The following is a 115,343-nucleotide window of genomic DNA, read 5'->3' on the forward strand; positions in this document are numbered from 1 at the left end:
CAAGTACTGAGAAAACGGGCGCGACAAGCGTTTGCGGCTAAGGCAGGCAAGAAATTGCGCCTCGATAAAATCGAGGCGCCGGGACAGTATTATCGACTTGACGCTGGTTGGCTAATGGGTGACCCCGGTTTTGTGGTTTTGTGTCAGGCCGTGACCTGGCGGCCGTTCCTGGCCGACCAGCGATACAGGCCGCCGACCAGCATGGCGCCCACCACCAGCGCCACCAGCATGCCCTGCGCCTCGCTCAAGCCGTTGGTGATGGCCAGCGGCTCGCCTTTGCCCGACAGGACGATCATGCCGGCCAGCGCCACGTTGAACAGGCTCTCGCCGACGATGAAGCCGGACATCACCAGCACGCCCAGCCGCTTGGCCGTCTCGCCACCGGCCTTGCGCTCGACCATGCGGTCAAACAGGTAGCCGGCCACGGCGCCCACCACGACGGGGGAGGTGGCGGAGCTGGGCAGATAGATGGCCAGGCCCACGCCCAGCGGTGGCAGGCTGTATTTGCCGTTGCTGGCTTTTTTCAGCGCGAAGTCCACCACCACCAGGCCCAGGCCGATCAGCGCGCCCCACAGCACCAGGCTCCATGGCAGGTTGCCGCCGATGACGCCCTTGGCCAGCGTGGAGATCAGCGTCGCCTGCGGCGCCGGCAGCGGCTGGGACGAGATGGCGTCCAGATTCGGCGCGCCGGTGAAGCCGTTGGCGTGGTTGAGCAGCTCCAGCACCGGCGGGATCACGCAGGAACCGGCGATCACGCCCACGATCAGGGCTACCTGCTGTTTCCACGGCGTGGCGTCCACCAGTTGGCCCGTCTTCAGGTCCTGCAGGTTATCGTTACCGACCACGGAAACGGCCATCACGACGGTGGTGACGAACAGCGAGAACGCCACCAGCGCGGTCGATACGTCCGGTCCCATCAGGCCACGGCCCACGGCGCCCACGCTGACGGCCGCGCCCAGGATGGTGAGGATGGCGATGCCCGACACGGGCGAGTTGGAAGCGCCGATCAGGCCCGCCATGTAGCCGCACACGGCGGCGGCGAACATGCCGGCGATCAGGATGTAGGCCACGCCCACCACCACCAGCGGCGTGGACAGCGACGCCAGCACGCCACCTTGCAGGAAGCTGGCCAGCAGCCAGCCGGCCGGCACCATCGACAGCATGGTCACCAGGCCGACGATGAAGATCGGCAGATCCTGTTCCGCGCGGTCGATCACGGCGCCATCCTGCTTGGCGCGGCGCGACGCTTCCAGTGCCGACTTCAGGCCGCCGATGACGGGCTTGGCCAGGCCGGCCAGCGTCACCAGCGCGGCCGCGCCGATCACGCCGGCGCCCATCATGCGCACGTCCGACGACCATACCTTGAGCGCCAGGTCGGCCGCTTCCATGCCGGCCACGGCCGGTTGGGCGGCCGTCATCAGCGGCACCAGGATGCCCCAGGCGATCACCAGGCCGGCCAGCATGGCGATGCCGACCGTGATGCCCATCAGGTGGCCGGCGCCGATCAGGGCCAGCGAGCTCGATGCGCCGATGCCGGTGGCGCCGCCGCCGGTGCGGAAGTAGATCGCCACTTCACCGGCCATCACCTTGACGGCGCTGCCGGCGGCGAACAGCGCGGACGCCGCGCTGCCCCAGATCATGGCCCACAGGCCGGCCTTGCCCTCGGCCGCGCCGGCGCGCGAGGCCATGCCCACCTTGAGCACCTCGGCCGCCGCCACGCCTTCCGGATAGGGCAGGTCGGACTGCGACACGAGGGCGCGCCGCAGCGGCATGGTGTACATCACGCCCAGCACGCCGCCAATGGCGCAGGCGCCGAAGGTGGGCCAGAACGGCACGTGCGCCCACCAGCCTATCATCAGCAGGCCAGGCAGCACGAAGATCACCGACGCCAGCGTGCCGGCGGCCGAGGCGATGGTCTGGACGATGTTGTTTTCCTGGATGGACGCGTCCTTGAAGGCGCTCAGCAGCGCCATCGAGATCACGGCCGCCGGGATCGAGGTGGCGAACGTCAGGCCCACCTTCAGGCCCAGGTAGACCTGGGCGGCGGTAAAGATCAGGGTGATCAGGATGCCCAGGATCACCCCGCGCAGGGTGATTTCCTTGGGATTGGATGGTGCTGCAACGCTCATCTTCAACACTCCGATGGTTGTGTAATATTTGTCAAACGACAAGAAAAGCCGACATCATATCCGACATTGCGGCTAATCTATACAACTGTGATGGCCACGGCAAGCAGACTTTGTGGCGGCAGCCGGAGCAGCCTGTAAAATAGCGGATTGTTCGAACGATTTTGAAGGCAACAGCATGGCAATCCAATGGTATCCGGGGCATATGAACGCCGCCAAGAAGAAGGCGGCGGAACAGATGGAGAACACCGATCTGGTGATCGAGGTGGTCGACGCCCGGCTTCCCGAGGCCAGCTGCAACCCGATGGTGGAGGAGCTGCGCAAGTTCCGCCAGCGTCCGTGCCTGAAGATTTTGAACAAGACCGACCTGGCCGATCCGGCCGCCACGGCGGCCTGGGTGGCCTACTACAACGCCCAGGAAGGCGTGACGGCCTACGCCATGACGACCAAGAAGCCGGCCGAAGTGGCGCGCATTCCGGAGCTGGCCAAGTCGCTGGCGCCGCACCGCGGCGTGCCCACCAAGCCGCTGCGCATCATGATCATGGGGATTCCCAACGTCGGTAAATCGACCCTGATGAACGCGCTGCTGAAAAAACGCGTGGCCAAGGTGGGTGACGAACCGGCTGTCACCAAGCAGCAGCAGAAGCTGTACCTGGACAAGAACACCATCCTGGTCGATACGCCCGGTATGTTGTGGCCCAAGATCGCCATGGCCAGCGATGGCCTGATGCTGGCCGCCAGCCACGCCATCGGCTCCAACGCGCTGATCGAGGAGGAGGTGGCCGTGTTCCTGGGCGAGGAAATGCTCAAGCACTACCCGCAGCTGCTGGTGGCGCGCTACGGCTTCAAGGATATCGAGCAGATGGACGGCATTGGCGTGGTGGAAGGCGTGGCTGCGCGGCGCGGCTTCCGCCAGAAGGGCGGCGACCTCGATTTCGAGAAGGCGGCGCACACCTTCCTGGGCGACTACCGCAGCGGCGCGCTGGGCCGCGTGTCGCTGGAAACGCCGGATACGCGCAAGGAGCGTCTGGAACAGCACGCCGCCGAGATGGCGGCCAAGGCGGAAAAGGCCGCCGCGCTGGCGGCCGAGAAAGCCAAGGCCGCCGCCAACGGCAAGCGCGGCACCTGACCGTTACCCAAGCGCCTGGCCGAAGCGGAAGCTCGACACGGCCAGCGCCCCAAAGAACGCATCCTCGTGGTACGGCATGGCCGCCGCTTCCTGCTCGGCCGCGCCCAGCGCCACCATCAACGGCAGCAGATGTTCCTCGCGCGGGTGCGCCATGCGCGCGGCCGGCGCCTTTTCCCATGCCAGCAACTGGGCCGTGCGCTCGGCCGGCGGCAGCGCCATGGTGGCGCGCAGCCAGCCGTCGAACTGGTGCGAGGCCGCTGCGCCCTGGGCGTTGAAGGCGCGCAGGTTGTGGTAACTGAGGCCGCTGCCGACGATCAGTATCCCTTCCTCGCGCAGCGGCGCCAGCGCCCGTCCCGCCTCCACGTGGGTGAGCGGATCGAGGCCATGCCGCAGCGACAGCTGGACGATGGGCACATCCGCCTGCGGATACACGGGATACAGCGCGCTGAAGGTGCCATGGTCGAAACCGCGCTCCGTATCGAGCATGGTGGCGTGGCCCGCGCCGTCGAGCAGCGCCTTCACGCGCGCGGCCAGTTCCGGCGAACCGGGCGCGTTGTACTGCACTTCGTAGGTGTGGGGCGGGAAACCGTAATAATCGTAGATCATGGGCGGCCGGGCGCTGGCCGACACGGTGAACTCGCGCGCCTCCCAGTGTGCCGTCACCACCAGCACGGCCTTGGGCGTGGTGCCCAGCTGGCGCGGCATGTCGCGCAGCGAGGACTCGAGCGCGTCGTAGGTATGGCCGAATTCCGTTTTCATGAACGGCCAGGGGCCGCCGCCGTGGGACAGGAAATAGGTGGGTAGTGGGTGCGCTTGCATGGGCAGTCTCCAGACTCGGTAAGCCTTGACTATATGCTTGCGTACTCAAGTATTCAATCGTCCAACTGTGGATGGACCATTCAGCTTTTGTTAATGATGAGCGTCTGCATCATAGCCGCGGGTATAATGCCGGGGTTTTGGTGCCCGCGCGCGTGACCACGTGCGCAGTTAAACGGGAAACACGAGGCCGCTCCCAGCGATCACGGCCAAGGTGTGCTGCCCCCGCAACGGTAAACAAGCGCCGACCGCTCCCCGCGGCCGGCAGGCTGGCTCAATGACCACTACGCACGGCGTAGGAAGGTGGGCCAGTCGGACTTGCAAGCCCGGATACCGGCCAGACAGGTGGATGAGCGTTGCGCCCAGGGCGCCGGCGCGCCATCCGGTTTATTCCGGCTTGCGGGGACGCAGGCGGATGCCCATTCAACAAAGATCTGACATGCAAATCTCCGTTACCCGCCGCCTGCCGGCGTCGCAGCCGCTGGTGCTGGCCGCTGCCGTTTCCCTCTGCTTCGCCGCATCCGTGCCCGCGCTGGCGCAAACCGCCGTTGGCCAGTCGCTGGCGCCCATCGTCATCACGGGCGCCCGTTTCGACGCGGCCGCAGGCATGGCGCCGATCGGCGCTACCGTCATCACGGCCGACGAAATCCGCCGCGCCGGCGTCAGCGACGTCAACGCCGCCATCCGCAAGATCGGCGGCGTGTACGGCCGCAACAGCCTCGATGGCAGCCCGGACTTCGGCCTGGACCTGCGCGGCTTTGGCACCAACAGCAGCCAGAACCTGGTGGTGGTGGTGGACGGCGTGCGCGTGTCGGAGAGCGAACTGTCGAATGTGATCCTGTCCACCATTCCCGTCGAGACGGTGGAACGCATCGAGATCAACCGCGGCGGCGCCAGCGTGCTGTATGGCGAAGGCGCGACCGGCGGCGTAATCAACATCGTCACCAAGCGCCCCGTGGCGCATAGCGCCGGCGGCAGCATGACGGCGGAAGTGGGCCAGTTCCGCGAGCGCGAACTGCGCGGCACCGTGCACCAGGGCTGGGATGGCTTTGCCGCCGACGGCGCCGTCGATGCGCGCCATAACGACAACTACCGCGCCAACAACAACTACAAGCAGGTCGACGTGAGCGCCGGCGCGCAGTGGTTCAGCAAGGAAGGCCGCATGGGCTTCCGCTACGAAGGCGCGCGCGAGGACATGCGTTTCGCCGGTTCGCTCAGCGAAGACCAGTTCAACGCCAACCCACGCCAGACCTTCACGCCCAACGACTTCGGTTCGCTCGACAGCGACCGTCTCACCGGCTTCATCACGCGCCGCATCGGCAACCTGGATCTGGCAGCCGAACTGTCGCACCGTGAGAAGACGTCGAAGGGAACGTTCGTTTCGTCCTACGGCGTGTACGCGGCGGACGCCACCAGCAAGCAAACCCAGTTCTCGCCCCGCCTGCGCCAGCTGGGCGAGATTGGCGGCATGACCAACGAAGTGGTGGCTGGCCTGGACCTGATGCGCTGGAATCGCGTGACCATTGCCGATGCCAGCGGTTACTCCTCGCACGTGGAGGCGACCCAGCGTTCCAAGGCCATCTACGCGCGTGACGAGATCAAGTTCGATCCCGCCCACAACGGCCGCCTGGCCGCCGGCGTACGCCGTGAATTGTTCGACAAGGATTACAACGACGGCTTCGGCAGCCAGTACAACATCGTGCAAGGTCTGAACGCGTGGGAACTGCAAGGCAGCTACGCCGTACTGCCCGCGCTGGAAGCGTTCGCCAAGGCCGGCCAGAGCTACCGCCTGGCCAACGCGGATGAAAACACCTTAACGCCAACGGGCAAACCGCTCCAGTCCCAGACATCGCATGACCTGGAATTGGGCGCCAGCTATGGCGACGCCGCACGCAAGATCACGGCCCGCATCTTCCGCAGCAACGTGGCCAACGAGATCTTCTTCGATCCGACCCTGAATCACGGCAATGGCGCCAACACCAACCTGGACCCGACCCGCCGCGAAGGCTTCGAGCTCGATGGCGAAGCGAGGGTGGCGCCTGACTGGACCGTCATCGGCCACTACCAGCACGTGAAAGCCACCTTCCGCGCAGGCGTGAACGCCGGCCGCGAAATGGTGCTCGTGCCGAAGAATATCGTCACGGCCCGCCTGGCCTGGACGCCTGCTGATGGCCAGAGCGCCGACATCGGCGCCCAGTGGGTGGACCAGCAGCGTTACGGTGCTGATTTCAGCAACGATTGCTCGGCCCAGATGCCATCGTTCACCACCTTCGACGCACGTTATGCCCGCAAGCTGGGCCAGTGGGAGCTGTCCGTCGCCGGCCTGAACCTGGCGGACAAGCACTACTTCTCGCAAGCGTTCGCGTGCCGCGGCAGCATCTACCCAAGTGACGGCCGCCAGCTGAAGGTCGCCGCACGCTACGACTTCTAAGCGCAGCAAGCCAGCGCCGGATGCCCCCGCATCCGGCGCTTTTTTCATCATCGGATAACCGTCATGCACTTCCCACACCGAACCCTGGCCGGCGCGCTGGCGCTGCTGTGCACTCCGCTGCACGCGGCCATCACCGTGCGTGACGACGCCGGCAACACCGTCACGCTGGCGCGTCCCGCCCAGCGCGTGATCGCCATGGCGCCCCACATCACCGAGCTGCTGTTCGCGGCCGGCGGCGGCGAGCGCTTGGTGGGCGCCATGAACTTCAGCGACTACCCGGCAGCGGCCAAGCGCGTGCCGCAGGTAGGCAGCAACGAGCAGATCGACATGGAACGCATCCTGGCACTCAAGCCCGATTTGCTGGTGGTGTGGAAAAGCGGGAACACGGCGCGCCAGCTGGACCAGCTCAAGAGCCTGGGCGTGCCCATGTTCTACAGCGAGCCGCAAAAGCTTGATGAAGTGGCCACCAGCCTGACGCGGCTGGGCCAGTTGCTGGGCACGGAACCCGCCGCGCAGGCCGCCGCGCGCGACTACCGCGCCCGCATCGCCGCGCTGTCGTCGGCCTACGCGCGGCGCCCGCCGGTACGGGTGTTCTACCAGATCTGGGACAAACCGCTGTTCACCCTCAACGGCGACCATATCGCCAGCGATGTGATACGCCTGTGCGGCGGCCAGAACGTGTTCGCCGCGCAGAAGGTGGTGGCGCCGTCCGTCAGCACCGAGGCCGTGTTGCAGGAAAATCCCGAAGCCATCATCGGCAGCGAGCGGGCCGGCCAGCCCGAAGCGGGCATCTACTTGTGGAAGCAGTATCCAGGCATGCAGGCCGTCAAGCGGGGCAACCTGTTCGCGCTCGACGGCGACATGCTGACCCGCGCCACGCCGCGCATCGCCGACGCGGCAACCCAGCTGTGTGAAAAATTGGAGACGGCGCGCCGCCGCCGGCCTTAGGACGGGCTTAATTCCCGCGCGAAGCTTCGTTTTTTGCATTCCGGCCCCAAAACGGCGGGGAAAAAGTGGTAATCTGCCGGCGTTTGCTACTCATTCATGAAGGATCGTTATGCGCTTACTGCGTCTCTTGCTTGCTTCCGTCGCCTTTGTGGCATCCGCTTCCGGCGCTGTCGCCGCCGATTTCAAGAGCGGTGTCGACTACATGACGCTCGATACCCCGGTGCGCGCCGACACCGGCAAAAAGGTGGAAGTGGTGGAAGTGTTCATGTACCACTGCCCGCACTGCAACGCGCTCGACCCGGCACTCAACGATTGGGTCAAGAAGCAGGGTGACAAGATCGTGTTCCGCCGCCTGCACATGGCGCCCAACGTCACCGAGCCGCAGGCGCACGCGTTCGCCACGCTGGAAGCGATGAACGCGCTGGGCAACGGCCTGCACGAAAAAATCTTCCACGCCATCCATGTGGAGCATAATCGCCTGAACACGGACCAGGGTTTGCTCGATTTCGTCACGAAAAACGGCGTGGACAAAACGAAGTACCTGGAATTTTTCAACTCGTTCGCGGTCCAAACGAAGATGAAGCGGTCCATGCAGCTGGTCAGCGAGTATAAGCTCGACAGCTCGCCGAGCATCGTGATCGACGGTCATTACACCACCTCGCCAGCGCTGGCCGGTCATGGCCAGTCCAGCGTCCCGGCCGCGCACGCGGCGCTGTTCCAGGTGATGGACATGCTGGTCGCCAAAACCAGCGCGGAGAAAGCAGCCAAGAAATAACATGGAAGAAAACGAAGTAGAAAAAGGCGTCATGAAGATGTACAGGGAGTCCGAGCCGGACATCAACACCCTGTACGAATACAGCTACGTCAACCACATCGCGTGGAGCATCCTCGTGATCGCGATCGGCCTGATCATCTGGCTCACGATCGCGCTCTCGAATGCCGAGAACCTGCGCTATGCACTGATGACCAGGCAATGCGCCGATCCCGTCTTCAAGGGCGAGGTCGACACCAAATGCCTGAAAACGGTGCATGCGCGCGAGCATTGGTGGCAGAACGTCGCTTATGCCTTGCGCCACGTGAAGCCTGAGTAGAATCTGGAGTCGGTCACGATGAAAGAAGTTTTGCTCGTTACCGGCAGCGGCCGGGGGATAGGTGCGGCCACGGCGCTGCTGGCCAGCCAGCGCGGCTACGCCGTCTGCATCAACTACCGTGCCGACGCCGGTGCGGCCGAGGCGCTGCGTGAGCGCATCGTGGCCGCCGGCGGCGAAGCTATCGCCGTGCAGGCCGACGTGGCCGTGGAGGCGGACGTGCAGCGCCTGTTCGCCACCATCGATGCGCAACTGGGGACCATCACGGCCCTCGTCAACAACGTCGGCGTGCTGGAGCGGCAGTGCAAGCTGACGGAGATGTCGGTCGAGCGGCTGCACCGCGTGTTCACCACCAACGTCATCAGCTACTTCCTGTGCTGCAAGGAGGCCGTGCTGCGCATGTCTACCGCGCGCGGCGGGCAGGGTGGGCGCATCGTCAACGTCTCGTCGGGCGCCTCGCGTGTCGGCTCGCCCAACGTCTACATCGATTACGCCGCTTCCAAGGGCGCCGTCGATACGCTGACGCTGGGCTTGTCGAAGGAAGTGGCGGCCGAGGGCATCCGCGTCAACTGCGTGCGGCCCGGCTTGATTTATACGGAAATCCACGCCAGCGGCGGCGATCCCGGCCGGGTCGAACGCATGGCCGCCACCGTGCCCATGCAGCGCGGCGGCCAGCCGGAAGAAGTGGCGGAAGCCATCCTGTGGCTGCTCAGCCCACAGTCGTCCTACGTCAGCGGCACCTTCATCGACGCCGCCGGCGCGCGCTGATCTTCAAACAAAACAGGTAGCTCCTTCAAGCGCCGGCCCGATTATCAAAAGGGGCCGGCGCGCCCAGAATGCGGTTCGTGCGCTGTGCACTTGACCTTCATTCTTGCGAGGAGCTGCCGATGTCCCATTCCCACCTTTCCAATTCCCTCACGCTCGCCGGCCTGTTGTGCGCCGCACCGATGGCCGCCATGGTCGCTGTGCCTGCCGTGGCTGCGGTGGCCGATGTCGCCAGCCCGGCCGCCAACTTGCCCGCGCCGGCGCGCGTGTTCAGCGCTGCCACCACGCCGGAACTGGCAGCGGTGATGCTGGCCGCGCGCCGTTACGCCGCGTTCTGGAACAGTGGCGATCCCGCCTATGCGCAGCAAGCGCTGGCGCCCGGCTTCATCGACCGTACCTTGCCGGAAGGCCGCGAACAGGGCACGGCCGGCCCGTTGCAGGCTTCCCGCAATTTCCGCGCCGCCGTGCCCGACCTGGCGGCGGAGGTGACGGACATGGTGGCTGCCGGTGACCGGGTGGTGGTGCGCCTGCATTTCACGGGCCACTTCACGGGCCAGTTCGGGCAGGTCAAAGGCCAGGGGCAGGCCATCGACTTCCAGGCGTTTGACCTGTACCGCGTGGCCGACGGCCGCATCGCCGACAACTGGCACCTGGAGGACAACCTGGCGCTGTTGCGGCAGATGGGCGTGATCCGTCCTTAAATCCTGAGCTGGCTGAAACGCTCTTGCAGAAATTCGGCCAGCAGCGCGATGCGCGGTGGCTGGAAGCGATGGCGGTGGTACAGCAGGTTGAGCGGCGCGCCGTCGGTGAAGTAATCGTCGAGCACCGTGCGCAGGCGGCCAGCGCGCAAGTCCTCGCCAATGTCGAGGATGGATTTCCAGGCGTAGCCCTGGCCGTCCACGGCCCAGCGACGCACCACTTCGCCATCATTGCTTTGCAGGTAGCGCCGCACGCGCACCGAGGCGGCGCGGCGTTTGCCGCCGGTGTTGTCCGTGTAGCGCCAGTCGTGCATGGGGCCGTGGGCCGTCGCCAGCACGATGGTGGGCAGTTCGGCCAGTTGCGCCGGCGTGTCGGGCACGCCGCAGCGCGCCAGCAGGGCCGGTGCGGCGCACACCACGCGCCGGCTGGCCGCCAGCGGCCGCGCCACCATGTCGCTGTCGGGCAGTTGGCCGTAGCGGATGGCCAGGTCGATATCGTCGCGCACCAGGTCGGCCGGGGTGTCGCTCAGCGTGAGCGCGTATTGGACCTCGGGGTGCAGCGCGCGGAATTGGGCCAGCATGGGCAGCAGCAGATTGCGTCCCAGGTCAGACGGCGCGGAGATGCTGACCGTGCCGCGCGCGGCGCCATCGCCGGCGCGCAGGCCCGCTTCGGCCTCCGCCATCAGCGCCAGCGCCTGTTCGCTGAAGTGGCGGTACACCTGGCCCTCCTCGGTCAGGCGCAGGCGCCGCGTGGTGCGCTCGAACAGCTTCGTTTGCAGCGATGTCTCCAGGCGCTGGATGGCGGCGCTGGCGGCGGCCGGCGACAAGCCCTGGCAGCGCCCGGCGGCGGAAAAGCTGCCCAGCCGGGCGGCGTCGAGGAACAGGCGGATGGCGCCAAAGCGCTCCATGCCGCCCGCGTAGTGGATATCGTTCATGGTGCTCCTGTGCGAGTGCGCCATTCTACCGACGAATTGCGGGCCGGCTCAGGGGGCGACTCAGAAGCCTCTTATTTTTGTAATGTAATCCCAGTGTGACTACAATTGCTCAAGAAAGACCAAGAGGACACTATGGCTAACGCGGATACTTACGTACGTGCTCGCATCGACACCGACACCAAGAACCGTGCCGCTGAAGCGCTGGAAGCAATGGGATTATCTATTTCGGACGCAATTCGCCTACTGATGCTGCGCATAGCGGATGAACGCCGCTTGCCATTTGAAGTTAAGGTCCCGAACGCAACGACCCGCAAGGCAATCGCCGAGCTGGAAGCCGGACAGGGCAAACGTTTTGCCAACGTGACCGCGCTGATGGCCGACTTGGAGGCCGACGACGATTGAGGAATGACAGCGCCCAGCCGAAAAATGGGCGCGTGGCCACTGTCGCATTCTTGCTGAATTGTCATAAAAATGCCATGAATTCAACATAACGCGGTCATATTTGGTGGGTAGCGTTGCACGTTTTACCAACGTGTAACTTACATTTCCATAGTGACCGCCATCATGACCCCGAATCGCGCCTTCCCCCGTAGCAAACTCGCCTCCCTCGTCGCTCTCGCCCTGGTGCACATGGGCGCCACCGCCGCCGATAGCTTGCCCGATGCCGAAGGCGCCGCCGCCGCTGCCGCCGTCGGCGCCACCGCCACCGCGACGGTGGTGGTCTCGGCCAAGGCCGGCGCCTACCGCGCCGATGAAACGGCCAAGGGATCGGCATCGTCCGTCGCGCCCACCCAGGCCAGCATGCAGGCGAGCGAACCGCAATCGATCATCACGCGCGAATTCATCGAACTGTCGGTGGCGCCCACGGCCGAATACAGCCGCATCGTCAATATCGCGCCCAGCATGTCAGGCGATTCGGCCAATGGCCCCGGCCTGTCCGAAACCAAGACCACCATGCGCGGCTTTGGCGACGACCAGTACAACATCACCTTCGACGGCATCCCCTGGGGCGACACCAACAACCCGGCCCACCACTCGACCTCGTTCTTCCCCGGTTCCGTGATCGGCGGCGCGGTGGTCGAGCGCGGCCCCGGCATGGCCAGCAACTTCGGCTACGCCACGTTCGGCGGCTCGATCAACCTGTACTCCAAGCAGGCCTCGAAGACGCAGAGCGCCAGTGTGTTCGGCTCCGTCGGCACCTGGGGTACGGCGCTGCTGGGCGGCTCGTACGAAAGCGGGCGCCTGCGCGACTACGGCAACGCCACCGTGCAGCTGAACTACCAGCACCTGAAGTCGGACGGCTACCTGACCGGCAACAGCATCAAGAGCGACAACTACTTCATCAAGTTCCAGCGCGCCATCGGCACCGACACGCTGGCCACGGTGGTGGCCACCGACAACGAGATCAAGTACGTCCAGCCCGATAATTCGAAGGGCCCGACGCTGTCGCAGATCGCCCAATTCGGCAGGAACTACAGCCTGAACGACGACCCCACCAGCTTCAACTACACGGGTTACAACCACACCACCAAGCACACGGACTTCAGCTACCTGCGGCTGGAAACCAGCTGGGGCGACGGTGTGAACTCGGACAACCAGGTTTATACCTACGCCTACGACAACCAGACCATCTCGTCTAGCGACCCGACCGGCGCCACGCTGCCCGGCACCAAGGCTGGCGCGCCGGGCAACAAGGACATCCCCGGCATCGACAAGCAGAACAAGTACCGCGCGTACGGTGACATCTTCAAGCTGAGCAAACAGTTCGGCGACAGCATAGGCCGCGCCGGCTTCTGGTACGAATACTCGGATACGGACCGCCACCAGTACGACCTGGACCTGACGCTCAACGTGCGCGATCCGCGCGAAACCAAGCCCGCCCCCGTGACCTTCCCCAGCGTGCTGTTCGACCAGCAGTCCACCATCCGCAACTTCCAGCCCTTCGTCGAATTCGAGTGGGCCGCGACCGACAGCCTGACCGTCACGCCGGGCGTGAAGGCGGTGCGCATCACGCGTGCCGTGGACGCCGACGTGAACCAGAGCACGCGCCTGCCGCAGCACACCTCCGTCGATTACCACGCCACGCTGCCGTTCCTGACGGCCAACCAGCGCCTCGGCGCCGACCTCGCCGTGTATGCCCAATACGCCAAGGGCTTCCAGATCCCGGACCTGAAGTCGTTCTACATTGCCGACCCGACCCGCAACAGCAGCGATCCCCAGCTGTCCACCAACTACCAGCTGGGCGTGGTGGGCAAGCAGGACGTGCTGACCTGGGACGTGGACCTGTACCGCATCGACTTCACTAACAAGTACGTGTCGAACGGCCTCGGTGGCACGGCTGCGGCCTACGTCAACATCGGCGGCGTTACCTACAAGGGCGTGGAAGGGCAGTTGACCTGGGCCGTCGGCAATGGCCTGGCGCTGTATGCGAACGGCTCGTCCAACAAGGCCACGGCCAACGATACGGGCAAGACCATCTCCGGCTCGCCCGACATGACGGCCGCGCTGGGCGCGCTGTACAACGCCGGCCCGTGGTCGGCGTCGCTGATCTACAAGCGCACCGGCGAAGTGCGCCAGGTCGACTACGATCCCGCCAAGCCGGCCGCCTACGACCAGTACCTGACGCCGGCTTATGGCAATACGGACCTGAGCGTGGCCTACCGCTTCCAGCATCCTGGCGCCGGCATCAAGACGCTCAAGCTGCAGTTCAACGTGTTCAACCTGCTCAACCGCCAGGAGTTCGTCTCCATCTCGCCGGGCAAGACGGCGGCGTTCGACCAGTACATCAGCCAGGCGCCGCGCAGTGTCCAGCTGTCGGTCAAGGCTGACTTTTAAGCGGTCTGGTTCAGCCGGCGCGGTGCTCGGGCTGCGCCTGTGCCGGCGCCGCCGCCGCCGGGTGGGCCCCGATCACCACCGTGCACGTGGTGCCGGCCACCAGCTCCAGCCCTGGCGGCACCTGGTCGATGTGGATGCGCACCGGCACCCGCTGCGCCAGCCGCACCCAGTTGAAGGTCGGGTTGACGTCGGCCAGCAGCTCGTGGCCCGTGCCGGCGTCGCGGTCGGTGATGCCGTGGGCCACGCTCTCGATGTGGCCGCGCAGCGGTGTGTCGCCGCTCAGCATGCGCATCTCGACCGGGTCGTTGGGCCGCAGCAGCGGCAGCTTGGTCTCCTCAAAATAGCCCACCACGTAGAACGAGGCGCGGTCGATCACGGCCAGCTTGGGCGCGCCCACGGCGGCGAAGTCGCCCGTGTGTACGTTCAGGTTGGTCACGTAGCCCGTCACGGGGGCGCGCACCACGGTGCGCTCCAGGTTCAGTTGCGCCAGCCCGCGCGCGGCCTGCGCCGCCAGGTACTGGGCCGTGGCCGTGCCAGCCGCCGCTTCGGCCGTTTCGCGGCTTTCGGCCGAGATCACCGAACTGTCGAGACCCGCGCGGCGCCGCGCTTCCTGTGCGCGCCGGCCTCGTTCCACCTGCTGCGACGCCAGCACGGCGCTGGCCTGATCGAGCGCGCTGCGGTAGCGGGCCGGATCGACGACGAACAGCACGTCGCCCTGGCGCACCAGCTGGTTGTCGCGCACCCGCACTTCCGTCACGGTGCCGGCCACGTCGGCGCTGATGTTGATCACGTCGGCCTTGACCCGGCCGTCGCGGGTCCAGGCCGATTCCATGTAGTGGTCCCAGGCCAGGTGGCCGGTCCAGATGGCGCCGGCCAGCAGCAGCGCGGTCAGGGCAAAGCGAAACAGTTTGGATGCGCTCAAGGCGGTTCTCCCAGCGATAGTTGAGGTACAGCGGTTTATTGGTACAGCGTGACGATCAGCGCGCCGAAGATGCAGACCAGCAGGCAAAGCCGCACCAGCGCCGGATGCCATGCGCGCCGGTACAGGCCGGTGTGGCCCAGCACCCGATCGAGCACGCCTTGCAGCAGCAGGCTGGCGACGAACAGCGGCAGCAAGCTTGGCAGCAGCACGCCGAAAATGGCGATCTCACGTGGCATGGTATTGGTCTCCTGGTACTTGCGGCATCTGGTCCAGCAAGGAGGTGTAGATGGAATGCAGGTCCGTCAACGCCATGCGCAGGCGCACCTGGCGCACCGGCGTGGCGTCGGCCAGCGCTGCCCGTATCGGCGGGCCGGCCTGCAGCACGGCGTACTGCACGGCCGCGCTGCTGGCGCGGTCCGGTGCGCGGAAGTAGGCGGCCAGCTGGTCCACGCACAGCTGCAGCGCGTTGCGCACGGCGCCCGCTTCGGTGGCGGCGATCAGCTGGCGCATCTCGATCACGGAATGGCCCAGCTCCAGCAGCGTCAAGCCCTGGCGCACGACGGCGCGCGCGGGCGCGCCCGGTGCGGGGCCGGCGGCGGCGTTCAGTTGGCTCAGCAGGTCGCGCACGCGGTGGTCGAAGCGGTGCTTGCGGCGGAACAGCGACCCTTTGCAGGTGGCCAGCGCCTCGCGCCACAGGGCGGTGGCGATATGGTCCTTCTGGCCCATGGTGTGCTCGGGCAGCAGCACGGCGAAGATGGCCCAGGCCAGCGCCACGCCGATGGGCATGGCCAGCGTGTTGTTGAGGAAGACGGCGCCGTCATATTGCATCTGGTTCAGCGGCGCGATCACCTGGGCGGCGAACATGCTCATGCCCACGCCCACACCCGCGCGCCGCGCATCGGTGGTCATATAGCTGCCCAGCGCGAACACGGGCAGGGCGGCCAGCACCAGCATCGGGTAGCCGCTGGCGCGCACCACCAGCAGGTATTCGGTCAGGAACGACAGCGGCCAGACCAGCAGGAAGCCGGCCAGCACCTGGCGCGTCATCGCGACGGGGCGTGGCGACGACGAGGCCAGCGCGCAGAAGATGGCCGTCATGATGATGGCATTGGCCGCGTACGGCCAGGCCAGCCAGTACCACAGCGTGGCGCCGGCCAGCAGTGCGCCGGCCGCCCGCACGCCGCTGGCCAGCACGATGCCGGACGGCGTGCGCGGGCTGTAGGCCACGGGGTCGCTGACCTGCAGCTGGCGCTGCTGGGTCAGGCCGTGGTACAGGGCGGCGAAGGCGCCGATGTCGCGCACGAAGCGGTCCAGCAGTTCCAGCGCCGTGTCGAATGCGATCCGTTCGGCGCGCTCAGGCTGGAGCAGGTCCGCCTGGGCCTGCGCCTGGGCCGCCTGTTGTGCCAGGGCGGCGCGCACGTGCTCCATGCGCGCGCCTGCCAGGTCGCCGCGCAAGGCCGCCGCCACGGCCGCGTGCAGCGGTTCGATCAGGGCCAGCACGGGCGAGGGGGGATGGGCGCGCAGCCGGCGCAGCAGGCGGTGCAGCGTGTAGCAGGTGGTCAGCGCCGACATGAAGGCATTGTTGAAGGCGTGCAGCTGGCGCGTGTGCGCGCGGGCGTGGGCCGCTTCGAAGAAGGCCGCGGCGCGGCCCGATTCCAGCGCGGCGATGTCGGCCGCGAAGCGCAGGTGGTGCAGCTCGATCTGGGCCGGCGACAGGCTGTGTTCCAGCGTCTGCTGGCAGAACGCGATGAAGCTGTCGTAGCGCGCCTGCACCGTGCGCATCACCTGGCGCGACTGGTGGCGGGGGAACAGCACGTCGTGCACCACGGCCGCGCAGATCACGCCCAGCCCCACCTCCGTCACGCGGGTGACGGCCAGCGTGAACACGGTGGTGGGATGGTCGATGGCCGGCACGGCGATCATGCAGGCCGTGTAGCCGGCCAGCACGAAGCTGTACGATTGCTGGTTGCGGTGCATGGCCGAACCGGCCGTGCACAGGCCTATCCACAGCGCCAGCGCCAGGAACAGCGCCACCGGCTGTTGCGGGAAGATGGCGACGATCAGCAGCGCGCTGGTGCAGCCGACCAGGGTGCCGAGCAAACGGTAGAAGGCTTTTTCGAGCACCATGCCGCTGCTGGGCAGGGCCAGGATGAAGGTGGTGGTCATCGCCGTGTTGGGCGAATCGAGGCCGAGGCGGAAGGCGATCCACAGCGCGGAGAAAGCGGCCAGCATGGCCTTGGCGACGAAGATCCAGCGTTCGCCTTCGCTGGCGCGCCAGTCGCGCAGCTCCTTGATGAAACCCGCCGCCAGTTTTTTTTCCGCTCTGCTGGCCGGGTGGGGAAGGTCGGTGGCGGGAGCGGGGATCATGGCGGTGTTTGTCGTTTATGTGAGTTTTTCTAAATTGTTCAACTGGCGCTTGAACAGGCCTTCAAGTTGCGCCACTTCTTCCGGGCTGTAGCCGTCGTAGGCGCGGGTGGTCGCTTGCCACACTTCGGGCAGCACTTTGGCCACCAGCTCGCGGCCGGCGTCGGTCAGCGCGATCATCACGCAGCGCCGGTCGCCGGGGCGGTTGCCGCGCGTGATCAGGCCGTGGGCTTCCAGGTCGTTGCACACGCGCGTCAGGTTGGCCGGCTTTTCCATGCAAGCCTCGCCCAGCGTGGAGGCGGTCGACATTTCATCGTCCGAGCCGTACAGCACGGCCAGCACCATGTAGCTGGCGTCGACCAGGTCGTACTTGCGCAGCGCGGCATTGGTCAAATCCTTCATCCGTTTCTGGATGTGGTACGTCATGCGCATCAGGCGCATCAAGTCTTCCGGGAAGTCCGGCACGCGGGCATGGATGTTTTTCAGGCGCTTTTTAGTCGCTTCAAAACTGCTCATTGCCTACTCCTCTGCGAAATCGAAAGGCTTGATTGTACTATCGAAGCGTCACGGCAAATCCAGTTTCACGCCTCCGCCTAACGCGGCCATCAGTTCCGCATAGTTGTCCAGCTGGCGGCTGGCCACTTGCGCCACTTGCCGCTGTTCCTGCAACAGCGTGAGGCGGGCGGCGATCTCGTTGACCTGGTCCGTGAGGCCGGCACGCCACGCCTGTTCGGCCAGCCGGTGCGCCTGGCTGGCCGAGGCCAGCGCTTGCCGGTTCAGGCGCGCCTGTTCCTGTTCGGCGCGGTCGCGGGTGACGGCGTTGGCCACTTCCTCCAGCGCGTGCAGCACGGTGGCGTTGTACTGCTCGACGGCGACGTCGTACACGGCGCTCTGGCCGGCCAGCTGGCTGCGCAAGCGGCCGCCTTCGAACACGGGCAGGCTGATGGCCGGCGCGATGCCGCGCATGGCCGATCCGGCTTCCAGCAGGTGGCCGAAGCCCAGCGCCTGCACCCCCGCGAACGCGGTCAGGTTGATGTTCGGGTAGAACGCGGCCTTGGCCACGTTGATGCGCTGCGCCGCCGCTTCCACGCGCCAGCGCTGGGCGGCGATGTCGGGCCGGCGGCCCAGCAGTTCTGCCGGCAGCGCGGCTGGCAATCCCGTCGCCAGCGCGGCGCCATGGTCCGGCGCCAGGGTCAGCCCGGGCCGGGCGATCGACTCGCCGTCGCCCGGTCCCTTGCCGATCAGTGCCGCCAGCTGGTTGCGCCGCAGGGCGATGGCGGTGCCGATCTGCTCCTGCTCGCGCCGGCCAGCTGGCAGCGTGGTTTCGATATTGGTCACGTCGATGGCGCTGGCCAGTCCGGCCGCGTGGCGCCGCCGCGTGAGTTCAAGCAGCTTTTCGCGCTGCGCCAGCATGGCCGCCGCGCTGTCTTGCAGCGTGTAGTCGAGCGCCAGCTGGATGTAGCTGCGCACGATGGCCGATGCCAGCGCCAGCCGCACCATCTGCGTCTCGGCCGACGCCAGTTGCACCTCGCCCAGCGCGGCAGCCAGCGCCGCATGGTCGCGGCCCCACAGGTCCAGGTCGTAGGAGCCCGACAGCATGGCCGTGTTGTTCCAGGCGTAGTTGCCGGCCAAAGGAGGCGGCACCAGCGCGTTGGCGGAAAACAGCTCGCGCTGGGCGCTGGCGGCGGCGTCCACCCGGGGCAGGGTCGCCGCCTCGGTGACGCCGGCCATGGCCCGCGCCTGGCGCACGCGCGCCTGGGCCGCGTGCAGGCTGGGGTTATCGGCCAGCGCACTGGCCACCAGGCGGTTCAGCTGCGGGTCTTGCAGCGCTTCCCACCATTGCTCGCGTGGCCACGCCGCATTCGCCATGGCGCCGTTGATCGCCGACCCCGCGTTGACGCTGGTGGCGTCGATCTTGCGGGCCTGGGGCGCGATGCCGCCCATGTCGGCGCAGGCCGCGAGGGTTAGCGCCAATGTGGCGGCGGCGGCGAGTCGGGACGGTTGCATGATGGCGTGGTGGTGAGGCCGCGATTACTTGGCGAAATGCTTCTTGGTCTGGGCCACGTCGAAATCGGCTTCCGTTTCCGGGATGGTGCCGTTCTTGCGGGCTTCCAGCAGTTCGGCGATGACCTGGGCGCGGGTCAGGCCGGTGGCGGCGGGGCGGGCGGTGGTGACGGCGGCAGCGGCGGTGTTCGCCTGGGTGGCCGGCGCGGCGGCAGCGGTGGCGGTGGTTTGCGCGGCGGTGGACGACTCGGCCTGGGCATAGGCACCGGTGGCGGCGAAGGCGGCGGCGATGGTGAGGGCGGCGGTGATGCGTTGTTTGGCGTTCATGGTGGTTCTCCTGGGTGAGGCAAGCGTCGGCGGCGCCGGCGGGCTTGCAAAATGTGGCGCAACTGACTTGCAGGCCGGATGCCACTGACCGGTCGCCTAAGCGTTACAGCGAGCAACGAACTTGCTGCATTCCCTGCATTTGCTTCATTGAGGTAAATTATAGTCGTGAATATTTCATTTGTAAATTAAATGTTCCTATCGGTCTCATAGGATTTGTTGATGAGGTGAAAAGAAGCGGGGAGATGGCGGCCCGTGCGGCCGGCGGCGGGGGGAGGGGCGCCGCGCCTGAGGTGGCGCGGCGGCAGGACGGTGCAGTGTTAGCGGTGGCTGGACGAACCGGCCCACAGGTTGATGCCGCCTTCCTGGGCGCAGGCGTCGATGGCGGCCAGTTCCTCGGCGCTGAAGCGCAGGTTCTGCAGCGCCGCCACGTTTTCGCGGATCTGCGCACTGTTGCTGGCGCCGATCAGGGTGGAGGTGATGCGCGCATCGCGCAGCACCCACGCCAGCGCCATCTGGGCCAGCGTCTGGCCGCGCGCGGCGGCGATGTCGTTGAGCGCGCGCACCCGGGCCAGGTTTTCCGGGCTCAGGTGGGAGGGCAGCAGCGAGCCGCCGCCGGGCCGGTTGACGCGCGCGTCGGCCGGCACGCCGTCCAGGTATTTGTCGCTCAAGATGCCCTGGGCCAGCGCCGTGAACGTGATGCAGCCTATGCCTTCGCGGCCCAGCGTGTCGAGCAAGCCTTCCGTCTCGATCCAGCGGTTCAGCATGTTGTACGACGGCTGGTGGATCAGGCATGGCACCTTCCATTCGGCCAGCAGGCGTGCCGCCTCGGCCGTCTTCTCGGCCGAGTAGGACGACACGCCCACATACAGCGCCTTGCCCTGCTGGACGGCCGTGGCCAGCGCGCCCATGGTTTCCTCCAGCGGCGTGTCCGGGTCGTAGCGGTGCGAATAGAAGATGTCCACGTAGTCCAGGCCCATGCGCTTGAGGCTCTGGTCCAGGCTGGCCAGCACGTACTTGCGCGAGCCGCCGCCCTGGCCGTAGGGGCCGGGCCACATGTCCCAGCCAGCCTTGGTGGAGATGATCAGCTCATCGCGGTAGGGCAGGAAGTCCGCGCGCAGGTGGTGGCCGAAATTGGTTTCGGCCGTGCCGTAGGGCGGTCCGTAGTTGTTGGCCAGGTCGAAGTGGGTGATGCCCAGGTCGAAGGCCGTGCGCAGCATGTCGCGCTGGGTGGCCAGCGGGGTGGTGTCGCCGAAGTTATGCCACAGGCCGAGCGACATCAGCGGCAGTTTCAGGCCGCTGCGGCCGCAGGTACGGTACTGCATGGCCTCGTAGCGATGGCGGGATGCGTGGTAGGTCATGGCGTCGGTTCCAGTCGTTGTTCGTGAGGTCGATTATAGACAGGGCCGGCGGCGACCGTCGTACGCTCGTCGCCGCTCATTCCCGCCGTCTTGCAGACTGTCCGCGCTATCGGCGTTTTGTCGCATAGGCGGCGCGTGCCTCACCGCGCTTTGCGATGATTGCCTTCCTGCCAACTGCGATCACGCCATGTTCAGATTATCGTTTTCCATGACCCTGCGCGACTGGCGCGCCGGCGAGCTGCGCTTCCTGCTGCTGGCGCTGGCGTTGTCGGTGGCCGCGCTGTCGACCGTGAATTTTTTCGTGGACCGCATGCGCGCCGGCCTGGAGCGCGACGCCCACCAGATGCTGGCCGCCGACCTGGCGCTGGAATCGGACCAGCCACTGGACGGCGCATGGCTGGCCGAAGCGCAGCGCCGTGGCTTGCGCAGCGCCGACACCGTATCGCTGTTCACCATGGCCGTTGTGGGCGAGGGCGAACAGGCCGCGTCCACGCTGGTGGCGCTCAAGAGCGTGAGCGAAGCCTATCCTTTGCGTGGGCGCCTGCGCGTGCAACTGCAGGACGGCGACGCCGTCAGCGAAACGCCGCCCGCGCCGGGCACGGTCTGGGTGGACGCCACGCTGCAGGCGAGCCTGCGCCTGCACGTGGGCTCGGTGCTGCGCGTCGGTGAACGCAGCCTGACGGTGGCCCAGGTGCTGACGGCCGAACCGGATGCCCGCATGGCCATGCTCACCATGGCGCCGCGCGTGATGATGTCCAGCAGCGACCTGGCGGCTACCGGACTGCTGCAAGCGCACGCCATCGCTACCCACCGCCTGCTGCTGGCCGGGCCGGCGCAGCAGGTGAGCGGTTACGAGCATTGGGCCAGGGAGCGCATGGCGGCCGCACCCGTCAAGCAGGTTGCGCTGAACAGCTTCGCATCGAAACGGGGCGACGCCGGCGAGATGCTCGATCAAACGCAGCAGTTCCTGTCGCTGGCCAGCCTGCTCACCGCACTGCTGGCGGCGCTGGCCGTGGCGCTGGCCGCGCGCCGTTTCGTGCGCCGCCACCTGGACGCCTGCGCCATGCTGCGCTGCCTGGGCCTGACCCAGTCCCGGCTCACGCGCCTGTATCTGCTGGAATTCCTGCTGGTGGGCTTGCTCGCCGGCGCCATCGGCGTGGGCCTGGGCTACGCCTGTCATTTCGCGCTGGTGGGCTGGTTGGGGCAGTTGGCGCCGGCCGGTCTGCCCTCGCCGGGCTGGAGGCCCGCGCTGCAAGGCATGGCGGCCGGTCTGATCCTGCTGCTGGGCTTCGCGCTGCCGCCCGTGCTCCAGTTGCGCAACGTGCCGCAATTGCGGTTGCTGCGGCGCGAGGCGGCGCCGCCGCAGCCCCGCGCGCTGGGCGCGTACGTGCTGGGACTGGCCATGTTCGGCGGCCTGCTCGCATGGCAGACCGGCGATGCGATGCTGGCCGTGCTGGTGGGCGCCGCCTTCGTCATCGCTGGTGCGGCGTTCGGCTTGCTGGCCTGGCTGGGACTGGCGCTGCTCAAGCGCTCGCGCGGCGCGTTCAGCCATGCGGCATGGCGCCTGGCCGTCACCGACATGCTGCGCCAGCCCGGCGCCGCTGTGCTGCAGGTGACGGCGCTGGCACTGGGCCTGACGGCGCTGCTGCTGTTGACCATCGTGCGTGCCGACCTGCTGGCGGCGTGGCTGCGGGCCACGCCCGCTGGCGCGCCCAATCAATTCGTCATCAACATCCAGCCCGACCAGCGCGATGCGATCGATGCGCGCCTGCGTGCTTACGGCGCGCCGGAGCAGCAAGCGCTCACGCGCGCGCGGCTGCTGCGCATCAACGGCCGCGATGCGCTGGATGTGGTCAGCAGCGGCGGCAAGGACGGGGCGCGCGGCGTGCGCGAAATGCTGGAGCGCGAAATCGATATCGGCCATGCCGGCACGCTGCCGTCCACCGACAAGCTGACGGCCGGCAGCTGGTACGGCGCAGGCCAGGCAGGGGACATGCCCGCCATTTCCATCGAGGAGAAATTCGCCGCCGATCTCAAGCTCAAGCCGGGCGACACCATGCAGTTCGATGTGGCGGGCCAGCCGCTGCAGGCGCGCGTGGCCAACCTGCGCAAGGTGGACTGGCGCGCCCACCAGATTGGCAATCTGCTGCTGATGCATCCGTCGGCCATGCGCGGCCTGCCCGCCACCTGGGCCGTGGCCGTCCACGTTCCCGCCGATGACCTGCTGTTCGGCACCCGGCTGGCGCGCGATTTTCCCAACCTGACCGTGATCGACGTGCGCGCCATCCTCCGCCAGTTGCAACGCATGCTGGCGCAGGCCGTCGCGGCGGTGCAGTTCCTGTTCGCCTTCACGCTGGCCGCCGGCGTGCTGGTGCTGTACGCCGCGCTGGCCGGCTCACACGACGTGCGCGCGCGCCAGGCGGCGCTGCTGCGCGCGCTGGGCGCCACGCGCGGCCGGCTGGTCCGGGCGCAATGGATAGAGCATGCGCTCACGGGCGCGCTGGCCGGCTTGCTGGCCGCCGGCGGCGCCACGCTGGCCAGTTGGGCGCTGTCGCGCTACAGCTTCCACCTGGCCTGGGACTGGTCGCCGTTGCTGCCGGCCGTGGGCATGGCGGCCGGCGCGGCCTGCGCGCTGGCCGGCGGCTGGCTGGGCTTGCGCAATGTGCTGAACCAGCCGCCGTTGCTGGGTCTGCGATCCAATTAATGCACAGGAGAGAGTGACTATGACAACCATGGAATTCGCCCGCGCCGCCGCCGCGCAGGCGCTGCAGCCTGCCATCGCCGTGCGTGGGCTGGGCAAGACCGTGACGGATGCGGGCGGCGCGCTCACCATCCTGCACGCCATCGACTTCACGGTGCTGCCCGGCGAAACGGTGGCCATCGTGGGGGCGTCGGGCTCCGGCAAGTCCACCTTGCTGGGATTGCTGGCGGGGCTGGATCTGCCCACGGACGGCACGGTCGAACTGCAACAGACCGACATTTTCGCGCTGGACGAAGATGGTCGTGCCCAGTTCCGCCAGCAGCACGTGGGCTTTGTATTCCAGTCGTTCCAGCTGCTGGCGCACCTGACGGCGCTGGAAAACGTGATGCTGCCGCTGGAGCTGCGTGGCGACAGCCAGGCCCGCGCCAAGGCCGAGCGCATGCTGGAGCGGGTCGGGCTGGGCGCGCGCCTGCGCCACTACCCGCGCTACCTGTCGGGCGGCGAGCAGCAGCGCGTGGCGCTGGCGCGCGCCTTCGTGTGCGAGCCGCCGCTGCTGCTGGCCGACGAGCCGACCGGCAGCCTCGATGCGGCCAGCGGCGAAGCGGTGATGGCGCTGATGTTCGAATTGAACCGCGAGCACGGCTCCACGCTGGTGCTGGTCACGCACGACATGACGATCGCGGCCCGTTGCGGCCGCACCCTGCACATGCGCGCTGGCCGCCTGGCCAGCGCCGTACAACCATGAAAGGACGAACGATGCGATGGATGATGACGGTGCTGGCCACCGTGCTGACACAAGGCCTGTGCTGCCAGGCGGCGCACGCCGATGGCCTGGCCGACCTCAAGTCGGCGTTGACGCGCTTGCAGGAACAGGTGCCCTTGAAGGCCATGCTCGACACGAAGACGTGGCGCCGCCTGGGCGAAGGCAAGGATGCGGAGGAAACCCAGGGCCAGGCCAGCGTGGGCATCGAGGACGGCGCGCGCGGCATGCATCTGGCGTACGGCAAGGACATCCTGGCGCGCATGGATGCGGAATCGCTGGCACAGGCGCGCAACCCCAACGCCCGCACGCCAACGCTGAACGCGGCGCGCGAATTCAGCCCGAACGACTTGCGGCCCATGATTTCAGCCGCCAGCAGCCTGTCGCGCGTGCTGGAAAAGGCGGCGTGGAAGGCTGAGCAGGCCGACACCTGCCAGGGCAAGCCAGCGCGCCTGCTGACGTTCGACGTGGCGATCGACACGCTGAGCGACCGTGACCGCAAATACGTCAAGGAGTATGAAGGCCACCTGTACGTGTGGATCGCGGACGACGGCACGCCGCTGGCCAGCCGCATGATCCAGCACGAGTCGGGGCGCGCCTTCATCGTGATCCGCTTCGAGGCGCGGCAGGAGGAGCAGCAGGTGTATGCGCTGGTGGGCGACCGCCTCGTCACCGTGCGCAAGGAAAGCTACAACCGGGCCTCGGGCGCCGGCGAGCGCGACGAGAGCCGGGTGGTAAAAACCCTGCAACTGCAGTCCTGAAAACAACAAGGGCCGCGTTCCGGAGAACGCGGCCCTTGTTGTTTCATGCCTGCAGTGTGCGGCCGCGCAAGGCGGCCGCCCGTCGCCGTCGCGATTAAGCGAAGTTGGCGGCTGCGAAGTCCCAGTTGGCCAGGGCGAAGAACGTTTCCACGTATTTCGCGCGCAGGTTGCGGTAGTCGATGTAGTAAGCGTGTTCCCACAGGTCGCAGGTCAGCAGGGCCTTGTCGGCCGTGGTCAGCGGGGTGGCGGCGTTCGAGGTGTTGACGATGTCGACCGAACCGTCGGCCTTCTTCACCAGCCAGGTCCAGCTCGAACCGAAGTTACCCACGCAGGACTTGGTGAATTCTTCCTTGAACTTGTCGAACGAGCCCCACTTGGCGTTGATGGCGTCGGCCAGCGCGCCGCTTGGTGCGCCTTTGCCGGCCGGGGTCAGGCCGTTCCAGTAGAAGGTGTGGTTCCACACCTGGGCCGCGTTGTTGAACACGCCGCCGGACGATTTCTTGATGATCTCTTCGAGCGACAGGTTCTCGAACTCGGTGCCCTTGATCAGGTTGTTCAGGTTGGTCACATACGCTTGATGGTGCTTACCATAGTGGTATTCCAGCGTTTCCTTGGAAATGTGGGGAGCCAGGGCGTCCATAGCATATGGCAGGGGTGGCAGGGTATGTTCCATGTTTTTATTCCTTGGTGGATTGAGACGGAGGGTGATTTTTGCTGAAACGTCCACCATTGTAAAGCGGTTGCGCCATCGCTGCAGGAATGCGTGCGTTTGCCGCGACTCAACAGAAACACTACAGTTAATATGGTTAATTGGGCCGCAACCGGCCGGCGCATATAATCGCCACTGCCGACGCGGCCGGACGGCGGGCGCGGCGGGCAACTCGAAGGAATCCCATGCAACCGGATGTTTTTTCGCACTTTAGCAACGGTCCGCGCCTGCTGGCCGACATCGGCGGCACCAGCGCCAGTTTCGCGCTGGAGACGGCGCCGCGCCAGATCGAGGCCGTGTGGGAGGCGCAGTGCGCCGATTTCCCCACCCTGGGCGCGGCCCTCGTGCGCTTCCTGGCGCAGCCGGCCACGGTGGCTGCGGGCGGCTACCAGGCGCGCTACGCCGGCATCGCCATCGCCAACCCGATCGACGGCGACTGGGTCACCATGACCAACCATCACTGGTCGTTCTCGGTGGAGGCGGTCAGTTCCCAGTTCGGCCTGAAATCGCTGGTGGTGGTGAACGACTTCACGGCCCTGGCCAGCGCCTTGCCCTACCTGGCGCCCGATCACAAGCGCCAGATCGGCGGCGGCGCGGCGCGCGAGGGCGCCACCATCGGCCTGGTGGGGCCGGACGCGGGACTGGGCGTATCGGGACTGGTGCCGGCCGGCAAGCGCTGGATCGCGATCGACAGCGAAGGCGGGCATGGCACGTTCGCGCCCATGAATGAGCGTGAAATCGACATCCTGCGCTACGCGCGGCGCCACCATCACCACGTGTCGAGCGAACGGCTGGTGTCGGGGATCGGTATCGCGCTGGCCTACCGCGCGTTGGCGGAGCGGGCCGGCGTGGCGGCCGAGGACATCGGCACGGCCGAGATCATGGCGCGCGGCCTGCAAGGCAGTTGCCCCGTGTGCCTGGAGACGCTGGACGCGTTCTGCGAGATGCTGGGCACCGTGGCCGGCAACGTGGCGCTCACGCTGGGCGCCAAAGGCGGCATTTATATAGGCGGGCGCATTGTGCCGCAGATGCGCGCATTCTTCGAACAATCGGGATTCCGCGCCCGTTTCGAGGACAAGGGGCGCTTTTCGGACTACCTGTCCCACATTCCCACCTTCATCCTGACGGAAAAATATCCGGCGCTGATCGGCATGTCGGCCATGCTGTCGGCCGGCTGAGCGGCCGCCGCGGTTTATTCCAGCGCCGGTTGCACCGTCGCGATTCCGACAGCCGCGCTGCCCTCGGCCAGCCGCACCGTGACCGTGGCCCGTGGCTGGAGCTGCCCGGGCGAACGCAGCACGGCGCCCTTGGCGTCCGTCACGATCGCGTAGCCGCGTTCCAGCGTGCGCTGGGGATTGAGCAGTTCCAGTTGCGCCGCCAACGCGCCCAGTGCATCGCGCCGCTGCCCCAGCTGGGTGGCGATGCCCAGCGTGGCCCGGTGCCGCAGGCTGTCCAGTTGCGCGCGCGCGCCCGAGACATTCGGCTTGCGGGCCGCCAGCCGGCCGCCCAGGCGGTCCAGGTTGAAGCGCGCCTGCGTCACCGGGGCGCGGGTGGCGTGCGTCATGGCCGTCGACAGCGCCAGCAATTTCAAGCGCTGCTGGCGGATCTGGGCGGCGGGGCTGAGCAAACGGCGCGCGTGCTGGTCCAGCGTCTGGGCCGCGTCGCCCAGCGTGCGGCGCATGGCGCGCCGCAGGTCGATCGCGTCCGAGCGCAGCGAAGCGATCCAGTCCGCGCGCGGCGTAGCCGCCAGTTCGGCCGCCGCCGTCGGCGTGGCCGCGCGCACGTCGGCGGCGAAGTCGCAGATCGTGAAATCCGTTTCGTGGCCCACGCCGGAAATCACCGGCATGGCGCAATTGGCCACCGCGTAGGCCACCGCCTCCTCGTTGAACGACCACAAATCCTCGATGCTGCCGCCGCCCCGGCACACGATCAGCACATCGCATTCCGCCCGCTGCGAGGCGGTGGCGATGGCGGCGGCGATCTTGTCGCCGGCGCCCTGGCCCTGCACCGGCGTTGGATAGATCACCACCCGCACGTGGGGCGCGCGGCGGCGCAGGGCGGTGAGCACGTCGCGCAGCGCGGCCGCCTGCGGGCTGGTGACGATGCCGATGGTGCGCGCGAACATGGGCACGGCGCGCTTGCGGTCCTGGTCGAACAGGCCGGCCGAGGCCAGTTTTTCCTTCAGCCGCAGGAAGGCTTCGAACAGCGAGCCCACCCCGGCGCGCCGGATCGCCTCCACGTTGATCTGGTAATCGCCGCGCGCGCCGTACAGGGTGACGAGGGCGCGCACTTCCACCTTGTCGCCCTCGCGCGGGATGAAGCCGGCGTATTGGGCGCGGCCGCGGAACATCACGGCGCGCACCTGGGCCGCGTCGTCCTTGAGCGTGAAATACCAGTGGCCGGAACTGGCGCGCGTGAAATTCGATACTTCGCCGCCTATCCAGGTGAGCGGGAACGAGCGTTCCAGCAGGCGCGCGACGGCCTGGTTAAGGGCGGTCACCGTCATTACGGGCTGGGCGGGGGCGGTATCGAGCGTATCTTGGGAGTTCATTGGGATGGCGAAAATGAAAGCTGTCCACATTGCTGCGCGGAGGTCATGCTTATGTCATATATCACGGTAAACGGCAAGTGTTTTATCTAAACATATGATTTTAAAAGGGAAAGAACACTGCTCCCTTTGTGGGCAGAACGGAAAAAGCCTTACGGATCAAGCACTTTGCGTTTGGCGCCGGTGGTTACGCACAAAGTTATCCACAGAAGATGTGCGGAACTATGTGTGAGCGATAGTTATTTTCGAATTGCCGATTTTGTAATGCCTAAAATTCGCGCAGTACCCGTATATTGTGACAAAACAATGACTTAGTATGGAATCCCGGCCTTTGCGCACACTTTTATCCACAGAACATGTGCAGAACTTGGCTGTGTCCGCCATCGCGGTCCGCTGCCTGAATAACTGGCAGCGCCTGGCGGATCATGCAACGCAGGCCGGAAAGCGACTGCTCGGTTTTTGCGCATGGAAATAATTCTTATATAAATCAAACACTTCGTAACGCACCCCTGGCCTTGCGCACAATCTTATCCACACAAAATGTGCAGAAGTGCGGCGTGGACGTGATAGCGTGCAAATATCGCCCTCGTATGCGATGGCAGCGGTGGATAAGGCGTGTTCAGGTAGCAAAACTCGCCAGATTGCCCGCCATGCCACCTTTTTGAGCAATAGAAAAAATTCCTTATAAATCAACGACATTTCCCGCAGTCATATTCCTTGCTCACAATCTTATCCACATTAAATGTGTAGAACTGCACAGGCCGCCTGGGGTAGGAAGGGGATAACGAGACCGGTTATGCACCGGCGATCCCATGCGCGTTTTTTGCGCAGGATAAAAATTCGTTTAAAAATCAAAGGCTTGAGATGTTGGCATGTCCCTTGCTAACAATCTTATCCACACATTGTGTGCAGAACTGCCGGAATCGCCGTGCCTGATGCCATGCGTGCCCCGAAAACTATATGCAAAGCGACATAAACCGCACATTTCCGTCCGGATGCTTGTTTTTTGCTCAGGGAAATATTGTTCTTTCAAATCAAGGACTTTGGATCGCAGGCGCTGCCTTGCGCACAATCTTATCAACAGAATATGTGTAGAAGTGGGCACAAAGTTTGCTGGTCTTTGTGGAAATTAATCAGCCCAGATTGGCCGATAGCTGCGACATTTTTGGGCTGGAAAACTAAGTCTTTATAAATCAATGACTTGGCATGGGTAGGTGGCTATTGCACACAATTTTGTCCACAGAATTTGTTGAGAACTCCAAGGCTGGGGTCAGGGCCAACATTCATACGTGAGTTCGCCGGCGCCGGTGACGCCTGGTTGAATGTTGGCACTGACCCCGCGTGGTTTTGTCATGCCGTGTTTTTGCGCAGAGAGAAAAAATCCTTATAAATCAATGCTATTTCTGGATGTTAATTGGTTTGCCAACAATCTTATCCACAGATTATGTGCAAAACCCACAGGCGGCCGGACGCGGGGAGGGGGGGCGGACACGCGCCACTTGCCGACTGCGGCCCAACAAGATACATTGCCGCTTGGCCGCGCGCGGCGCGCCAGGCCATTTGCAGGTTCACAGGTTTTTTCACAGGAGTTCGTTTTGCTCGCCATCTTACAAGCTGCAGGTTGGCCTATCTGGCTGTTGTTGGTCGCTTCCATCGTGGCCATGGCCCTGATCGTCGAGCGTTTGCTGTACCTGCGCCGCGCCCGCATCCTGCCGCGCCAGTTGCTGGACGAGGTGGTGCGCGTCTACCGCAGCGGGAACGTGACGCCCGACATCATCGACAAGCTGGAGAACAATTCGCCGCTGGGCGTGGTGCTGGCCGCTGCGCTGCGCAATATCGAGGCGCCCCGTGACGTGATGAAGGAGTCCATCGAGGAGGCCGGCAGCGGCGTGGCCCACACGCTGGAACGCTTCCTGACCACGCTGGGCACCATTGCCAGCCTGGCCCCGCTGATGGGCCTGTTCGGCACGGTGGTCGGCATGATCGAGATTTTCGGCTCGCAGACGAGCAGCGGCGCCAATCCGGCCCAGCTGGCGCACGGCATTTCCGTGGCCCTGTATAACACCGGCTTCGGCCTGGCCATCGCCATGCCCACGCTGGTGTTCTACCGCCACTTCCGCGCGCTGGTGGACAGCTTCGTGATCGAGATGGAGCAGCAGGCCGTCAAGTTCGTCGACGTCGTGCACAGCAAGCGCAAATGAGCGCAAATAAGCGGAGCCACGCATGAATTTTCGCAAAGGGCGCGGGCGCGACGATCCCGAAATCAACCTGATCCCGTTCATCGACGTGCTGCTGGTGATCCTGATCTTCCTGATGGTGACCACTACCTACAGCAAGTTCACGGAACTGCAGATCACGCTGCCGACGGCGGACGCGGAAAAGCAGCTGGAGCGCCCGTTCGAGCTCAATATCACGGTCGACGCCAAGGGCAACTACACGATCAACAAGCAGCCTGTGTCGTTCCACGACGTGGCCGGTTTCGCCGCCGCCATGAAGTCGGCCGCCGCCGAAGGGCAGGGCGCGCAGGCGGACAAGACGCCGGTCGTCATCATCAACGCCGACCAGTTCGCGATGCACCAGATGGTGGTCAACGTGATGGAAGCGGCCCGCATCGCCGGCTACGACAAGCTCACTTTCGCCGCCCAGACCGGTGGCGCCAAATAAGCCGGGCGCCGCGCACATGACGCACATGGGCAGCGCGACCCCGGCCCCGACACCGGCGCAGCAAACCACGCTGGAGTCCACCTTGACGCGCGCCTGGCAGCGGCGCGGCCCGCTGGCCTGCGCGCTGTGGCCGCTGTCGCTGCTGTTCCGCGCGCTCAGCGCCTTGCGCCGCCTGCTGTTCCGGGCCGGTTGGCTGGCTTCGCACCGGCTGCCCGTGCCCGTGGTGGTGGTGGGGAACATCTTCATCGGCGGCACCGGTAAGACCCCGCTCACGATCTGGCTGGTGCAGGCACTGCAACAGGCCGGCATGCGGCCCGGCGTGATCTCGCGCGGCCATGGCGGCGACGGCGGCGATGGCAGCGATGGTGACACCGCGCGCGCCGTGACGGCCGCCTCGACCGCGCAGCAGGTGGGCGATGAGCCGCTGTTGATCGCCCAGCGTACCGGTTGTCCCGTGGTGGTGGGCCGCGACCGCGCCGCCGCCGGCCGCGCGCTGCTGGCCGCCCATCCCGACACCGATATCCTGCTCACCGACGACGGCTTGCAGCATTACGCCTTGCAGCGCGACGTGGAAATCATCCTGTTCGATGGCCGCGGCGCCGGCAATGGCTGGCTGCTGCCGGCCGGGCCGCTGCGCGAACCGCGTTCGCGCCGGCGCGATGTCACCGTCGTCAACGCGCCGGAATTGACGCCGGCGCTGGCGCGCGCCGTGGGCGACCCGGCGCCGTTCCAGATGCGCCTCGTCGGCGACATGGCCGAGCAACTGTGCGACCGCGCCCGCAAGGTGCCGCTGGCGTCTCTGGCACAGCCCGGCCTGCGGCTGGCGGCGGTGGCCGGCATCGGCAATCCGTCGCGCTTTTTCGGCATGCTGCGCGCCGCCGGCCTCGATTGCACCGAGCTGCCTTTGCCCGATCATCATGACTTCCGCGACCGCCCGTTCGATGGCCTGGCGGCCGACGTGATCTTGATGACGGAGAAGGATGCAGTAAAATGTGCGCAAATTGACGAACTCAAAGACGACCCACGCCTGTGGGTGGTCCCGGTGACGGCGCGCATCGATGCCGCGCTGGCCGGACTCATTGTGGAGAAATGCCGTGGACGCAAGATTGCTTGATATCCTGGTTTGCCCTGTATGCAAAGGGCCGCTGGTGTACGATAAAAAAGCCCAGGAAATGATATGCAAGGGCGACCGCCTGGCATTCCCTATCCGCGACGGCATCCCCATCATGTGGGCCGACCAGGCCCGCACGCTGCAGGATACGGCGGAATAAGGTGGCGTTCACCGTCATCATTCCCGCGCGGCTGGCTTCGACCCGGTTGCCCAACAAGCCGCTGGCCGACCTGGGCGGCAAGCCCATGGTGGTGCGCGTGGCCGAGCGCGCGCGCGAGGCGGGTGCCGAGCGCATCATCGTCGCCACCGACCACGAGGACATCCGCGCCGCCTGCGCCGCCCATGGCGTGGAAGCGTGCATGACGCGCGCCGACCACCCGTCCGGCACCGACCGCATCGCCGAAGTGGCGCGGTTGATGCAGCTGCCGCCGCAGGCCGTGGTGGTCAACCTGCAGGGCGATGAACCGCTGATCGATCCGACGCTGCTGGCCGCCGCCGCCGCCCGCATCTCGGCCGACGTGCCCATGTCCACCTGCGCCCATCCGCTGCACGACGCGGCCGACGCCTTCAATCCCAACGTGGTCAAGGTGGTGCTGGACAAGGCCGGCCGCGCGCTGTATTTCTCGCGCGCCACCATCCCGTGGCACCGCGACGGCTTCGCCCAGGACCGTGCCACGCTGCCGGCCGGCTATGTGCCGCTGCGCCATATCGGCCTGTACGCTTACCGCAACGACTTCCTGCAAGCCTACCCGGCGCTGGAACAGTCGCCGCTGGAGCAGATCGAGGCGCTGGAACAGTTGCGCGTGCTGTGGCATGGCTATCCGATCGCCGTCCATGTGACGGACTCGGCCCCGGCCGCCGGCGTCGATACGCCCGAGGACCTGGAGCGCGTGCGCCAGCATTACCGTTGATTGCGCCGCGTAAGGTGTCCGTAAATAATCCCCGCTATAAAGAATTGATCAGTGCGGTATTCATACGGAATAGCGCGATTCAGGCGGGGAGACATCAATTAACGAACGCAAAACGTTGGCAAAGTGGCGTAGCGGCGAAGTTTTGTGGTAAGTTTCGTACAAAGATAGCCAGACCAGCCACCAGCACAATAATTACTACGATTACCATTTCAAATCTGTCTTAGGAAACTTCATGCGTCTCATTCTGTTAGGAGCACCCGGTGCCGGCAAGGGCACCCAAGCCAATTTCATCAAAGAGAAGTACAACATCCCGCAAATCTCCACCGGCGACATGCTGCGTGCGGCCATCAAGGCTGGCACGGAGATGGGCCTGGCGGCCAAGAAGGTGATGGACGCCGGCGGCCTGGTGTCGGATGACATCATCATCGGCCTGGTCAAGGATCGCCTGAAAGAGGCCGATTGCGCCAACGGCTACCTGTTCGACGGCTTCCCGCGCACCATCGCGCAAGCGGACGCCATGAAGGACGCCGGCGTGGCCGTGGACTACGTGCTGGAAATCGACGTGCCTGACGATATGATCGTCGAGCGCATGTCGGGCCGCCGCAGCCACCCGGGCTCGGGCCGCGTGTACCACGTGAAGTTCAATCCGCCCAAGGTGGAAGGCAAGGACGACGTCACCGGCGAAGAGCTGGTGCAGCGCGACGACGACAAGGTCGAAACCGTGCAGAAGCGTCTGGACGTGTACCACAACCAGACCGAAGTCCTGCTGGGCTACTACAACAAGTGGGCCCAGAGCGGCCAGCCAGGTGCGCCGAAATACCGCCGCATCTCGGGCGTGGGACCAGTCGAGGAAATCCGCGACGCAGCGTTCGCGGCACTGTCGGAATAAGCAGTTACGAAGCGGACTACGGTCCGCTTTTTTGCGGGCGTCGCGCCCGCAGGAACGCCCGCGCGTTCCGCGTCCAGCGATGGATGCCATCCCGTTTCATAAAAGAGTGCAGTACGCAGGTTAGTTGGCTGCGCGTGTTTACGAGACACGGTCGGCGGTTATCTGAGTGTGGTGACGAGCTTGATTAACAAGAATAAGGGGAAACTATGGCAGCAAGTCTTTGGTTTGCAGTGGCGTGCGGCGTGATCGCCGTGATCTATGGCTTGTGGTCCCGCAGCTGGATTCTACGGCAGGATGCGGGCAACGCGCGCATGCAGGAAATCGCGCTGGCCATCCAGCAGGGCGCAGCCGCCTATCTGGCGCGCCAGTACCGCACCATCGCCATCGTCGGCGCCGTGCTGCTGGTGCTGATCTTCGCGCTGCTGGGCACCCACACGGCGCTGGGCTTCCTGCTTGGCGCGGTGCTGTCTGGCGCCTGCGGCTTCATCGGCATGAACGTCTCGGTACGGGCCAACGTGCGCACGGCGCAGGCGGCCACCAAGGGCATGAACGAAGCGCTCGATGTCGCCTTCAAGGGCGGCGCCATCACTGGCATGCTGGTGGTGGGCCTGGGCCTGCTGGGCGTGACCCTGTTCTACATGATGCTGGTGTCGGGCGCGCGCGCCACGGCCGTCAGCGAACATGACGTGATTCAGCCGCTGATCGGCCTGGCCTTCGGCGCTTCCCTGATTTCCATCTTCGCCCGTCTCGGTGGCGGCATTTTCACCAAGGGCGCCGACGTGGGCGCCGACCTGGTGGGCAAGGTGGAGGCGGGCATCCCCGAGGACGACCCGCGCAACCCGGCCGTGATCGCCGATAACGTGGGCGACAACGTGGGCGACTGCGCCGGCATGGCGGCCGACCTGTTCGAGACCTATGTGGTGACGCTGATCGCCACCATGCTGCTGGGCGCGCTGGCCATCACGGCCGCGCCCACCACGGCCATCGTTTATCCGCTGCTGCTGGGCGCCGTCTCCATCATCGCTTCCATCATCGGCTGCTCGATGGTCAAGGCCAAGCCGGGCAAGAAGATCATGTCGGCCCTGTACACGGGCTTGTGGTGGGCGGCCGGGCTGTCGCTGATCGGCTTCGCCGTCGTCACCTGGCAGCTGTGGGGCGACGACGCCATGCGCATGAAGATGATGGGATGCGCGCTGGTGGGCATCGTGCTCACCGGGCTGATGGTCTACATCACGGAATACTACACGGGCACCGATTTCCATCCGGTGCGCCACATCGCCGAAGCGTCCACCACCGGCCACGGCACCAACATCATCGCCGGCCTGGGCGTGTCGATGAAGTCCACCGCCTTCCCCGTGCTGGCCGTGTGCGCCGCCATTCTCGTGTCCTACCAGCTGGGGCAGTTGTACGGCATCGCCATCGCCGCCACCTCCATGCTGTCGATGGCCGGCATCGTCGTCGCACTGGACGCCTACGGCCCGATCACGGACAACGCCGGCGGCATCGCGGAAATGTCGGGCATGCCCGAATCCGTGCGCGCCATCACCGATCCGCTGGACGCGGTGGGCAACACCACCAAGGCCGTCACCAAGGGCTATGCCATCGGCTCGGCCGGCCTGGCGGCGCTGGTGCTGTTCGCCGACTACACGCACGCGCTCGAATCGTCGGGCAAGTCCGTCAGTTTTGATCTGTCCAACCCGATGGTGATCGTCGGCCTGTTCATCGGCGGCCTGGTGCCTTACCTGTTCGGCGCCATGGCGATGGAGGCCGTGGGCCGCGCGGCCGGCGCCGTGGTGGTGGAGGTGCGGCGCCAGTTCCGCGACATCAAGGGCATCATGGATGGCAGCGGCAAGCCGCAGTACGACAAGGCGGTGGACATGCTGACCGCCTCGGCCATCAAGGAAATGATCCTGCCGTCGCTGCTGCCGGTGGTGGTGCCCATCGTGGTGGGCATGCTGCTGGGATCGGCCGCGCTGGGCGGCATGCTGATGGGCACCATCATCACGGGCCTGTTCGTGGCCATCTCCATGACGACGGGCGGTGGCGCCTGGGACAACGCCAAGAAATACATCGAGGATGGCAACTTCGGCGGCAAGGGCTCGGACGCGCACAAGGCGGCCGTGACCGGCGACACCGTGGGCGACCCGTACAAGGACACGGCCGGCCCGGCCGTCAACCCTTTGATCAAGATCATCAACATCGTGGCGCTGCTGCTGGTGCCGCTGCTGCCGGCCTCGGGCTGGCTGGCCGTGAGCGCGCCGGTGGCGGCCCACGTGGCCCTGCCGGCCGCCACGGCGCCGACCATGCCGGTGGTGCAGTCGCCGCCAGAACCGGCCATGCCGAAAGAGGAGGCCGGCAAGACGCAGTAACTTGCAGGCAGCACGGGGCCAGGTGCGCACGCCCTCCGGCATGGGCACCCCGGCGCCGTCAATTTCTGTTGGATTTCAGGCGTGTCGAATTGTATCCGCCCCTGGCAAGGCCGCGTCGATCAGCCGATAATGGTTGCTAGGCGTAGCACTTTGCGAGGTGATGCGATGAAGCGTGTTCAACCAGCGTTGACGCTGGCGCTGCTGACGGCGGCGCTGGCCTGTGCCCCGGTCCAGGCCCAGACCCGGCCGCACCGTGGCGGCGGCCATCCCGGCGGCCACGTCGGCGGCTATTCCCATAGCCGTACCCATGTTGGCGTGGTGATCGGCGCGCCGCTGTTCTGGCCTGCGCCGTGGTATGCGGATCCGTTCTACGATCCGTTCTACCGGCGCTACTACTATTACGATCCCGTGTACCCGGTGCCGGCTCCGCCGCCCGTCTATATCGAGCAGGGCGCGCCGCCCGTGCCGCCCGTCCAGTTCTGGTACTACTGCAACAACCCGCCCGGCTATTACCCGTACGTCAAGGAGTGCCGCAGTTCCTGGCGCGCCGTCTCGCCGGAAGAAGTCAAACCAAAACCGGAGCCCGCGCAATGAAGCGACCTCTTATTTTGTCTGCCATCGTGCTGCCGGCCTTGCTGGCTGGCTGCGTCTCCATGCCCACCGGCCCCAGCACGCTGGTGCTGCCGGGCACGGGCAAGACTTTTGATCAATTCCGTTCCGACGACTTCGCCTGTCGCGGCTATGCGCAAAACCAGGTGGGCGGCACGGCCGAGCAGGCCGCCGCCGACAGCACGGCCCGCAGCGCCGCGCTGGGCACGCTGGTGGGCGCGGCGCTGGGCGCGGCCGTCGATGGCGGACGCGGGGCCGGCGCGGGCGCGGGCGTGGGCCTGGCCATGGGCACCATGTCCGGTGCCGAGGCGGGCAATTACGCCGGCAACAACCTGCAGCGGCGCTACGATTACGCTTACCAGCAGTGCATGTACGCGCAGGGCCACAGGGTGCCCGTGGCGGGCGGCATGATGACCGAATCCCGACAGGCGCCCGGCAGCTACCCGCCGCCCAACACGCCGCCGCCGCGCTGAGGTCAGCCGTGTCCACCCGCCTGATCCCGTGCTGTGTGTGGTTGCTGGGAGCGGGTCTGTGGACGCACAGCGCTGCCGCAGCGCAGACGGGCAAGCCGGCGCGGCATGATGCAGCCGTCCCAGCCGACGCGAGCCAGTTGCCGCTCGACCAGTACGCGCGCCTGCCCGTGTGTACGCTGAGCGCGGACGGCCTGCACCTGGCCGTCGAACCGTGCCGCACGGCGCCCACGCGCCAGCCCAAGGCGCGCCGCGCCGTGACGGCCATCATCCCCACCATGCCCGCGCGTCCCGTGCCGCGCACGGCCGTGGCGCCGCCGCTGCCGCCATCGCCACCGTTGCACCAGACCCCGCGCCCCACGCCCGCCACCACTTGCGACGCGGGCGGCTGCTACGACGCGGCCGGGGTGCGCCACGCCGGCGCCGGCGGCAACGCCACCATCGCTCCGTCGGGCCAGTTGTGCCTGCGTGACGGGGTCTGGCTGCAGTGTCAATAGGTTTTGCGGCGCCGCAACAAATGCATACGGTTTTTCGCGCGCGACGGCCAAAGTTCGCTACAATTGACGTTTACGTTAACGTTAATGGCCCGCAGCGGCCGCGTGCGCGATTTTCCCAACTGATAGAGGACGGACATGCAGATTCAAGACAATGTATTCATCATCACCGGCGGCGCGTCGGGCCTGGGCGCGGCCACGGCCCGCATGATCGTGGAAGCGGGCGGCAAGGTGGTGCTGGCCGACGTGCAGGTGGAAGCGGGCCAGGCGCTGGCCGCTGAACTGAAGGGTACTTTCGTCAAGTGCGACGTGACGTCGGAAGCGGACGGCCTGGCCGTGGTGGCCGCCGCCCAGGCGCTGGGCACGCTGCGTGGCCTGGTCAACTGCGCCGGCGTGGCGCCGGCCGTCAAGACCGTGGGCAAGGATGGCCCGCACCCGCTGGACGTGTTCCAGCGCACCGTCAACATCAACCTGGTGGGCACCTTCAACATGGCCCGCCTGGCCGCTGACGCCATGGGCAAGACGGCCGCCACCGAGCAGGGTGAACGCGGCATCATCATCAACACGGCGTCCGTGGCCGCGTTCGACGGCCAGATCGGCCAGGCGGCCTACGCCTCGTCCAAGGCGGCCGTGGCCGGCATGACGCTGCCGATGGCGCGCGACCTGTCGCGCAGCGGCATCCGCGTGATGACCATCGCCCCCGGCATCTTCGAAACCCCGATGCTGCTGGGCATGCCGGCGGAAGTGCAGCAGGCGCTGGGCGCCATGGTGCCGTTCCCACCGCGCCTGGGCAAGCCAGCCGAGTACGCGCACCTGGCCAAGACCATCATCGAAAACGTCATGTTGAACGGCGAAACGATTCGTCTGGACGGCGCGATCCGCATGCAGCCGAAGTAAAACTTTTCGTGTAGGATGGCTGAATCAACGGGCGCGCGGCCCAGGTCGCGCGCCTTTTTATTTGGAGCCTGCATGATTCGTTTGAAGCCCGGTTTGACATCCGTGGCGCCTGCGCTGGCGCTGCTTGGCCTGCTCTCTCTCGCGTCGCTACCGGGCGTGGCGCAAGACGCCACGCCCGCGCCCGAAATCGCCACCGGCTACGCCGCCAAGCAGGGCGTCGTCGCCCACAAATTCATGATGGCGGCCGCCAATCCCCTGGCCACCGAGGCCGGCTACCGGATGCTGCGCCAGGGGGGCAGCGCCATCGACGCGGCCATCGCCACCCAGATGGTGCTGAACCTGGTGGAACCGCAATCGTCGGGCATCGGCGGCGGCGCCTTCCTCATGTACTTCGACGGCAAGCGCGTGCAATCGTACGACGGCCGCGAGACGGCGCCGGCGGCGGCCGACGAACACCTGTTCCAGGATCACGACGGCAAGCCGCTGTCGCGCGCGCAAGCCATCATCGGCGGGCGTTCCGTGGGCGCGCCCGGCGTGTTGCGCATGCTGGAACTGGCGCACCAGCAGCACGGCAAGCTGCCCTGGGCCAGCCTGTTCGCGCCGGCCATCAAGCTGGCCGACGAAGGTTTCGCCGTCAGTCCCCGCCTGCACGCGCTGCTGGCGCATGAACGCTACCTGGCAGGCGACCCGGTGGCGGTGGCCTATTTCTATGACGCCAAGGGCCAGCCCTGGCCCGTGGGCCATGTGCTGAAAAATCCGGAACTGGCGCGCAGCCTGCGCGAGATCGCCGCCGGCGGCGCCGATGCCTTCTACACCGGCCGCATCGCGCGCGACATCGCGGCCAAGGTGGCGGCCCATCCCACCAATCCGGGCAAGCTGACGGCGGCCGACATCGCCGGCTACCGCGCCAGGGAGCGCGCGCCCGTGTGCAGCGACTACAAGGCCTGGACCGTGTGCGGCGCGCCACCGCCATCGTCGGGCGGCATCGCCATCGCGCAGATGCTGGGCATCCTGTCGTACCAGGACATCAGCCCCTACAAGCCGGTCAACGGCATGCTGGGCGCGGACGCCATCCACCTGTTCAGCGAGGCGGGCCGGCTGGCCTACGCCGACCGCAACCACTACGTGGCCGACACGGACTTCGTGCCGCTGCCGGGGCGCGGCGTGGCGGCCATGACCGACAAGACCTACCTGGCCCGCCGCGCGGCCCTGATCGGGCCACGTTCCATGGGCAGCGCGCCGTTCGGCACGCCCGACGGCATGCAGGTGGCGTGGGGCACGGATACGGCGCTCGACCAACCGTCGACGTCGCACCTGGTGGCCGTCGATGGCGCCGGCCATGGCCTGTCCATGACAACCTCCGTGGAAGATGCGTTCGGCTCGCGCCAGATGGTGGACGGCTTCCTGCTCAACAACCAGCTCACCGACTTCTCGTTCGACGCCGTCGACGCCGACGGCCCCGTGGCCAACCGGGTACAGGCCGGCAAGCGCCCGCGTAGCGCCATGTCGCCCACGCTGGTATTCGAGCGCGCCACGGGCCAACTGGTGCTGGCCACGGGCTCGCCCGGCGGCTCGTCCATCATCAACTACGTGGCCAAGGTGCTGGTGGGGACGCTGGACTGGGGGCTGGACGTGCAGCAGGCCATCAGCCTGCCCAACTTCGGCAGCCGCAACGGCCCCACGGAGCTGGAGGCGGGGCGGGTGGCGCCGGAGGTGGTGGCGCAGCTGATCGCGCGCGGCCACCAGGTGCGCCAGTTCGAGCAGAACTCCGGCCTGCAGGGCATCCAGCGGCGCATGGTGGACGGCAAGCCGGTGTGGTTCGGCGGCGCCGATCCGCGCCGCGAGGGCGTGGCGCTGGGCGACTAGCCCGCGCTGTGGCTATCAGGCGCTATCGTGACGCGAAAGTGGTGCCATGCCTTCCCCAACGGCGTCATACCCTGCTACTCTTGACCGCATGGGCATACAAAAGAAAACAGGCTTGATCCTGACCGGAGGCGGTGCCCGCGCCGCCTACCAGATCGGCGTGCTGCAGGCCATCTCGGAGATACTGTGGGAAGCGGGCTGGCCGCCGGCGCGCAATCCGTTCGACATCATCTGCGGCACCTCGGCCGGCGCCATCAACGCCACGGCGCTGGCCTGCCGCGCCGACAATTTCAGCGAGGGCGTGCAGAGCCTGCTCGACGTGTGGCAGCACATCAAGGTGGAGCAGGTGTACCGGGCCGACTCGCTGGGTGTGATCCGTTCCGGCGCGCGCTGGCTGTCGCTGCTGTCGTTCGGCTGGCTGCTGCGCAAGTGGCGCGCCACGCCGCCCCAGTCGCTGCTCGATAACACGCCGCTGGTGTCGCTGCTGCACCGCATGCTCGATCTGCCGCGGCTCGACACCGTGCTGTCCGAAGGACTGCTGCACGCGCTGGCCGTCACCGCCTCGTCCTACAGCGGCGGCGAGCACATCACGTTCTACCAGACGGCGGCCGAGATTGCGCCCTGGGTGCGCATGCAGCGGGTGGCGCTGCAGGACCAGATCGGCATCGAACACTTGCTGGCCTCGTCGGCCATTCCCTTCATCTTTCCCGCCACGCCGCTGTACCTGGGCGGCCACCGCGAATACTGCGGCGATGGCACCATGCGCCAGATCGCGCCGATCTCGCCGGCCATCCACCTGGGCGCCAGCAAGGTGCTGGTGGTGGGCGCCGGCCGCCTGACGGAGCCGCCGCGCAGCGCCGCCGATGGCTCGGCGCGCTACCCCAGCCTGGCGCAGATCGCCGGCCACGCCATGTCCTCCATCTTCCTTGACAGCCTGGCGGTGGACATCGAACGGCTGGAGCGGATCAACAAGACCTTGTCGCTGCTGCCCGAGGAGCACCTGGAGAAGACGCCCCTGAAGCCGGTCAAGTTGCTGGTGATCGCGCCGTCCGAACGGCTGGACGATATCGCCGGCCGCCACATCTCCAGTTTGCCGGTGCCGATCCGCACCATGCTGGGCGGGATCGGGGCGACGGAAACGCGCGGCGCGGCCCTCGCTTCCTACCTGTTGTTCGAATCGACGTATACTGGCGAGTTGATTCGCCTTGGCCAGCGCGACACGCAGCTGCGCAAGGACGACGTGCTGGCCTTTTTCGGCAGCTGAACCATGATGGAACCCGTGTGCCGTTGCTGATCCGACGCCTCTGTTGCCTGTTGCTGTTGCCGGTGGCCCTGCTGTGGGCCGCCGGCATGCACGCGGCCAGTGCCGGCGCGCCGCCGCGCACCTTGCGCTTCGAGCAGCTGACGGTGGAGCACGGGCTAGCGCAGGAATCCGTGCTGGCCATCGCCCAGGACAAGCAAGGCTTCATCTGGCTCGGCACCCAGGCCGGCCTGACCCGCTTCGACGGCTACCGCACCGTCACCTACAAGAGCGTGGTGTCGGATCCGCGCAGCCTGGGCGACAACTGGGTGCGCGTGCTGCATCTCGACAGCGCCGGCCAGCTGTGGGTGGGTACGGACGGCGGCCTGGACCGCTACGACCCGCGCAGCCGCGGCTTCGACCACTTCCTGTCGCACGAATCGGCCAAGCGCGGCAACGGCAACCGCCACGTGCGCGCCATCGTCGACGATGGCCTGGGCGGCCTGTGGCTGGCCACCGGCGACGGCCTGCACCACTTCGACCCGTCCAGCGCCCGCTTCACCAGCTGGCACCACGACGACGCCGACGCGGCCAGCCTGGCCGACGACCAGGTCAACGCGCTGGTGCGCGACTGGTCCGGCCGGCTGTGGGTGGGCACGGCCACGGGGCTGGACATGCTGGCGCCGGGCGCCACCCGTTTCCAGCACTTCCAGATGGACACGGCGCCCGACGCCAAGGCCAACTTCGTGGCGGCCCTGCAGCTGGACCAGGATGGCGCGCTGTGGGTGGGTACGCTGGCCGGGCTGGAACGGTGGAAGCTGAGCGAAGGGGTGCCCGAGCGTCACCGCCTGGGCGCGCGCGAAGGCCTCAAGGGCGGCAACATCACCGTCCTCTACCAGGACGGCGACCATAACCTGTGGATAGGCAGCGGCGCCGATGGCCTGTACCGCTGGCTGCCGCACGAGAACCGGCTGGCCCAGTACCGCCACCAGCTCGGCGACAGCCACAGCGTGGCCGACGACCAGATCTCGGCCCTGTTCCGCGACCGTGTGGGCACGTTCTGGGTCGGCACCTGGAACGATGGCGTGAGCCGGGTCGACATGGGCAGCGGCGGCTTCGCGCGGCTGGTGCGCCAGGCCGACCAGCCGCAAGCCCTGTCGGACAACAAGGTGCGCGCCATCGTGGCCGATGGCCACGGCCAGCTGTGGCTGGGCACCAGCGAAGGCCTCAACCTGTACGACCCGGCCACCGGCCACGCGCGCACCTGGCACCGCGCGCCCGGCGGCTTGAGCGACGACCTGGTGACGGCCCTGTGGCGCGACGCGGGCGGCAACCTGTGGATAGGCGGGCGGGCTGGCATCAACCGCATGGACGCGGCCAGCGGCGCCATCAAGGCGTGGTCGTTCTCGCACGGCGACCCGGCCGGCGACACCATCCGCAACATCGTGGGCGACCGCGGCGGGCTGCTGTGGATCGCCTCGCGTGGCGGCCTGCACCGCTTCGACCCGCGCACGGGCGCCAGCCACACCTACCGCCACGATCCGGCCGACAGCACCAGCCTGGCCGACAACGTGGTGCGTCCCATCCTCGAAGACCGGCGCGGCAACCTGTGGGTGGGCACCTTCAACGGCCTCGATCTGCTGGACCGCAAGAGCGGCCATTTCCGCCACTTCCGGCGCGATCCGGCCGACCCCAACAGCCTCAGTCACGACGAGGTGCATTACCTGTACGAGGACGAGCAGGGCACGATCTGGGTCGGCACGGCGGCGGGCCTGAACCGCATGGAGCAGGGCGCCGACGGCAGCGTGAAATTCCAGCGCTACCTGCGCCGCGACGGCATCGGCGACGACGCCATCGCCTCCATCCTGCCCGACGGCGCCGGCCACCTCTGGCTGAGCACCAACACGGGATTGTCGCGGCTGAACATGCGCACCGGCATGGTACGCAACTATTCGGGCGCCGACGGCACCATCGAGGGTGCCTATTTCGACGGCTCGGCCCTGCGCGCGGCCGACGGCACGCTGTACTTCGGTGGCTTCAACGGCATCACGGCGTTCGCCCCGGCCGAAGTGCGCGAGAACAGCGTGGCGCCCACCGTGGCCATCACCGACTTCCAGGTGTTTAACAAGTCGCTGCGGCCAGGGCAGGGCGCGCATGGCCACGTGCTGAGCGGCGCCATCGAGCACACCAGCGCCCTCACGCTGGATCCGGCCGATTCCGTGTTCTCGCTCGAATTCACGGCGCTGCACTACGCGGCCCCGCAGCGCAACCGCTTCGCCTACCAGTTGCAGGGCTTCGACAAGGACTGGGTGGTGACCGATTCGACCAAGCGCTTCGCCACCTACACCAACCTCGATCCGGGCCAGTACATCTTCCGCGTCAAGGCCGCCAACAAGGACGGCATCTGGAACGACAACGCGGCCTCGCTGGTCATCACCATCCGGCCGCCGTTCTGGAAGACGTGGTGGTTCCGCACCCTGGCCGCCGTGGCGCTGGCGACGGCCGGCTACGCGGCCTACCAGGCCCGCATGCGCGGCCTGCGGCGCCAGAAGACGCTGCTGGAACAGCAGGTGAGCTTGCGCACGGCCGAGGTGGAGCAGAAGAACCTGCTGCTGCGCCAGCAGACCCGGGAACTGGAGCAGCGCCGGCTGGAGGCGGAGGCCCAGCGCGCCGAGGCCGAGCAGCGCCGCATCGACACCGAGCGCCAGAAGCAGGAAGTGGAGCGCCAGAAGGAGAACGTGGAGCAGGCCCACCGCAACATCTCCGTGCTGAGTGAACTGGGACGCGAGATGAGCGCCACGCTGGACATGGAAACGACCATGCGCACCCTGTACCGCCACGTGCACCACCTGATGGACGCGCAGATGTTCGGCATCGGCTTCGTGCAGGAGGAGCGCGGCATCATCGAGTTCCCGTTCGCGATCGAAAGCGGGGTGCGCACGCTGCCCTACACGCGCCGGCTCGACAACCCCAACCAGCTGGCCGTGTGGTGCGTGACCCACCGCAGCGAAATATTCATCAACGATATCGACGCCGAATACCAGCGCTACATCGACGATTCCGGCTTGAACCTGAGCGTGCCCTGCATGCGCGAGGACGGCGTGCCGCCGGCCGTGGCGCGCTCGATGATCTACACCCCGCTGGTGGTCAACGACAAGGTGGTGGGCCTGCTGTGCGTGCAGAGCGAAGGCAGGCACGCCTACCAGCAAGTGCACCTGGACATGATGCAGACGCTGGCCGCCCACGCCGCCGTGGGGCTGGAGAACGCGCGCGCCTACCAGCAGCTGGAGGAAGCGTTGCAGGCGTTGCGCCTGACGCAGGAACAGCTGCTGCTGCAGGAGCGCCAGGTGCGGCTGCACACGGACGAGCTGGCGCTGGCCAACCGCGCGCTGCAGGAGAACGACGAGCGGCTGCGCCTGGCCAAGCAGAAGGCGGAAGACGCCACCCGCCAGAAGTCGGAATTTTTGGCCAACATGAGCCACGAGATGCGCACCCCGCTGGCCGGCGTGATCGGCATGCTGAGCTTCGCCCTGCGCGACAGCCAGCTGCAGGAAAGCACCCGCGAGCAGATTTTGCGCGGCCAGGTCAACGCCCAGTCGCTGCTGTCGATCATCAACGACTTGCTGGATTTTTCCAAGATCGAGGCGGGCAAGCTGACCATCGAGAACATCGACTTCGCGCTGGCGGCGGCCGTGGAGAACGTGGTCAGCCTGTTCGAGGAGCAGGCCGCCGCCCACAGCGTGGGCTTCAGCCTGGAGTTTGGCGACGGTTTGCCGCAATTCGTGGTGGGCGACCCGACCCGCCTGCGCCAGGTGCTGGTCAACCTGGTGGGCAACGCCTTCAAGTTCACCCAGCGCGGCGCCGTGCGCATGCGGGTGGAAAAGGTGGCGCCGGGCCAGTCGCAGGGCGGGGTGGACGCGGCGCCCGGCGTGAACCTGATCCGCTTCACGGTGGCCGATTCGGGCATCGGCATTCCGGCCGACGCCATGTCGCGCCTGTTCCAGAAGTTCGAGCAGGCCGATTCCACCACCACCCGGCGCTACGGCGGCACGGGGCTGGGGCTGGCCATCTGCCGCCAGCTGGTCGAGCTGATGGGCGGCGAGATCCGCGTGGCCAGCACGCCGGGCGTGGGCAGCACCTTCTCGTTCGAGCTGCCGATGGCCAATGGCGTGGCGCCGCCGCTGGTGCCGCACGTGCCGCGCGAGCCGCACAGCCACCAGCTCAAGGTGCTGTGCGCGGAGGACTTCCCCACCAACCAGATCATCATCCGCATGATGCTGGAAGACCTGGGCCACAAGGTCGACATCGCGGCCAATGGCCTGCTGGCCGTCAAGGCTTGCTCCATGACGCGCTACGACCTGATCCTGATGGACGGGCGCATGCCGGAAATGGACGGCGCCAGCGCCACCCGGCTGATTCGCTCCGGCGGCACGCCGGACGCGCCCGTGCGCGACCAGGAACTGATGATCATCGCGTTGACGGCCAACGCCAGCGAGGAGGACCGCAGCCGTTACCTGGCCTCCGGCATGGACGACTTCCTGACCAAGCCGATCGACGAGGCGGCCCTGCACTGGCAGTTGAGCCGCGCCATCGAACGCCAGTTGCAGCGCGGCGTGGCGCTGCCGCGCATGGAACCACGGCGGGCGCCGGCAGCCAGCACGGCGGACCTGGACGCCATGTTCGGGGTGGCGCCGGCCGGGCCGGAATCGGCCCGCGCCGCCCAGCATAGCGGCAAGGGCGACTTGCGCGCGCGCCTGCGCGGCGCCTTCCTGCAGGACGTGCCGGGCCGGCTGGCCGAGCTGGACCGGGCCATGGCCAGCCGCGACGGCGAGGCGGCCGGGCGCCTGCTGCACGGTATCAAGGGCAGCGCCGGCTACCTGGAGGAGCAGGAACTGCAAGCCCTGTGCGGCGAGCTGGAACTGGCGGCCGACCATGGCTACTGGGCGCAGATCGAGGCCGGCTTGCCGCGCCTGCGCCAACTGCTCGAACAGACGGCGGCCGCTGCTGCCGCACTGTGATTTTTTCGCCGCCGCGCCCTGTTTAGAACCACCTGTGATCGGGTAAGATGATGGCGGTGCCGATCGCGCACAGGCACTGGAGAGCAACATGAAAGTATTGGTGGTGGATGACGATGTCGTATCGCGCATGGTGCTGATGCACCTGATCGACAGCTGCGGCCCATTCGAGATCGTGGAAGCCGAAGACGGGGCCGACGCGTGGCAGCAGCTGGAGGCGGGACTGCGGCCAGCCATCTGTTTTTGCGACCTGCGCATGCCGCGCCTGTCGGGCATGGAGCTGCTGCAGCGGGTCAAGCGCCACCCGGAACTGCAAGCCATGCCGTTCGTGCTGGTCACCTCGGCCACCGATGGCGACACGGTGCAACTGGCCAGCGAGGGCGGCGCGGCCGGCTACGTGGTCAAGCCGTTCCAGGCCGAGCAGGTGCGGGTGCACCTGGCGCGCTTCCTGGCGCCGCCAGCGCCGCCGATCCCGGACGAAGTGGACCACCTGGCCGAGACGCCGGCCGCCACCCAGCTGCGGCTGGGCATCAACGCCGAACGCCTGCTGGTCTACCTGGGCGGTTTCCAGAGCCAGCTGGCCACCGCCGGCGAGGAATTGCACCAGCTGCTGGCCCGCGGCGCGCAGCACGAGGCGCGGCTGCGCCTGGAGCGGCTGCATACGGGCTGCGTCACGCTCGGCCTGCACGGCGCGGCCGCCGGCCTGCAGGCGCTGGTGGCGGGGCAGTTGTCCGTGACGGCCGTGCAGGCCGTGTTATCGGACGTGGTGCGCGCCGTCGAGCACCAATCCAGCCTGGCCCGCCTGGCCTTGCGCTGAACTTGCGCTCAATTTGCGCTGATCGGCCCCGCATGGCACGGCACGGCGATCTGCCCGCCGCGTTTCGCTTTCGCGCTTGAAGTCGAGATAGTTTAGGTTTAAAGTATCCGTCACAGGCTGTGAGGATACGACCACCAACTTCAGGGCGACCATGACCAGACCGACTGCCAGCAGCGCCGGCGCAAGCCATGCCAGCATGGGCGCCAGCGCCCACACCGATCCCTATACGCGCGACCACCTGCCACCGCCGGAGCAGTGGCCGGTGCTGCGCTTCGACCTGCCGGAGCTGCATTATCCGGCCCGGCTCAATTGCGTGGCCGAGCTGCTGGACCGCGCCGTGGCCAATGGCGCCGGCGAGCGCATCGCCATCCGTGGCGCCGGCGAACAATGGACTTATGCCCGCCTGCTGGAACAGGTGGACCGCATCGCCCACGTGCTGCGCGGCCAGTTGGGGCTGGAGACGGGCAACCGCGTGCTGCTGCGCGGCGCCAACACGCCGATGATGGCGGCCGCCATCCTGGCCGTGTTCAAGGCCGGCCTGGTGGCCGTGCCCACCATGCCGCTGCTGCGGGCGCGCGAGCTGGGCGTGATCCTGGCCAAGGCCCGCGTCAACGCCGTGCTGTGCGCGGCCAGCCTGCGCGAGGAAATGGAAGCGGCGCTCGGCGTGCCGCAGCGCGTGCTGTATTTTGGCGACGCGGCGGCCGTGACGGGACTGGAGGCGCGCATGGCGCGCCAGCCGGCCAGCTACGCCCCGGTGGACACGGCGGCCGACGACGTGTGCCTGATCAGCTTCACCTCCGGCACCACGGGCGTGCCGAAGGGGACCATGCACTTCCAGCGCGACATCCTGGCCATCTGCGACTGCTTCCCCCGCTCCGTGCTCGGTTCGCGTCCGGACGATGTGTTCATCGGCACGCCGCCGCTGGCCTTCACGTTCGGCCTGGGCGGGTTGCTGCTGTTCCCGCTGCGGGTCGGCGCCAGCGCCGTGCTGCTGGAAAAGCTGACGCCGGAAACGCTGCTGGCGGCCATCGAACGCCACCGCGCCACCATCAGCTTCACGGCGCCCACCTTCTACCGCCAGATGGCGCCGCTGGCCGACCGCTACGACATCGCCAGCCTGCGCCAGAGCGTGTCGGCCGGCGAGGCGCTGCCGCTGGCCACGCGCGACGCCTGGCGCCTGGCGTCGGGCCTGGAAATGATCGACGGCATAGGCGCGACGGAACTGCTGCACATCTTCATTTCCGCCGCCGGCGACCAGGTGCGCCCCGGCGCCACCGGCAAGCCCGTGCCGGGCTACCGGGCCTGCATCCTGGGGCCGGATGGCGCGCCGGTGGGGCCGGGCGTGATCGGCCGGCTGGCCGTGCAAGGCCCCACCGGCTGCCGCTACCTGGACGACGCGCGCCAGCGCGAGTACGTGCTGAACGGCTGGAACCTGACGGGCGACGCCTACGAGATGGACCAGGACGGCTATTTTCACTACCGCTCGCGCACGGACGACATGATCATCTCGGCCGGCTACAATATCGCCGGGCCGGAAGTGGAGGAAGCCTTGCTGCGGCACCCGGCCGTGGCCGAATGCGGCGTGGTGGGCCGGGCCGATGCCGAGCGCGGGCAGATCGTGGAAGCCCACGTGGTGCTCAAGCCGGCGTTCGCGCCCGGCGATGCGCTGGCGGCCGAGCTGCAGGAATTCGTCAAGCGGCAGATCGCGCCGTACAAGTATCCGCGCGCCGTGCGCTTCCGGGCTTCGCTGCCGCGCACGGAGACGGGCAAGCTGCAGCGCTTCAAGCTGCGCGAGCAGGGACAACACGGCGTGGGAAAATCGGCGCCATGAACATCGTATGCATAGGGGGCGGCCCGGCCGGGCTGTATTTCGGCCTGCTCATGAAAAAGCAGGATCCGGCGCACGTCATCACCGTCATCGAGCGTAACCGGCCGTACGATACGTTCGGCTGGGGCGTCGTGTTTTCCGATCAGACGCTGGGCAACCTGGCGACGGCCGACGAACCGACCGCGCGCGCCATCCTGCAATCGTTCAACCACTGGGACGACATCGATATCCACTTCAAGGGCCAGAAGGTCAGCTCCGGCGGCCATGGCTTCTGCGGCATCGGCCGCAAGCGCCTGCTCAACATCCTGCAGCAGCGTTGCGAGGAGCTGGGCGTGCGGCTGGTGTTCGAGACGGAGGTCACCGATGACCAGGAGATCGCCGCCCGCTACGGCGCCGACCTGGTGATCGCGTCCGACGGCCTCAATTCCCGTATCCGCGCGCGTTACGCCGCCACCTACGCGCCGCAGATCGAAACGCGCCAGTGCCGCTTCGTGTGGCTGGGTACGAAGAAGAAGTTCGACGCCTTCACCTTCGCTTTCAAGCCGACCCCATACGGCTGGTTCCAGGCCCACATCTACCAGTACGACGGCGACACCTCGACCTTCATCGTGGAGACGCCGGAAACCGTGTGGCGGGCGGCCGGGCTGGAGGAGATGAGCCAGGAGCAGAGCATCGCATGGTGCGAGCAATTGTTCGCCGAGCAGCTCGACGGCCACGCGCTGATGTCGAACGCGGCCCACCTGCGCGGCTCCAGCGTGTGGATCAAGTTCCCCCGCATCGTGTGTGCGCAGTGGGTGCACTGGAACCGCACGCCCAATGGTGCGGTGCCCGTGGTGCTGATGGGCGACGCGGCCCACTCGGCCCACTATTCGATCGGCTCCGGCACCAAGCTGGCGCTGGAGGATGCGATCGAACTGGCGCGCTGCTTCGGTGAGCACGACGACACGGCCGCCGCGCTGGCCGCCTACCAGCAGGTGCGCGCGGTGGAAGTGCTGAAGATCCAGAGCGCGGCGCGCAACTCGATGGAATGGTTCGAGAACGTGGAACGCTACAGCGCCATGGAGGCGCAGCAGTTCGCCTATTCCATGCTGACCCGCAGCCAGCGATTGTCGCACGAGAATTTGCGCCTGCGCGACGCGGCCTACGTGGCCAGCTTTGAAGCGTGGTTCGCGCGGCGCGCGTACGCGCAGGCGCAGCTGCCGGCGCCGGAGAGCCTGGCCATCCCGCCCATGTTCACGCCGTTCAAGGTGCGCGGGCTCACGCTCAAGAACCGCATTGTCGTCTCGCCGATGGCGCAGTACAGCGCCGTGGACGGCACCGTGGGCGACTACCACCTGGCCCACCTGGGCGCGCGCGCGCTGGGCGGGGCCGCGCTGGTGTGCGCGGAGATGACGTGCGTGTCGGCCGACGCCCGCATCACGCCTTACTGCCCCGGCATGTACGCGCCCGAACACACGGCGGCGTGGAAGCGCATCGTCGATTTCGTCCACGCCAGCAGCGACGCGAAGATCGCGCTGCAACTGGGCCACGCCGGCGCCAAGGGCTCCACCCGCGCCATGTGGGACGGCATCGACCTGCCGCTGGAGCGGGACAACTGGCCGCTGGTGTCGGCCTCGCCGCAGCAATACCTGGCCGGCGTGTCGCAGACGGCGCGCGCCGTCACGGTGGACGATATGGCGCGTATCGAGGCGGACTTCGTGCGCGCCGCGCTGGCGGCCGAGGAAGCCGGTTTCGACTGGCTGGAACTGCATTGCGCGCACGGCTACCTGCTGTCGTCGTTCATTTCGCCGCTCACCAACGAGCGCGGTGACGAGTACGGCGGCAGCCTGGAAAACCGCTGCCGCTTCCCGCTGCGCGTGTTCGCGGCGGTGCGGGCCGTGTGGCCACGGCACAAGCCGATGAGCGTGCGCATCTCGGCCCACGACTGGGTGGAGGGCGGCATCACGCCGGACGACGCGGTGCGCATCGCGCGCCTGTTCAAGCAGGCCGGGGCCGACCTGATCGACTGCTCGTCGGGCCAGGTCAGCAAGCTGGAACGGCCCCGGTACGGGCGCATGTTCCAGACCCCGTTCGCGGACCGGGTGCGCAACGAGGCCGGCATTGGCGCCATCGCCGTCGGTTCCATCTTCGAGGCCGACCACGCCAACGGCATCATCGCGGCCGGGCGCGCCGACCTGTGCGCCGTGGGCCGGCCGCACCTGGCCAACCCCGCCTGGACGCTGGCCGAAGCGGCCCGCATCGGCTACGCTGGCGCGGCCTGGCCCAGACAGTACCTGGCCGGCAAGCAGCAGCTGGAACGCAACCTGGAGCGCGAGCGCCAGCTGGCCGCCGCCAGCGCCGGCCTCACACCACAACAACTGGCCGCGCGCCTGCTGGAGGGCTGACACATGAGGACTGAACCTTGAAGGCTGAACCATGAATCCCGTCGCCGCATCGCTGGAAGGACGGCACGCGCTGGTCACGGGCGGCGCGCGCGGCATCGGCGCGGCCTGCGCGCGGGCGCTGCTGCTGCGCGGCGCCAGCGTCACGCTGGCCGGACGCGACGGCGCCGCGCTGGCCGAGATGGCCGCGCAACTGGATACGCTGGGCCGGGTGGAAACGGAGATCATCGACGTCACGCACGAGGCCAGCGTGCTGGCCGGCTGCGCGCGCGCGGCGCGCCGCGCGGGACGCATCGACATCCTCGTCAACAACGCCGGCCAGGCCGCCTCCGCGCCATTTTCCAAGACCGACGCGGCGCTGTGGCAGCGCATGCTGGACGTGAACCTGACGGGCACCTTCCACTGCACCCAGGCGGCGCTGCCGGCCATGCTGGAGGCGGGCTGGGGCCGCGTCGTCAACGTGGCCTCGACGGCGGGGCTGGTGGGCTACCGCTACGTGGCCGCCTACGTGGCGGCCAAGCACGGCGTGGTGGGCCTGACGCGTGCGCTGGCGCTGGAAGTGGCCGCGCGCGGCGTGACCGTCAACGCCGTCTGCCCCGGCTACACGGAGACGGACATGGTGCGCGAGGCCATCGCCAACATCGTGGCCAAAACGGGCCGCGACGAGCAGCAGGCGCGCGCCGGGCTGGCGGCCGGCAATCCCCAGCAACGGCTGGTGCAGCCGGAGCAGGTGGCCAACGCCGTGGCCTGGCTGTGCCTGCCTGAATCGGCCGCCATGACGGGCCAGGCCATCGCCGTCGCCGGCGGCGAAGTGATGTAAAGCCTCATGCAACGGAACTGATTGGAACGAATGACGATGTCACGCTCAGAGAACCACGCCCATCCTGCCGCGCCGCCAGATGGCGAAGAACCCGTGCTGGATGTGGCCAGCCGCCTCACGGACGACCATCACCAGTCGCTCAAGCTGTGGCTGCGCATGCTCTCGTGCACCATGCGCATCGAGAACGAGATCCGCAGCCGGCTGCGCACCACGTTCGGCATCACCTTGCCGCGCTTTGACCTGATGGCGCAGCTGGAACGGTATCCGCAGGGCTTGCGCATGGGCGAGCTGTCCAGGCGCATGATGGTCACGGGCGGTAATATCACCGGCATTACCGACCAGCTGGAGCAGGAAAAGCTGGTGCTGCGCGTGCCCGACCCCAAGGACGGCCGCGCCTACAGCGTCAAGCTGACGCCCGCCGGCCGCCGCGCTTTCGCCTCCATGGCGGCCGTGCACGAACAATGGATCGCCGAACTGCTGCAGGACATGTCCAGCGCCGACAAGGGCCAGCTGATCGACCTGCTGTCGCAGATGAAGCGCCACCTGAACGCCTCCGACGAAAAATAAGGACACCCCATGCGATACCTCCCCGGCGAAGCGCAGCGCCTGCCCGGCAACGCCACCGCGCTGGCCGATTACCAGGCCAGCCATTTCCTGTTCCACGTGGCCCGTGGCGTGGCCACCGTCACGCTCAACCGCCCGGAGCGCAAAAACCCGCTCACCTTCGAATCCTACGCCGAGCTGCGCGACCTGTTCCGCGCGCTGGCCTGCGCGCAGGATGTGAAGGCCATCGTCGTCACCGGCGCCGGCGAGAACTTCTGCTCCGGCGGCGACGTGCACGACATCATCGGCCCGCTGACCAGACTGGACATGCCCGGCCTGCTGGCGTTCACGCGCATGACGGGCGACCTGGTGAAAGCCATGCGCGCCTGCCCGCAGCCGGTGGTGGCGGCCGTGGACGGCATCTGCGCCGGCGCCGGCGCCATCCTGGCGCTGGCCTCGGACCTGCGCCTGGCCACGGCGCGCAGCAAGACGGCCTTCCTGTTCACGCGCGTGGGCCTGGCCGGCTGCGACATGGGCGCGTGCGCGCTGCTGCCGCGCGTGATTGGCCAGGGCCGCGCGGCCGAACTGCTGTACACGGGCCGTTCCATGTCCGGCGCGGAAGGGGAGCGCTGGGGCTTCTTCAACAGCCTGCACGAGCCGCACGCGCTGGCCGGCGCCGCGCAGGCGCTGGCCCAAAGCCTGGCCGACGGCCCCACCTTCGCCCACGGCATGACCAAGAAGATGCTGCAGCAGGAATGGAACATGGGCGTGGACGAGGCGATCGAGGCGGAAGCCCAGGCCCAGGCCATCTGCATGGCCACCAACGATTTCCACCGCGCCTACCACGCGTTCGTGGCCAAACAAAAGCCGGCGTTCGAGGGGGACTGAGCATGGCCGACAAGAGCTACCTGGACTGGCCCTTCCTGGCGCCCCGGCACGCTGAACTGGAGCGGGCGCTGGACGCCTGGGCCGGCGCCAACATCGTCGAGGGCCAGCACGGCGACGTGGACGCGGCCTGCCGCCAGCTGGTGGCACAACTGGGCGCGGCCGGCTGGCTGCGCCACGCCGTGGGCGGCGAGCAGTGGGGCGGCCAGGACGACGCCATCGACACGCGCGCCCTGTGCCTGATCCGCGAAACGCTGGCGCGCCATTCCGGCCTGGCCGATTTCGCGTTCGCCATGCAGGGCCTCGGTTCGGGCGCCATCTCCCTGTTCGGCAGCGCCGCCCAGCGCGCCGCGTATCTGCCGCGCGTGGCCAGCGGCGCGGCCATCGCCGCCTTCGCGCTGTCCGAGCCGCAGGCCGGTTCGGACGTGGCGGCCCTGGCGTGCGCGGCCGTGCGCGAGGGCGACCATTACGTGCTCGATGGCGAGAAGACGTGGATTTCCAATGGCGGCATCGCCGATTTCTACGTGGTGTTCGCGCGCACGGGCGAGCAGCCGGGCGCGCGCGGCATCAGCGCCTTCATCGTGGACGCGGGCCTGCCAGGATTCGAGATCGCCGAGCGCATCAACGTGATCGCGCCCCATCCGCTGGCGCGGCTGCGGTTCACCGGCTGCCGGGTGCCGGCCAGCGCGCGCATCGGCGAAGCGGGGCAGGGCTTCAAGGTGGCCATGGCCACGCTGGACGTGTTCCGCACTTCGGTGGCGGCGGCCGCGCTGGGCTTCGCGCGCCGTGCGCTGGACGAGGCGCTGGCGCGTGCCACGGGACGCCAGCTGTTCGGCCAGGCGCTGGCCGACTTCCAGCTCACCCAGGCCCGGCTGGCCCAGATGGCGACCGGCATCGATGCGGCCGCGCTGCTGACCTACCGGGCTGCGTGGCAGCGCGACCAGGGCCGCAACGTGACCAAGGAGGCGGCCATGGCCAAGCTGACGGCCACCGAGACGGCGCAGCAGGTGATCGACGGCGCCGTGCAACTGTTCGGCGGCCTGGGCGTGGTCAGCGAGCAGCCCGTCGAACGGCTGTACCGGGAAATCCGCGCGCTGCGCATCTACGAGGGCGCGACGGAGGTGCAGCAACTGATCATCGCGCGCGAGCTGCTGCGGGCCGCGCACTAACAGGGAATTCACAGGGAAATCAAGCGAGAAGATGAGTGAACAGATGAAAATCCTGCAGCCGCCGGGTTGGCTGCGTCCGCGCGGCTATGCCAACGGGGTGGCCGCGCGCGGCACCGCCGTCTACGTGAGCGGCATGATAGGGTGGGACAGCCAGGGCGTGTTCCACACGGACGATTTCGCCGCTCAGACCCGGCAGGCGCTGCACAACATCGTGGCCGTGCTGGCCGAGGCGGGCGCGCGCCCCGAGCACATCGTGCGCATGACGTGGTACGTGCTCGACAAGCGCGAGTACGTGGCGGCCTGGCCCGCCATCGGCGTGGCCTACCGCGAGATCATGGGGGCGCATTATCCGGCCATGACGGCCGTGCAGGTGGCGGGACTGGTCGAGGACCGGGCCAGGGTGGAGATCGAGGTGACGGCAATTGTGCCCTCAGTGGAATGATCGTGTTCATTTGGTAATATAAAAAAGTAATTCAATCCCATCAATGTGCTATATTTGACAAAGAAATGGCTATGTTGGTAACTTGCATTGAGGGAATCATGGGATCCAAATTGAAATGGAGTATGGCCGCCTGGTCGGCGTTGGCACTGTCCGCCACGATGGTGCCAGCCGGCGCAGCTTCCTTGCTGAACGCCGCGGAACAGCAACAGCTGGCGACCTGGTTGGGCGAAGGCCCGGTGGCATTTACCAATATTTATACCAAGGCCAACGGCGATACCTCGGCCGCATTCCATCACGCTGCCGATGGCAAGGGGCGTACGATCGCCGTGATGCAGGCCACCAATGAAAAAGGCCAAACGTGGCTCATTGGCGGTTACAACCCGCAAAGTTGGGCATCGAGCGGCGGTTACCACATCACGACTGAGCAGGCGCAACGCACCGGTTTTCTGTTCAACCTGACCACCAGCGAGATCCATCGCCAGACTCCCAAGACCTATGCGCTGGATACCGTTGGCTCCTACCAGACACTGAACGCCGCCAATGTCGGTCCGACCTTCGGTCTTGGCAATGACCTGTATGTGCCGGCTGACTTGACCCATGGCGGCTATTCGCTGCTGTATTCGTACGCCGACCCCAATCGTTATAATTTCAACACCAGTGTGCTGGACGGCTCGACTTTCGTGCGTCCCAACATCACGTTCGGCGCGATGGAGATTTATACCATTTCCGCCGTTCCGGAACCCGCATCCGGCGCCTTGTGGCTGGGGGGGCTGGGTCTGCTGGCGCTGCTTGCGCGCCGCACACGATCCGTCTGACCAATGGCGTGGCCGTGCGGCGGGCACGGCCATGACCGCGTAAAGTTCTCGACTGACCCTGTTGCGGTTTTTTGTTAGCCTGTACAATGGCGCTGCGTTCAGTGTGTCGCCATAGTTCAACGGATAGAACAGGTTCCTCCTAAGAATCAGATACAGGTTCGATTCCTGTTGGCGATACCAGTCCCTTGCGGTACGGTGCCGTGCGACCCGCTGTGGCGCCATCATTCCTCATCGCATTTGCATACGGGAATTGGCGCAGCCAGCGGCGCAGCCGGTACAATGCGTGCTTCATTCATCCTTTATCTGGCCAACCGCGCCGTTTCGGCGCCTGCCTGGCCACCTTCTCACTCACTATGGCAGTCATCTCCTTATCCTCGGCGCAACTGGCGTTCGGTCACGTCGCGCTACTCGATCACGCGGAATTTTCCCTCGAAACGGGCGAGCGCGTGGGCCTGATCGGCCGCAACGGCACCGGCAAATCGTCGCTGTTGAAGATCATCTCGGGCCGCTTCAAGCTCGACGATGGCTTGCTGGTGATGCAGCAGGGCCTGAAGGTGGCCTACGTGGAGCAGGAACCCGTGTTCGATCCGGAGATGACGGTGTCCGAGGCCGTGGCGGCCGGCATGGGCGACTCGCCAGCCTTGCTCAAGGAGTATGACGCGCTGACCGGCCAGTTCGGCCAGGGCGACGACGAGGCGCTGATGGAGCGCATGCACGAGATCCAGGTCAAACTCGACGCGGCCGACGCCTGGAGCCTGCCCACCAAGGTGGCCACCACGCTGGGCAAGCTCAACCTGCCGGGCGAGATGCTGATGAAGACGCTCTCGGGCGGCATGCAAAAGCGCGTGGCGCTGGCGCGCGCGCTGGTGTCGGCGCCGGACGTGCTGCTGCTCGACGAACCGACCAACCACCTGGACTTCACGTCCATCCTGTGGCTGGAGGGCTTGCTGCGCGACTTCAAGGGCAGCGTGCTGTTCATCACCCACGACCGCTCCTTCCTCGACAACGTGGCCACCCGCATCATCGAGCTCGACCGGGGGCGCCTGCTGTCCTATCCGGGCAACTTCAGCGCCTACCAGGTGCGCAAGGCCGAGCAGCTGGAGATCGAGGAAGTGGAAAACGCCAAGTTCGACAAGTTCCTGGCCCAGGAGGAAGTGTGGATACGCAAGGGCGTCAAGGCGCGCCGCGTGCGCGACGAGGGCCGGGTGCGCCGGCTCGAGGCGCTGCGATTGCAGCGCGCCGCGCGCCGCGAGCAGCAGGGCCAGGTGAAACTGGACGTGTCGGCCGGCGAACGCTCGGGCAAGATCGTGGCCGAGCTGGAGAACATTGCCAAGACCTATGGCGAGAAGGTGATCATCAAGGACTTCAGCGCCACCATCCTGCGCGGTGACAAGGTGGGCCTGATCGGGCCCAACGGCGCCGGCAAGACCACGCTGCTCAAGATCATCCTGGGCGAGGAGGCGGCCGATGCCGGCACGGTGCGCCTGGGCACCAAGTTGCAGGTGGCGTATTTCGACCAGATGCGGGCCCAGCTCAACGAGGAAGCCAGCCTGATGGACACCATCGCACCGGGCAGCGACTGGGTCGAGATCAACGGCCAGCGCAAGCACGTGATGAGCTACCTGGGCGACTTCCTGTTCGCGCCCGAGCGGGCCCGTTCGCCCGTCAAGTCGCTCTCCGGTGGCGAGCGTAACCGCCTGTTGCTGGCGCGCCTGTTCGCCAAGCCGGCCAACTGCCTGGTGCTGGACGAGCCGACCAACGACCTGGACATCGACACCCTGGAATTGCTCGAGGAATTGCTGGAAGATTACACGGGCACCGTGTTCCTTGTCAGCCACGACCGTACCTTCCTCGACAACGTCGTGACCCAGGTCATCGTGGCCGAAGGGGAGGGCCGCTGGCGCGAATTCGTGGGCGGCTACACGGACTGGGAACGGGTGCGTACGCCGGCCCCGGCGCCAGCGTCTGCGCCCGCCAGGAGCGCGCCCAAGGCCGACAGCAAGCCCGCGCCGGCCGCCGCGCCGGCCGCCAAGCCGCGCAAGCTCAGCTTCAAGGAACAGCGCGAACTGGACGAATTGCCCCAGCTGATCGCCAGCCTGGAGGACGAGCAGACGGCGCTGGCGCTGCAATTGTCGGACCCTGATTTCTACAAGAAGAATGCGGCCGAAGCCAAGCGCGTGCACGCGCGCATGGAGCAGATCGAGGCGCAGCTGCTGGCCGCGCTCGAGCGCTGGGAAGCGATCGAAGCGGTCACGCGGAATTGAACGGCGCCAGTCTGGCCGCAAACGGGCTCCTCAGTTCGCGTTATTTGTTGTAGTATATGCATGTTTAGGGCCACCTGCGGGTGGCCTGCTCCTTTGTTCAATCAGGATCAGCATGCTGGACTGCTCCGTTACACCGTCCGCGGCCGGCGCCGCGCCCGTCCACCGCCGGGGGCGTCATGTTTGAGCGTGCCGCCTGGCCCCGCGTGCTGCCCTTCGCCGCCTACCTCACCTTTATCGCCATCGCTGACCTGCTGGACTGGCTCGGGGTCAGTGCGGGCCAGCTGCGCTGGCTGTATCCGTTCAAGATCGCGGTGGTGCTGGCGCTGTTGCTGGCCTTTCGGCGCCACTATGATGAACTGGGGCCGCCATTCCTGAATCGGGGCGCCGCCGCCAAGGCCGTGGCGGCCGGGATCGTCGTGCTGTTGTTGTGGATAAACCTCAATGCGGATTGGATGAAGGTCGGCACCAGCGCCGGATTTGATCCGGCCCGCGATGGCAAGATAGACTGGCTGCTGGTGACGGTGCGCCTGGCCGGCGCGGCGCTGGTGGTGCCCGTCATGGAGGAGTTGTTCTGGCGTTCCTACCTGATGCGCTGGCTGGAGTCGGCCCACTTCCAGCAAGTGGCGCCCGCACGGTTGGGATGGAAGCCATTTGTTGTCACAGTGGTATTATTCGGGTTTGAGCACAATCTGTGGCTGGCCGGTATCGTTGCCGGCGCCGTGTACAGCCTGCTGTACATGCGCAGCGGCTCATTGTGGCCGCCCGTGCTTGCGCACGGGGTCACCAACGGCTTGTTGGGGGTCTGGATAATTTCCACTGGCAATTGGACTTACTGGTAATATTTACAAATAATAGTTTCTTATTTTACAAAGAAGACGCCCATGCCTAGTTCCATGCCAAAAAACGCACGTCATCTCCGCAGCCCCATGCTGCCCCTGGCCGCCCTGATCGGCGCGGCGTTGGCCAGTCCGGCCCAGGCCGCGCTCAGCGATACCATTCATCCGTTCGTGTCCGCCACCTACAGCTACGAGGACAATTTGTTGCGCCTGCCCGACGGCGTGCCGGGGCCGCAAGGGAGCCGGTCCGACTCGCTGACCCAGTTGCAGGCCGGCTTGCTGTTCGAGCGTCCGATCGGGCGCCAGATCCTGACCGGCCAGGCAAAGGTGTCGCGCGTCAGTTTTAACCATTACGACCAGCTCAATTACAACGGCAAGGATGTCTCGGCCGACTGGCAGTGGTTTGTGTTGCGCAATTTTTCCGGCCACGTGGGCGCGTCCTATGCCCAGGTGCTGACCCCGTTTACGGATTACCACAGCAGCGAGCGCAACCTGCGCACCACGCGCCGCGAATATGCCGATGGGAACTGGCGCTTCCACCCCAGCTGGCAGGTGCATGGCGGCGTGTCGAGCACCAAGTACGAATACGATCTGGCCAGCCAGCGCTACATCAACCGTACCGAGGACAGCAGCGACGTGGGGCTCGATTACCTGGCCGCCAGCGGCAGCCGTTTCGGCGTGCTGGCCCGCCATATCAAGGGCAGTTATCCGAACCAGCCCATTGTTGCCGGCACCGTCATCGACAATGGCTACAAGCAGGATGACCTCAAGGCCAACGTGTACTGGCTGATTAATGGCGTGACCCAGCTGCAGGTGCTGGCCGGCCGCTCCCGCCGTGACTATAATTTCTTTACCGGTTATAACGGCAGCGGCGCCAATGGTCGCGTGACGGTGTTCTGGCAGCCACTGGGCAAGGTGAAATTCACGGCCAGCACCTGGCGCGAATACCAGGCCATTGAAAGCACGCTGGTCAACAGCGGCCTGGTCAGGGGCGCCAGCCTGGGGGCCAACTGGGCCATTTCGGCCAAGCTCATGGCCGACGCGTCGATGCGGCACGACCGGCGCAATTTCAATGTGATCAATCCGGTGACGCTGGCCGGCGCTCCCAGCGATTCGGGCAACCTGGTTCAGGCCGGACTGACCTACACCCCGATCCAGTCCGTGCAGCTGAACGTCAGCGCCTTCCGCGACACCCGCACGGGCAGTGTCTATCTGGGCACGGGCGGCTACACGGCCAAAGGTATGTCGCTGACGGCGACGGGGCAGTTCTAGAGCAAGCCATGACCGTCAACGATATACCCCTGATTTCCTTTTTTCAGCGCATCCTCGATCCACTCATCATCATGGGTACCCTGTACCTGTTTTCGATGATTTATGCCGAGCCTTTCACGGGTTATTCGCTGGTGCTGATGGTGCTGGCGTTCTTCGTCTCGTCGTCCGTGTACCAGCACGTGGACCCGTACCGGACCTGGCGCAGTGGCCGCATGCTGGCCTATTCGCGCGATATCGTCGTGGGCTGGGTGGTCACGGCCCTGATCCTGGTGTTCCTTGGCTCCATCAGTGGCCTCGCCTATCACTACGACGAGACGGTCGTGCTGTCCTGGTTCGTGGCCACCCCGTTCGTGCTGCTGACCAGTCACCTGGCCGCCCGCGTGATCGGGTCCGACCCGGCCAAGGCCAGCGAGGTGCGCTCGGTGATCATCGTCGGCGCCAATGACGTGGGCCTGAAGTTCGCCCGCACCATCGAGCGCCACCCCAACCTGTTCATGAGCGTGCACGGCTTTTTCGATGACCGTACCGAAGACCGCTGGCCACCCGACATGCGGCAGCCGATGCTGGGCCGCATGGCCGACATCGCCGCCTATGTGCGCGCCAACCACGTGAAGATGATCTTCATCAGCCAGCCCATCTCAGCTCAGCCAAGGATCCGTAAGCTGCTCGACGAACTGCAAGACACCACGGCCTCGGTCTATTTCCTGCCCGATATCTATGTGTTCGACCTGATGCAGGCCCGTTTTGACAATGTGGGCGGCATGCCGGTGATCGCCATCTGCGAAACGCCATTCACCGGCTTTAACAGCATGATCAAGCGCACCAGCGACATCGTGCTGGCGGCCCTGATCCAGCTCGCGCTGCTGCCGCTCATGCTGGTGATCGCGCTGGCCGTCAAGTGTACGTCGCCCGGTCCCGTGATTTTCCGCCAGCGCCGCTATGGCCTGTATGGCGAGGAAATCATCGTCTACAAGTTCCGCTCGATGACGGTGGCCGAGGATGGCGCGCATGTGGTGCAGGCCACCAAGAACGACCAGCGGGTGACGCGGGTCGGGGCGTTCCTGCGCAAGAGTTCGCTCGACGAGTTGCCGCAGTTCATAAACGTGTTGCAGGGGCGCATGAGTATCGTTGGCCCGCGGCCGCACGCGGTGGCCCACAACGAGCAGTACCGCAAGCTGATCAAGGGCTACATGCTGCGCCACAAGGCCAAGCCTGGCATCACGGGCTGGGCCCAGGTGAACGGCTTGCGCGGCGAGACCGACACGCTGGACAAGATGGAGGCGCGGATCCGCTACGACCTCGATTATCTGCGCAACTGGTCGCTGTGGCTCGATATCTGGATCATCCTGCGCACAGTGAAAGTGGTACTCAAGCGCGACAACGCCCATTAGGCACGCGACGAAAAATCGCGTGCGGGCCTTCCGGAACGGCGATAAGATGGGCGGCAAGCGGTGGCTGAGGTGACGGGGCGGGTTGTTGAACACTGTACGCCTTTTATAATATTGACAATTCATGGTCGAGGTCGCATACTTTGCACGCGATTTTGGCCGCCACCTCGCGCGCCGGCGTGCGCACGGTTTTCGGCATTGAATTGTTTCCAAAATCAAGTTAAAGGAACTATTTTGAACTTCGAGATTGTCAGCTTCGTGCAGAAGAACAAGTTCGTGCCCTCCCGGCACCTGTTGTGCGCCGGCTTGGTGCTGGCGGCCGCCGTCGGGCTGAGCGCTTGCGGCGGTAAGGAGAAGAAGTCCGGCCAGGCGCTAGCGAGCGTCAACGGCGAGGAAATCACGGTGCTGCAATTGAATGAGGAAATGCAGCGCGCGGGGGTGCAGAGCAGCCAGCAGGCGGCGGCCAGCAAGCAATTGCTGGAGGCGCTGATCGACCGTCAACTGCTGCAGAACGCGGCGGCCGCGGACAAGACGGACCGCGATCCCAAGGTGGTGCAGGCGATCGAACGTGCCAAGGCGCTGATCGTCGCCCAATCCTACCTGCAGAAGCGGATCGGCACCGTGGCCCGGCCGACCAAGGAGGAGGTGGCCGATTATTACGCCAAGCACCCGGAATTTTTCTCCAACCGCAAGCTGTTCGACATGCGCGAGCTGGTGATCGCCACGGCCGACCTGGGCGACGACTTGAAGGCGGTCATGGATAGCGCCAAGTCGCTCGACGACGTGGCGAACTGGCTTGATGGGCACAAGGTCAAGTTCGCGCGCACCCAGCTGGCGCGCGCCAGTTCGGACTTGCCGTCCGAGTTGAGCGCCAAGCTGCTGGCCATGCCCAAAGGGCAGCTGTTCGTGATCAAGGAAGGCGAGCGTACCATGCTCATTTCCATCACCGAGGTGCGCGACAGTCCCGTCACGCTGGAAGTGGCGGCGCCGCAGATCGAACAGTTCCTGTTCAATAAGAGGAACAAGGACGCGGCCGACGCGGAACTGGCGCGGCTGCGTGCGGCGGCCAAGATCGAATACCTGGGCAAGCAGGCCGCGGCGCCGGCGTCTGCGCCGCCTGCCGCGGCGCCGGCGGCGGCCAGTGCGACCGGCAGCGCCGCCGGCGTCAACGAGCGCGGCGTCGCTGGCCTGAAGTAAATCGTCCACCGGCCGGCGCGCCGGGCTTTGCAACTTTTGGAATGGTACACATGATGAAAAAAATCGCGCAATGGCTGCTGGCGTGCATGCTCGCCCTCAGCGTCTTTACCGCGCACGCCCAGGATCTGTTGCTGGGTGCCGGCGACTTGCTCAAGATTTCCGTCTACGGCAGTCCCGATCTGGCGCTGGAAACGCGCATCAGTGAAGCGGGCGCCATCACGTTCCCGCTGATCGGCCAGGTCGATATCGGCGGGCTGTCGGTGGCGGCGGCCGAGAAGAAGATCGGCGGCCTGCTGGAAAGCGGCGGCTTCCTGCGCAAGGCACAGGTCAACATCATCGTCACGGCCGTGATCAGCCAGCAGGTATCCGTGATGGGGCAGGTGAACCGGCCCGGCCGCTACCCGATCGAAGGCAAGCGCAGCGTGATCGACATGCTGGCCGTGGCCGGCGGTATCGCCCAGGATGGCGGCGACACGGTCAGCCTGATCCGCAAGCGCAATGGTGTCGTCACCAAGGACGTGATCGACATCATCGACATGGTGCGCTCGGCCAAGTTCAACCAGGACTTCGATCTGGCCGGCAACGACCTGATCTACGTGGAGCGGGCGCCGCGCTTCTACATCTATGGCGAGGTGCAACGCCCCGGCCCATTCCGTCTGGAACGCTCGATGACGGTGGTGCAAGCCTTGTCCACCGGCGGCGGCCTGACTGCGCGCGGCAGCGAACGTGGCATCGTGATCAAGCGCCGCGACGCCAAGGGGGTGGTGCAAAGCATCGCCGCCAAACAGGACGACCTGCTGCAGCCCGATGATGTACTCTACGTGCGGGAAAGCTGGTTCTGAGGTGCGCCTCCGGACCGCTCCTGTGATGCTGCCGATATGAAAGTCTAAAATGAATGTGCACCAGTTTTTCCTGATTCTGCTGGCCCGCAAGCGTATCTTGCTTGCCACCTTGCTGCTCACGGTCGGCACCACGCTGGTAGTGAGCCTGCTGCTGCCCAAGACCTACAAGGGTAGCGCCTCCGTGCTGATGAACTACAAGGGGATTGATCCCGTGACCGGCATGGCCATGCCCAGCGCGCTGCTGCCTGGCTATATGGCGACCCAGATCGATATTATCAGCAGCAAGAACGTGGCGCTGCGGGTGGTGGATCACTTGAAGCTGGCCGACAGTCCGGCCGTCCAGGCCCAGTTCCAGGAAGCCACCGACGGCGCCGGCAACGTGCGTGACTGGCTGGCTGACCTGCTGCTGCTCAAGCTGGAGGTGGTGCCGGCGCGCGAGAGCAGTGTGGTCGATATCACTTTCAAGGGTGCCGATCCGCAGTTCGTGGCAGCGGTGGCCAATGCCTTCGCCGAGGAATACCAGCGCGCCAGCGTGCAGCTCAAGGTCGATCCGATGAAGAAGGCCTCGACCTACTTCCAGGAGCAGACCAAGTCCTTGCGCGACGCGGTGGAGGTGGCACAAAGCCGTCTCTCCAAGTACCAGCAGGAACATGGCATCGTCAGCGTCGATAACCGGCTCGACGTGGAGTCGCAGCGCCTGAACGACCTGTCGGCCCAGCTGGTGGCAGCCCAGGGCCAGTTGATGGAAGCGAACTCGCGCCAGCGCATGGCCGGTGGCGCAGCGGGCGCGGAATCGCCGGACGTGGCGTCCAACCCGCTGGTGCAAAACCTCAAGCTGAGCCTGGCGCAAGCGGAATCGAAGATGGCCGAGGTGGCCCAGCGCCTGGGCAAGAACCACCCGCAATACGTGAGCGCCAAGGCCGAGGTGGAACGGATGCGCGCCGAGCTGCAGGACAGCCTGCATGTGACCTCGCGTTCGGTGGGCAACAATGCCGGCATCCTGCAGCAGCGTGAGGCGGCGATCCGCAATGCCCTGGCCGAGCAGAAGGCCAAGGTACTGGAACTGAACCGCACGCGTGACGAAATGAATGTGCTGCAAAAGGATGTCGAGAGCGCCCAGCACGCCTTCGACGCCACGTCGCAGCGCCTGTCGCAGACCAACATCGAGGGACAGTCGGAACAGTCGGAGATTTCCCTGCTCAACCCCGCGGTGCCGCCGATCAAGCCGGCCGGTCCCAAGGTGGTGCTCAACACGGTGGTGGCGCTGTTCCTGGGCACCTTGCTCGGTGGCGGGCTGGCCTTGCTGGCCGAGATGCTCGATCGCCGCGTGCGCTCCGAAAGCGATCTGGCCGACGTGCTGGGCGTGCCCGTGCTGGCGAACATCGCCTGGACAGAAGCGGTGCCGGCCTCGGGTCACCGCCTGAAGAAACTGTTCCCGCGTACTTTGCGCCTCAATTAAGCATGGAAGACTCTATGAATCCCGCACTGCATCCGGTGGCCTCCGCGCCCCGTTCCACCGATTCCAGCATCGGTGGCCTGTTGCTCGAATCGGGCAAGATCACGCCGGAAAGCGCCGAACGCGTGTTGCGCATGCAGAAGGAGCTCGGCATTCGCTTCGGTGAAGCGGCCCAGCGCCTCGGCCTGGTGACCGAGCAGGACATCCAGCAAGCGCTGGCGCGCCAGTTCGACTACCCCTACCTGCAGCAAGGGCAGGGCAAGTACACGGAATTGCTGGTGGCCGCCTACCAGCCGTTTTCGGCCCAGGTGGAGGCGTTGCGCGCCGTGCGCAGCCAGCTGATGCTGCGCTGGTTCGCGCGCGAGCGCAAATCGCTGGTGATCGCTGGCGTCAGTTCCGGCGACGGCGCCAGCATGTTCGCGGCCAACCTGGCGGTGGTGTTCTCGCAGCTCGGTGAACGCACCTTGCTGGTCGACGCCAACTTGCGCCGCCCGCGCCAGCACCAGGTGTTCGACCTGCAGGGGCGCCAGGGCCTGTCCGACGCGCTGGCCGGCCGTGCCGACCAGGGCGTGATCGAGAAAATTGAACCGTTCATGTCCTTGTCCGTGCTGGGGGCGGGCACCCTGCCGCCCAATCCGCAGGAGCTGCTGAGCCGTCCCGTGTTCGCCGATCTGAACCGTGAGCTCGAGGCCCAGTACGACATCGTGCTGTACGATGGTGCCGCGTTCGGCGACGGCTCCGATTCGATGGCGCTGGCGGCCCGTATCGGCGGCGTGCTGCTGGTGCTGCACCGCCACCACACCCGTATCCGCGATGTCAACGCCACGGTCGCCATGTTGCGCCGTAACGGCACGGAGGTGGTCGGCACCATCATGGTCGATTTCCCATGAATAGCGTGGCCCCGAGTGCCCTGTTGAAGCAGCCCCTGCCACCCAAAGCGGTGCTGCAGGAATGGCTCCCTATCGTGCTGGGCTTTCTCGCGCTGTTCATTCCTTCGTTCTATACCTTCATCAACGAAGTGTGGACTTATGAGGACTCGGCCCACGGTCCCATCATCCTGTCGCTGTCGCTGTGGCTGATGGTCAAGCGGCGCTCGGACATGCTGGCCGTGGCGCGTGACAACGTGGGTGCCGTATCGGCCTGGCTGTTTCTCGCCATCGGCCTGTTCTTCTATGTGGCGGGCCGCTCGCAACAGATCCTGGCGCTGGAATTCACCTCGTTCGTGTGGGTGCTGGCCGCCGTCATCCTGCTCAAGTTCGGCCCGCGCGCGCTGCGCGTGCAGTGGTTCCCGTTGTTTTTCATGTGCTTCATGATCCCGCTGCCGGGAGCGCTGGTGGCCACGCTGACGCTGCCCATGAAGATGGCGGTATCGTTCGCCACCGAACACCTGTTGTACTGGGCTGGCTATCCGATCGCCCGCTCCGGCGTGATCCTGCAGATCGGCCAGTACCAGCTGTTGGTGGCCGACGCCTGCGCCGGCCTGCAGACGCTGCTCGCGCTTGAATCGCTGGGCCTGTTCTACCTGAACGTGGTGCACCACCCGTCGAAGTTCCGCAACGTGGCGCTGGCCTTGCTGATCGTGCCGATCTCGTTCGCCGCCAACGTGCTGCGCGTGATCACGCTGACGCTGGTCACCTATTACCTGGGCGACGCGGCCGGCCAGGGCTTCCTGCATGGCTTCGCCGGCATGGTGTTGTTCGTCAGCGCCTTGTGCCTGATCCTGAGCCTGGACACCTTCCTGCAATGGCTGGTGCGCCGGCGCGCCGCGCGGCGCGCGGCCGTGAAAGGCGCGCCATGAGCCGCATGTTGCGTTCGAGCGTGGCCATCGGCGGCGCCATGCTGCTGACGGTGGCGTTGGCCAAGGTGGCCACCCCCGTCCACAAGCTGGCCGACAGCCGCCCCATGATCGACCTGCAGAGCGCCATCCCGAGCCAGTTCGGCGACTGGCGGGAAGACCGCAATCTGCTGGCCGAAGTGGTCAACCCGACGGCCGCGGCGGAGCTGCAGCGTATCTACGCGCAGACGCTGATGCGCACCTATGTCAACCGCGACGGCGAACGGGTGATGCTGTCCGTTGCCTATGGCCGGGACCAGACGGACAGCTTGTCCGTGCACTTTCCGGAAGGCTGTTATGGCGGCCAGGGTTTCGCTGTCGGCCCCACCACGCGCCAGCCGGTCGCCATCGACGGCATGACGATCCCGATGGCGCGCCTGGTGGCCAGCAGCTACAACCGCAACGAGCCGGTCAGCTACTGGATCGTCGTCGGCGACCGGGCCGTCAACAACTCCTGGGACATGAAGCTGGCCAAGCTGTCGTACGCGATGCACGGCTTCATCGCTGACGCCACGCTGATGCGGGTGTCGAACATCACGCTCGACAACGAGCGCGGCTATCAGGTCCAGCAGCAATTCGTGGGACAGATGCTGGCCGCCATGCCGCCCGCGCTCAGGTATCATTTCGCCGGAGCGGCGCGCTAGGCCGGCCCGGCCGGCTCACCGCCTTCGCGCGTACGTTTCGAAAAGACCAGATATGAATATTTTCCGCAGGTGCTATGCGGCCGTCCAACGGGTCGACGTCCCCGCCGCCGTGCGGCGGCTGCGCGCCAGGCTCCCCTCGCGCGGCGCCGTGCTGGCGTCGATCGGCGTGGTGCTGCTGTCGCTGTTCGTCGGCATGGTGGTGGCGCTCGGCGTGCCGCAGGTGACGCTGGTGCTGGTGGGGGTGATCGTGCTGGTGCCGTTCGTGATCTTTGTCGGCACCCGCGAGCTGCTGCCGCTGATGTTCATCTACGTGTTCCTGGTGCAGGGGGCGGCCAATTCCTTCGCCCACTTCCACGCCGCCATCTGGCTGGGCAGCGGTTTCGCCTTCCTGTTCCTGTGCCGCACGGCGCTCGAGTTGGTGGACTTGCGCGCCATGCGCGCCCTGGCCGCGCATGTTCCGCGCTTCGGCTCACGCTCCGTCATCTGGTGCGCCGTATTGTTCCTGGTCTGTTTCAGCTTCTCGCTGTCGCTCGGCCACGCCTCGATGATACAGATCATCTCGGCCGTGCGCTTCGCCTTGCCCATGTTCGGCGTCCTGTTCGCCTTGTATTTCATCGAGTTCAGCGAGCGGCGCATCGCGCTGTTGTGGAATCTGCTGCTGCTGATCGTCGTGCTGCAAATCCCGCTGGTGATCTACCAGCATTTCTTTAGCATGACTATCGATGGCTGGGATAGTGTGGTTGGCTCGTTCGGCTATGGCATGAGCCCGGTGCTGGTGCTGTTCTCGATCGCCGGGATCAGCTACGCGCTGGCGCGCTGGATGCGGGGGCTGATGTCGACGCCGGTGCTGGTGCTGATCATCCTGGCCGGTTGCGCCAACATGCTGCTCGGTGAAGTCAAGGCGGTGTTGTTCTGGATGCCGATGGCCATCGTGCTGATCCTGCGCAAGCGTATTTTGCGCAACGTGTTCGCCTTCGCCGGCTATGGCTTGCTGATCGCTGGCCTGCTGGTGGGGACAGCGTTGGCTTACAAGGCCATGTACTGGGGCGAGAAGGGCACGGGCGGCGGCTCCCTGGAAGACAAGATCGCGCGCCGCGGCGGCTATTTCTTCAATCCGTACGAGATCAACCAGAAGACGGGCGAAGTCAGCCGTATCGCCTCGCTGTATATCTGGTATCGCGATCCCATCCCGACTGTACGCGAGCGCCTGATCGGTTACGGTCCGGGCGCCAGTGCGGCCGCCGAAGGCACGGGCTACGGGGTCGTGGCCAAGCGTTTTCGTCCGCTGCGCGTCAATTCCACGGCGCTGTCGGCGCTGTTGTGGGATGTGGGCATCCTGGGCACGCTGGTGTTCATTGCCATCCCCGTGGCGGGCATCGCGACGGCGCTGCGCTTTGTCCGGCGGGCCCAGGCGCCACCGTCGCAGCTGGCCATCGTCGACACCAGCCTCACCATCCTGTGTCTGTTGTTGACCACCATGATCTATAACCGCAACCTGGTCGATGAAACCACCGTGCAGCTGCTGGCGTATTTTTGTCTGGGTAATATTGTGCAGTTCTGCCGTTACCACCGGCACGCTGGGGCCGAGGTCGCCACAGCGCAGCCACAGCCAGCGCGCGCGCCCACGGCGCTGGCGATGCGGGCCTGATGCCGCGCGATGGGCATCGCCCTGAGATGGAAAACATGATACCGAAGATCATACATTTGTGCTGGTTCGGCGGCGGCCCCATGAGCCCTTTGCACCGCAAGTGCGTCGATTCGTGGCGCAAGTACTGCCCCGATTATGAAATCCGCACGTGGAACGAGCGTAACACCGACCTGGACAATGAGTATTGTCGCGCCGCCATCCAGCGCCGCAAATGGGCCTTCGTGTCCGACTGGGCCCGTTTCGACATCCTGTATCGCCATGGCGGCGTGTACCTGGACACGGACATCGAGCTGATCCGTCCTATCGACGATCTGCTGGGCCTGGGCGGCTGCGTGAACGTGCAGGAGACGGCGCGCGCCGTCAGCAGTGGCGTGATCGCGTGCGAGGCGGGCGATCCGGTCATAGGCCGGGCGCGCCAACTGATATTGGACGAGCTCATTCCCAAGCACCTGTTCGTCGCCTCGCCCCTGATCTTGCAGCGCGCGCTGGACCTCGATGGCGGCGCCACCAACCATACGTTGCCCTCGAAAACCTTCTTTCCGTTCAATCCGTACGACCACGATATTGACCCCAACCCGCGCCAGTTGATGTACGGCGACATCACGCCGGCCACCTATGGCATCCACCACTACCGGTTGGGCGCCGAATGGGCCGACAGCCGGCCGAAACGGGCGCTGGCGCGCGCGCTCGGGCTGCTGGGATTACGGCTGCGCTGGCGGATTGCCTACGACGCGTTCGGCGCCGCGGCAGCCTGAAAGGCGCGGGCGGCGCGCGGCGTCAGGCGAAGCGGCCGCGGCGGCGCAGCAATTGCCACATCAGGCCCAGCGCGCGGTTCTGCAGCGTCGCCAGGTCGCGGAACGATGGCGCCAGCCGGTAAAACAGCAACAGCGTGCCGATATACGACAGCAGGGTGGCGATGGCCGCGCCCAAGGCGCCCAGCCTGGGCACCAGCAGGTAGTTGAGCAACAGGTTGAGCGTGAGCAGGAACGCGGAACGCCACACCAGCTGGCTTTGGCGATCGCGGGCCAGCAGGTACTGGGCCGTCGGCGCGTCGAAGAACACCAGCACGGCCATGAAGATATGCACATGCAGCACGGGCAGGGCCGCCACATATTGTTTGCCCAGCAGCAGCGGTATCGCGTACTGGCCCAATGCCAGGATGGCCAGCACCGGCAGCAGGCTGGTCAAGGCCAGGATGGCCATGATCTTGGCGATATTCTCGCGCAGCTCGCCATCGCCATGGATATTGAAGATGTATTTGGGCGACAGTGAGTTCATCAGGATGGGCGCGAAGGTCCACCAGATTTCCGACAGGCGCAGGGCGGCCCCGTAGATGCCGACCTGGGTATAGCCCGTATACCAGCCCAACATCAATTGATCGGTGCGCGCGCTCAGCGAGGCCACCAGCGCCGCCAGCGCGATGGGCGCACCCTGCCACACCATGTTGCGGATGGCGGACCAGTCATAGACCCAATCGCGACAGCGGCCACCGATGGCCAGGTAATAGCCGAACAGGACCAGGAAGATCCCCACTGACTCCAGCAGCACGGCCACGCCGAACCACGGCAGCGACAACTTCCCGGTGATGAAGGCGATCCGCACGGCCGCGGCCGCGATCCTCACGATGTTTTGCAGCAATACGGGCTTGGCGATTTGCAGCCGGCTCTGAAAGTAGAGGAAGATGCCGGCCGGTGTTTCCGCGAAAGGAATCGCCAGCGCGCAGAACAGCACCAGCAAGGTCAGGGTGGGATCGGGCGCGCGCAACAACAGCAGCGACAGCAGGGCCAGCACGCCGGCTGCCAGCGAGCCTATCAGTCGGATCATGAACGCCGAGCCCAGCAGCTCATGCTCGCTGTCCGGATGCTTGACCAGGTTGCGGATCACGTTTTCGCCCACACCGAACCAGGCCAGCGCGTTGAACAGGCCGACCCAGGCCAGCGCGTACATGTAGACACCGTATTGTTCCGGCCCCAGGTAGCGCGCCAGCCACAGGCCGACAAACACGCCGGTGAAGATGCGGACCAGCTTCTCACTGGCAAGCCAAAGGAAACTGAATATGCTCGATCTCAATGTTATTCCTTGCGGGGATCAGGTGAGGCGAAGTGCGCACAGCAGCGACTTGCCGAAGAACTTCAGATATTGCAAAGGGGGGACCGCGCGCCCGATGGCCATGGGGCCCTGGAAGAAGGCCACCATGGCCCGGAAACCGAAGCGGGCGTTGGCGTGGCACAGCGCCAGCCAGCGCTCGGCCGCCGCCTGGTGCAGCGCCGCGCGCTCATATAGTCCGGTCCGCTCGTTGGCGGCCATGATCTTCCGCAGCCAGGCGTTGGCGGCATCGAACACGGTCGGGTCGCTATTGCTTCCCAACCATTCCAGATAGCGGTGCAAGGTCAGTTCGTCGGGCGACGGGGTAAGGCCGATCTGGCCCAGCGCGCGGGCGCTGATCGCGTTCAACTGCGTGGTCAGCTGCGCGGCCTTGGTGCGGGTGATATTGGTGGCGTGCAGGCGGTAGGCGGTCAGCACTTCCGGCACGTTTTCCACCCGATACGAGCGCACGCAGCGCAGATACATATCGTAGTCCTCGCCGAGGGCGTGGTCGGGTGAGAACGGCAACTGCCGCATCACGGCGGTACGCACGAAGAAGGAGGAGGTGTTGATGTAGGCCCGGAACAGCAAGGTCGATTTGACGAACGCGCTGTCGCCGGGATAACGCCACACGAAGTCGCGATAACTGCCGTCGGCGTTCATCGGCTGCACCCAGGCGCCGACGGCGGCCAGGTCCGGACGCCGCAGCAGATAGGCGTGCTGCCGCTCGAGTCGGCGCGGAAAGGCGATATCGTCGCTGTCGAGGAAGGCGATGAATTCGCCACGCGCCAGTTGCACGCCCAGGTTGCGGGTATAGATCAGGCCCTGGTTGCCATCGTTATGGACCAGCCGGATGCGCGGATCCGAGATGGCCGCCACCAGCGTGCCGGTGTCGTCCGTCGAGCCGTCGTCGATCACGATCAGTTCGAAATCCCGGAGAGTCTGCCCCAGGATGCTGTCGATCGCCGCCCGGATATAGGGGCTGGCGTTGTAGGCTGGCATGATGACGGAGATGGTCGGCATTTCGTGTGGCGCTAGCGTTGGATGGGGCGGATCAGTGCGCGCCGGCGGCGTGGTCGGCCATTGTCGCGGGGGGGCGGTGTCGGAAAGCCGACAGTATGCTTGGCAATGGTGATGATGTCAATATTGCCACAAGGGGGAGCGAGGCCGCGCCGGCGCAGGGCCGGCGCGGTGGGCCTGCCCCGGGCGGGGCAGGCGGAGGGCTTAGTTGCCGATCAGGATGCTGCGGGTCAGCACGGCGCCCGTCGGGCTGGTCGACACCAGCGTCACGGTGCGGCCGGAACTGGTGGTGCTGATGGTGGCGCTGGTGTTGCGGCAACCGACGGAGGCGACCACGATGAATTCACCGGCCGTGGCGGGGGCGAGCTTGGTGTAGGCCATGTGGTTTTCCGTGATGCCGGTCTTGGACGGGGCGCCCGTGCGCGGTTGCAGCGCCACGTCGGTCGACAGCGAGTTCAGGCACAGGGTGCGGCCCTCATTGTTGATCCTGACCTTGAGTCCGGAGGTGGTAAACGAGCTGGTGCCGGCCGTGGCCGATGCCGTGCTGTACATGCTGTGCAGGTTCCACTCATAGGTGTGCGGCAGCGGCGCGTTGAGCTTGTCGACCACCAGCACCACGTCCTGGTCGCGCAGGTACCAGACTTTGCGCACGGCCTGCGTCAGTGTGGGCGTGGACACCAGCGAGGAGTTATAGGCGGCCGTCGCGTCACCCTCGACGTAGTCGAGCGTGGACGAGGTGCTGAAAGCCGTGATCTTGCCGTTGTTGAGCAGATTGCGCCAGCCATCCGAATTGGCCACCTGGCCCACGCCACCGTCGAAGGTGATGGCGTTCTTCGCCTTGGTGGTGCGGAACCAGCTGACCGCCAGCGGCGAGTAATAGTAGTCGGAATAGCCCGCTTCCGTCAGCAGCCGCTTGCCGCCCGAATCGATCACCAGGCTGTTCTGGTCCAGGTGGCTGTGGTTATAGGAACCGTAGGGGCTGGACTTGAAGTAGACGGCCGTGCGGTTGGTGTTGTTGATGTCGCTGAGCATGGCGGCCCAGCCAATGCTGGGGTACAGCGCGCCATTGGGCGGCGCCGCCATGCTGGTCGCCTTGGTCACCGGCAGTGGATACTCGGCCTCCAGCAAGGTCACCGCGTTCTCGGTGCTGCCGTTCAGGCGGCTCACATACCATGCCGCGTACGGGGTGCTGAAGCGCGACGCGAACGCCTTCATCAGTGTCGGCTGGGTCAGCACGTCGTGCTCGTCGCCGAACACATGGCCAGGCGCACCGGGCGGCTGGAAGTGCATGAAGAACTTCGACAGGCCCAGCGACCACGGTTTGCTGAACAGGTCGATGCCGGTGGCCTGCTTCAATGGTTGCCACAGTTGCAGCGAATAATCGAGCGAGTACTGGCCATAGGCGGTGCCGTCGGCGAAGCCGCCCTCGGGGCCGGCCCAGATCGACACCCAGTTGACATAGGCGCGGAACGAGCCGGTAAACCAGGTCATCGCGTTGGGCATGTTCGGTTCGCCCAGCGCCAGCGTCGAGATCGCGGCCGCATAGCCGAGCAGGGTCGAGCCGTGCGAGTCATAGGGGGCCTGGTCGAGACGGAAACTGTTGCGCGCCAGGTCGCCATAAATGTCGACCATGCGGGCATTGACGGCGTTCATCCAGGTGAGCTTGCGCTGCAGGGTCGGGGTCGCCGCGTCGGCCGCCTCGATCTCGGGCTTGAGGAAATCGTAAGCCTTCAGCAGCGCCAGCGTGATTTGTCGCGTGGCTTGATCCTGGTTGGTGTAGCTGGTGGGGCCCAACGGACTCAGTTTGGTCAGTTCATCGCCGCGCCGGAATGCTTCGTTCAGGTAGGTGGTGTTGCCGGTCAGCCGGTACAGCAGGGCCGACGCTTCCAGCTGGCGGCTCGCCAGGCCGATCCGGGTGCGCACGTCGTTCTGCTGGGCCACCATGGCCGACGTCAGCGGCGACGAGATCGCCAGCGGCCACAGCGAATCGGACAGCGTTGCCAAGCTGGTGATGCGCCCCGTCACCTCGGTTTGCAGGCTGGACAGGGCCGCGTCGCGGGCCGTGTGCATGGCCGTGCTCCAGCCTGATACGGGCGTGAAATTGCTGGGCAACTGGCGTGGGCGCGCGCGCGCCTGGATGGTGCTCGCCAGGCTGGCGTCGCTCGGCACGACGAACATGGTCGCGGTGGCGTCGACGGTGAAGGTGCGCGGGTCGGACCAGACCGTCGGCGCCGGCGCGCCCGTGCTCAAGGTGCCGGCCGGCGTCACCTGCCAGGTGTAAGTGCCGGCCGGCAACGGCGCCGCGGGCAGATAGAAGCTGCGCGACACCGTGTAGGTGCCCACCACGGTCGTGCCGGACATGATCTTGACGATGTACAGCGACGGATCATAGGGATATTTCGACCACGTGAAGGCGGGCGGATTTTGCGCCTGGACCTGGCCGCTGGCGGGGCGCGGCGGGGTGTAATTGGGGTAAATCGACTGTGCCCAGTCCGCATACGACGGTGCGGAGACGGCAGCCAGCATCAGCGCGAACGCGCTGAGAAATTGGGATTTGAACGGTTTCATACCACCTCCGGGGGGTGTACGCGCGGGAACACGGCAATTATTCGGGAACGTACGGTCGACAAGTAATCCGAGTTGAATCAGCGGCGCCTCCCGCTGTCGGGCGGCGTGGAAAGTAGCTACCACGTAGCTTCTGTTCACTATGCCATATTTGTTGTTTGCTGTATAGATTCGGCGCGTCAAATAATGATTTGTGGAAATAATAATGGCCGTGTGGCTCTGCCGAACGGGCCGCGCGCCGGCCCTGGCGTTGCCGGCTCGCCACGGTGGACGGCAACCTCCCACGCGTTCGCTTGCCAACGCCAACGTTGCGGCGCGGAAGAATTCGGTTACAATCGGCGACGTTGTGTTTTTTGCAGTAAAAAAATGAAAAGAAATGAATCCGGCGGGGGCCGTGTGCGCTCCATCGCCATGGTGTTGCGCGATCCGCTGCCGCCGACCCGGGCCGATGTGTTGACCTTGTTCGGGGTGGAACTGGCCCGCCATGGCCTGCGCTCTCAGCTGATCGGCCAGGCGGGGCAGCCTGGCGCCCGGCAAAGCTGGGCCGCCGGTGCCATCTATGCGCACGGTCACTTGCGCAGCCGCTGGGCCAGCGTGCTGTCGCCGTGGTGGGACGTGCGCGGCCTGTGGCAGGCGCTGACGGGCGGTCCCATCGACTGCATCCAGGTGCGCGACAAGATCGCCGTGGCCTTGCTGTGCCGGCTGATCGCGCGCGTGCGCGGCCTGCCGTTCGTCTATTGGATGTCGTTCCCCATGGTGGAGGGCTTCGAGGTGCGCCGCGACGAGATCGCCAGCCGCGGCCGCGGCCTGTTGTGGTGCGCGCACGCGGCGCGCGCCTGGCTGGCGCGGCGCGTGTTCTACGGTCAGGTGTTGCCGGCGGCCGATCACGTGTTCGTGCAAAGCGAGGCCATGGCCGACTGGCTCGCTGGCCTGGGGCTGGCGCGCGCGCGCATGACCAGTGTGCCGATGGGGGTGGACGCCGCGCTGTTCAACCGCGACCACATCGCGCCCTCGACCGATCCGCGCCTGGACGGACGGCGCGTGCTGATTTATCTGGGCGCGCTGAGCAAGTCGCGCAATTCCGCGTTCCTGCTTGATCTGGTGGACTTGCTGCGCCACGACGATCCGCGGATCCTGATGGTGCTGGCCGGCGACGCCCCCTCGGACGACGAGCGGCGCTGGATGCGGGCCCAGATCGCCGACCGCGGCCTGGCGCAGTACGTCTTGCTGACCGGCTGGCTGCCCCAGCGTGAGGCGCTGGCCTATGCCGTGCGCGCCGAAGTGGGCTTGTCGCCGATTCCGCGTGGCCGCCTGTTCGACGTTTCTTCGCCGACCAAGCTGGTCGAATACCTGGCGTTGGGCTTGCCCAGCGTCGCCAACGATATCCCCGACCAGCAGCTGGTGATGGAGCAAAGCGGTTCCGGCCTGTGCGTGGCGATGGAGTTGCCGGCGTTTCGCGCCGGCGTGCTGCGCTTGCTGGCCGACCCGGAACTGCGGGCCCGCTATGCCCAACGCGGTCCGGCCTATGTGCGCGCCCACCGTACCTACGCCATCCTCGGACGCCAGGTGGCGGCGGCCTACGCGCGTATCCTGGCGCCGGCCGCTTGAGCCGGCGGGCCGACGCCGCGCCCCGGGGCGCCGCTAACCAAGGAATGCAATGACGGTACAAATGAAGAATGAATTGTTGTTCGGGGCGCGCTTCCTGCTGCGCGACAACGCGCTGACCGGCCACTACCTGCGCCAGTTGCAGCGCAATGCCCGGCTCGACAGCGAGCAATTGGCCCAGTACCAGTTACAACGTCTGCATCACACGCTGCAGACCGCGATCGGCCGCCTGCCATATTACGCGCACATCTCGCCGGCCTTCAGCGTGGCCGAGTCGGCCCAGGTATTGCGCCAGGCGTTTCCCATCATCGGCAAGGAACAATTGCTGGCCGAGCGGGCCGCGCTCTATCCGGGGCAAGGCCACAAGCGTCCGTGGCAGGCGCTGGGCAAGACCAGTGGCACCACGGGCACCCCGCTCGACATGTTCCGCAGCCTGCGGTCGGTGTTGCTCGAGCAGGCGTTCGTCCAGCGCCACTGGAGCTGGGCGGGCTACCACGCCGGCATGACGCGCGCCACCTTGCGCGGCGACATGGTGACCCCGCTGGCCCGGCAGCGGCCGCCGTTCTGGTTCTGGAACCGCTGGGCCCACCAGTTGCTGGTCTCGTCGCGCCATTTGACGGCGCGCCACGCCGACGCCATCATCGACCGGCTCGCGGCGCTGGCGCCGGCGATGCTGCAAGCTTATCCATCGACGGCCTACACGCTGGCCGGCCTGTTGCAGCAACGCCAGCGCCGGCTGCGCATCCCGTATGTGTTTACGGCCTCCGAACCGACCTATCCGCACCAGCGCGAACTGATCACCGAATGGCTGGGGGCCAAGCTGATGGACATGTATGGCATGGCCGAGCGCGTCGCGTTCGCCACCGAGTGCGAGCACGGCGAACTGCACGTGAATACGGACTATTCCTATGTCGAGATTGTCGATCGACAAGGCTTGCCCACTGACGACTTCGGCTCCGTGGTGGGAACCACCTTCCATAACGATGCGATGCCGCTGGTGCGCTACCGCCTGAGCGACCAGACCCGCTGGAAGCCGGGCCGCTGCGCCTGCGGCCGCGCGTTCCCCATGATCGAGCGGGTCACCGGCAAGTACGAGGACAGCATCCGCGGCGGCGATGGCGCCGTCATCAGCCCCTCCGTGCTGACCTTCGCCTTCAAGGGCGTGCACAATGTGCTCAAGTCGCAGGTGGCCCAGGTGGCGCCGGCGCGCTGGGAGATCCGGGTGGTGCCGGGGCCTCAGTTTGGCGAGCCGGACCGCCAGCAACTGGTCCACAATGTGCATGCGCTGGTCGACCCTACGGTCGAGGTGCAAGTGGTGTTGCGCGACGAGTTGCCCAACACGGCGGCCGGCAAGTTCCGCTGGGTGGTCAATGAAATGCCGGCGCACGGTTGACCTTGGGGGAAGGGGTAAAATGTTATATAATAGTCATTTTTCGTGACCGGGCGGACCACGTGCCAGCCTGCGTCCGGACGATGTGTGGCAGGCCGCGGCGATGGCGCGCGCGGACTTCGGTAAAGGGGGCGGGATGAAGGCGAAGCGGGCCGGGGTGTTGATGTTGGGGACGGCCGCGGCCGGCAAGGGCGGGATCGCCTCGGTGGTGTCGGTGCTGCAGCGCGAAGGCTTCATGGCGCGCCATGGCGTGCGGTATCTGGCCACCCATGCGGCCGGATCGGCGTGGGTCAAGCTGACGACGGCCCTGTTGGCCTGCTGGCGCGTGCTGGTGCTCTGCCTGCTGACTCGCCCGGCCATCGTCCACGCGCACACCGCCTCGCGCGCCAGTTTTCTGCGCAAGTCGCTGATGCTGGCCATCGCCCGCGCCACCGGTTGCCGGACCGTGTTGCATTTGCACGGCGCCGAATTCAAGACATACGCGACCGAGGAGGCCGGCCCGTTGCTGCGCTGGTGGGTGCGCCACAGCCTGCGCCGCAGTTCTGTCGTGATCGCCCTGTCGGAGCAATGGGCGGAATTCCTGCGGGCGTACGCGCCGGGAGCGCACGTGGTGGTGGTGGTCAATTCGGTCGAGCTCAAACCGCTGCAGGAGGGCCGCGCACGCCACGGCCGGCTGCTGTTTCTGGGCCGCGCCGACCAGCGCAAGGGCATGTTCGACTTGCTGGAGGCGCTGGCGCTGTTGCGGCCCAGCCAGCCGGCGCTGCAACTGGTGATCGGCGGCGACGGCGATCTCGACGCCGTGGCGCGCGCGGTCCATCGTTTGGGCCTGGATGACTGTGTCACCATCCTGGGCTGGATCGGCCCCGAACGCAAGGAGCAGGAACTGGCCCAGGCCAGCATCTTCGTGCTGCCCTCGTATGATGAAGGCTTGCCGATGGCCATGCTCGAAGCCATGGCCGCCGGCAAGGCGGTGGTGGTGACGCCGGTGGGCGGCATCCCGCAGGCCGTGCGCGATGGCCACAACGGCGTGCTGGTGCCAGTCGGCGATCCGGCCGCGCTGGCGCGGGCGCTGGGCCGGCTGCTGGACGATGAGCGCTGGCGCGCCGGGCTGGCCGCGCAGGCACGCGCCACGGTGGCGGCCCGCTTCAGCACGGCCGTCGTGCTGGGGCAGCTCGACGCCGTGTACGCGGGGCTGGGGCTGGCGCCGGCGCCGTGAGGCATTGTCATCGGATCGACATCTGTGGCGCGTATCATGCCACGGAATAATTTGTGCAATTTCATTGAAGGCGAGAACATGGAAACAATCGCAGTGATCGGTCTTGGTTATGTGGGCTTGCCCCTGGTTGTCGAGTTCGGCAAACGGGGACGCACGATCGGCTTTGACATCTCCGTGAGCAAGGTCGAGTCGTGCCGGCGCGGCGTCGACCCGTCGCGCGAGCTGAGCGACGAGCAGATGGCGGCCGCCACCGGCGCCGAGTATGCGTCCGATCCGGCCATCCTGCGCGAGGCCGACGTGCTGATCGTGGCCGTGCCCACGCCCGTGGACGCGGCCCACAATCCCGACTTCGGCCCCTTGATCGGTGCCAGCCGCACGGTCGGCCAGAACATGAACAAGGGCGCCATCGTCGTCTATGAGTCGACCGTGTATCCGGGCGCGACCGAGGAGATCTGCATTCCCGTGCTGGAACAGGCTTCGGGTATGAAGTGGCAGCACGATTTCCACGTCGGCTATTCACCCGAGCGCATCAACCCGGGCGATCGCCAGCACATGCTCACCAACATCATCAAGGTGGTCTCGGGCGACTCGCCGCAGACGCTGGAGCGGGTCGCGGCCATGTATGAAACGATCGTCGAGCCGGGCGTGCACCGCTGCTCGAGCATCAAGGCGGCCGAAGCCTGCAAGGTGATCGAGAACACCCAGCGCGACCTCAATATCGCACTGATGAACGAACTGGCCATCATCTTCGACAAGATCGGTATCGATACGTCGGAAGTGTTGAAGGCGGCCGGCACCAAGTGGAACTTCCTCAAGTTCAGCCCCGGCCTGGTGGGCGGCCACTGCATCGGCGTCGATCCCTACTACCTGACCCACAAGGCGGAAATGGTCGGTTACCATCCCGAAGTGATCCTGGCCGGGCGCCGCATCAACGACGGCATGGGCAAGTTCATCGCCGAACAGACCATCAAGAACATGATCGCCGCCGGCAGCTACATCAAGGGGGCGCGCGTCAACATCCTGGGCCTGACGTTCAAGGAGGACTGCCCCGACCTGCGCAACTCCAAGGTGGGCGACGTGATCAACGAACTCAAGACCTATGGCGTCGAAGTGTTCGTCCACGATCCGTACGCGGACCCGGACGAGGCCATGCACGAATACGGGGTGCGCTTGCTGGCGTGGGATGACCTGCCACGCGCCGACGCCATCGTGGCGGCCGTGTCGCACCACCAGTTGCGCGCGCTGTCGGTCGAGGACATCCAGAAGAAGCTGCTCAAGGGCGGTTGCTTCATCGACGTCAAGGCGTGCTTCGACGCGCCCGGCCTGCGCGAGGCGGGCTTGCGCGTGTGGCGCCTGTGATGGGCGCCGCGGTGGCGCGTGGTGCTGCATGGAATGGCGGGACCAAGTGATGGTGCAAGTGGATAGCAAACTGAGTCGTCTGCGGTGGCTGGCGCGCCGCCTGAGCCGGATCAGCCCGGCCGAAGTGCCGTACCGCGTGGCCGGCGTGCTGCGTGGCGCGGCGCAGGCGCGCGGCTGGTTCGACGCGTCCGTCGTGCCGCCCATGCGCGCCACGCCCGTGTGGGGCGAGCCCTGGGTGGCCGCGCCGGCGGCGCCCGACGTGGCGGCCGTGCTGGCCGCCGCCGACAGCCTGATCCGTGACGGCGTGCCCGTGTTCGACGTCAGGGTCGCGCTCGCCGATGGCGTGCCGGCCTGGAACACGGACCCGCGCACCGGCTGCCAGGTCGGACTCGCGTTCGGGCTGGGCATTGATTTCCGCCACATGGGCGCCGACATCGACGTCAAATACCTGTGGGAACTGAACCGCCACGTGTGGTGGGTGCCGCTGGCCCAGGCTTACCACGTCTCGGGCGAGGCGCATTACCTGCGGCTGCTTGGCCGCCTGCTGGCCAGCTGGTTGGACGCCTGCCCGTATGGCCGCGGCGTCAACTGGGCCTCGCCGGTCGAGCACGGCATCCGCCTGATCAACTGGAGTATTGTCTGGCACCTGATCGGCGGCGCGGCCAGCCCGCTGTTCGCGGACGCGGACGGCGCCCGCTTGCGCGCCCGCTGGCTCGACAGCGTGTACCAGCATATCCGTTTCGCCAGCGACAATTACTCCTTCCATTCCTCGTCGGACAACCACCTGATCGGCGAGGCGGCCGGCCTGTTCGTGGCGGCCCATACCTGGGACGCCTGGGATGCCGTGCGGCCGCTGCGGGCGCGCGCCAAGCGCATCCTGGAACAGGAAATCGTCAAGCAATTCGCGCCGGACGGCGTCAACCTTGAGCAAGCCATGTGCTACCACAAGTTTTCGCTGGAATTCCTGGCGGCGGCGGCGCTGGCCGGCGCCGCCGCCGGCGACCATTTCAGCGCCGCCGCCATGGCCCGCATGGAGCGCGCCCTGGTGTTCCTGGCCGCCATGCTCGATTGCCGCGGCCACGTGGCGCCCATCGGCGACGCCGACGATGGCCTGGTGTTCGGCTTCGCCGGCGCCGGCTCGCCCTATCTGGCGCTGCTGCGGCTGGGCCAGCGGCTGTTCGCCACGCCGGCGCTGGGCGCCAAGCTGGCCGCGCTGGCGCCGGCGCCGGCCGACGACTGGACGCTGGCGGCGCCGGCGGCGGTGCCGGCCGCGCTGACTGCGCCCCAGTTGCCGACCGCGTTCGCGCAAGGGGGCTACCTGATCCTGGGGCGGGATTTGCATACCGGCCACGAGCTGCGCGTGACGTTCGACGTGGGCGCCTTGGGCTACAACAAGATCAGTGGCCACGGCCACGCCGACAGCCTGGCCGTGCTGCTGAGCGCGGGCGGCGACGATTTCCTGATCGATCCCGGCACCTTTTGCTACAACGCGGCGCCGGCGCTACGGCATTATTTCCGCGGCACGTCGGCGCATAACACGGCTTGCCTGGACCACACGGACCAGTCGGTCTATGGCGGCAGCTTCCTGTGGCTGCGCGACATCGTCACCACCTTGCACGCGCACCACGACGATGGCCGTCACGTGAGCGCCGAGGCCAGCCACGACGGTTACCTGCGCCTGTCCGATCCCGTGCGGCACCGCCGCCGTGTCACGCTGGACCGCGACAGCGGCGAGCTGGTGGTGGAAGACCGCTTCGAATGCCGCCAAGCCCACCATTGCGCGCTGCACTGGCACTTCGCGCCCCAGTGCGCGCTCGAGGGCAGCGCGCTGGCCTGGACGGCCAGCCGCGCCAGCGGCCAACTGGCCGTCAGCGTATTGGCGCCCGGCTTTACGGGCGAACTGGTGCGCGGGCGCGAGGCGCCGCCGCTCGGTTGGGTGTCCGACCGCTTCTACCAGCGCCAGCCCGGCCCGGTGCTGTGCCTGCGCGGGATGGTCGATGGCCAGACCGTCATCATCACCCGGCTGGCGTATCGCGCCACCCCGCCTGCGGCCGCGCGCCCGGCCGCCGTACTGCAAGGAGCACCATGCGCATCTGGTTTGAACTGACGAATTCGCCGCACATCAATATGTTCGCGGCCATGATCCGTGAACTCGAACGTGACGGACACGAGGTGATCATCACCTGCCGGCCGCTGGCCAACACCATCGACTTGCTGGAGCTGCATGGTTTCAAGTATGAGGTGGTGGGGCAGCACTATGGCGGCAAGCTTAGCGCCAAGCTGTTCGGTTTCCCGGTGCGGGTGGCCCAGCTTTGCCGCTACATCGCGCGGCGCAAGGTCGACGTGGCCATCTCCCAGAGCTCGTTCCACTCGCCCGTGGTGGCGCGCCTGCTGCGCTTGCGCTCGATCTACATGAACGACAACGAGCACGCGATGGGCAATATTCCCGCCTTCCTGTGCGCCACCACCATCATGGTGCCGGAGTTTCTCGGCATCGACAAGCTCAAGCAGCAGTGGGCCAACCCGCGCAAGGTGCGGCACTATCCGGGCGTCAAGGAAGGCATGTATTTGTGGGAACTGGACCAGCGCCTGGCGCAAGCGGCCAACGGCCAGCGCGCGCCGCGCGCGCGGCGCGTGGTCTATATCCGGCCCGAGCCGTGGACGGCCCAGTACTACAAGGGCAGCCGCAATTTCCTCGACGAGCTGGTGCTGGGCCTGAAGGACCAGGTGGACGTGATCCTGCTACCCCGCGGCAAGGAGCAGGGCGTCCATTACCAGGATGCGCGCTTTGCCGGGGTACGGGTGGTCACCAGCGCGCTCGACATCGCCGACATCGCGCCCGATTGCGACCTGTTCATCGGCGCCGGCGGCACCATGACGCGCGAGATGGCGGTGCTGGGCGTGCCCACCATCTCCGTCTACCAGGACGAATTGCTGGATGTCGACCGCCACTTGCTGGAGGTGGGGGCGTTCCGCCACTGGCCGCAACTGACGGCCAGCCAGGCACTGGCCTACCTGGACGAGGCCACCGCGCAACCGCCCAACCGCCAGTTGCTCGACAAGGGCCGGGCCGCCTACGACATGGTCAAGCAACAGTTATTGAACGGACACTCTTCACAATAAGGATGCAAATATGATACGCCTTGCAGTGGTAGGCCTGGGCAAGATGGGCCTGTCCCATCACTCGATGATCAACGCGCACCCGCGGGTGCAGGTGGCGGCCGTGTGCGACGCGACCGGCTATGTGCTCGATGTGCTCAACAAATATACCGGGGTCAAGACTTACACGGATTTCGACACCATGCTGGCCGAGGTGGAGCTGGACGCCGTCATCATCGCCACCCCGTCCAGCATGCACGGCAAGATGGTGCGCGCCGCGCTGGAGAAGAACCTGCACGTGTTCTGCGAAAAGCCGTTCGTGCTCGACAATGAGGAAGGCGAGCAGGTCACACGCCTGGCCAACGCCAAGGGCCTGGTCAACCAGGTCGGCTACCACTGCCGCTTCGTGGGCGCGTTCCAGGAAGTCAAGCGCCTGCTCGACGCCCACGCCATCGGCGACGTGACCCACATGCTGGCCGAGGCCTATGGCCCGGTGGTGCTCAAGCCCAAGGGCTCGACCTGGCGCACCCAGCGTTCCGAAGGCGGCGGCTGCCTGTATGATTACGCGGCCCACCCGCTGAACCTGCTGACCTGGTATTTCGGCGCGCCGCGCGGCGTTGGTGGTTCCGTGCTCAACAAGATCTTCTCGGCCGACACCGATGATGAAGTGTTTTCCACCCTGTATTTCGAGGGGGGCAAGAGCGCCCAGTTGTCGGTCAACTGGAGCGACGAGTCGTACCGCAAGATGAGCACCAAGGTCACCATCTGGGGCAAGAACGGCCGCATCTACGCCGACCGCCAGGAAGTGCAAGTGTACCTGCGCGACGCGGCCGGCGCCCCGGCCGGCTACCAGGCTGGCTGGAACGTGCGCTACACGACCGAGTTGACCGAGCCGGTGGACTTTTACCTGCGCGGCGAGGAATACACGGCCCAGCTCGATTATTTCGTGCGCTGCATCGAGGCCCGCGACGGCGCCGACAACGTCAACTCGTTCGAATCGGCGCTGCAGACCGACCGCGCGATCTCGATGATGATCGCGGACGCCGAGAAAGGCCCGTCCGTGTTCGCCGGCGACGCCTTGCCCGAGGTTCAAAAGCGCAAGAAGAGTTTCTCTTTCTTCGGCGGCCGCTAAGCGCGCCGTGCATCAAGTTATACAGACTGGAGCTGCAAATGGATCGTTTGTTATTTGGGGATAATCAATTCTTCGGTGTGAATCACATGTCCGAGGAGAAGGCGCGCGCCCAGGCGATGCGGTTTCAGGATATCGGCGCCATCATCGAGGTGCTCGACAACGCCTACGACGAAGGCGTGCGCTCGTTCATGTGCACCACCCACGACCGCATCGCGCAAGTGTGCGATCACATGCGGGCCAATCCGGCCCGCTACCACGATTTCCAGTTCATGCCATGCATGCCGTACGCGCACAAGTACGCCAACGCCGTCACCGAGGATGGCATGCTGGGCGCGCTCAAGCGTTTCATGCCCGACGAGGGCTTTTTGAACGCGGCGCTGCGCGGCGGCATGTCGCTGGCGCGCAAGGATATCGAGGGCATCACCACCTTGCTGATCGATGCCGAGATGAAGATGTTCGCCGGCCTGAACACCCCCGTCATCTTCCTGCAGAACGTGGTGGTGGACCTGCTGCTGGGCCTGGGCTTCAAGGAGGCGTTCCGCATTTTCGCCGACCACGTGCGCAAGCGCTACAACGCCGAGCCGGGCTTCATCACGATGAACTTGCCGCGCCTGCTCGACGTGCTCGACGAGCTCGGTATCGAGAACCCCATCGTCTGCTCGAACATCAACAAGATCGGTTTCCGCATGTCGGGCGGCTTCGCCGCCTATGAGAAGGCGCTGCGCGAGCGCAAGTTCCGCGCCATCGCCATGTCCGTGTTCGCCTCGGGCGCCATCGCGCCCAAGGAAGCGATCGAATGGGTGTGTCAGCAACCGAACATCGAGTCCATCGTGTTTGGCGCGTCCAGCCGCGGCAATATCCGCAACACGCGCGAACTGGTCGAGCGCCATTGGCCGGCGCCGGCGGCGCTGGAGGTGGCGTCGTGAAAACCCTCTACCTGGTGGCTGGCGCGCGCCCCAACTTCATGAAGATCGCGCCCATCGTGCGCGCCCTGCACGGGCACCCGCGGCTGGCGTACAAGATCATCCACACCGGCCAGCATTATGACCGCGACATGAACGAGGTATTTTTCGAGGAGCTGGGCATCCCGGCGCCGGACCTGTTCATGGGCGCCGGCGGCGGCAGCCATGCGGAGCAGACGGCCAAGATCATGCTCGGTTTCGAGCAGTTGTGCGTGCGCGAGCGGCCCGACGCCGTGCTGGTGGTGGGCGACGTCAATTCCACGCTGGCCTGCTCGATCGTGGCCAAGAAGCTGCTGATTCCGGTGGCCCACGTGGAGGCGGGCTTGCGCAGCGGCGACATGACCATGCCGGAAGAAATCAACCGGCTCGTCACCGACAGTATCAGCGACTGGTTCTTCGTCACCGAACCGAGCGCCGTGGAGCACTTGCGGCGCGAAGGCAAGCCGGACGCGGCGGTGCACCATGTGGGCCATGTGATGGTCGATAACGTGCTGTACCAGGCCGGCAAGCTGGACGACACGGACACGGCCGGTTTCGAGACGGCCGCCTTCAAGGCCGCGCACAGCGGCCCCGGCCAGCGCTACGGCGTGGTCACGCTGCACCGTCCCAGCAATGTGGACGACGCGGCCATGATGGCCCGGCTGGGCGGCGCCTTGGCCGAGATCGCGCGCGAATTGCCGCTGGTGTTCCCGGTCCACCCGCGCACCCGCGCCAACCTCGCGCGTTTCGGCATCGACCTGGGGCCCAACATCACGCTGGTCGGGCCGCAAGGCTACATGGCGTTCCTGAACCTGTGGAAGGATGCGGCGCTGGTGCTGACCGACAGTGGTGGCCTGCAGGAGGAGACGACGGCGCTGGGCGTGCCCTGCATCACGCTGCGCAACAATACCGAGCGCCCGGTGACGGTGGAGGAGGGCAGCAATGTGCTGGCCGGCACCGAGCCTGCGGCCATCGTGGCCGAGGCGCGCAAGGTGCTGGCCGGGCAGGGCAAGCAGGGCCGCCGGCCCCACTTGTGGGACGGCCAGGCCGCCCAACGCATCGTGGCGATCCTGGACCAGGCGCTGGCGCGGGAGCACACATGAACATCCTGGTTACCGGCGGCATGGGCTACATCGGCTCCCATACCGTCGTCGAATTGCTGGCCACCGGCCACGAGGTGGTGGTGATCGACAACCTGTCGAACGCCCAGGCCTCCGTGTACGAGCGCGTGTGCGCCATCGCCGGCCGCCCGTTCACCTTCCTCGAAGGGGACGTGCGCGACCGCGCCGGGGTGGAAGCCGTGTTCGCGGCCCATGCGATCGACGCCGTGATCCATTTCGCCGGCCTGAAGGCGGTGGGCGAATCGGTCGAGCAGCCGCTGCGCTACTACGACAACAACCTGTCGGGCAGCCTCGTGCTGTTCGAGACGATGGCCAAGTTCGGCGTCAAGCAACTGGTGTTCAGCTCCTCGGCCACCGTGTATGGCGACCCGGCCTCGGTGCCCATCTACGAGCACTTCCCGCTGTCGGCGACCAATCCGTATGGCCGCAGCAAGCTGATCATCGAGGACATGCTGCGCGACCTGTACCGTTCCGACAGCAGCTGGCACATCGCACTGCTGCGCTACTTCAACCCGGTGGGCGCCCACGACAGTGGCCTGATCGGCGAGGAGCCGAACGGCATCCCCAACAACCTGCTGCCCTACATCGCCCAGGTGGCCGATGGCCGGCGCGCGTTCCTGTCCGTGTATGGCGGCGACTACCCGACCCCGGACGGCACCGGCATGCGCGACTACATCCACGTGGTGGACCTGGCGCTGGGCCATGTGAAAACGCTGGACAAGCTCGCTGCCGGCCCCGGCGTCGTCACCTACAACCTCGGTACGGGCCGCGGCCACAGCGTGCTGGAGATGGTGCGCGCCTTCGAGCAGGCCAGCGGCCGGCCCGTGCCGTACCAGATCGTGGCGCGCCGCCCCGGCGATATCGCGTCCTGCTACGCGGACGCGGGCCTGGCCGAGCGCGAGCTGGGCTGGAAGGCCGAGCGCGGCATCGCCCAGATGTGCGCGGACGCGTGGCGCTGGCAGTCCAGCCCCAAATAAAAAGAGAGAGCACATGAAAGCGATGATATTGGCTGCCGGCAAAGGCACGCGGGTGCGTCCTTTGACCTACGATTTGCCCAAGCCCATGATCCCCATCCTGGGCAAGCCCGTGATGGCTTACCTGATCGAGCACCTGCACCGCTACGGCGTGACGGAAATCATGGTCAACGTCAGCTACCTGCACGAAAAGATCGAGGAGTATTTCGGCGAGGGCCACCAGTTCGACGTGCAGATCGGCTATTCATTCGAAGGCTACACCAACGACGAGGGCGAAGTGGTGCCCGAGCCGCTCGGTTCGGCCGGCGGCATGAAGAAGATCCAGGAGTTCGGCGGCTTTTTCGACGATACCACCATCGTGCTGTGCGGCGACGCGCTGATCGACCTGGACTTGAAGTCGGCCCTGTTCGAGCACCGCCGCAAGGGCGCGCTGGCGTCCGTGATCACCACCGAGGTGCCGTGGGACAAGGTCGAGAGCTATGGCGTGGTCGTCACCGACGAGGCCGGCCGCATCACGCAGTTCCAGGAAAAGCCGCGCCAGCACGAGGCGCTGTCGAACCGGGTCAGCACCGGCATCTACATCTTCGAGCCCGAAGTGATCGACCTGATACCGTCGGACCGGCCGTTCGACATCGGTTCCGAACTGTTCCCGCTGCTGGCCGAGCGGGGCTTGCCGTTCTACGCCCAGACGCGCCGCTTCAACTGGATCGACATCGGCAGCGTGCGCGATTACTGGGAAGTGTGCCAGAGCGTGCTGATGGGCGAGGTGGCCAACCTGCACATGCCCGGCATCCAGATCAACGATGGCCTGTGGGTGGGCCAGAACACCAGCATCGACTGGCAGGACACCCGCATTGAAGGCCCCGTCTACATCGGCTCGGGTACCCGCATCGAGGCGGGCGTGACCATCATCGGCCCCACCTGGATCGGCCATGGCAGCCACGTGTGCCGTGGTGCCAAGGTGGTGCGCAGCGTGTTGTTCGAATATACTCGTGTGTTAGAAAATGTTTCTTTGGACGAAATGATCGTCTTCAAGGACTATAGTGTCAACCGCGCCGGCGAGATGAAACACGCCTCTGAATATGATTCCGAGGCCTGGGCCAATGCGCGCGACCGGCGCCGCGGACGGCGGCCCGACCCGAGTAATGAGTTAGCGGAAAAGAGAAATAGAGTATGAAGATTTATCCAGTCATCCTGTCCGGCGGTTCGGGCACCCGTCTATGGCCGCTGTCGCGCGCCGTGTTGCCCAAGCAATTGCTGCCGCTGGTGACTGAGCAGACCATGTTGCAGGAAACGGCGCTGCGCCTGGCCGGCCGTCCGCAACTGATGCAGCCCCTGATCGTCTGCGGCAACGACCACCGCTTCCTGGTGGCCGAGCAGATGCGCGAGATCGGCGTGGCGCCGCTGGGCATCCTGCTGGAACCGGTGGGCCGCAATACGGCGCCGGCCGTGGCGGCCGCCGCCCACTACCTGCAGGCCATCGACCCCGAGGCCGTGATGCTGGTGCTGCCGGCCGACCATGTGATCGCCGACGTGGACGCGTTCTACGCGGCCATCGAACAGGCCTTGGTGCCGGTGGCCGACGGCGCGCTGGCCACTTTCGGCATCGTGCCCACGGCGCCGGAGACGGGCTATGGCTACATCCAGAGCGGCGCCGGCACTGGCGCCCCGCACTGCTACAAGGTGGACCGCTTCGTCGAAAAGCCCAACCTGGAAACGGCCCAGGGCTTCGTGGCGGCCGGCAATTACTACTGGAACAGCGGCATGTTCCTGTTCCGCGCCGCCGCCTACCTCGGCGAGCTGCGCCAGTTCGCACCGGCCATCGCCGACGCCAGCGCGGCCGCCGTGGCCCAGGGCTACCGCGACCTCGATTTCTGCCGCCTCGACGAAGCGGCGTTCACGGCCTGTCCGTCGGACTCGATCGACTACGCCGTGATGGAACATACGCGCCACGCCGTCGTGGTGCCGGCCTCGATCGGCTGGAGCGACGTCGGTTCCTGGTCGGCCCTGTGGGAAGTGCAGCAGAGCGACGAGAACGGCAACGTGGTGCGGGGCGACGTCTACCTCGATGACGTGGCCGGCTCGCTGGTGCGGGCCGAGAGCCGCATCGTGGCCGTGGTCGGCGTGCAAGACCTGGTGGTGGTGGAGACGGCCGACGCCGTGCTGGTGACCCACAAGGACCAGGTGCAGCGCGTCAAGCAGATCGTCGACCACCTGAAGGCCGAGGGCCGCAGCGAGCACCTGCACCACACCAGGGTCTACCGGCCGTGGGGCTGCTACGAGGGCATCGACATGGGCGAGCGTTTCCAGGTCAAGCGCATCACCGTCAATCCGGGCGGCAAGCTGTCGCTGCAGATGCACCACCACCGGGCCGAGCACTGGGTGGTGGTCAGCGGCACGGCCCGCGTCACCTGCGGCGACCAGGTCAGCCTGCTGACCGAGAACGAATCGACCTACATTCCGATCGGCATGAACCACCGGCTGGAAAATCCGGGCAAGGTGCCGCTGCACCTGATTGAAGTGCAGTCGGGCAGCTACCTGGGCGAGGACGACATCGTGCGCTTCGAGGACGTCTACCAGCGCGCCTGAGGCCGCTGGACGAACTCTGGGGAGAGGTTATAATCCGGACGGCGGCATGTGCCGTCATCCATCGATTCGGGGTCCCGTCCTTGCGCGCCTTCCTGATTTTCTGGGGCAGCCTGTGCTGCCTGCCCGCCATGGCCGGCTCGCCACCGGCCACGGGCTTGCAACCGGCGCAGCTGGCGGTGGTCATCAACGATGACGAGCCGAACAGCGTGGCCATCGGCGAATACTACCGCCAGGCGCGCGACATCCCGGCCCGCAACGTCGTGCACGTCAATATTCCGGGCAAACCCCGCAAGCTTACCGCCGACCAGTTCCGTCACCTGCGCAACGTGATCGAGCTGCAACTGCCGGCGGGCATCCAGGCCGTGCTGATGGTGTGGACGGCGCCTTATGCCGTCGACTGCTATTCCATCACGTCCGCCTATTCGCTGGGTTTTGACCCCGGCCTGTGCGACAAGCCGTGCGAGCCGAGCAAGCCCAGCCCCTATTTCAACGCCGCGTCCAGCCGTCCGTATCTCGATTTCGGCATGCGCCTGTCCATGTTGATGCCCACTGAATCGGTGGAGCAGGCCAAGGCGTTGATCATGCGCGGCAAGGCCAGCGGGTTTCGGACACAGCCAGCCTCGGCCTATTATCTGGTGACGAGCGAGACGGCGCGCAACAGCCGCGCCGTGTTCTTTCCCCGCTCCATGGTGCTGCCGCGGCAGGAGCTGACTATCCACACGCTGCGCGCCGACAGCATCGCCGACGTCAAGGACATCATGGTGTACCAGACGGGCAAGGCTAGGGTGGAGCAGCTCGACACGCTACAATTCCTGCCCGGCGCGCTGGCCGACCACCTGACCTCGGTCGGCGGCGACTTGCTGGGCACGGTCCAGATGAGCAGCCTGCGCTGGCTGGAGGCGGGCGCCACGGCCAGCTATGGTTCCGTCTCCGAGCCATGCAACTACTGGCAGAAATTCCCCCATCCCACGGTCCTGCTCAAGCACTACCTGGGCGGCGCCACGGCCATCGAAGCCTACTGGCGCAGCGTGGCCTGGCCGGCCCAGGGCCTGTTCATCGGCGAACCGCTGGCCGCGCCGTACCGCCAGCGCCAGTAACGAGCGGATTGCCGAGCGCGCCTTAGTCCGTTCGGACTAAAGGGCTGTCATCAACGCGTCATGCCCTGTCACTAATATGCAATTAGCAACATTGCATACTCACCGGACAGGAAATATCATGACTTTTTACGCTCCCACTCCCGCCATGCTGGGCCGCCGCACCGTGCTGGCCGCGCTGCTGGCCAGCCTGGGCTTGCCGGCGCTGGCCTCCGACGTCGTCATCAGCCAGGTCTACGGCGGCGGCGGCAATTCCGGCGCCACCTACAAGAACGATTTCATCGAGCTGTTCAACCGCGGCGCCAGCCCGGTCAGCCTGAACGGCTGGAGCGTGCAGTACGCCAGCGCCGCCAGCGCGGCCGGCACGGCCTGGCAAGTGACGCCGCTGCCGAACGTGACGCTGCAGCCGGGCCAGTACCTGCTGGTGCAGGAAGCGATGGGCGCGGGCGGCACCACGGCCTTGCCCACGCCGCAGGCCACCGGCACCATCGCCATGAGCGGCACGGCCGGCAAGGTGGCGCTGGCGGCCAGCACCACGGCCTTCAATGTCGGCAATCCGTCCGGCGGCGCGCTGCGCGACCTGCTCGGCTACGGCAACACGGCCAACGGCTACGAGGGCGCGCCCGGCCCCGGCCTGTCCAACACCACGGCCGCGCTGCGCGGCGACGACGGCTGCGCCGACACGGACAACAACGGGGCCGACTTCAGCACGGTCGCGCCCGCGCCGCGCAACAGCGCCTCCGACCTGCGCGTGTGCGGCGCGCCCGTGGTGCTGCCCATTGTGGCCACCTGCCCGGCCACGCTGGCGCTGGCCGCCGGCAGCGGCGGTGGCGCCACGTTGTCGGCCACGGACGCCGATGGCATCGTCAACAGCGCCGCCATCACCTCGGTGGCCGTGCCCGGCATTGGCCTGGCCGGCTTCACGGCCGCCGGCGCGGCGGGCGAGAACGCCAGCGTCAGCCTGAACGTGGGCGGCGCCGTGCCGGTGGGCAGCTATCCGCTGGCCATCCGCTTCGGCAATGACCAGGGCCAGAGCGCCAGCTGCACCGTCACCGTCAACGTGACGGCGCTGGCCGGCGTGACCCACAGCATTGCGCAAATCCAGGGCGCCGGCGCCACCAGCCCCTACGCGGGCACGGTGCAGACGACGGAAGGCGTGCTGACACTGAAAGTGGGCACCGGCTTCTTCATCCAGGACGAGGCCGGCGATGGCGATCCCACCACCTCGGACGGCATCTTCGTCTACACGGGCAGCACGACGAACAGCGCCCAACCCGGCGACAAGGTACGCGTGACGGGCACCGTGGTCGAATACACGCCCACCGGCGCCAGCCATTCCGTCACCGAGCTCAAGGATGTGACGGCCGTCGTCACCCAGAGCAGCGGCCACAGCATCACGCCCACCAATATCGACCTGCCCAACGCCAACCTGGGCCAGTTCGAAGGCATGCTGGTGCGCTTCGCCCACCCGCTGACCGTGTCGCAATCGGCATTCCTCGGCACCCGCGGCGAACTGAGCCTGTCGTCGGGCCGGCTGGAAGTGCCCACCAACCATTACCCGCCGCGCACGCCCGAGGCGCTGGCCATGGCGGCGGCCAACGCCCAGAACCTGATCGTGCTCGACGATGGCCTGTCCGTCACCCCGCCCACCATCCCCTACATTGGCCAGGATGGCACCATCCGCGCCGGCGACACGGTGGCCGACCTGACGGGCGTGCTCGACTTCAGCGCCAAGGGCGGCGGCGGGGCGGCCTACAAGCTGCAACCGACCGTGGCGCCGCAATTCTCGCGCGACAATGCGCGCACCACGGCGCCGGCCATCGTGGCCGGCAACGTGCGCGTGGCCAGTGCCAACGTGCTCAACTTCTTCACCACCTTCACCAACGGCAGCAACGTGGAAGGGGCGAGCAACCAGGGCTGCTCGCTGGGGGCCAGCGTGTCCAAGGCCAATTGCCGCGGCGCCGACAACATGACGGAGTTCGTGCGCCAGCGCGACAAGATCGTCGGCGAACTGAAAGCCATCGACGCCGACGTCTACGGCCTGATGGAAATCCAGAACAACGGCGAGTACACGGTCAGCTACCTGGTCAACGCCCTCAACGCGGCCATCGGCGCGCCCACCTACGCGGTGGTGCCCAAGCCGGCCGACACGGGCACGGACGCGATCCGCGTGGCCATGATCTACAAACCGGCCAAGCTGGCGCTGGTGGGCGGTGCACTGTCTGACAGCGACAGCATCAACAACCGGCCGCCGATGGCGCAGACCTTCCGCGCCGCCAACGGCGAGCGGTTCTCGCTGGTGGTCAACCACTTCAAGTCCAAGGGCGGCTGCCCGACGGGCACCGGCCCGGACACGGACCAGCACGACAGCCAGGGTTGCTGGAACGCCACCCGCATCCAGCAGGCCAACCGCCTGGTGGGCAGCTTCGTGCCGCAAGTGGTGGCCGCCGCCGGCGACCCGGACGTGCTCCTGATTGGCGACTTCAACTCGCACGGTTTTGAAGATCCGATCAACGCCATCACGGCCACCGGCTATGTGAACCAGCTGGAACGTTATGTGCGCCCGAACGGCATGCCGTACTCGTTCATCTTCGACAGCCAGAGCGGCTACCTGGACCACGCCCTGGCCAGCCCGAAAATGAACGGCCAGGTGGCCGGCGCCACGGAATGGCATATCAACGCCGACGAGCCGACCGTGATCGACTACAACCTGGACGGCAAGCAGCAAGACCTGTACACGGCCCAGCCGTACCGCGCCTCCGACCATGACCCGGTCGTGATCAGCCTGAACCTGCAACCATCGTTCGTGGACGTGAGCGCCAGCGTGCGCGCCGTCGGCAGCGGCCTGGTGTACAACCGCGCCACCGGCAAGTACGGCAGCACCTTCACCGTCACCAACATGGGCGCGGCGGCGCTGGCGGGGCCGTTGCAGGTCCAGTTCGACGGCTTGCCGGCTGGCGTGACGCTGGTCAACGCCACCGGCTCGCACAATGGCGCGCCTTACATCACGCTCGATGCCGCGTCGCTGGCGGCGGGGGCCAGCGTGTCGTTCCCGCTCAGCTTCAGCAAGACGGGCAGCGCCAACATCGGCTATATGGCCAAAGTTTACAGCGGTACTTTCTAAGGAATCCTCATGCCATCCTCTTTCGTTTTCCCTGCGCTGCGGCGCGGCGCGCTGGCCCTGGCCTTGATGGCCGCCGCCGGCCTGGCCTCGGCCCAATCCATGCACGTGGTGCTCGATACCAGCGGCCTCGGCGCCAGCAGCAGCGGCTGGCTGGACCTGCAGTTCAATCCGGCCAGCGTGCCGGCCATATCGGCCAGCGCACTGGTCGACCACCTGAACGGCTTCGACGCGGCCAGCGCACCGCAGCTGAACGGCGACGTGCAAGCCCAGGCCGGCGGCGCCTTCCTGTTCGGTAACAGCACGGACTGGAACGACCTGTTCCACGCGGTCCACCTGGGCGGCAAGGTCAGCTTCGACGTCAGTTTCAGCGGCTTGCCCGATCCGTCGCCGGCCGCCATCCCCTCGCTGTTCTCGGTGTCGCTGTATGGCGCCGATGGCGTTACCCAGCTTGGCCACACGGACGCCAACGGCAGCCTGTTGTCGCTGAGCTGGAACCCGGCCGCCAGCGGCGCCGGCCAGGTCGGCGTGGCCGTGGTCGATGCCGGCGTGGCCAGCGTCAGCCCCGTGCCGGAACCGTCGGCCTGGCTGATGCTGGGCGCCGGCCTGGCGCTGCTGGGCGTGGCCAAGCGCCGCCGCGCCTGACCGGCAGTCGCACCCGCCGCGCCGCGCGCGTGGCGCAATGGAGACACATGCGGTGCCGCCGGCATCCATGTGTCTTGTTTTTTGGTGGCGGGCAGGGCGCATGGCGGCAAGCGGGTGCTTGATTTATAGCGCCAGCGTCTGAATAGCTGAGTGAAATTGTATTAGTCACATCATGGTGCTTGATGCATAGTTAAAATTTACACATCATTCGCGCCGGTAAGCCATGACCGCCCACGTCCTCCTCGTCGATCCCGATGTCGCTTGCCAGGAACTGCTGGTGTTCAACCTGGGCATGGCCGGCTACGGCGTGAGCCGGGTCCGCGACGGCGAAAGCGCGCTGCTGCTGATGGAGGCGGCCGTGCCGGACCTGCTGCTGCTGGACTGGAGCTTGCCCGGCCAGTCGGGCATCGCCCTGATCCGCCGGCTGCGGGCCCAGTGGCGCACGCGCGAGCTGCCCATCATCATGCTGACGGCGCGCGCCGCCGAGCCGGACAAGATCCTGGCCCTGGAGACGGGCGCCGACGACTACATCACCAAACCGTTCAGCCCGCGCGAAACGCTGGCCCGCGTGCACGCGCTGCTGCGCCGGCGCCAGCCGCTGGCGGCGCCCGACGCGGTGCAGCTGGCGGGCCTGCGGCTCGATCCGGCTACCTTGCAGGCGACGGCCGGCGCCCGCCCGCTGGCGCTGGGCCGGGTGGAATTTAGGCTGCTCAATTTTCTCATGCACCACCCGGAGCGCGTGCACAGCCGCGCCCAGCTGCTCGACCAGGTGTGGGGCAACGCCGCCTGCCTGGACGAACGCACGGTGGACGCCCACGTGGGCCGCCTGCGCAGCGCCTTGCAGCCCAGCGGCCACCAGCGCCACATCGAAACCGTGCGCGGCAGCGGCTACCGCTTCGTCGCCTGGCAGGGACGGCGGGTCGGTGGCGCGCACGGCATGGCGGCCTGACATGGAACAGCCAGTCATCCTGAGCAAGCTGGAGCAGGAAGCCCTGCTGCACGCGATCGAGGCGGCGCTGCCCGTGCGCGAAGCGCGCCAGTTCTTCTTGTGGACGCAGGGGCAGATGCAAGCCTTGCTGCCCCATCAGGTCATGGTCTGCCTGCGCTTTGGCGCCGACGATGAGCTGGTGCACAGCAGTTGCCTGCACAGTGGCGTGCTGGACGTGGCCGTGCGCAGCCGCCTGGCCGACCCGGCCGATGGCCTGGCCCTGCGCCTGGCCCGCCACTGCCGCGCCAGCCTGCAACTGCCCGCCAGCCTGGCCGCCGGGGATGGGACCGCGCCGCCATCGTTGCAAGCGTTCCAGGCCGAATTGCGCGCCTGCGGCGTGGACAATGCGCTGTTGCACGGCACTGCGCGCTTGCCGGGCGGCGCCAGTTGCTTCGTCCTGTTCGGCCTGCCGCACGCGGCGCGTGCGCGCCAGGCCTATTTCCTCGCGTTGCTGCTGCCGTATTTGCACCTGAGCTGGCAGTGCGTGAGCGCAGGCATCGGCGCTGGCGTGGCAAGGGCTGACGGCGCGCTGGCGCGGCCGGTGAGCGCGCGCGAGGCCGAGATCCTGTACTGGGTCAAGGAAGGCAAGAGCAACGACGAGATCGGCCAGTTGCTGGGCATTAGCGGCCTGACCGTGAAGAACCATTTGCAGCGGCTGTACCGGCTGCTGGGCGTATCGAACCGGGCCCATGCGATTGCCCGTTGCGGCGCGCTGCGCGTGCTGGAGCGGCCCCGTCCCGCGCTGGCCAGCGCCGCCTGAGGCGGGCCGCCGGCAGCGGGTTGCCAGCAAATGTGGCCATCCGTATAATGAAAATGATTAATTTTTCAATGTTTGTTATTTGTCCTGACTGTGTCAACTTCCTGTCAGGAAAAAGCGACAATGTTAAGAAATATAAAACAACAGGCGGCGGCTGAGGTAAGCTGCCGGGGCCCATTTGCAGGGCGTCAATAAAAGATTGTCGTAACCTTAAGCTGCGTGGTAGCCTCTGGACTCTGGGCAGGCGCGGGTTGTTGAATTGAGGAGTCGTGTTGATGGATGGTGTAAAGAATCAGGCAGTCGCCGGGCCGCGCAAGGCCGGCGGCTTCACCTTGCTGGAACTGCTGGTGGTGATCGTCATCATCGGCTTGCTGGCTGCATATGTGGGACCAAAATATTTCGCCCAGTTGGGCAAGTCCGAAGTGACCATCGCCAAGGCCCAGATCGAAGCGTTTGAAAAATCGCTCGATACTTACCGGCTTGACGTGGGCCGCTATCCGACCACGGACGAAGGCCTGGCCGCGCTGCTGACGGCGCCCGCCACGGCCGGCGCCAAGTGGAACGGTCCGTACCTGAAGAAGGGTGTGCCGGCCGACCCGTGGGGCCATCCCTATCAATACCGTTCGCCCGGCACCAAGGGCGAATTCGAGATCGTCTCGCTGGGCCGCGATGGCCAGCCCGGCGGCTCGGGCGAGGACGCCGACATCAGCTCGCAATAAGCCTGTCCGTTCCCGCCGGTCTTCACCATGCAGTTCGACGTCCGCACCTTGTCGGCCGATATGGTCATCGCCCATCTGCTCATCGATGGCCGCGATGAAGCCGACGCGCGCCGCCAGGTGGAGGCGCGCGGCCTGTTCGTGAGCGCCATCGCGCCCGTACGCGGCACGCTGCGCACGCGGCGCGGCAAGGGCTTGTCGTTGGTGCTGTTCAGCCAGGAATTGCTGGCCCTGCTGACGGCGGGCCTGGGCATCGTCGAGGCGCTGGAAGCGCTGCTGGAAAAGGAAGCCAGCCCCGCCACGCGCGGCGTGCTGGAACGCCTGCTGGCCGGCCTGCGCGAAGGCCAGCGCTTTTCCGCCGTGCTGGCCGACCAGCCGGAACTGTTTCCGCCGCTGTACGTGGGCATCGTCAAGGCGGCCGAGGGCACGTCCGACCTGCCGCGCGCCTTGTCCCGCTTCATCGACTACCAGCAGCGCATCGACCTGGTGCGCGGCAAGCTGGTGTCGGCCGCCATCTATCCTTGCATTTTGCTGCTGGTGGGCGGCGGCGTGAGTTTGTTCCTGATCGGCTACGTGGTGCCCCGTTTCGCCGAGGTGTACCAGGGCGCGGGCCGCAACTTGCCGTGGCTGTCGCAGCAGATGCTCAACTGGGGCCAGTTCGCCGGCCAGCACACGGCGCTGCTGCTGGGCGGGATCGCCGCCGTGGTGACGGGCCTGGCGCTGCTGCTGCGGCGCCTGGCCGGCAGCGGCGGCCTGGCCAGCCTGCTGGCGCGCGTGCCCGGCATCGGCGAGCGGGTGCGCATCTACGAATTATCGCGGCTGTACCTGACGCTGGGCATGCTCAGCGAAGGCGGCATCACCATCGTGCACGCGATCGAAACCGTGCACGGCATGGTGTCGCCCGCCGTGCGCGCCGGCCTGCAAGGGGCGCGCTCCGACATCGAGGCCGGCCTGCCGCTGTCGACGGCGTTCGAGCGCCACGGCCTGACCACGCCGATTTCGCTGCGCATGCTGCGCGTGGGCGAGCGCACCGGCGACATGGGCCCCATGCTGACCCAGTCGGCCGCCTTCTACGACGGTGAAATCAGCCGCTGGATCGACCGCTTTACGCGCACCTTCGAGCCGCTGCTGATGGCCGCCATCGGCCTGGTGGTGGGGGCCATCGTGGTGCTGCTGTACATGCCGATCTTCGATCTGGCCGGAGACATGTCGTGAGCGCGCTGCACTTGCCGGCCATCGACGCCGCCATGCTGACGCGTGCGCGTGCGCTGGCGCTGCGATCGAAGCGCACGCTGGTTGAGGAACTGGAAGCTTTGTCGGGCATGGAGCCGCGGCTGGTGGTGCAGGCCCTGGCCCAGCCGTTCGGGCTGCAGGTGCTGGAGACGGCCGACATGCTGGCCATGCAGCCGGCGTTTGACTTGCTGCCGTTGTCGCAGGCGCTGGCGCGCCACTGCGTGCTGCTGCGCGCGGCCGACGGCGCGCTGATGGGCATGATCGACGATCCGTTCGACCTCGATCTGCAAACCTGGTTAAGTACGCAGGCGCGCGCCACGCCGCACGCGCCGCTGGCGGTGCGGCTGGCGCTGCGGGCCGACATTTCGGCTTATCTGTCCAAGCAGGAGGAATCGGCGCGCGCCACGGATTCGCTGCTGCCGGGCGCCAGCGAAGGCAGGCGTGACGGCAAGACGGCCGCCGTGCTGTCGTTCGCCTCCGTGTCGGAAGCGGCCAGCCCCGCCGTGCGGCTGGTCAATTCCACGCTGTACGACGCGCTCAAGGCCGGCGCCTCCGACATCCACCTCGAAAGCACGGCCGGCGGGCTGGCCGTCAAGTACCGGGTCGATGGTGTGCTCGATCATGCCACCTCCGTCAACGGCATCGAAGTGGCCGAGCAGATCATCTCGCGCCTGAAGGTGCTGGCCGAACTCGATATCGCCGAGCGCCGCGTGCCGCAGGACGGCAGCTTCCGGGTCGAGGCGGGCGGGCGCGAGATCGACTTGCGTGTCTCCATCATGCCCAGCATTCACGGCGAGGACGCGGTGATCCGTATCCTCGACAAGCGCGCCATGATCGAAGCCTACGGCGCGCTGACGCTGGAGGCGCTTGGTTTCGACGCGCCGTCGCTGGCCACGCTGCGGGTGCTGGCGCAGGAAGCCTACGGCATGCTGCTGGTGACGGGGCCGACCGGCTCTGGCAAGACCACCACGCTGTACGCGGCGCTGACGGAGATTCACAACGGGCGCGAGAAGATCATCACCATCGAAGACCCGGTCGAATATCAGTTGCCCGGCATCCTGCAGATTCCCGTCAACGAGAAGAAGGGCCTGACCTTCGCCAAGGGCCTGCGCTCCATCCTGCGCCACGACCCGGACAAGATCATGGTGGGCGAGATCCGCGACCGCGAGACGGCCGAAATCGCCGTGCAGTCGGCGCTCACGGGCCACCTGGTGCTGACCACGGTGCACGCCAATAACGTGTTCGACGTGTTCGGCCGCTTCACCCACATGGGCATCGATCCGTATGCTTTCGTGTCTGCCCTGAACGGCATCTGGGCCCAGCGCCTGGTGCGCATCAACTGCCCCCATTGCGCCGCGCCTTACACGCCGGACGAACAGGAACTGGCCAGCGTGGGCCTGACCTGGGCCGACGCCCAGGACTACCTGTTCATGCAGGGCAAAGGCTGCGGCGACTGCCGCGGCACCGGCTACAAGGGCCGCCGTTCGATCGCCGAAATCCTGACCCTGAACGACGAGATCCGCGAACTGATCGTCGACAAGCGGCCGATCCGCCAGATCAAGCAGGCCGCCCACGCCAACGGCACGCGCAGCCTGCGCCAGGCGGCGCTGGAACTGGTGCGGCGCGGCGGCACCACGCTGGCTGAAATCAAACGGGTGACCCTGCATGCGTAGATTGCCGGGACAAGCGTTGCGCATCGGCGTCTCCGCCGGCGCCGTCAGCCTGCTGCGCACCAGCCGCTGGCGCGCGGCCGGCCCGGCGCTGACGGTGCTGGCCGAACACGCGTTCTCGCCGGCCGGCGAACATCCCTTCGACGCCATCGGTAACGCGCTGCGCGCGCTGTTGAACGAGCAGCGGCTGGCCGGCTGGCCGGTCAGCATCGTGCTGGACGACGAACTGACGCGCCTGTGGCAGGTCACGCCGCCGGCCGGCGCCACGCGCCTGGCCGATATTGAAGCGGCGGCCGGCCTGCGCTTTCACACGCTGTATGGCGAACCGCCGGCCGCGTGGCGCATCGCCGCCGACTGGGACGCCAGCCATCCGTTCTTCGCCGCCGCCGTGCCGCGCACGCTGCTGATGGTGCTGGAGCAGGTGGCAAAGGAACACAAGCTGGCCATCGTCGAAGTGCTGCCCCAGTTTATCGCCGCGTGGAACCGTTGGCAGCGCGCCCTGACGCCCGGCGCCTGGTTCGGTGTAATGCACGACGGCTTGCTGACGGTGGGCGCGGTGGAAGGCAGACGCCTGCGCGCCGTGCGCGCGCTGCCGGTGCCGGCAGGCGCCGACCATTATTGGCTGACCCAGGCCCTGACGCGCGAAGCGCTGCTGCATCAACTGGCATTGCCGTCGCTGTTGCAACTGTGCGGCTCCGCGCCAGCCTTGTGGACTGGTCCCGTGAGCAATCCGGCCCACATCCGCTGCGCCGCGCTCGACCTGGCGCAGCGCGCCGGCGAGGCGGCATGGAGCAGCGCCGCCATGCTGGCCCGGCGCGGGAGCGTGGTATGAGACCGTTGCGCATCGACTTCGCGCCGCGCGGCTGGCGCCGCACGCTGTACCATCTGCATCCGGTCGTGCTGGTGGCGGGTGTGGCGGGCGTGTTGCTGTGCGTGAGCGCGGCGCTGGGCGGCTGGCATGTGATGGAACTGCGCCGCGCGCGCGAACTGGCCGTGCGCCAGATTGAGGAACGCCAGCAGGCGCAGCGCGCCAGGCCGGTGGCGGTGGCCGCCGTGGCGATCCCGGAAGCGCAGGCCACCTTCGTCAACGGCGCCGTCATGCAGCTCAACCTGCCGTGGCGTGACCTGCAGGACGCGGTGGCCGCCGCCACGCCGCCCACGGTGGCGCTGCTGGCGCTGGAGCCCGACCCGCGCAAGCGGGTGCTCAAGCTGACGGCTGAAACGAAGACCAGCGACGACATGATCGCCTACGTGGAGCAGCTCAAGGAGCAGGAAGTGTTCAGCGGGGTGCTGCTGACGCGCCATGAAATCAATGAGCAGGACAGCAACCATCCGTTGCGCTTCCAGCTTGAAGCCCGGTGGGGGGCGCGGTGAACGGCGCGCAGTTGTCGGCCTTTTCGGCTTTTGCCTTGCGCGCGCGCCTGGCGCTGGCGCGCGCAGGTGCGCCCGCGTGCGTGGCGGTGCTGCTGTGCGCGGCCGGCGTGGCCGGGTGGGCCTGGCTGTTGCCGCAGCGGGCCGCCTTGCTGGCGCAAGGCGCGCAACCTTTGCCCGTTACTGCAGCGGAGCCGCTGGTGAGCGCGCCGCCACCGCCGACGGCCGACCAGAACCTGGCCGCGTTCTACGACGTGCTGGGCGAGCAGCGCTACGCGGAGCAGCAAGTCAAGGTCTTGTTCGGACTGGCCGCCAAGGCCAACCTCGTGCTCAGCCAGGGCGAGTACAAATCGGCCTACGACAAGGCCAGCCGCGTGTCCACTTACCAGATCGTGCTGCCAGTGAAGGGACCGTATGCGGCCATCTGGCAGTTCACCTTGCAGGCGCTGCGCGCCATGCCGTTCGCCTCGCTCGATGAGGTGAGCTTCCGGCGCGACGCCATCGCCGACACTGCCGTCGAGGCGCGCATCCGCCTCACGCTGTACCTGAAGGATGCGCAAACGGTGGTGCAGCCATGAAGCCTTACCAGATCGTGATGGCGCTGGCGCTGGTGGGCGCGGCCGGACTGGCCCTGTTCGGGGACAAGACGCCGTCGTCAGACGTGGCCGAAGCCGTGGTGCGTCCGCGCGCGGCCGGCAAGCCCGCGCCTGCGCCCGCGCCCGCGCGGCGGACAGAATCGGCCAGCAGCGCCAGCGCTGCGGCCAGCAGCGGCCCCGCCATCCTGCCGCTGGTGCCGCGCGCGGAACTGGTGGGCGAGGATGGCGATGGCGCGTTCGCAGCCGGCAAGGGCGTGTTCCTGGGCCAGAACTGGACCCCGCCCGCGCCGCCACCGCCGCCACCGCCGCCACCACCGCCCCCGTCGGCGCCGCCGCTGCCGTTCACCTACATCGGCAAGGCCGTCGCCGATGGCGCGTGGGAAGTCTATTTGAGCCGCGCCGACAAGGTGTACGTGGTGCGCGCCAAGACCGTCATCGACGGCGTCTACCGGGTGGACGCGATCGCGCCGCCGCTGATGTCCGTCACCTATCTGCCCATGAACCTGGTTCAACAGCTCAATATTGGAGTGCTCGACTGATGCCTAGTCACCCACAGAAGCGCGCCGGCCGGCGCGTGCTGACGCATTTGACCCGTAGCCTGGCGTTGCCCGCGCTGGCGCTGGCGCTGGGCGGATGCGCCGCGCAACTGGCTTACCGCGACGGCCGCGACCTGGTCGAACATGACCAGGTGGAAGCGGGGTTGCGCAGGTTGCAGGACGCGATCGCGGCCGAACCGGGCAACGCGCAGTACCACGCGGCGTATCTGCAGGCGCGCGACCGCGCCACGGCGCGCTACCTGGAACAGGCGGAACGGGCGCTGGCCGCCGGCCAGTATCCGGCGGCCGAGCAGGGCTTCCAGCGCGTGCTGGCGCTGGACGTGGCCAATGAGCGGGCGCGCGCCGGCTTGCGTGCGCTGGACGCGGCGCAGCGCCAGGACAAGCTGCTGGCCAGCGCGCGCGAGCACGCGGGCAAGGGTGAATACGAGCTGGCCAGCCAGCAGCTGAACGCCATCCTGACCGAAACCCCCACCAACGAAGCAGCGCGCCAGCTGCTGCGCGAAGTGCAGGCCAAACTGGCGCCGCCGGTGGCCGAGAGCGGCCTGGCCAAGGCGTTCCGCCAGCCGATCTCGATCGAATTCCGCGATGCGCCGCTGAAGCAGGTGTTCGAGGTGATCGCGCGCCGCTCGGGCCTGAACTTCGTGTTCGACAAGGACGTCAAGACGGACCAGCGGGCCTCGATCTTCCTCAAGAACAGCACGGTGGAATCGGCCATCTACTTCCTGCTGATGACCAACCAGCTGGAACGGCAGGTCATGGACGGCAACACCATCCTGATCTATCCGAACGTGGCGGCCAAGCAGAAGGAATACCAGGAGATGGTGGTCAAGACCTTCTACCTGGCTAACGCCGAGGCCAAGCTGGTGGCCAACACGCTCAAGACCATCCTCAAGTCGCGCGACGTGGTGGTGGACGAGAAGCTCAACCTGCTGATCGTGCGCGACACGCCCGAAGCGATCCGCCTGGCCGAACGGCTGGTGGCGCTGCAGGACACGCCGGAAGCGGAAGTGATGCTGGAAGTGGAAATCCTGGAGGTCAAGCGCACCCGCCTGATGGAGCTGGGCGTGGCCTGGCCGGCCGGGGTGAGCCTGACGCCGCTGTCCACCTCGGGCGGCACCGGCCTGACCATCCGCGATTTGAACAACCTGAACCAGCGCAGCATCGGCGTCACCGGCGTGGGCGGCACGTTCAACGCCACCATCAACGCCAGCAAGACCGACGGCGACGCCAACCTGCTGGCCAATCCGCGCATCCGCGTGCGCAACAAGGAAAAGGCCAAGATCGTCATCGGCGACAAGGTGCCCGTGATTACCACCACCATTTCGCCCGGCGCGGGCGGCTTCGCCACGGAGTCGGTCAGCTATGTGGACGTGGGCTTGACGCTGAACGCGGAACCGACCATCTACCTGAACAACGAAGTGGGCATCCGCGTGCAGCTGGAAGTGAGCAACCTGGTCAACCAGATCCAGACCAAGTCCGGCACCACGGCCTACCAGATCGGCACACGCCAGGCGTCCACCATGCTGCAGTTGAAGGATGGCGAGAACCAGGTGCTGGCGGGGCTGATCAACAGCGAGGAACGCAGCACGGGCAGCCACGTGCCGGGCATCGGCGACCTGCCGTTGCTGGGCCGCCTGTTCGGCAGCAACCGCGATGACAACCAGAAGACGGAGATCGTGCTGTCGATCACGCCGCATTTGATCCGCAACGTGCAGCGGCCGGAGGCGCAGCTGTCCGAGTTCTCGGCCGGCACGGAAGCGAACTTCCGCCGCCGTCCCGACCTGGCGGCGCGCCCCGCGGCCCAGTTGCCGCCGCCGGCAGGGGCCCGTCCGGCATTGCCGGCACCGGCGGCACCGCAGGCGGGCGTGGCCAATATGACCACGCCGCCGCCCGCGCCCGCCGCTGCGCCACAAGCCGACGCCACGCCCCTGTCGCCGCCACCGTCCCAGGTGCAGCCTGGCCCACTGCCGCCATCGGCCGTGCAGCCGGCGCCGGTGGCCATTCCTGTGGCCGTGCCCGCCGCCGTGCCCACGCCGGAGACGGCGCCGCCAGTTGAGCCGGCGCACGCGCAGGGGCAGTGATGGCATCCATGCGGCGGGTGCGCGCCGGCGGCTTCACGCTGATCGAATTGCTGGTCACGCTGGCCATCCTGGGCTTGCTGGGCACGCTCGTGATCCCGGCCGCGCAGGTGACGATACAGCGCCGCCAGGAGCAGGACTTGCGCTACGCGCTGCATGAAATCCGCGAGGCCATCGACGCCTACAAGCAGGCCTACGACGATGGCCGCATCACCAGGACGCTGGGGGCTAACGGCTATCCGAAGACGCTGGAGGTGCTGGTCGATGGCGTGCCCGACCTGCGCAATCCCAAGCGCAGCAAGATGTACTTCCTGCGCCGCGTGCCGCGCGATCCGTTCAACCCCGACACGGCCGTCAGCGATGCGGCATCGTGGGGCAAGCGCAGCTACGCCAGCGAGGCGGACGAACCCAAGGAGGGCGAGGATGTGTATGACGTCTACAGCACCAGTGAGCGGGTGGGCCTGAACGGCATCCCGTACCGCAAATGGTGATGCCGATGAAACGACGGGCGGCCGGCTTCACGCTGATCGAGCTGCTGGTGGTGCTGGGCATCGTGGCGTTGATGCTGACGCTGGCCGTGCCGCGCTACTTCCCCAGCATCGACAAGTCCAAGGAGATCGTCTTGGCCGATAACCTGCGCAACCTGCGTGGCGTGATCGACCAGTATTACGGCGACACGGGCCGCTATCCCGATTCGCTGGAACAACTGGTGGAGAAGAAATACCTGCGCGAGATGCCCGTCGATCCCATCACGGACAGCAGCACCACCTGGATCGTGCTGCCGCCCGAGGATGGCAGCAAGGGTGGGGTCTACACCATCAAGAGCGGAGCGCCCGGCAATGACCGCAGCGGCAAGCCTTACAGCGAATGGTAGGAGGGCGGCCGGGCAGGGCGGCTTCACCTACCTGAGCGTGATCGTGCTGGTGGCCATCATCGGCCTGGTGACGGCCACCACGCTCAAGGTGGGCAGCGTGCTGCAGCGCAGCCGGGCCGAACGCGAACTACTGTATATCGGCGCCGCGTTCAGCGACGCGCTGCAAAGCTATGCCAGCGCCACCCCGCCTGGCCAGCCGGCGCAGCCGGCCACGCTCAAGGACCTGCTGAAAGACCCGCGCTTTCCTGGCACCCGGCGCCACTTGCGCAAGATTTTCGTCGATCCCGTCACGGGCAAGGCTGAATGGGGACTGGTGCGGCTGGGCGAAGGCGAGGGCAAGGACGCAGGCAAGGGCGACGGCAAGGGCGGCATCGTGGCCGTGTACAGCCTGTCGGATGCGCGGCCGGTCAAGGTTGGCAATTTCCCTACCCGTTTCCAGGCGTTCGAGGGCAGGGCGCATCTCTCGGACTGGAAATTCACGCTGACGGGCAAGCCAGCCACGGCCGCGCCTGTGGCGCCGGCACCACCATCGATTCCGCTCAAGCACGATGAGGGCCCGGCCAGCGGCCAGCCGGCCGCAGCGCCAGCCTCCAGTGCGCCGGCTGCCGCGCCGACCCCGGCCTCGCACCCTGACCATGACAGCACTGCCTCGCCGGCCGAGCCGGCCGAGCCGGCCGCGCCACCAACGGAAGCGGCGCCAACAGCGGCTGAGCATCAATAACGTTCAAGCCGCAGCACGTCAAAAATCACCCATTGTCACAAAAATAGTGTGTTACGGAAATGCTTTTCTCGTCATATGAGATGTTGATAAAAAACAATTCAAAATAGAAAATTTACAATGTGAATTAATGTAAATATGTTACTATTTGCCTCAGCAGTACTTCCCACAACCCTCGATGCCAGTATGGCATCCTTACTTTGGTGATTCTCATATGAAAATGAATGCAAAGTCTGTAGTAGCTGCCGTATTGTTTGCCAGCGCAGGTTTCATCGCGCAGGGCGCAAGCGCTGCCACCGCGACGTTTGATGCTGACGGGTTTGCCGATTTCCACAGCGACGCGTTTGCTGCCGGCACCACCACCTTCCACCAGACCGTGACCTTCACTGGCCTGGCTGCCGGCCAGTACAATATCGAAGCGTCGATCAGCGGTACCCGCCTGTTCTTCTCGCCCAACAACGCCACCGGCGGCGTTTGGCTCGATGGCCATTCCTTCGTCCTGTCCGAAGGCACCCAGACCGGCAAGCTGAAATCGGGTAACCTGGTGTACACCGGTGGCGCACCGCTGACCATGGATGTCTGGGGCAAGATCGACGGTTCGTACAAGCAGGCTTACTTCAATGGTTCCGTATCGGTGACGGCCGTGCCTGAGCCAGAAACCTATGGCATGCTGCTGGGCGGCCTGGCGCTGATGGGCGTCGTGGCCCGCCGCAAGGCCAAGAAGTCGGCCTGATTCGCCGCAAGCATAAAAAAAACCCGCCGCGGCGGGTTTTTTTTCGTCCGTCGCCGGCGCGTCTTAACGTGCGGTGCGCTTGAAGTCGCGCAGGCGGAAGCCCATCGCCAGCAGGGCGCCGAAATAGACGGCGCCGCTGAACCCGATCACGAGGAACAGGGCGCCGGCGCGCAGCAGCACATGGCGCTGCATGCCCAGCCAGTCCACCAGGCTGGCGCTGTACCAGGCGGCTGCGCCCATGGCGGCGCAGGCCAGCGCCACCCGCACGAAGAACCAGCCCCAGCCGGGCAGGGGGCGGTAGATGCCGCGCTTGCGCAAGCCCGTGTACAGGAAGCTGGCGTTGACGCAGGCGCCCAGCCCGATCGACAGCGCCAGGCCGGCCACGGCGATGTAGGGTACGAACAGCATATTCATCAACTGCGTCGCCACCAGCACGCCCACGGCGATCTTGACGGGGGTGCGGATATCCTGGCGGGCGTAGAACGCGGGCGCCAGCGTCTTGACCAGGATGATGCCGAGCAAGCCCACGCTGTAGGCGATCAGGGGCCGGGCCGACATGGCGGCTGCGTGGTCGGAGAATTTACCGTAATGGAACAGCGTCGTGATCAATGGTTCGGCCAGCGTGGCCATGCCCACGGCCGACGGCAGGGCCAGCAGGAAGGTCAGGCGCAGGCCCCAGTCCAGCAGGTTGGAGTATTCCTCGGTATCGCCATCGGCGTTGGCCTTGGACAGGCTGGGCAACAATATCGTGCCCAGCGCCACGCCCAGCATGGCGGTGGGGAATTCCATCAGCCGGTCGGCATAGGACAACCAGGAAATGCTGCCCTCGGCCAGCCGCGAGGCGATGCTGGTGTTGATCATCAGGCTGATCTGGGCCGCCGACACGGCGAACACGGCCGGCCCCATTTTCTTGAGCACGCGGCGCACGCCGGGGTCGCCCAGGCCGGCGGCCGGGTTCAGCGACAGGCGCGGCAGCATGCCGATGCGCACCAGGGCCGGAATCTGCATGCCCACCTGCAGCAAGCCCCCCACGAACACGGCGATGGCCATGGCGTAGATGGGCTGGGCCAGGTGCGACTGCAGGAACAGCGAGGCGGTGATGAACGACAGGTTCAGCAGCACCGGCGTGAAGGCGGGAATCTTGAATTCGCGCCAGGTGTTGAGGATGCCCCCGGCCAGCGCCACGAAGGACATGAAGCTAATATAAGGGAACATCAGGCGCGTCATCCACACGGCCGCGTCGAACGCGCCCGGCTCGGCGCGCAGGCCGGTGGCGATCAGGTAGACGAACACGGGCGCGCCGATGATGCCGGCCACGCTCACCAGCAGGGTGGCCCACACCAGCGTGTTGGCCACGTGGTCGGCCAGCGTCTTGCTTGCCTGCTGGCCGTACTGGGTCTTGTACTCGGACAGGATGGGCACGAACGCTTGCGAGAACGCGCCTTCGGCGAACAAGCGCCGCAGCAGGTTGGGGATGCGGAAGGCGACGATGAAGGCGTCGGTGTAGGCGCCGGCGCCAAAGGCCCGTGCGAACAGGGTTTCGCGCAACAGGCCCGTCACGCGCGAGAGCAGGGTCATGCTGGAGATGCCAGCCAGGGTTTTGAGCAGGTTCATGGGCCGAGATTATAGCGGTTGCAATAGTGCTCACGCGCATGTCGCGCTAGAATAGTTGGCCGTGGCGGACGCAGCTGGCTCCCGGGGCCTTGCAATTTTCTGAATTTTTGAATTGCTCCGGTTGAAAAACATCGCTATAATCGAAGGCTGTACAGAATTCTGTAATGCAGACACGAATGTTTGGCAGGCAGTAGTTTGACTCACATGGTTCGGCAGCTGCACTGAACGCACCTGTTTGGCAAACAATAATGTTTGCAAACGCACTTTGACCCTGATTTAGGAAATTCCATGGCAAATACCGCACAAGCGCGCAAACGCGCTCGTCAAGCAGTTAAGCAAAACGCACACAACTCGTCCCAGCGTTCGACCCTGCGCACCGCGATCAAAGCGGTACGTAAGGCTATCCAGGGTGGCGACAAAGCGGCTGCGACCGCAATCTTCCAGGCATCCGTGTCGACCATCGACAGCATCGCTGACAAGAAGATCATCCACAAAAACAAGGCCGCTCGCCACAAGAGCCGCCTGGCAGCTGCCCTGAAGGCACTGTCCGCTTAATTTCCTGCTGCTTGCGGCCCAGGCCGCGACAGGGAGTACAGCAAGAACCCGCCTGACCTCTGGTCAGCGCGGGTTTTGTCGTTTGCACATGCGCAATGCGCGCGTGCCCCCCTGCGTCGTTGTCATCGTCATGCGCTGGCGACGGGCGTAAAAAAAGGCAGGACGCGCCTGCCTTTTTGATGGAGCCGGAAAGATTACTTGGCCGCTGGTGCCGAAGCTTCAGCGGAAGCCGATGCCGAAGCTGCTTTCTTGGCTTTCTTGGCTTTCTTGGCTTTCTTCGCAGGAGCAGCGGCTTCGGCCGAAGCGGATGCGGAAGCAGCGGAAGCCATCGGAGCGGAAGCAGCAGCGGATGCCGACGCTGGAGCAGCGGCGAAAGCGGAAGCGGCGAACAGGGATGCAACCAGAGCAGCGATGATTTTAGACATGTCAGTTCCTTTGGCGGTTGAAGAAATCAAGGATTCAAGTGAATCTGCTCCCCTTAACGTGGGCAGGAAATTGTCGGTTGACATGATTTTTCAAAAAAAATGCAAAATATCTGAAAATCTTTTGTTGCGCCGCCGTATGGTCGCGCCGCTTTATTGACCGGAACCGTTGACCAGTTCGGCCGGCGTCACGGCGCGCCATTCGCCCGGCATCAGCGGGTGGCTGGCCAGCGATATGGCGCCGATGGCGCTGCGCACCAGGCGCAGCGTGGGCAGGCCGACGGCCGCCGTCATGCGCCGCACCTGGCGGTTCTTGCCTTCCTGCAGGGTGATGGCCAGCCAGCTGGTGGGCTGGTCGGCGCGCTGGCGGATCGGCGGGTTGCGCGGCCACAGCCATTCGGGCTCGGCGATGCGCACGGCTTTGCATGGCAAGGTGGTGAAGTCGCCCAGGTTGATGGGCGCTTGCAGCCGCGCCAGGCTGTCCGCGTCCGGCACGCCCTCCACCTGCACCAAATAAGTCTTGGCTTGTTTATGGTCGGGGTGGGCAATGTCGTGCTGCAACTTGCCGTCGTCGGTCAGCAGCAGCAAGCCTTCGCTGTCGGCGTCGAGCCGGCCGGCCGGGTAGATGTTGGGGATGTGCAGGTAGTCGGCCAGCGTGGGACGCCCGTCCTGCGCGGAGAACTGGCACAGAACCTGGAACGGCTTGTTGAATAGTATCAAAGACATATTTATATGAGGATCAATTGTGGTGTAGGCTTAAACGCCGGCGGCGAAAAAGCCATAGCGCCTGGCAAAATACTGGTGCATAATGTGAAACGCCTGTCTTATGTCTTATAGAAGACTCGGAGTAAGACTCAGCCAAACCGTGGTAAATTGGTAACAAATCAGATTGCAGATCATGCCCTGGGAGCGCAACGACGTTGTCGCTTGCCGAGCGTCCACTTCGGAGAACACGATGTATCAACATATCAAAGTACCTGCTGACGGCCAGAAAATCACCGTCAATGCCGATTTTTCCCTGAATGTACCAGATAACCCCATCGTTCCCTACATCGAGGGTGACGGCACCGGCGTCGACATCAGCCCGGTGATGATCAAAGTGATCGACGCGGCCGTGGCCAAGGCTTACGGCGGCAAGCGCAAGATCAGCTGGATGGAAATCTACGCGGGCGAGAAGTCGACCACCGTGTACGGCCCCGATGTGTGGCTGCCCGATGAAACGCTGCAAGTGCTGAAGGATTACGTCGTCTCCATCAAGGGCCCGCTGACCACCCCGGTCGGCGGCGGCATCCGTTCGCTCAACGTGGCGCTGCGCCAGCAACTGGACCTGTACGTCTGCCTGCGCCCCGTGCGCTACTTCACGGGCGTGCCTTCGCCCGTGAAAGAGCCGGAGAAGACCGACATGGTGATCTTCCGCGAAAATTCGGAAGACATCTACGCCGGCATCGAGTGGGCCGAAGGTTCGGACAACGCCAAGAAACTGATCGACTTCCTGGTCAAGGAAATGGGCGTGACCAAGATCCGCTTCCCGGAAACGTCGGGCATCGGCATCAAGCCCGTGTCGCGCCAGGGTACCCAGCGCCTGGTGCGCAAGGCCATCCAGTACGCGATCGACAATGACAAGCCATCGGTGACCATCGTTCACAAGGGCAACATCATGAAGTACACGGAAGGTGGTTTCCGTGACTGGGCGTATGAACTGGCCCAGAAGGAATTCGGCGCCGAGCTGATCGATGGCGGCCCATGGTGCAAGTTCAAGAATCCCAAGACCGGCCGCGAGATCACGGTCAAGGATTCGATCGCTGATGCATTCCTGCAACAGATCCTGCTGCGTCCGGCCGAGTACAGCGTGATCGCCACCCTGAACCTGAACGGCGACTACATCTCGGACGCGCTGGCGGCCCAGGTGGGCGGCATCGGCATCGCGCCGGGCGCCAACCTGTCGGACTCGGTGGCCATGTTCGAAGCCACCCACGGCACCGCACCGAAATACGCCGGCAAGGACTATGTGAACCCCGGTTCGCTGATCCTGTCGGCCGAAATGATGCTGCGCCACATGGGCTGGACCGAGGCGGCCGACCTGGTGATCGATTCGATGCAGAAATCGATCGCCTCCAAGCGCGTCACCTACGACTTCGCGCGCCTGATGGAAGGCGCGACCCAGGTGTCGTGCTCGGGCTTCGGCGATGTGATGATCGCCAATATGTAAGCAGTGGCGCGGCCCGCGCCGCGCTGCCGGCAAGCCCCGTTCTCGCGAGAGGGCGGGGCTTTTTGCTGGGCGTGGCCGTGACATGCGCGCAACAGCCGGCCCGGCGTCGGGACGAAAAAAAACCCCGCGAGGCGGGGTTTTCGACTTCCGCAGCGGCGCTTAGGCCGACTGGATGTTGGAAGCTTGCTTGCCTTTAGGGCCTTGCGTGACTTCGAACTGAACTTTTTGACCTTCTTTGAGGGTCTTGAAACCGTTCATGTTGATTGCGGAGAAGTGAGCGAACAAATCTTCGCCGCCGTCATCTGGAGTGATGAAGCCAAAACCTTTGGAATCATTGAACCACTTAACAGTACCTGTTGCCATAAAAAGAACTTTCAAATAAAAACTGATCACACGAGCCATAAAGGCAAGAAGCTTCTTGCCCCCTCCTCACGCCTCACTTCTTATCAACATGTACATTGCTGCACAGCGTCGATAACGCATTGTTAGCGCGTGGATTTTTAAAGTCAAGCGCTTTCGAGAGCGTTTTGCTATTTTTAAGACAATTGGCATAAAAACAACTCTTGAATTCGCCGCCCCGGGCGCCATCTGCGCGGGGATGAGAAAGCGCGTAAGATGGACAACAATTGGATATGCGCTGAGAAATGCGCATTGCATCAAACCCGAAAGCATTAGAATATAAGCGTATGGCAACCAAGCATGACACCGAAACCCTGCTGGAGCGGCAGACGCTGAAGCCGCCACCTCTCTACCAGGTGGCGCTGCTCAATGATGACTACACGCCGATGGAATTCGTCGTGGCCATCATCCAGGAGTATTTCAACAAGGACAGAGAAACGGCCACGCAAATCATGCTCAGCGTGCACCAGCACGGCAAGGGTGTGTGTGGCGTGTTTTCCAAGGATGTAGCCTGTACCAAAGTGGAGTTCGTTTTAACGCATGCGCGCAAGGCAGGCCACCCCCTGCAGTGTGTGATGGAGGAAGTATGATCGCGCAGGAATTGGAAGTAAGTTTGCACATGGCGTTTGTCGAAGCCCGACAGGCACGGCACGAATTCATCACCGTCGAGCATTTGCTGCTGGCGCTGCTGGACAACCCGTCGGCGGCTGAAGTGTTGCGCGCCTGCGCCGTCAATATCGAGGACTTGCGCAAGACGCTGACCAACTTTATCGGTGACAACACGCCCACCGTGCCCGGCACGGGCGAGGTGGATACCCAGCCCACGCTCGGTTTCCAGCGCGTGATCCAGCGCGCCATCATGCACGTGCAGTCCGCGTCCAACGGCAAGAAGGAAGTGACGGGCGCCAACGTGCTGGTGGCCATCTTCGGCGAGAAGGACTCGCATGCCGTGTACTACCTGCACCAGCAGGGCGTGACGCGGCTGGACGTGGTCAACTTCATTTCGCACGGCGTGCGCAAGGACCAGGCTTCCGAGAGCGCCAAGGCGTCCGAAGGCGTGGAAGAGGGCGCGCCGTCCGACGGCCAGCAGAAGGAAAGCCCGCTCGACCAGTTCACCCAGAACCTCAACAAGGCCGCCGCCGAAGGCAAGATCGATCCGCTGATCGGCCGCGAGGACGAGGTTGACCGCGTGATCCAGGTGTTGTGCCGCCGCCGCAAGAACAACCCGCTGCTGGTGGGCGAGGCCGGCGTGGGCAAGACCGCCATCGCCGAAGGCCTGGCCTACCGTATCACCCAGAACGATGTGCCCGACATCCTGCAGCACGCCGTCGTCTATTCGCTCGACATGGGCGCGCTGCTGGCCGGCACCAAGTACCGCGGCGACTTCGAGCAGCGCCTCAAGGCCGTGCTCAAGCAGCTCAAGGACAACCCGAACGGCATCCTGTTCATCGACGAGATCCACACCATCATCGGCGCCGGTTCCGCGTCGGGCGGCACGCTGGACGCGTCCAACCTGCTGAAACCGGTCCTGGCCAACGGCCAGCTCAAGTGCATCGGCGCCACCACCTACACGGAATTCCGTGGCGTGTTCGAGAAGGACCACGCGCTGAGCCGCCGCTTCCAGAAAGTGGACGTGAACGAGCCGACCGTCGAGCAGACCGTGCAGATCCTGCGCGGCCTCAAGTCGCGCTTCGAGGAGCACCACGGCGTCAAGTACTCGTCGTCGGCGCTGTCGACGGCGGCTGAACTGGCGGCCCGCTTCATCAACGACCGCCACCTGCCCGACAAGGCCATCGACGTGATCGACGAGGCTGGGGCCGCGCAGCGCATCCTGCCTAAATCGAAGCAGAAGAAAACCATCGGCAAGACGGAGATCGAGGACATCATCGCCAAGATCGCCCGCATCCCGCCGCAGACCGTCAACCAGGACGACCGCAGCAAGCTGCAGACCATCGACCGCGACCTGCGCAACGTCGTGTTCGGGCAGGATCCCGCCATCGAAGCACTGGCCTCGGCCATCAAGATGGCGCGCGCCGGCCTGGGCAAGACCGACAAGCCG

General features: G+C 66.2%; 100 protein-coding genes, 1 tRNA gene and 1 riboswitch (1 of these 102 running past the window's edge). Of the genes, 83 read left to right on the forward strand and 18 right to left on the reverse strand.

Features of this window, described 5'->3' with window-relative positions; all coding sequences use genetic code 11:
• Positions 1–143: 143 nt before the first annotated feature.
• Positions 144–2,129 carry an OPT family oligopeptide transporter gene (locus tag H3H36_RS19395; protein WP_182219741.1) on the reverse strand — a complete coding sequence of 662 codons (1,986 nt, stop codon included), beginning with the start codon at positions 2,127–2,129 and terminating at the stop codon, positions 144–146.
• Positions 2,130–2,304: 175 nt separating this feature from the next.
• Between H3H36_RS19395 and ylqF the strand changes: the two genes are divergently transcribed.
• The gene (ylqF, locus tag H3H36_RS19400) at positions 2,305–3,255 is read left to right on the forward strand and encodes a ribosome biogenesis GTPase YlqF (RefSeq protein ID WP_182219742.1); all 951 of its coding nucleotides are present in this window, start codon (positions 2,305–2,307) and stop codon (positions 3,253–3,255) included.
• A 3-nt stretch (positions 3,256–3,258) separates the two neighbouring features.
• Here ylqF and H3H36_RS19405 read toward each other — a convergent pair whose 3' ends face one another.
• The gene (locus H3H36_RS19405) at positions 3,259–4,074 is read right to left on the reverse strand and encodes a DODA-type extradiol aromatic ring-opening family dioxygenase (protein ID WP_182219743.1); all 816 of its coding nucleotides are present in this window, start codon (positions 4,072–4,074) and stop codon (positions 3,259–3,261) included.
• A 121-nt stretch (positions 4,075–4,195) separates the two neighbouring features.
• A riboswitch (cobalamin riboswitch) is annotated at positions 4,196–4,427 on the forward strand.
• A gap of 83 nt (positions 4,428–4,510) precedes the next feature.
• Here H3H36_RS19405 and H3H36_RS19410 point away from each other — a divergent pair.
• The 6 genes from H3H36_RS19410 (at position 4,511) to H3H36_RS19435 (ending at position 10,004) form a co-directional block, all read left to right on the forward strand.
• Positions 4,511–6,502, forward strand: coding sequence for a TonB-dependent receptor (locus H3H36_RS19410; RefSeq protein WP_182219744.1), 1,992 nt, complete (start codon positions 4,511–4,513; stop codon positions 6,500–6,502).
• A gap of 63 nt (positions 6,503–6,565) precedes the next feature.
• Positions 6,566–7,450: a cobalamin-binding protein gene (locus H3H36_RS19415; RefSeq protein WP_182219745.1), complete on the forward strand. Its 885-nt coding sequence runs from the start codon at positions 6,566–6,568 to the stop codon at positions 7,448–7,450.
• Positions 7,451–7,559: 109 nt separating this feature from the next.
• Positions 7,560–8,225 carry a thiol:disulfide interchange protein DsbA/DsbL gene (locus H3H36_RS19420; protein WP_182219746.1) on the forward strand — a complete coding sequence of 222 codons (666 nt, stop codon included), beginning with the start codon at positions 7,560–7,562 and terminating at the stop codon, positions 8,223–8,225.
• Positions 8,226–8,256: 31 nt separating this feature from the next.
• On the forward strand, positions 8,257–8,541 hold the full coding sequence (locus H3H36_RS19425; RefSeq protein WP_229219996.1) for a hypothetical protein: 285 nt from the start codon (positions 8,257–8,259) through the stop codon (positions 8,539–8,541).
• 18 nt (positions 8,542–8,559) lie between these two features.
• A complete protein-coding gene (locus tag H3H36_RS19430; RefSeq protein ID WP_182219748.1) occupies positions 8,560–9,306 on the forward strand; it encodes an SDR family oxidoreductase in 747 nt (248 codons plus the stop codon).
• A gap of 119 nt (positions 9,307–9,425) precedes the next feature.
• Entirely contained in the window at positions 9,426–10,004 is a 579-nt protein-coding gene (locus H3H36_RS19435; RefSeq protein ID WP_182219749.1) for an ester cyclase, read from the forward strand.
• Here the strand turns inward: H3H36_RS19435 and H3H36_RS19440 are convergent.
• Positions 10,001–10,936: a LysR family transcriptional regulator gene (locus tag H3H36_RS19440; RefSeq protein WP_229219997.1), complete on the reverse strand. Its 936-nt coding sequence runs from the start codon at positions 10,934–10,936 to the stop codon at positions 10,001–10,003. The two genes, H3H36_RS19435 and H3H36_RS19440, sit on opposite strands and share 4 nt — an antisense overlap.
• A gap of 132 nt (positions 10,937–11,068) precedes the next feature.
• On the opposite strand from H3H36_RS19440, the gene H3H36_RS19445 reads away from it, so the two are divergent.
• Together H3H36_RS19445 and H3H36_RS19450 are read left to right on the forward strand one after the other, a co-directional pair.
• The gene (locus H3H36_RS19445; protein WP_182219750.1) at positions 11,069–11,338 is read left to right on the forward strand and encodes a type II toxin-antitoxin system RelB/DinJ family antitoxin; all 270 of its coding nucleotides are present in this window, start codon (positions 11,069–11,071) and stop codon (positions 11,336–11,338) included.
• Positions 11,339–11,500: 162 nt separating this feature from the next.
• Positions 11,501–13,771, forward strand: a complete 2,271-nt coding sequence (locus H3H36_RS19450) for a TonB-dependent receptor (RefSeq protein ID WP_182219751.1) — start codon at positions 11,501–11,503, stop codon at positions 13,769–13,771.
• A gap of 10 nt (positions 13,772–13,781) precedes the next feature.
• On the opposite strand, the gene H3H36_RS19455 is transcribed toward H3H36_RS19450, so the two are convergent.
• The 7 genes from H3H36_RS19455 to mgrA all read right to left on the reverse strand — a co-directional run bounded on the left by H3H36_RS19455 (position 13,782) and on the right by mgrA (position 20,746).
• Positions 13,782–14,693 (reverse strand): efflux RND transporter periplasmic adaptor subunit, encoded by a 912-nt coding sequence (locus H3H36_RS19455; protein WP_182219752.1) that lies wholly within the window; start codon positions 14,691–14,693, stop codon positions 13,782–13,784.
• Positions 14,694–14,728: 35 nt separating this feature from the next.
• The gene (locus H3H36_RS19460; RefSeq protein WP_182219753.1) at positions 14,729–14,929 is read right to left on the reverse strand and encodes a DUF1656 domain-containing protein; all 201 of its coding nucleotides are present in this window, start codon (positions 14,927–14,929) and stop codon (positions 14,729–14,731) included.
• Positions 14,919–17,060: an FUSC family protein gene (locus tag H3H36_RS19465; protein WP_182219754.1), complete on the reverse strand. Its 2,142-nt coding sequence runs from the start codon at positions 17,058–17,060 to the stop codon at positions 14,919–14,921. Before H3H36_RS19465 ends, H3H36_RS19460 begins: the two co-directional genes overlap by 11 nt.
• A gap of 15 nt (positions 17,061–17,075) precedes the next feature.
• Positions 17,076–17,573: a MarR family winged helix-turn-helix transcriptional regulator gene (locus tag H3H36_RS19470; RefSeq protein ID WP_182219755.1), complete on the reverse strand. Its 498-nt coding sequence runs from the start codon at positions 17,571–17,573 to the stop codon at positions 17,076–17,078.
• 48 nt (positions 17,574–17,621) lie between these two features.
• Complete coding sequence (locus H3H36_RS19475; protein WP_182219756.1) at positions 17,622–19,064, reverse strand: efflux transporter outer membrane subunit; 1,443 nt, start codon at positions 19,062–19,064, stop codon at positions 17,622–17,624.
• A 24-nt stretch (positions 19,065–19,088) separates the two neighbouring features.
• Positions 19,089–19,388, reverse strand: coding sequence for a DUF4148 domain-containing protein (locus H3H36_RS19480; RefSeq protein ID WP_182219757.1), 300 nt, complete (start codon positions 19,386–19,388; stop codon positions 19,089–19,091).
• A gap of 317 nt (positions 19,389–19,705) precedes the next feature.
• On the reverse strand, positions 19,706–20,746 hold the full coding sequence (gene mgrA, locus H3H36_RS19485) for an L-glyceraldehyde 3-phosphate reductase (protein ID WP_182219758.1): 1,041 nt from the start codon (positions 20,744–20,746) through the stop codon (positions 19,706–19,708).
• 187 nt (positions 20,747–20,933) lie between these two features.
• Between mgrA and H3H36_RS19490 the strand changes: the two genes are divergently transcribed.
• From H3H36_RS19490 to H3H36_RS19500, 3 genes are read left to right on the forward strand one after another with little or no spacing between them, the layout of a single operon-like run.
• Positions 20,934–23,450 carry an ABC transporter permease gene (locus H3H36_RS19490; RefSeq protein WP_182219759.1) on the forward strand — a complete coding sequence of 839 codons (2,517 nt, stop codon included), beginning with the start codon at positions 20,934–20,936 and terminating at the stop codon, positions 23,448–23,450.
• Between the two features lie 28 nt (positions 23,451–23,478).
• On the forward strand, positions 23,479–24,192 hold the full coding sequence (locus H3H36_RS19495) for an ABC transporter ATP-binding protein (protein ID WP_229220006.1): 714 nt from the start codon (positions 23,479–23,481) through the stop codon (positions 24,190–24,192).
• Between the two features lie 11 nt (positions 24,193–24,203).
• Complete coding sequence (locus tag H3H36_RS19500) at positions 24,204–24,968, forward strand: hypothetical protein (RefSeq protein WP_229219998.1); 765 nt, start codon at positions 24,204–24,206, stop codon at positions 24,966–24,968.
• A gap of 94 nt (positions 24,969–25,062) precedes the next feature.
• On the opposite strand, the gene sodB is transcribed toward H3H36_RS19500, so the two are convergent.
• Entirely contained in the window at positions 25,063–25,641 is a 579-nt protein-coding gene (gene sodB, locus H3H36_RS19505) for a superoxide dismutase [Fe] (protein ID WP_182219761.1), read from the reverse strand.
• A gap of 221 nt (positions 25,642–25,862) precedes the next feature.
• Here sodB and H3H36_RS19510 point away from each other — a divergent pair, with 221 nt between their 5' ends.
• Positions 25,863–26,855: a glucokinase gene (locus H3H36_RS19510; RefSeq protein WP_182219762.1), complete on the forward strand. Its 993-nt coding sequence runs from the start codon at positions 25,863–25,865 to the stop codon at positions 26,853–26,855.
• Between the two features lie 14 nt (positions 26,856–26,869).
• On the opposite strand, the gene xseA is transcribed toward H3H36_RS19510, so the two are convergent.
• Positions 26,870–28,228 (reverse strand): exodeoxyribonuclease VII large subunit, encoded by a 1,359-nt coding sequence (gene xseA / locus H3H36_RS19515; protein WP_182219763.1) that lies wholly within the window; start codon positions 28,226–28,228, stop codon positions 26,870–26,872.
• A gap of 1,592 nt (positions 28,229–29,820) precedes the next feature.
• Between xseA and H3H36_RS19520 the strand changes: the two genes are divergently transcribed.
• The 36 genes from H3H36_RS19520 to H3H36_RS26730 all read left to right on the forward strand — a co-directional run bounded on the left by H3H36_RS19520 (position 29,821) and on the right by H3H36_RS26730 (position 70,593).
• Positions 29,821–30,426: a MotA/TolQ/ExbB proton channel family protein gene (locus H3H36_RS19520; RefSeq protein WP_182219764.1), complete on the forward strand. Its 606-nt coding sequence runs from the start codon at positions 29,821–29,823 to the stop codon at positions 30,424–30,426.
• A gap of 22 nt (positions 30,427–30,448) precedes the next feature.
• A complete protein-coding gene (locus H3H36_RS19525; RefSeq protein WP_182219765.1) occupies positions 30,449–30,889 on the forward strand; it encodes an ExbD/TolR family protein in 441 nt (146 codons plus the stop codon).
• A 25-nt stretch (positions 30,890–30,914) separates the two neighbouring features.
• A complete protein-coding gene (lpxK, locus tag H3H36_RS19530) occupies positions 30,915–32,003 on the forward strand; it encodes a tetraacyldisaccharide 4'-kinase (protein ID WP_182219766.1) in 1,089 nt (362 codons plus the stop codon).
• A complete protein-coding gene (locus tag H3H36_RS19535) occupies positions 31,984–32,160 on the forward strand; it encodes a Trm112 family protein (RefSeq protein ID WP_182156851.1) in 177 nt (58 codons plus the stop codon). The genes lpxK and H3H36_RS19535 overlap by 20 nt, the downstream gene beginning before the upstream one ends.
• Position 32,161: 1 nt before the next feature.
• Positions 32,162–32,911: a 3-deoxy-manno-octulosonate cytidylyltransferase gene (kdsB, locus tag H3H36_RS19540; RefSeq protein ID WP_182219767.1), complete on the forward strand. Its 750-nt coding sequence runs from the start codon at positions 32,162–32,164 to the stop codon at positions 32,909–32,911.
• A gap of 232 nt (positions 32,912–33,143) precedes the next feature.
• A complete protein-coding gene (adk, locus tag H3H36_RS19545; RefSeq protein WP_182219768.1) occupies positions 33,144–33,800 on the forward strand; it encodes an adenylate kinase in 657 nt (218 codons plus the stop codon).
• 206 nt (positions 33,801–34,006) lie between these two features.
• Positions 34,007–36,169, forward strand: coding sequence for a sodium-translocating pyrophosphatase (locus H3H36_RS19550; protein ID WP_182219769.1), 2,163 nt, complete (start codon positions 34,007–34,009; stop codon positions 36,167–36,169).
• Positions 36,170–36,334: 165 nt separating this feature from the next.
• Entirely contained in the window at positions 36,335–36,763 is a 429-nt protein-coding gene (locus H3H36_RS27130) for a hypothetical protein (protein ID WP_182219770.1), read from the forward strand.
• On the forward strand, positions 36,760–37,251 hold the full coding sequence (locus tag H3H36_RS19560) for a YMGG-like glycine zipper-containing protein (RefSeq protein ID WP_182219771.1): 492 nt from the start codon (positions 36,760–36,762) through the stop codon (positions 37,249–37,251). Before H3H36_RS27130 ends, H3H36_RS19560 begins: the two co-directional genes overlap by 4 nt.
• Before the next feature lie 8 nt (positions 37,252–37,259).
• Complete coding sequence (locus H3H36_RS19565; RefSeq protein ID WP_311196661.1) at positions 37,260–37,745, forward strand: hypothetical protein; 486 nt, start codon at positions 37,260–37,262, stop codon at positions 37,743–37,745.
• Between the two features lie 135 nt (positions 37,746–37,880).
• Positions 37,881–38,639, forward strand: a complete 759-nt coding sequence (locus tag H3H36_RS19570) for an SDR family NAD(P)-dependent oxidoreductase (protein WP_182219772.1) — start codon at positions 37,881–37,883, stop codon at positions 38,637–38,639.
• A gap of 72 nt (positions 38,640–38,711) precedes the next feature.
• Positions 38,712–40,505, forward strand: coding sequence for a gamma-glutamyltransferase (gene ggt / locus H3H36_RS19575; protein WP_182219773.1), 1,794 nt, complete (start codon positions 38,712–38,714; stop codon positions 40,503–40,505).
• 88 nt (positions 40,506–40,593) lie between these two features.
• Positions 40,594–41,766, forward strand: a complete 1,173-nt coding sequence (locus H3H36_RS19580; RefSeq protein ID WP_182219774.1) for a patatin-like phospholipase family protein — start codon at positions 40,594–40,596, stop codon at positions 41,764–41,766.
• Positions 41,767–41,783: 17 nt separating this feature from the next.
• On the forward strand, positions 41,784–46,760 hold the full coding sequence (locus H3H36_RS19585; RefSeq protein ID WP_311196662.1) for a two-component regulator propeller domain-containing protein: 4,977 nt from the start codon (positions 41,784–41,786) through the stop codon (positions 46,758–46,760).
• A gap of 88 nt (positions 46,761–46,848) precedes the next feature.
• A complete protein-coding gene (locus H3H36_RS19590) occupies positions 46,849–47,574 on the forward strand; it encodes a response regulator (RefSeq protein WP_182219775.1) in 726 nt (241 codons plus the stop codon).
• A gap of 151 nt (positions 47,575–47,725) precedes the next feature.
• Positions 47,726–49,405 (forward strand): AMP-binding protein, encoded by a 1,680-nt coding sequence (locus H3H36_RS19595; protein ID WP_182219776.1) that lies wholly within the window; start codon positions 47,726–47,728, stop codon positions 49,403–49,405.
• The gene (locus H3H36_RS19600) at positions 49,402–51,786 is read left to right on the forward strand and encodes a bifunctional salicylyl-CoA 5-hydroxylase/oxidoreductase (RefSeq protein WP_182219777.1); all 2,385 of its coding nucleotides are present in this window, start codon (positions 49,402–49,404) and stop codon (positions 51,784–51,786) included. Before H3H36_RS19595 ends, H3H36_RS19600 begins: the two co-directional genes overlap by 4 nt.
• 31 nt (positions 51,787–51,817) lie before the next feature.
• Positions 51,818–52,603 carry an SDR family NAD(P)-dependent oxidoreductase gene (locus tag H3H36_RS19605; RefSeq protein ID WP_182219778.1) on the forward strand — a complete coding sequence of 262 codons (786 nt, stop codon included), beginning with the start codon at positions 51,818–51,820 and terminating at the stop codon, positions 52,601–52,603.
• Between the two features lie 36 nt (positions 52,604–52,639).
• The gene (locus H3H36_RS19610; protein ID WP_220459800.1) at positions 52,640–53,170 is read left to right on the forward strand and encodes a MarR family winged helix-turn-helix transcriptional regulator; all 531 of its coding nucleotides are present in this window, start codon (positions 52,640–52,642) and stop codon (positions 53,168–53,170) included.
• Positions 53,171–53,179: 9 nt separating this feature from the next.
• The gene (locus H3H36_RS19615; RefSeq protein WP_182219780.1) at positions 53,180–54,034 is read left to right on the forward strand and encodes an enoyl-CoA hydratase family protein; all 855 of its coding nucleotides are present in this window, start codon (positions 53,180–53,182) and stop codon (positions 54,032–54,034) included.
• A gap of 2 nt (positions 54,035–54,036) precedes the next feature.
• The gene (locus H3H36_RS19620) at positions 54,037–55,200 is read left to right on the forward strand and encodes an acyl-CoA dehydrogenase family protein (protein WP_182219781.1); all 1,164 of its coding nucleotides are present in this window, start codon (positions 54,037–54,039) and stop codon (positions 55,198–55,200) included.
• Positions 55,201–55,243: 43 nt separating this feature from the next.
• Complete coding sequence (locus H3H36_RS19625; RefSeq protein ID WP_182219782.1) at positions 55,244–55,642, forward strand: RidA family protein; 399 nt, start codon at positions 55,244–55,246, stop codon at positions 55,640–55,642.
• Between the two features lie 98 nt (positions 55,643–55,740).
• Complete coding sequence (locus tag H3H36_RS19630; protein ID WP_229219999.1) at positions 55,741–56,457, forward strand: PEP_CTERM-anchored TLD domain-containing protein; 717 nt, start codon at positions 55,741–55,743, stop codon at positions 56,455–56,457.
• Between the two features lie 105 nt (positions 56,458–56,562).
• Positions 56,563–56,637, forward strand: a tRNA-Arg gene (locus tag H3H36_RS19635).
• Positions 56,638–56,810: 173 nt separating this feature from the next.
• On the forward strand, positions 56,811–58,721 hold the full coding sequence (locus tag H3H36_RS19640; protein WP_182219783.1) for an ATP-binding cassette domain-containing protein: 1,911 nt from the start codon (positions 56,811–56,813) through the stop codon (positions 58,719–58,721).
• 176 nt (positions 58,722–58,897) lie between these two features.
• Positions 58,898–59,560: a CAAX prenyl protease-related protein gene (locus H3H36_RS19645; protein WP_182219784.1), complete on the forward strand. Its 663-nt coding sequence runs from the start codon at positions 58,898–58,900 to the stop codon at positions 59,558–59,560.
• Between the two features lie 87 nt (positions 59,561–59,647).
• Positions 59,648–60,829: an XrtB/PEP-CTERM-associated polysaccharide biosynthesis outer membrane protein EpsL gene (epsL, locus tag H3H36_RS19650; RefSeq protein WP_182219785.1), complete on the forward strand. Its 1,182-nt coding sequence runs from the start codon at positions 59,648–59,650 to the stop codon at positions 60,827–60,829.
• 8 nt (positions 60,830–60,837) lie between these two features.
• The gene (locus H3H36_RS19655) at positions 60,838–62,220 is read left to right on the forward strand and encodes an undecaprenyl-phosphate glucose phosphotransferase (RefSeq protein ID WP_182219786.1); all 1,383 of its coding nucleotides are present in this window, start codon (positions 60,838–60,840) and stop codon (positions 62,218–62,220) included.
• Between the two features lie 231 nt (positions 62,221–62,451).
• Positions 62,452–63,414, forward strand: a complete 963-nt coding sequence (locus H3H36_RS19660; protein WP_220459801.1) for an EpsD family peptidyl-prolyl cis-trans isomerase — start codon at positions 62,452–62,454, stop codon at positions 63,412–63,414.
• 53 nt (positions 63,415–63,467) lie between these two features.
• Complete coding sequence (gene epsE, locus H3H36_RS19665; protein ID WP_182219831.1) at positions 63,468–64,256, forward strand: polysaccharide export protein EpsE; 789 nt, start codon at positions 63,468–63,470, stop codon at positions 64,254–64,256.
• 49 nt (positions 64,257–64,305) lie between these two features.
• Positions 64,306–65,715 carry a chain length determinant protein EpsF gene (gene epsF, locus H3H36_RS19670; protein ID WP_182219787.1) on the forward strand — a complete coding sequence of 470 codons (1,410 nt, stop codon included), beginning with the start codon at positions 64,306–64,308 and terminating at the stop codon, positions 65,713–65,715.
• Positions 65,716–65,729: 14 nt separating this feature from the next.
• Positions 65,730–66,602, forward strand: coding sequence for a chain length determinant protein tyrosine kinase EpsG (gene epsG, locus H3H36_RS19675; protein ID WP_229220000.1), 873 nt, complete (start codon positions 65,730–65,732; stop codon positions 66,600–66,602).
• Positions 66,599–67,510 carry an exosortase B gene (gene xrtB / locus H3H36_RS19680; RefSeq protein WP_182219789.1) on the forward strand — a complete coding sequence of 304 codons (912 nt, stop codon included), beginning with the start codon at positions 66,599–66,601 and terminating at the stop codon, positions 67,508–67,510. The genes epsG and xrtB overlap by 4 nt, the downstream gene beginning before the upstream one ends.
• Positions 67,507–68,190, forward strand: a complete 684-nt coding sequence (gene epsI, locus H3H36_RS19685) for an exosortase-associated protein EpsI, B-type (RefSeq protein WP_182219790.1) — start codon at positions 67,507–67,509, stop codon at positions 68,188–68,190. The genes xrtB and epsI overlap by 4 nt, the downstream gene beginning before the upstream one ends.
• 52 nt (positions 68,191–68,242) lie before the next feature.
• Positions 68,243–69,838, forward strand: a complete 1,596-nt coding sequence (locus H3H36_RS19690; protein ID WP_182219791.1) for a hypothetical protein — start codon at positions 68,243–68,245, stop codon at positions 69,836–69,838.
• 35 nt (positions 69,839–69,873) lie between these two features.
• Positions 69,874–70,593: a glycosyltransferase family 32 protein gene (locus H3H36_RS26730; protein WP_220459802.1), complete on the forward strand. Its 720-nt coding sequence runs from the start codon at positions 69,874–69,876 to the stop codon at positions 70,591–70,593.
• 22 nt (positions 70,594–70,615) lie between these two features.
• On the opposite strand, the gene H3H36_RS19700 is transcribed toward H3H36_RS26730, so the two are convergent.
• From H3H36_RS19700 to H3H36_RS19710, 3 genes are all read right to left on the reverse strand, one after another.
• Positions 70,616–71,908 carry a flippase gene (locus H3H36_RS19700; RefSeq protein ID WP_182219792.1) on the reverse strand — a complete coding sequence of 431 codons (1,293 nt, stop codon included), beginning with the start codon at positions 71,906–71,908 and terminating at the stop codon, positions 70,616–70,618.
• Positions 71,909–71,926: 18 nt separating this feature from the next.
• On the reverse strand, positions 71,927–72,946 hold the full coding sequence (locus H3H36_RS19705; protein ID WP_182219793.1) for a glycosyltransferase family 2 protein: 1,020 nt from the start codon (positions 72,944–72,946) through the stop codon (positions 71,927–71,929).
• Positions 72,947–73,147: 201 nt separating this feature from the next.
• The gene (locus H3H36_RS19710; RefSeq protein WP_229220002.1) at positions 73,148–75,511 is read right to left on the reverse strand and encodes a heparinase II/III domain-containing protein; all 2,364 of its coding nucleotides are present in this window, start codon (positions 75,509–75,511) and stop codon (positions 73,148–73,150) included.
• Between the two features lie 363 nt (positions 75,512–75,874).
• On the opposite strand from H3H36_RS19710, the gene H3H36_RS19715 reads away from it, so the two are divergent.
• The 29 genes from H3H36_RS19715 to H3H36_RS19855 all read left to right on the forward strand — a co-directional run bounded on the left by H3H36_RS19715 (position 75,875) and on the right by H3H36_RS19855 (position 108,085).
• Positions 75,875–77,116, forward strand: a complete 1,242-nt coding sequence (locus H3H36_RS19715; protein ID WP_182219794.1) for a glycosyltransferase — start codon at positions 75,875–75,877, stop codon at positions 77,114–77,116.
• Between the two features lie 49 nt (positions 77,117–77,165).
• A complete protein-coding gene (locus tag H3H36_RS19720; RefSeq protein ID WP_182219795.1) occupies positions 77,166–78,506 on the forward strand; it encodes a phenylacetate--CoA ligase family protein in 1,341 nt (446 codons plus the stop codon).
• 133 nt (positions 78,507–78,639) lie between these two features.
• The gene (locus H3H36_RS19725; protein ID WP_229220003.1) at positions 78,640–79,719 is read left to right on the forward strand and encodes a glycosyltransferase family 4 protein; all 1,080 of its coding nucleotides are present in this window, start codon (positions 78,640–78,642) and stop codon (positions 79,717–79,719) included.
• Between the two features lie 78 nt (positions 79,720–79,797).
• Complete coding sequence (locus H3H36_RS19730) at positions 79,798–81,078, forward strand: nucleotide sugar dehydrogenase (RefSeq protein ID WP_182219796.1); 1,281 nt, start codon at positions 79,798–79,800, stop codon at positions 81,076–81,078.
• A 28-nt stretch (positions 81,079–81,106) separates the two neighbouring features.
• Entirely contained in the window at positions 81,107–83,185 is a 2,079-nt protein-coding gene (locus H3H36_RS19735) for a heparinase II/III family protein (protein WP_182219797.1), read from the forward strand.
• Positions 83,164–84,201, forward strand: a complete 1,038-nt coding sequence (locus H3H36_RS19740) for a DUF354 domain-containing protein (RefSeq protein WP_182219798.1) — start codon at positions 83,164–83,166, stop codon at positions 84,199–84,201. The genes H3H36_RS19735 and H3H36_RS19740 overlap by 22 nt, the downstream gene beginning before the upstream one ends.
• Positions 84,202–84,211: 10 nt before the next feature.
• Entirely contained in the window at positions 84,212–85,309 is a 1,098-nt protein-coding gene (locus tag H3H36_RS19745) for a Gfo/Idh/MocA family protein (RefSeq protein ID WP_182219799.1), read from the forward strand.
• An 86-nt stretch (positions 85,310–85,395) separates the two neighbouring features.
• A complete protein-coding gene (locus tag H3H36_RS19750; RefSeq protein ID WP_229220004.1) occupies positions 85,396–86,235 on the forward strand; it encodes a hypothetical protein in 840 nt (279 codons plus the stop codon).
• Positions 86,232–87,353 (forward strand): non-hydrolyzing UDP-N-acetylglucosamine 2-epimerase, encoded by a 1,122-nt coding sequence (gene wecB, locus H3H36_RS19755; protein ID WP_182219800.1) that lies wholly within the window; start codon positions 86,232–86,234, stop codon positions 87,351–87,353. The genes H3H36_RS19750 and wecB overlap by 4 nt, the downstream gene beginning before the upstream one ends.
• Entirely contained in the window at positions 87,350–88,348 is a 999-nt protein-coding gene (galE, locus tag H3H36_RS19760) for a UDP-glucose 4-epimerase GalE (RefSeq protein WP_182219801.1), read from the forward strand. Before wecB ends, galE begins: the two co-directional genes overlap by 4 nt.
• A 13-nt stretch (positions 88,349–88,361) precedes the next feature.
• Entirely contained in the window at positions 88,362–89,522 is a 1,161-nt protein-coding gene (locus tag H3H36_RS19765; protein ID WP_182219802.1) for a nucleotidyltransferase family protein, read from the forward strand.
• Positions 89,519–90,934, forward strand: coding sequence for a mannose-1-phosphate guanylyltransferase/mannose-6-phosphate isomerase (locus H3H36_RS19770; protein WP_182219803.1), 1,416 nt, complete (start codon positions 89,519–89,521; stop codon positions 90,932–90,934). Before H3H36_RS19765 ends, H3H36_RS19770 begins: the two co-directional genes overlap by 4 nt.
• A gap of 80 nt (positions 90,935–91,014) precedes the next feature.
• Complete coding sequence (locus tag H3H36_RS19775) at positions 91,015–92,031, forward strand: TIGR03790 family protein (RefSeq protein ID WP_311196663.1); 1,017 nt, start codon at positions 91,015–91,017, stop codon at positions 92,029–92,031.
• A 118-nt stretch (positions 92,032–92,149) separates the two neighbouring features.
• The gene (locus H3H36_RS19780; protein ID WP_182219804.1) at positions 92,150–95,152 is read left to right on the forward strand and encodes an ExeM/NucH family extracellular endonuclease; all 3,003 of its coding nucleotides are present in this window, start codon (positions 92,150–92,152) and stop codon (positions 95,150–95,152) included.
• Between the two features lie 9 nt (positions 95,153–95,161).
• The gene (locus H3H36_RS19785; protein WP_182219805.1) at positions 95,162–95,794 is read left to right on the forward strand and encodes an NF038129 family PEP-CTERM protein; all 633 of its coding nucleotides are present in this window, start codon (positions 95,162–95,164) and stop codon (positions 95,792–95,794) included.
• 223 nt (positions 95,795–96,017) lie between these two features.
• The gene (locus H3H36_RS19790) at positions 96,018–96,743 is read left to right on the forward strand and encodes a response regulator (protein WP_182219806.1); all 726 of its coding nucleotides are present in this window, start codon (positions 96,018–96,020) and stop codon (positions 96,741–96,743) included.
• A 1-nt stretch (position 96,744) separates the two neighbouring features.
• The gene (locus tag H3H36_RS19795; RefSeq protein ID WP_182219807.1) at positions 96,745–97,542 is read left to right on the forward strand and encodes a LuxR C-terminal-related transcriptional regulator; all 798 of its coding nucleotides are present in this window, start codon (positions 96,745–96,747) and stop codon (positions 97,540–97,542) included.
• A gap of 272 nt (positions 97,543–97,814) precedes the next feature.
• Complete coding sequence (gene gspG, locus H3H36_RS19800; RefSeq protein ID WP_182219808.1) at positions 97,815–98,258, forward strand: type II secretion system major pseudopilin GspG; 444 nt, start codon at positions 97,815–97,817, stop codon at positions 98,256–98,258.
• 27 nt (positions 98,259–98,285) lie between these two features.
• Positions 98,286–99,470 (forward strand): type II secretion system F family protein, encoded by a 1,185-nt coding sequence (locus H3H36_RS19805; protein ID WP_182219809.1) that lies wholly within the window; start codon positions 98,286–98,288, stop codon positions 99,468–99,470.
• A 32-nt stretch (positions 99,471–99,502) separates the two neighbouring features.
• The gene (locus H3H36_RS19810; RefSeq protein ID WP_182219836.1) at positions 99,503–101,161 is read left to right on the forward strand and encodes a GspE/PulE family protein; all 1,659 of its coding nucleotides are present in this window, start codon (positions 99,503–99,505) and stop codon (positions 101,159–101,161) included.
• Positions 101,154–101,990, forward strand: coding sequence for a hypothetical protein (locus tag H3H36_RS19815; protein ID WP_182219810.1), 837 nt, complete (start codon positions 101,154–101,156; stop codon positions 101,988–101,990). The genes H3H36_RS19810 and H3H36_RS19815 overlap by 8 nt, the downstream gene beginning before the upstream one ends.
• On the forward strand, positions 101,987–102,532 hold the full coding sequence (locus tag H3H36_RS19820; protein WP_182219811.1) for a hypothetical protein: 546 nt from the start codon (positions 101,987–101,989) through the stop codon (positions 102,530–102,532). Before H3H36_RS19815 ends, H3H36_RS19820 begins: the two co-directional genes overlap by 4 nt.
• A gap of 11 nt (positions 102,533–102,543) precedes the next feature.
• On the forward strand, positions 102,544–103,107 hold the full coding sequence (locus tag H3H36_RS19825) for a hypothetical protein (protein WP_220459804.1): 564 nt from the start codon (positions 102,544–102,546) through the stop codon (positions 103,105–103,107).
• Entirely contained in the window at positions 103,104–103,664 is a 561-nt protein-coding gene (locus tag H3H36_RS19830; RefSeq protein WP_182219813.1) for a hypothetical protein, read from the forward strand. The genes H3H36_RS19825 and H3H36_RS19830 overlap by 4 nt, the downstream gene beginning before the upstream one ends.
• Complete coding sequence (locus H3H36_RS19835) at positions 103,664–105,763, forward strand: secretin GspD/PilQ domain-containing protein (protein ID WP_182219814.1); 2,100 nt, start codon at positions 103,664–103,666, stop codon at positions 105,761–105,763. Before H3H36_RS19830 ends, H3H36_RS19835 begins: the two co-directional genes overlap by 1 nt.
• A gap of 8 nt (positions 105,764–105,771) precedes the next feature.
• A complete protein-coding gene (locus tag H3H36_RS19840) occupies positions 105,772–106,251 on the forward strand; it encodes a type II secretion system protein (protein ID WP_375539608.1) in 480 nt (159 codons plus the stop codon).
• A gap of 5 nt (positions 106,252–106,256) precedes the next feature.
• Positions 106,257–106,634, forward strand: coding sequence for a type II secretion system protein (locus H3H36_RS19845; RefSeq protein ID WP_375539607.1), 378 nt, complete (start codon positions 106,257–106,259; stop codon positions 106,632–106,634).
• Positions 106,600–107,355: a type II secretion system protein gene (locus tag H3H36_RS19850; RefSeq protein ID WP_182219817.1), complete on the forward strand. Its 756-nt coding sequence runs from the start codon at positions 106,600–106,602 to the stop codon at positions 107,353–107,355. The genes H3H36_RS19845 and H3H36_RS19850 overlap by 35 nt, the downstream gene beginning before the upstream one ends.
• A gap of 211 nt (positions 107,356–107,566) precedes the next feature.
• The gene (locus H3H36_RS19855; protein WP_220459806.1) at positions 107,567–108,085 is read left to right on the forward strand and encodes an FxDxF family PEP-CTERM protein; all 519 of its coding nucleotides are present in this window, start codon (positions 107,567–107,569) and stop codon (positions 108,083–108,085) included.
• Positions 108,086–108,148: 63 nt separating this feature from the next.
• Here H3H36_RS19855 and murJ read toward each other — a convergent pair whose 3' ends face one another.
• Positions 108,149–109,699 (reverse strand): murein biosynthesis integral membrane protein MurJ, encoded by a 1,551-nt coding sequence (murJ, locus tag H3H36_RS19860; protein ID WP_182219819.1) that lies wholly within the window; start codon positions 109,697–109,699, stop codon positions 108,149–108,151.
• 288 nt (positions 109,700–109,987) lie between these two features.
• Here murJ and rpsT point away from each other — a divergent pair, with 288 nt between their 5' ends.
• Together rpsT and H3H36_RS19870 are read left to right on the forward strand one after the other, a co-directional pair.
• Positions 109,988–110,254, forward strand: a complete 267-nt coding sequence (gene rpsT / locus H3H36_RS19865) for a 30S ribosomal protein S20 (RefSeq protein ID WP_182161499.1) — start codon at positions 109,988–109,990, stop codon at positions 110,252–110,254.
• A gap of 198 nt (positions 110,255–110,452) precedes the next feature.
• Positions 110,453–110,836 (forward strand): hypothetical protein, encoded by a 384-nt coding sequence (locus H3H36_RS19870; RefSeq protein ID WP_182219820.1) that lies wholly within the window; start codon positions 110,453–110,455, stop codon positions 110,834–110,836.
• Here the strand turns inward: H3H36_RS19870 and H3H36_RS19875 are convergent.
• Positions 110,830–111,402: a pseudouridine synthase gene (locus tag H3H36_RS19875; RefSeq protein ID WP_182219821.1), complete on the reverse strand. Its 573-nt coding sequence runs from the start codon at positions 111,400–111,402 to the stop codon at positions 110,830–110,832. The genes H3H36_RS19870 and H3H36_RS19875 overlap by 7 nt on opposite strands.
• A 229-nt stretch (positions 111,403–111,631) precedes the next feature.
• Here H3H36_RS19875 and icd point away from each other — a divergent pair, with 229 nt between their 5' ends.
• Positions 111,632–112,885 carry an NADP-dependent isocitrate dehydrogenase gene (gene icd, locus H3H36_RS19880; RefSeq protein ID WP_182219822.1) on the forward strand — a complete coding sequence of 418 codons (1,254 nt, stop codon included), beginning with the start codon at positions 111,632–111,634 and terminating at the stop codon, positions 112,883–112,885.
• 159 nt (positions 112,886–113,044) lie between these two features.
• Here the strand turns inward: icd and cspE are convergent, their stop codons facing one another.
• Positions 113,045–113,248, reverse strand: coding sequence for a transcription antiterminator/RNA stability regulator CspE (gene cspE / locus H3H36_RS19885; protein WP_008446468.1), 204 nt, complete (start codon positions 113,246–113,248; stop codon positions 113,045–113,047).
• 323 nt (positions 113,249–113,571) lie between these two features.
• On the opposite strand from cspE, the gene clpS reads away from it, so the two are divergent.
• Together clpS and clpA are read left to right on the forward strand one after the other, a co-directional pair.
• A complete protein-coding gene (gene clpS / locus H3H36_RS19890) occupies positions 113,572–113,874 on the forward strand; it encodes an ATP-dependent Clp protease adapter ClpS (RefSeq protein ID WP_182219823.1) in 303 nt (100 codons plus the stop codon).
• Positions 113,871–115,343, forward strand: the 5' portion of a protein-coding gene (gene clpA, locus H3H36_RS19895; protein ID WP_182219824.1) for an ATP-dependent Clp protease ATP-binding subunit ClpA. The gene runs 828 nt beyond the window's last position; only the first 1,473 of its 2,301 coding nucleotides appear in the window; it begins with the start codon at positions 113,871–113,873; its stop codon lies off the right edge, out of view. The genes clpS and clpA overlap by 4 nt, the downstream gene beginning before the upstream one ends.

This window comes from Rugamonas fusca, from assembly GCF_014042365.1.
Classification (GTDB): Bacteria; Pseudomonadota; Gammaproteobacteria; order Burkholderiales; family Burkholderiaceae_D; genus Rugamonas; species Rugamonas fusca.

Coding starts and splice junctions, on each gene's coding strand:
- H3H36_RS19510 (WP_182219762.1), top strand. CDS start 25,863: ATGCAACCGGATGTTTTTTCGCACTTTAGCAACGGTCCGCGCCTGCTG.
- H3H36_RS19525 (WP_182219765.1), top strand. CDS start 30,449: ATGAATTTTCGCAAAGGGCGCGGGCGCGACGATCCCGAAATCAACCTG.
- H3H36_RS19705 (WP_182219793.1), bottom strand. CDS start 72,946: ATGCCGACCATCTCCGTCATCATGCCAGCCTACAACGCCAGCCCCTAT.
- H3H36_RS19735 (WP_182219797.1), top strand. CDS start 81,107: ATGGAATGGCGGGACCAAGTGATGGTGCAAGTGGATAGCAAACTGAGT.
- H3H36_RS19430 (WP_182219748.1), top strand. CDS start 8,560: ATGAAAGAAGTTTTGCTCGTTACCGGCAGCGGCCGGGGGATAGGTGCG.
- H3H36_RS19820 (WP_182219811.1), top strand. CDS start 101,987: ATGAGACCGTTGCGCATCGACTTCGCGCCGCGCGGCTGGCGCCGCACG.
- H3H36_RS19785 (WP_182219805.1), top strand. CDS start 95,162: ATGCCATCCTCTTTCGTTTTCCCTGCGCTGCGGCGCGGCGCGCTGGCC.
- H3H36_RS19715 (WP_182219794.1), top strand. CDS start 75,875: ATGAAAAGAAATGAATCCGGCGGGGGCCGTGTGCGCTCCATCGCCATG.
- H3H36_RS19645 (WP_182219784.1), top strand. CDS start 58,898: ATGTTTGAGCGTGCCGCCTGGCCCCGCGTGCTGCCCTTCGCCGCCTAC.
- cspE (WP_008446468.1), bottom strand. CDS start 113,248: ATGGCAACAGGTACTGTTAAGTGGTTCAATGATTCCAAAGGTTTTGGC.
- lpxK (WP_182219766.1), top strand. CDS start 30,915: ATGGGCAGCGCGACCCCGGCCCCGACACCGGCGCAGCAAACCACGCTG.
- H3H36_RS19415 (WP_182219745.1), top strand. CDS start 6,566: ATGCACTTCCCACACCGAACCCTGGCCGGCGCGCTGGCGCTGCTGTGC.
- H3H36_RS19580 (WP_182219774.1), top strand. CDS start 40,594: ATGGGCATACAAAAGAAAACAGGCTTGATCCTGACCGGAGGCGGTGCC.
- H3H36_RS19440 (WP_229219997.1), bottom strand. CDS start 10,936: ATGAACGATATCCACTACGCGGGCGGCATGGAGCGCTTTGGCGCCATC.
- epsL (WP_182219785.1), top strand. CDS start 59,648: ATGCTGCCCCTGGCCGCCCTGATCGGCGCGGCGTTGGCCAGTCCGGCC.
- H3H36_RS19605 (WP_182219778.1), top strand. CDS start 51,818: ATGAATCCCGTCGCCGCATCGCTGGAAGGACGGCACGCGCTGGTCACG.
- ggt (WP_182219773.1), top strand. CDS start 38,712: ATGATTCGTTTGAAGCCCGGTTTGACATCCGTGGCGCCTGCGCTGGCG.
- H3H36_RS19830 (WP_182219813.1), top strand. CDS start 103,104: ATGAAGCCTTACCAGATCGTGATGGCGCTGGCGCTGGTGGGCGCGGCC.
- H3H36_RS19460 (WP_182219753.1), bottom strand. CDS start 14,929: ATGCCACGTGAGATCGCCATTTTCGGCGTGCTGCTGCCAAGCTTGCTG.
- H3H36_RS19465 (WP_182219754.1), bottom strand. CDS start 17,060: ATGATCCCCGCTCCCGCCACCGACCTTCCCCACCCGGCCAGCAGAGCG.
- murJ (WP_182219819.1), bottom strand. CDS start 109,699: ATGAACCTGCTCAAAACCCTGGCTGGCATCTCCAGCATGACCCTGCTC.
- epsE (WP_182219831.1), top strand. CDS start 63,468: ATGAAAAAAATCGCGCAATGGCTGCTGGCGTGCATGCTCGCCCTCAGC.
- H3H36_RS19590 (WP_182219775.1), top strand. CDS start 46,849: ATGAAAGTATTGGTGGTGGATGACGATGTCGTATCGCGCATGGTGCTG.
- H3H36_RS27130 (WP_182219770.1), top strand. CDS start 36,335: ATGAAGCGTGTTCAACCAGCGTTGACGCTGGCGCTGCTGACGGCGGCG.
- H3H36_RS19630 (WP_229219999.1), top strand. CDS start 55,741: ATGGGATCCAAATTGAAATGGAGTATGGCCGCCTGGTCGGCGTTGGCA.
- xrtB (WP_182219789.1), top strand. CDS start 66,599: ATGAATAGCGTGGCCCCGAGTGCCCTGTTGAAGCAGCCCCTGCCACCC.
- H3H36_RS19560 (WP_182219771.1), top strand. CDS start 36,760: ATGAAGCGACCTCTTATTTTGTCTGCCATCGTGCTGCCGGCCTTGCTG.
- H3H36_RS19730 (WP_182219796.1), top strand. CDS start 79,798: ATGGAAACAATCGCAGTGATCGGTCTTGGTTATGTGGGCTTGCCCCTG.
- H3H36_RS19495 (WP_229220006.1), top strand. CDS start 23,479: ATGGAATTCGCCCGCGCCGCCGCCGCGCAGGCGCTGCAGCCTGCCATC.
- H3H36_RS19640 (WP_182219783.1), top strand. CDS start 56,811: ATGGCAGTCATCTCCTTATCCTCGGCGCAACTGGCGTTCGGTCACGTC.
- H3H36_RS19615 (WP_182219780.1), top strand. CDS start 53,180: ATGCGATACCTCCCCGGCGAAGCGCAGCGCCTGCCCGGCAACGCCACC.
- gspG (WP_182219808.1), top strand. CDS start 97,815: ATGGATGGTGTAAAGAATCAGGCAGTCGCCGGGCCGCGCAAGGCCGGC.
- H3H36_RS19720 (WP_182219795.1), top strand. CDS start 77,166: ATGACGGTACAAATGAAGAATGAATTGTTGTTCGGGGCGCGCTTCCTG.
- H3H36_RS19815 (WP_182219810.1), top strand. CDS start 101,154: ATGCGTAGATTGCCGGGACAAGCGTTGCGCATCGGCGTCTCCGCCGGC.
- epsG (WP_229220000.1), top strand. CDS start 65,730: ATGAATCCCGCACTGCATCCGGTGGCCTCCGCGCCCCGTTCCACCGAT.
- H3H36_RS19450 (WP_182219751.1), top strand. CDS start 11,501: ATGACCCCGAATCGCGCCTTCCCCCGTAGCAAACTCGCCTCCCTCGTC.
- H3H36_RS19690 (WP_182219791.1), top strand. CDS start 68,243: ATGAATATTTTCCGCAGGTGCTATGCGGCCGTCCAACGGGTCGACGTC.
- xseA (WP_182219763.1), bottom strand. CDS start 28,228: ATGAACTCCCAAGATACGCTCGATACCGCCCCCGCCCAGCCCGTAATG.
- H3H36_RS19710 (WP_229220002.1), bottom strand. CDS start 75,511: ATGAAACCGTTCAAATCCCAATTTCTCAGCGCGTTCGCGCTGATGCTG.
- adk (WP_182219768.1), top strand. CDS start 33,144: ATGCGTCTCATTCTGTTAGGAGCACCCGGTGCCGGCAAGGGCACCCAA.
- H3H36_RS19770 (WP_182219803.1), top strand. CDS start 89,519: ATGAAGATTTATCCAGTCATCCTGTCCGGCGGTTCGGGCACCCGTCTA.
- rpsT (WP_182161499.1), top strand. CDS start 109,988: ATGGCAAATACCGCACAAGCGCGCAAACGCGCTCGTCAAGCAGTTAAG.
- H3H36_RS19840 (WP_375539608.1), top strand. CDS start 105,772: ATGCGGCGGGTGCGCGCCGGCGGCTTCACGCTGATCGAATTGCTGGTC.
- icd (WP_182219822.1), top strand. CDS start 111,632: ATGTATCAACATATCAAAGTACCTGCTGACGGCCAGAAAATCACCGTC.
- H3H36_RS19780 (WP_182219804.1), top strand. CDS start 92,150: ATGACTTTTTACGCTCCCACTCCCGCCATGCTGGGCCGCCGCACCGTG.
- mgrA (WP_182219758.1), bottom strand. CDS start 20,746: ATGACCTACCACGCATCCCGCCATCGCTACGAGGCCATGCAGTACCGT.
- H3H36_RS19655 (WP_182219786.1), top strand. CDS start 60,838: ATGACCGTCAACGATATACCCCTGATTTCCTTTTTTCAGCGCATCCTC.
- H3H36_RS19740 (WP_182219798.1), top strand. CDS start 83,164: ATGCGCATCTGGTTTGAACTGACGAATTCGCCGCACATCAATATGTTC.
- H3H36_RS19395 (WP_182219741.1), bottom strand. CDS start 2,129: ATGAGCGTTGCAGCACCATCCAATCCCAAGGAAATCACCCTGCGCGGG.
- H3H36_RS19420 (WP_182219746.1), top strand. CDS start 7,560: ATGCGCTTACTGCGTCTCTTGCTTGCTTCCGTCGCCTTTGTGGCATCC.
- H3H36_RS19835 (WP_182219814.1), top strand. CDS start 103,664: ATGCCTAGTCACCCACAGAAGCGCGCCGGCCGGCGCGTGCTGACGCAT.
- H3H36_RS19745 (WP_182219799.1), top strand. CDS start 84,212: ATGATACGCCTTGCAGTGGTAGGCCTGGGCAAGATGGGCCTGTCCCAT.
- H3H36_RS19470 (WP_182219755.1), bottom strand. CDS start 17,573: ATGAGCAGTTTTGAAGCGACTAAAAAGCGCCTGAAAAACATCCATGCC.
- epsI (WP_182219790.1), top strand. CDS start 67,507: ATGAGCCGCATGTTGCGTTCGAGCGTGGCCATCGGCGGCGCCATGCTG.
- H3H36_RS19500 (WP_229219998.1), top strand. CDS start 24,204: ATGCGATGGATGATGACGGTGCTGGCCACCGTGCTGACACAAGGCCTG.
- clpS (WP_182219823.1), top strand. CDS start 113,572: ATGGCAACCAAGCATGACACCGAAACCCTGCTGGAGCGGCAGACGCTG.
- H3H36_RS19855 (WP_220459806.1), top strand. CDS start 107,567: ATGAAAATGAATGCAAAGTCTGTAGTAGCTGCCGTATTGTTTGCCAGC.
- ylqF (WP_182219742.1), top strand. CDS start 2,305: ATGGCAATCCAATGGTATCCGGGGCATATGAACGCCGCCAAGAAGAAG.
- H3H36_RS19490 (WP_182219759.1), top strand. CDS start 20,934: ATGTTCAGATTATCGTTTTCCATGACCCTGCGCGACTGGCGCGCCGGC.
- H3H36_RS19875 (WP_182219821.1), bottom strand. CDS start 111,402: ATGTCTTTGATACTATTCAACAAGCCGTTCCAGGTTCTGTGCCAGTTC.
- H3H36_RS19445 (WP_182219750.1), top strand. CDS start 11,069: ATGGCTAACGCGGATACTTACGTACGTGCTCGCATCGACACCGACACC.
- H3H36_RS19750 (WP_229220004.1), top strand. CDS start 85,396: ATGTCCGAGGAGAAGGCGCGCGCCCAGGCGATGCGGTTTCAGGATATC.
- H3H36_RS19805 (WP_182219809.1), top strand. CDS start 98,286: ATGCAGTTCGACGTCCGCACCTTGTCGGCCGATATGGTCATCGCCCAT.
- H3H36_RS19435 (WP_182219749.1), top strand. CDS start 9,426: ATGTCCCATTCCCACCTTTCCAATTCCCTCACGCTCGCCGGCCTGTTG.
- H3H36_RS19410 (WP_182219744.1), top strand. CDS start 4,511: ATGCAAATCTCCGTTACCCGCCGCCTGCCGGCGTCGCAGCCGCTGGTG.
- H3H36_RS19600 (WP_182219777.1), top strand. CDS start 49,402: ATGAACATCGTATGCATAGGGGGCGGCCCGGCCGGGCTGTATTTCGGC.
- galE (WP_182219801.1), top strand. CDS start 87,350: ATGAACATCCTGGTTACCGGCGGCATGGGCTACATCGGCTCCCATACC.
- H3H36_RS19405 (WP_182219743.1), bottom strand. CDS start 4,074: ATGCAAGCGCACCCACTACCCACCTATTTCCTGTCCCACGGCGGCGGC.
- H3H36_RS19475 (WP_182219756.1), bottom strand. CDS start 19,064: ATGCAACCGTCCCGACTCGCCGCCGCCGCCACATTGGCGCTAACCCTC.
- H3H36_RS19595 (WP_182219776.1), top strand. CDS start 47,726: ATGACCAGACCGACTGCCAGCAGCGCCGGCGCAAGCCATGCCAGCATG.
- sodB (WP_182219761.1), bottom strand. CDS start 25,641: ATGGAACATACCCTGCCACCCCTGCCATATGCTATGGACGCCCTGGCT.
- H3H36_RS26730 (WP_220459802.1), top strand. CDS start 69,874: ATGATACCGAAGATCATACATTTGTGCTGGTTCGGCGGCGGCCCCATG.
- H3H36_RS19610 (WP_220459800.1), top strand. CDS start 52,640: ATGTCACGCTCAGAGAACCACGCCCATCCTGCCGCGCCGCCAGATGGC.
- H3H36_RS19570 (WP_182219772.1), top strand. CDS start 37,881: ATGCAGATTCAAGACAATGTATTCATCATCACCGGCGGCGCGTCGGGC.
- H3H36_RS19625 (WP_182219782.1), top strand. CDS start 55,244: ATGAAAATCCTGCAGCCGCCGGGTTGGCTGCGTCCGCGCGGCTATGCC.
- H3H36_RS19850 (WP_182219817.1), top strand. CDS start 106,600: ATGACCGCAGCGGCAAGCCTTACAGCGAATGGTAGGAGGGCGGCCGGG.
- H3H36_RS19550 (WP_182219769.1), top strand. CDS start 34,007: ATGGCAGCAAGTCTTTGGTTTGCAGTGGCGTGCGGCGTGATCGCCGTG.
- H3H36_RS19765 (WP_182219802.1), top strand. CDS start 88,362: ATGAAAGCGATGATATTGGCTGCCGGCAAAGGCACGCGGGTGCGTCCT.
- H3H36_RS19480 (WP_182219757.1), bottom strand. CDS start 19,388: ATGAACGCCAAACAACGCATCACCGCCGCCCTCACCATCGCCGCCGCC.
- H3H36_RS19810 (WP_182219836.1), top strand. CDS start 99,503: ATGCTGACGCGTGCGCGTGCGCTGGCGCTGCGATCGAAGCGCACGCTG.
- H3H36_RS19425 (WP_229219996.1), top strand. CDS start 8,257: ATGAAGATGTACAGGGAGTCCGAGCCGGACATCAACACCCTGTACGAA.
- epsF (WP_182219787.1), top strand. CDS start 64,306: ATGAATGTGCACCAGTTTTTCCTGATTCTGCTGGCCCGCAAGCGTATC.
- H3H36_RS19620 (WP_182219781.1), top strand. CDS start 54,037: ATGGCCGACAAGAGCTACCTGGACTGGCCCTTCCTGGCGCCCCGGCAC.
- H3H36_RS19845 (WP_375539607.1), top strand. CDS start 106,257: ATGAAACGACGGGCGGCCGGCTTCACGCTGATCGAGCTGCTGGTGGTG.
- H3H36_RS19790 (WP_182219806.1), top strand. CDS start 96,018: ATGACCGCCCACGTCCTCCTCGTCGATCCCGATGTCGCTTGCCAGGAA.
- H3H36_RS19795 (WP_182219807.1), top strand. CDS start 96,745: ATGGAACAGCCAGTCATCCTGAGCAAGCTGGAGCAGGAAGCCCTGCTG.
- H3H36_RS19725 (WP_229220003.1), top strand. CDS start 78,640: ATGAAGGCGAAGCGGGCCGGGGTGTTGATGTTGGGGACGGCCGCGGCC.